We start from the raw sequence: 112,465 nt of genomic DNA, 5'->3' as shown, positions 1-112,465 counted from the left end.
ATTCATAGCGACGCTCGGCCGGCCAGAACCGGATCAGGTCGGGCAAGCCGGAACGATTGCCGCGAATGTCGCGCAGCAGCCGCTCGAACCATAGCTTCAGATGCGCGGCGGGCAGACAGTCGAGCGCGAGCGCGACGAGTTCGGGCGTCAACAGTCCCCAGAATACGAACGGCGACTGCATACCGGTCTTCTGATGCAGATGCCGCAAAATCGTCTCGCGATAGACGCCGCTATCGAGCTGCGCGAAGCACGCCGCGAACTGCGTGGCGCGGCGCGCGTGAAAATCGGGCGCGTGCAGATCGGCCGGTTCGCGCTGAAACGGATGAAAGAATGCGCCGGGCAGCGCCGCGAACACCGGCTCCCAGCACAGCAGGCCGAACAGCGAGTTGATCAGCGCGTTCTCGACGTAGTGCACCGGCGCAGCGTCGCTGCTCAGATGATCGCGCACCACGTATTCGACGGGCACCGGCGTGTCAGGCTTCAGCAGCACCAGCATGCCGCGCTCTACAGGCCGTGCCGCCGTCGCGCGCGGCACGGGCACGCCGCATTTGCGCCGCAAGCGCGGCAACATCCGGGCGACACGCTGCGCCTCCTCTTCGCTCTCGGGCGCGGCATCGGCCTGCAAGGCCAGTGCGAGTGCTTCGCCGTAACGCTCGCTGCGCTCGAACACGCGCATGCGTCGATGACGCGCACCCGGCCACGCGCATGCGCCGTACACCTCGAGTGCGGTGTCCCACTGCTCGCGCCGCTCGCAATCCTGGCCGATCCGGAACAGCAGTTTCGCGCGACGCGTTTCGAGCCACGGATTCGCGGTATCGATCGAGCGGACGGTCGTGATCAGTTCTTCAAGCGTGGCGGCGCCGGTGTCGACCGGCAGCCATTCGAGCGCTTCGCGGCACGCGTGCAGCGCGAGATAGACGTCGATGTCCGCGCGTTGCTGGAACGCGCGCGACGACGGTCCGAACGCGACCTTCTCGTACTGGAACACGCCAAGATCGGCGAGCACGAACTCCGACCAGTCCTGATATAGATTGCCGAAGAACATTAGCCGCAAGCGATCGCACAACGGCGCGATAGCGACGTGCAGCACCCGGTCCGTTGTAGCGCCGTGCCACGCGGCAAGCGGACGTGATGGGCATGCTTGCGCTTCGCCGTTTTCAGTTTCATAAAACACGCGCAGCGTTTCGAGCAGATCCGGTTTGCGCAATGCCTTTGCGCCGGGAATTCGCGCGATCGCGTCCGCGAACATCTCCAGCAATTGCGCACGTGTACTGAGGGCAAACAGATCGTCGAGTGACAGAGCCGGTTCGATGTCGATCCAGCGATGCTCCGTCATCGGCATCGCCGCCTGCAACGGGCAGCCGATTTCCTCATAAACGAGGCGGCTCGCGCGAAACAGCATGCCCTTGCGCATCAGCATGCGCACCAGCAACGCACGCGAGGCCTGCGGCAATGTCGCGAAAGTGCTCAGAAAAGCGTGCTCTTCGTCGTCGAGCAGGTCGTCGTAACGCGCGGCGAGCCACGCCAGCGCGCACTCGAAATTCACCAGGTAGTAAGGGGCGTCAGAGCGGATCTCTGAGCGAGCATCGGTTGCCACGGACTTTGTGCAGGACCTGTATGTTTATACAGTGATGATAGCAAAGTCCGGCGCGGCAACCGCCGTGCATCAGCCCGCGAGCCACACGACCGTCAGTGAACGCACGCCCTGCGCGCCGCGAATCAGTACGCCCTCGATATCGGCGGTGGCCGAGGGGCCGGTAACCAGCGCCGCGTAGCGAGCGCTGCCGAAATCGTCGCGACGATAGACGTCTTGCAGTCCATCGAGCAATTGCGCCGGATCGAGCAACACGATCAGATGCTGGACGATGTAGCCTAAGGCATTGACCACATATTCGCGCTCGCTGAACCACACCGAGCCGGTTTCGGCGACGCCAAAGCGCGCGCGCACCACACCGACGTCGACATCCTGCAGCGACGCGGGGTCCGTATCGGCGCGGATCACGCGCGTGCCAGGCACTTCGGCGCTCGCCGATGCGATCGATGCAGCCGCGCCAAAGCGCTCGCGAATCAGACCGCTGACGTCGCTCGCGCTCGCTGCTTCGACGCAAGTGCCACCCATCGTTTGCAACGCCGCTGCGAAACGCGCCCGCAGATCGCCGCCAACCGCATCGAACAGCGGCACGTCGGGACGCGGCCGCGCGGTCGGTTGCGCGGCGCGTACTTTGGCAAGAAAAGCCTCACGCGTTGTCATTGCCGCCTCCGCGATTCTTCTTGTACCAGGCATGAAAAGTCATCTTCGGCGCTTCCGGCAATTCGCGCTGCCGGCCCCAGATATTCAGAGGGTTGTACAGCACGAAATTCGGCAGCCGCCGCAACGCGCTGCCCATCGACGCCACCGTCGCGCGATACAAGGTCGGACTCGATAGTAGACGCCCCGCCATCTTCAGCACTTCCTGCTTCACGAACGGCACTTCGTGCTGCTCGGCGATCACCGCGCGCCATTTATAGATCTGCTCGTGAATGTTGATCTTCACCGGACACACGTTCGTGCAACTGCCGTTGAGTGTCGATGCGAACGGCAATGCGCTATAGCGTTTCAGATCGAAAGTCGGATTGATGATCGCGCCGATCGGCCCCGAATAGGTGCCGCCATACGACAGGCCGCCGCTGCGTCGATACACCGGACACGTATTCATGCACGCGCCGCAGCGTATGCATTTGAGCGAGTACCAGAAGTCCTCCATCGCGAGCCGTTCGGAACGGCCATGATCGACGAGAATGAAATGGATCTCGGTGGCCGGCCGCGGCGCACGAAAATGCGATGTGTACTGCGTGATCGGCGAACCCAACGCACTGCGCGACAGCATGCGCACGAACACGCCGAGGTCCGACACCTTCGGTATCAGCTTCTCGATTCCGATCGATGCGATATGCAACGGCGGCACGTTCGCCGAAAGATCGGCATTGCCTTCGTTCGTGCAGACGACGACCGTGCCCGTTTCCGCCACCGCGAAATTGCAGCCGGTCATGCCAGCCGTTTTCTCGCGCACGAAATAAGGCCGCGTATTCATTCGCTGGCTTTCGGCCAGATAATGGATGTCGCTATTCTTCGGATCGGTGCCGATGGTACGGCCGAACAACTCGGCCACGTCCGCGCGCAGCTTGTGGACGGCCGGCACGACCATATGACTCGGGTCCTGATGATCGAGTTGCTGGATGCGCTCGCCGAGGTCCGTCTCCATCACCGTAATGCCGCGCGGTTCGAGGTACTCGCGCATCCGGCATTCGTCGGTCAGCATCGACTTGCTCTTCACGAGCGTCGTCATGCCGCGCTCGGACATCAGCTGGTGGACGATCGCGTTGTGCTCTTCCGCGTTCGCCGCCCAATGCACGACCACGCCATTGGCCTCGGCGGCCGCCGCGAACTGCTCCAGATAGTCGGCCAGATGCGACAGCGTGTGTTCCTTGATGCCCGACGCCAGCGAGCGCAACGTTTCCCATTCGGCAATGCCGTGCGCCTGCGCGTCGCGCTTCTCGCGCAGGTCCCACAGACGCTTGTCGTGAAACGCGACATGCTCGGTTTTGCCGATAAAGGAACCCGCGGCTTTGGCGTGATCGACGCGGTGATGGTCGCCGCTCATGCGCGTGCTCCATTGAGAACCTGCGCGATATGAATGAAGCGCGCGTCGGCCTTCATGCGTTCGGCGCAACCCTGTTGGTGCATCAGGCAGGACATATCGCCCGAAACGATGTACTCGGCGCCCGCATTCAGATGGTCGCGCACCTTGTCCTGCCCCATGCGCACCGACACCGCTTCTTCGGTGACCGAGAACGTGCCGCCAAAACCGCAGCATTCGTCGGGCCTCGCCGGCTTCACGAACTCGATGCCTTTCACGCCTTCGAGCAGTGCACGCGGCTTTGAAAACGGCGTGCCGGCAATTTCCGACGCCGACGCCTGCTTCAGATGACGCAGCGCGCTGCAACTGGTGTGCAGACCGACGCGATGTGGAAACTCGGCCCACGGAAATTCGCGCGCGCCGATCACGTCGTGCAGAAACTCGACCAACTCGTAAGCGCTTGCGCGCACCTTCTTCACTTCATCGGTCTGCTCGAGCGCGGTCAGATGCTCTCGCACGTGATGAATGCAACTCGCGGACGGCCCGACGATGTAGTCGTAACCGGCGAAGTTGCGCGCGAAGAGTCGCTCGGTGGCGGCGGCGTCCGCATGCGCGCCGCTATTGGCCATCGGCTGGCCGCAGCAGGTCTGCTGTTGCGGATAGTCGACCTCGATGCCGAAACGTTCGAGCAGTTCGAGAGTCGCGATACCGACCTCGGGATAGAACGCGTCGATAAAGCAAGGGATAAACAGCGCGACTTTCATAGGGCCTTCAGGAAATGCGGCGGGGATGATGCCGGTTGACCGGTGCGGCCCGTTTGGCCGGTCTTGGTCATGTTGGTCTGACCAAGACTATAAGAAAGTCGGTTGACGGTGTCAATTCGAGCGGCCCGATCACTACCCGCGAGTAAGCGCGACCTCCGCCAGCGGAAGCGGGCCGCCGCGTTTGTTCTCCACCACAACCGCTCAAACCGACTCCCGCAGCACCAGCCGGTGCTGCAAGATACGCGGCGCGGGGCGTCGACCGTCCAGCAGCGCCAGCAGCATTTCGGCGGCCGCGGCGCCCAGTTCGACCATCGGCTGGGCCACGGTCGTCAGCCCCGGCTCGAAGATGTCGGCGATGGGCACATCGTCGAAGCCCATTACCGCGACGTCGTGCGGCACCCGCCGGCCGGCCTTGCTAAAGCACTTGATCGCGCCGATCGCCAACGTGTCCGACACGGCGAACACCGCGCTCGGCGGGTCCACCACCGCCAGCAGACTTGCCGCCGCCTGGTTGCCAGCGGCGTAGCTATTGTCGCCAGTCACACAGACAAGCTCGGGCGCAGGCGCGAGCCCCGCGCGCAGTAGCGCTGCGTCATAGCCCTCGCGGCGCTGACGCGCATACAGGAAGCGCTCATCACTGGTGATGAAGCCGATGCGCCGGTGGCCCTTGTTGATCAGGTACTGCACGGCGTCCGTAGCGGCCTGGCGGTGATCGATGCTGACATAAGGCACATCACTACCTGGCATGAACTCCGAGCAATTGACCCACGGCTTGCCATTCGCCGCCTCGCGCCGGGCTGCCTGGTCGGACATCGGCACGAGGTTGATGACGCCGTCGCTCAGACTGCCGAGCAGCGTCGGCAGCGACGCGTCCGCCGTGCCCGTCCAGGCTTCCAGGTCCGCCGGAAGCAGCGTGTAACCGGCCTGGCGACTGACCGCGGCGGCCCCGCGCACGATCTCGGCGTAATAAGGGTTGGCGAAATCCGGCATCAGCATCAGCAGAATGCGGCTCTGCCCGGTGCTCAGGCTGCGGCCGAACGGATTGACGCGGTAGTCCAGTGCGCTCACTGCCGCCTCGACCCGCTCACGCGTGGCCGCCGAGACGGGCTTCGTCCCGTTGAGCACACGCGAGACCGTGGCAATAGATACGCCAGCCTCGCGGGCAACGGCTTCGATAGAGGGTTTGCTTCGCATAGGCAATGATTGTAGCACCGCCGGGAAAATTTTTTCCCAACGCGCGTTATTCAGAAACGAAAACGCTCAGAGATTAAGACGCGGATTGGCGGAGATGTGGGTCTCCCAGCCTGCATAGGGTAAAGCCCATGTTCCGGAGAAACGGGAAAGCGCTTACCCTCTGACCTGCACCGCTTCACAGCAATCGCTGCTCCCATCCGCACCGCATCCCCTTGACTCCTTGGACTGACGACCATGAATCAAGCCTTGCCCATTTCCATCCAGATTTACAGCCTGCGTAATGCGGGCGATCTCGACCGGCAGTTCGACATTGCAGCCCAAGCCGGATTTCGCCACGTCGAGCTGATCGGGTCCTTGCTGGAAGATGCGGCCGACACCCGGAACAAGCTTCAGGCGCGCGGCCTGAGCGCCTCGTCCAGCCACCTCAGCATGGCCATGCTGCGTGAGCGTTTGCAAGAAGTTGTCGCGGCGTGCGAGACCATCGGTTTCACGCAGTTGGTCATGCCCGCAGTGCCGCCAGCCGAGCGCGACAGCGACGCCGCGTATTGGCGGGCGCTCGGCAGCGAGTTGGGCGAGTTCGCTCATCGGCTCGCCGATCAGGGCATCGGTCTCGCTTACCACAACCATGATTGGGAACTCAGAGCGAAAGAGAACGGCACAACGGCGCTGGAACTGTTATTCGAGTCCGCCGGGGCCAGCCCGCTCGGCTGGCAGGTGGATGTTGCCTGGCTCGTGCGCGGCGGCGCCGATCCGCTGCCATGGCTGCGTCGTTATACGGGCCGCGTGGTCTCGGCTCATGCGAAAGACCTCGCGCCGGCGGGTGAAAAACTCGACGAAGACGGCTGGGCCGACGTGGGTCACGGCGTGATGGACTGGCCCACGCTGTCCGCGGCCTGCCGCGAAGCGGGTGCGCGTTTCCTCGCCGCCGAGCACGACAATCCCAGCGACGGCGAACGCTTCGCCCGCAATGCCTTTGCCTATCTGCACCAGCTCGGAGCCTGATCCATGAAACCTGTCCTCATCGGCATCATCGGTTGCGGCAACATCAGCGATGCGTATTTCACCGGCGCGGCGAATTCGGAGTTCGCCCGCGTCAAGGCTTGCGCCGACCTGCGTCCGGAGGCCGCCCAGGCCAAGGCCGCGCAGCACGGTGTGGCCGCGATGTCGGTGGACGCGCTGCTGGCCGACCCCGACATCGAAATCGTCATCAACCTGACGGTGCCGCACGCGCATGTGCCGGTGAGCCTGCAGATTCTCGAGGCCGGCAAGCACGTCTACCTCGAAAAGCCTTTGGCTACCGATTTCGCGTCCGCACGCGCGATGCTGGCGCGAGCCGAGGCGTCAGGGTTACGCGTGGGCTGCGCACCGGACACTTTCTTCGGCGCGGCCCATCAGGCCTGCCGCGCGGCGCTCGATGCCGGCCGCATTGGGCGCGCCATAGGCGGGGCCGTGGCGGTGTTGTCCCGCGGCATGGAATCCTGGCACCCCAATCCAGAGTTTTTTTTCAAGCCGGGCGGCGGTCCCATTCACGACTTGGGCCCGTATTACGTGACCCAACTGGTCAACCTGCTGGGACCGGTAGCACGCGTGAGCGCGTGCGCGACCATCGGTTTTCCACAGCGCATCATCTCGAGTGAGCCGCTCCGCGGCCAGATCATCGAAGTCGAGGTGCCCACGACGGTCAACGGCATCCTGCATTTTGCAAGCGGAGCCAACGTGTCGATGAGCGCCTCGTGGGACGTGTGGGCCCATCAGCGTGCGCCCATCGAGATCTATGGCACCGAAGGCACCCTGCTGGGCGTCGACCCGAATTTCTTTGGCGGAAGTCCGCGCGTGGCTGAACGTGATAGTGGCTTCAAGCCGCTCGACACACAGCATCATGCGTTTGGCGTCGACAACTTCACGTTGAGGAGTGGCGCGCGCGTGGCCAACTACCGCGCCGTGGGCGTGCTGGACATGGCGCTGGCGTTGCGTCGGGATCGGCCGCATCGCGCGAGCGGCGAACTGGCTTTACACGTGCTGGAGGTGCTGGATGCCTTCGAACGCTCTTCGCGCGAGGGGCGGCACATCGATATCGAGACCGCCGTGCAACGGCCCGTCGTCGTGCCATTGGGGCGAGGCGAAGAGGTGTTTCTCGGCGACTGACTCGCCTAGCCCCGGTCGCCCGAAGTTTCACGTGGCCGGGCAACTCAGGAAATCACCGCAGCCGACGGCTTCGTCGCATCGTCGTTGTAAATCTCGCGCACGAAGGCCAGATGCCGCTCGGCTGCCTTGCGTGCTTTGGGCGCATCGCGCGCGACGACCGCGTCGTAAATCGCCTGGTGCTGGCTCATCAACTGCTTTTCCATCGCATCGTCGTAATCGATCAAGCGATGATACTGGCGCATGCCCTCGCGAATCAGCGTGTGAATGCCGTGCATCACATGCGCCAGCGCGACGTTGTGCGTGGAGTCGGCGATCGCGAGATGAAACGCGGCATCGAGTTCGGCGAGATTCGCGCGATCCCGCGACAACGACGCAGCCTTCAACGCCTCGAACGCCGCGCGGATTTTCTTCAGGTCGGCGGCGGTTGCGCGCTGCGCGGCATAGACCGTCGAAATCGCTTCGAGCCCCTGGCGCAACTCCAGAATGTCGGCACTGGTACGCGGATTCTGCAGCAGCAGTTCGGCAAGCGGCTTCGAGATGATCGGCGCGGTCACGTCGACCACCGTGAAACCGCCGCGCCCCGACGTTTCGATGTACCCGTCCGCCTCCAGCCTGATCAGCGCCTCGCGCAGCGACGGCCGCGACACGCCGAGCTGCGCCGCGAGATCGCGCTCGGGCGGCAGCCGGTCACCGGGCATCAGCGAGCCCTCCGAGATCAGTTGCTTGATCTGGTCGGACACCACGTCGGAAATGCGCTTGCGCGCGAAGGACGGAATCGGGGTGAATGGCATAAGCGGCAAACGGTGAAGCGCGGTTGACGAAGCGCGCGGCTACTGCACGGTGCGTGGAATTATACCGTTCGATATCGTGCGCCGATGCGCCGATCTCAACGCGGCTGTGCCGTATAAAAGCTCACGAGATCACGCTTCATCGCGTGCATCGCGGCATCGTCGAGGTACACCATGTGGCCGGTCGGATAGTAGGCGATGCGCACGTTCTCGCGCAGCGACCGGTCGAGGCCGAGATGCGCGAGCGCGTATTCGGTCGCGTAGAACGGCGTGGCGAGATCGAAGTAGCCGTTCAGCGATAGCACCCGCAACTGCGGATTCTGCCGCATCGCTTCGGCCAGATCGCCGCCCGCGTACGGCAGTTCCAGCCGTTCGCCCCACCATTCGCGATGTTTCCAGTCCCACTGCTTCAACGCGTCGTCGCTGAACACCAGATAACGGTCGGTCGGCGTGTAGTGCAGGTCTTCCGACAGATGCTGATGGAGCGCCGCATTGAACGCATTCGACACGCTGCTCACCGACGCATCGAAATCGGGATCTTCCGCTGCATCGTCGTAGTTCCGGCCTTCGACACGCGCATCGTAGCGCCCTACGCTGCGCGACTCGTTGCGCAGCAACTCGTTTCGAAAACGCGTCGGATAAAGACGCAGACGGTTGCGCTTCACGAAGCCCACGTCGAGACCGGTGAAGTACGCGACGCGCGCGGCGATCGCGTCGCGCTGATCGTCGGGCAGCGCATCACCCTGATCGAGCGCCTGCGCATACGGTCCGCGTGCGAACGCGCGCACTTCGTCGAGAAAGGCCGGTAAGCTCGCGGCCTTCGGCGTGACCTTGTCGTGATACCACGCGATCGCCGCGAAACTCGGCAGATAACTCACGCTCTTGAAATCGGTGCCGGGCGTGAACGCCGCGGAATTGAGCACCGACGACAGCAGGATCACGCCGTTCAGCGCGATATTGTTCTGCCCCAGCTGATAAGCGAGCATCGCGGCGCGCGCGGTGCCATAAGATTCGCCGAACAGGTACTTCGGCGAATTCCAGCGCTGATTCACCGTCAGATAACGGTCGATGAATTGCGCAAACGCACTGACGTCCTGATCGACGCCCCAGAAGTCCTTGCCCGTGCCATGCCCGACCGGTCTCGACAGGCCCGCGCCGACCGCGTCGATGAACACGAGGTCCGAGACATCGAGCAGGCTGTCGGGGTTGTCTTCGAGCGTGTACGGCGCGGGCGGCGTGCTCGCGGGGCTCGCGGTGCGCACGCGTTTCGGGCCGACCGAGCCCATCATCAGGAATACGCTGCCAGCGCCGGGACCGCCGTTGAACAGAAAGGTGATCGGACGCGTCGCCGGCGCTTTGGTCGGCACCGTGTACGCGACATAGAACACGCTCGCGGTGGGCGCGCCGGACTTATCGTGCAGCAACAGATTGCCGGCGCTCGCCGTGTAGTCGAGCTTGCGACCGTTCAAGCGAAGCGAATGCGTGGTCACGCTGGTGGTTTCGGGCGGCACCGGAACCGCGGGCGCCGACGTCCTGTCGTTGTGAGGCCTCGCCGTCGCGTCGCCCGAATCCGGTGCATTCGATGCGGCAGTCCGCTTGTGCGGCTCGTTCGATTCGCCGACCTGCTGCGCGGGCGGCGCCGATGCGGCGGCGTCCGTGCCCGCCCTCGCATCGGCCTGTCCGGCTGCCATGCACGGTTCGCCGAACGACACTGCAGCGGCGACCGAAAACGTCACCGTCAGCGCGGCGGCCGGCAATCCCGCTGTCAGCAAGCGGCGCAATGAGGAAGAGAAGCGAAGAATCATGAAGTCGTCCGCGACGAGTCGAAATGCGCTGGAATCCGTCTAGCCTGATTCCGGGGCAAACCCGGCGTTCGATTCTTGACGCAAGTTTGCGCGGCGTCAACCGCCGGTGTCACGGCACGCTCCAACATTTCATAGCGCTTTTTCCTCCACATGGCGCACACCTGCGCAGTCATGGCAGAATCGACAACGCCTTCGTCGCCTCGCCGAGAATACCCAATGGATCAACTGGTACTGGACACATTCGACGCTGCCGCGCTGATCCCCGGCTTTCGCGCGCCGCACCTGCCGCAGGAGCAGCCGGACCCCTCGACCCTCGACGCCGCCGAGCACGCGATGCGGCACTGGACGAGCGCCGTCAACGGCCCGCTGACGCCCGGCTCCGACGTGCACCGGCACGAAATGTGCCGCATGTTTCGCGAAACCTTCAATCCGTATCGCCCGTCCGTGCTCGCATGGCCGCCGCTCGAAGCCGCGACGCTCAAGCGCATCGTCGAGCTGCCGATCTGGGACATCGCCGTGCAAACCGAAGGCAGAGCGCGCCTGCGCATGGCCGCCTACGCGGCGACGCTCGACACCCCGGACCTGCGCGACGCGCTCGCGCTGAATGCGTGGGAAGAAAACCGCCATAAGGAAGTGCTGTCGCGCATGGTGCATGCATACGGCATTGAACTCGCGAGCGAGCCGCCGTACGTCTATCCGAAAGACACGGAACGGGCTTACCTCGTGACCGGCTATAGCGAATGTATCGACAGCTTCTTCGCGTTCGGCCTGTTCGAGGTGGCGCGGCGCTCGGGTCTGTTTCCGCCGGAACTGACCGAGACGTTCGAGCCGGTGATGCAGGAAGAGTGCCGCCATATTCTGCTGTTCGCGAACTGGGTCGCCTGGCATCGCGCGCAGCTTTCGTGGTGGCAGCGCATCCGCTTCGAGCTCAAGGTGGCGGGCGTGTGGGCGTTTCTGATCTGGGAGCGTATCGGACTCGCGCGTGCGATGGATGCCGATGGCAACGTCCACGAGCACGACAACAACTTCACGGTCAACGGCGCACAGTCGGTAACGGATGTCGATATCAGCGTGCCCGAGTTGATGCAACTGTGTCTTCAGGAAAACGAACGTCGCTTCGCGGGGTATGACCCACGGCTGTTGCGGCCCGAAACGATGCCGCGGCTGGTGCGCTTCGGCTTGAAGTTCGTGCGCAAGAAAAAGTAAACCGCGAGTAAGCCGCGCCGAGCGCGCCAGCGTTCAGCCGGCGCGCGCCCCACATTCGAGAACTGCGAATCGCCGCTTGACGGTCGAAGTCACGCGCCATCGAAGCGAATGGCGCGGCAGTCATGCCCGCGTCAGGCTGGCGCCATGCTGCTTGCGTAAGCTGGGAACCTAGGCAAACGACAAGGAGCGCGCAATGGAGTCCTTCCCGCTGTTCATCGTCGGCTCGCCCCGGTCCGGCACGACCTTTCTTTGTTCCGTGCTGAACGCGCATCCTCTGATCCAGCTGACCAACGAATGCCGGGTCTTTGCATTGCTGAAGGACTTCCTCGAAGTCGGCTGCCATCGCGCCGACCTCCTCGGCGAGACTTCACGCGACCGCCTGCTCGGATTCGGCCGTCGTACGCTGGGCGGGTGGGTCGAGCGCTTCTATCGCGAAGAGTTGAAGTTCGGCGCGCCGATCTGGGGCGATAAGCATCCGTCGTACGCCGACCCTACGGTCCTGTCGGGCCGAACGGGTTCGATCGAGCGCGTGCCGCGCTCCGGCTCCTGCTTGCGTCTGATACGCGAACTGCTGCCGCAGGCGCGCTTCATTCATATCCACCGCGATCCTCGCCACGTGGCCAATTCGCTCGTGCACAAGCATTGGACCGGATCGATCGAAGACGGCATCCGCGTGTGGGGGCAATACGTCGGCGAGATCAACGCATTCTTCGAAGAGATACCAGCGGCTCACGCGCTGACCGTGTCGTACCGGAAGGTTATCGAAGAACCGCGTGAGACGGCGGCCAGCATCGGGCAGTTTCTCGGCCTCGCGGATGCATCGCCGATCAGCGACTTCCTGATCTCGCAACGCCGTTCGCCGACGCCGTTCAGCGATCCGGTGACCGATATCGGCGATCTATATCTGATCCCCGATACGGCCGCGAGCGACGACACACTGCTCGCTCTCGCGGGTAGCCAGGCGCGACGGCTGGGTTATGCGGCGGCATGAGGTTGCCTGAGGTGCCCGCTCAGCCCCGCACCCCTTCCACGAACCGCGCGATCCTGTCGCACGCCTCGATCAATCGATCCTCGCCTACCACCAACCCCAACCTGACGAAGCCGTTCGCCGTTTCCCCGAACGCACTCGCGTCGAGCACGGCCACGCCTTGCGCGCGAAACAGCTGCCAGGTGAACTCGGTCGTATCGAGCCCGGTTCCGCTGACGTCGACCATCACGAACATGCCGGCTTCGGGCAACAGGCATCGCAAGCGCGGCACGCGATGCAAGCGCTCGAACACGACGTCGCGCCGCCGCCGGTAGATCTCGCGAATATCGGCGACGAACTCCGCCCTGTTCTCCAATGCCGTCAACGCGGCCTGCTGGATGAAGCCCGGCAGGCCGTACAGCATCGCGAGCGCGAGCCGCGCCATGTGCTCGATCAGCGTCGCGGGCCCGATTGCCCAGCCGACGCGCCATCCCGCCATCGCGTGCGACTTCGACAGGCTGCCGATCGTGACCGTGCGCTCCGCCATGCCGGGCAGCGACGCAATGCTCACATGGTCGCGTTCGAACGTCAGTTCCGCGTAGACCTCGTCGGACAGCACCCACAGGTCGTGCTCGCACGCGAGTTGCGCGATGCGCTCGAGATCCGCGCGCTGCATCACGACGCCGGTCGGATTGCACGGCGTCGCGAAGAAGATCGCCTTCGTGCGCGGCGTGATCGCCGCTGCGAGCGCGTCGCAGTCGACGTGAAACGCGCGCGCCGGATCGACCGGCACCGCGACCAGCGTCGCGCCCGCCGCGCGCACGCAGGCCTCGTAGGTCAGATACATCGGCTCGGGAACGATCACTTCGTCGCCGGCTTCGAGCAGGCACAGCGACACCGCGAACACGCCGTTTTGCGCGCCGGCGGTCAGCACTACGTTGGCCGCGCTCACGTCACGGCCCGTGGTACGCGCGTGCTCGGCTGCGATCGCGGCGCGCAGCGGCTCGCGACCGGCCATCGCCGTATAGTGCGTATCGCCGTCGCGCAGCGCATCGATCGCGCGCTCGACGATCGGCGCGGGCGTCGAGAACTCGGGGTCTCCTACGCTCAGCACGATCACGTCTTCGCCCCTCGCAGCCGCCTGCTGCGCGACCCGATGAATTTCCCACGCCGACGTGCGGCGCCCTTGCAGCCGCTCGACCAGATTCGAATACTTCATTGCGCTCACCCGCTCCATTCGACCCGCCAATGTAAAGGCACGCCGGCGAAACGTCCAGATACGAAAAAGGGTCATGCGAGCGGACAACCTCGCATGACCCTGTGCGCAATGTACTGCTGTTTGAACGACTGCCTTGCTTTGCTTCAAACCCCCGTTAAAACTTCGGTGCGTTAAAGCTGCCGGCGCAGTTCCGCCGGCGGCACCTTCATCAGATGCCGGTATTTCGCCACCGTGCGCCGCGCGACCAGCACGCCCTGATCCGCGAGCATCTTCGCGAGCGTCACGTCCGACAGCGGATCGCGCGTGTTCTCCGCGGCGATCATCTCCTTGAGCAGCGCGCGCACCGCGGCGGCCGAACAGGTGCCGCCGCTTTCGGTGCCGAGCTCGCGCGGGAAGAAATGCTTGAATTCGAAGATGCCGCGCGGCGTCGCCATATATTTGTTGCCCGTCGCCCGCGAGATCGTCGATTCGTGCAGGCCCAGCTCGTCAGCGACGTCGCGCAGCACCATCGGCTTCAGCGCGATCTCGCCGTACTGGAAGAAGGCCTTCTGATGCGCGACGATGCATTCGGCCACCCGCTGGATCGTATCGAAGCGCTGCTGCGCGTTGCGGATCAGCCAGCGCGCTTCCTGCAGCTGCTGTGCGAGCGGCGAGCGGCTCGCGCCGGCCGACTGCGCGAATAGCTGTGCATACATGCGATGGATTCGCGCGCGCGGCTGCACTGCCGGATTGATCGACACGACCCACTTGTTGCGCGCCTGACGCACGATCACGTCGGGGACCACATAGTTATCCTCGGCGCGGCCGTAGCAATTGCCCGGCTTCGGATCGAGCTTGCGCACCAGCGCGCAGGCCACGCGCAGTTCCTCGGCGCTGCAGCCGATCTGCTTTTGCAACTCTGCCTGTTCGCGGCGCGCGAGACGTTCCAGATGATGCTCGGCGATTTGCCGCGCGACGTCGCGCCCTGGTGTACTGGCGGGCAGCGCATTGATCTGCAGCGTCAGGCATTCCGATAGCGATCGCGCGCCGATCCCCGGACGATCGAGCGATTGCACGAGGCGCAACGCCACCAGCAGTTCTTCCTCGGTCAGCGTGGGCTCGAGATCGACGCTGTCGGCCAGGTCGGCGAGCGACTGCCGCATATACCCGTCTTCGTCGAGTGCCTCGATGATGAAACGCGCCACCGCGCGATCGCGGTCGTCGAGCCGGTAGAGGCGCAACGCGTCGTGCAACTGCTCGCGCAGCGTGGGTTGCGAGCGAGCCCATTCGGCCGGGTCGCTGCCGTCCGCGTCGCCGTTCTGGCGCGCCGAACTGCGCGAACCGTAGTCGCCGGAAAAATCGGCGGGCATGTCGTCCTGGCCCGCGCTTTCGAGCGTATCGCTAGCGGAGTTTTCCGCCGCCAGTCCGTCCGGTTCGGCGGCGGCTAGCGTATCGGCGGCGGGCACGTTGGCGTCTTCGCCATCAGCTGGCGTCGTGCCGGCGAGCGCGACGTCCTCCGCTTCGGATGAGTCGTATTCGAGGAACGGATTGGTGTCGAGCGCCGTGCGCAATTCCTGCTGGAACTCGAGAGCCGACAATTGCAGGAGACGCACCGACTGCTGAAGGCGAGGCGTCAGTGCAAGAGACTGCCTTGTGCGTAGTTCGATTGAAGGCATTGGAGTAGATCCCGTTCGTTGGTAGTCAAAGACTCAATGAGCCGAGTGCACTCTTCAATGCAACGTCCGTACCAGGTCGCGCAAGACGCTGTTTTGATTACGCTTTGTTTATTCAGGCGGGTGAATTGACCGGACCGCGAGAGCCGGTTTTTACAAACGGCACGCAATTTCCGGTCCCTTTCTTCACACCTCGGGCGGCCTCGCGCACGGTCGCGCCGCGGGCCTATTCGTCAGTCGAAAAACCCCGACGGATGCGGCTTTCGCGAGCGGCATCACCGGGATCGCAGCGGCCGGGCACGATGCATGCGGGGCAGCGTTGTGTGGACGGACGCCGCCTTTTGCAAACACGCCAGTCATGCGGAGGCGAAGACGGCGCCCGGTGTCGAGAAACGGGCCCCTGACGGTACCGTAGCGGCCACGACCCACGTGTGTCATCAGCGGCTTACGCCGCGATCGGCCACCGGCAACAAGACCGCCATTTTCATCACCACCTGAAGGAGAAAACCATGAAGACGATCCAGCTTCTGAAGACCGCAGGCAGTATCGCTGTCGTCGCGTTCGCGCTGAATGCGAACGCCCAGACCAGCGCTTCGGCTCCGCCCGCGGCGTCGGAAAGCGTCGGCCAGCATATCGACGATGGCACTATTACGACCAAGGTCAAGGCCGATCTGCTTGCCGCGAAGAACGTCAAATCGACGCATATCCACGTGAAGACCCGCAAGGGCGTCGTGTGGCTCACGGGTTCGGTGCCATCGGCCGAAGACAAGACCGCCGCCGAGGATGTCGTGCAGAACGTGAAGGGTGTCGAGAGCGTGAAGAACCATCTGAAGGTGGCCGCCGACTAATATCCGCATGATCGGTTCACGCCGATTCGACTGAGCGGAACGAAAAAGAGCCGGCTGCGGAGCCGGCTCTTTCTATTGCATCGATGCGTCGATCAACGCTTCATCGCCGCATACCGGTCGCGCAGATCGCGCACGCGATCATGATTCTGCAGTACGCCCTGGTATTGCCGCTCGACGATCGCACGCACATCGGCCGGCAAATCCTTTTCGAGCGCATCGTGATAGCGCTTCTTCGCGACGTCCTCGCCCTTTTCGCACTCGGCGAGAATCGCATGGTCGCTGCGATCCGAAACCGCCGATCTGACGTCGACCCAGCCGCGATGCAGGGCACCGGTCATGCTGCCGCCGGTTTCCGGCTTGCCGCCGAGGGTCTGAACGACATCCTGCAACTCACGCGCGCCGCGCGAGCACTCGTCTGCTGTCGAGCGAAACAGCATCTTCAGCTCTTCGTCGTGCGCATCCTCGGCTGCCTTCATAAAGCCCTTTTCGCCATCCTTCGACGTTTCGACCAGGTCATTCAATACGGAAACAACGTTGGTAGCCATTCAATACCTCCAAGGGTTTCGTTCATCGCGGAATCCGCCGCGCGGAGCTTTTTATGCGCGTCGCGATGAATCGGTTCGACGCGCGGCGGGCTGCATTGAATGGCACGCATCACGCGTGCCCGGCATGCACGCTTGGCGCCGCGTCTCGATCTACGCTGGAGCGGCACCGCGGTTGCTAATCCAATCGATTCGGCAATCTATAACGACAGGGGGAATCGCGATGAAAAAATCCGGCAGCATCAAATTCCTGGCGGCGGTCGCAATCGTCACTTCGGCTACCGTGATGCAGATCCGCGCGCACATTGCGTCGCCGGACGCGGCGGCGCCTGAGCCAAAGGCAACGATATCGACGTGCGGCCGCTCGCATGACGGCATCACGCCGGCCTCATGCTGGCCGACGAATAGCGAAAGGCAGCTCGAACGATTTCAGCCGCCGCACGACACGCGGCAACCATGGGTGTAGCGCGACGTCGAAATCGCGCGGTAAACCGAAAACGGCCCGATCATCGTCATCGGGCCGTTTTCCGTTGGCATACCGCATCGCTTACATCACTCGCGCTTCTCCGCGAATTCCTTGATCGGTTCGGGCGTCTTCAGCGGATCGAAATCGGCCCAGTGTCCCTGCTGCCAGCGGCCGGTCGCCTTCTCGATCGACACGCCGCCCGCTTCACGCAGCACGCGTGCGGCATCGAGCTGATTGTCGGGCGACACGTGCACGGCGACGAGCACGCCCGATTTGCGGGCCTCCTCGTGATACGGCACGCGATAGTCCGATTTGCCATGCTCCTTGGTGCGCAACATCGCGCCGATCAGCGAGCCGACATACGCACCGACGCCCGCCGCGATCGGCGACACCAGCAGCGGTGCAGAAAACGCCGCGAAAATCGCGACGCCGATCACCGCGCCGATGACCGCACCGATCGTCACGCCCATGCCTCCGCCTTTAGGCGCCTCTCGCGCCCCGGGGTCGGTATCCGTGTCGCCTCCGATCGGGAAACGTGCGTGCTGGCCGCGCGGATTGACGAAAAACAGCGTGACGTCCTCTTCGACGAAACCCGCCTCGAAAAGCTTTTGCGCCGCGCCTTCCGCTGCCGGAAACGTCGTGAAGCGTGCTGCGACGATGAGTGACATTACGCCTCCTTTATCGTTGATTAGCGTTCGCGGACCATACCGTCGCCGGGGGTGGCGCGCGTGACGAGCAGCGCGCCCAGTCGGTGCGACACGCGGCAGCCCTACGACGCCGCGCTGCCGCGATCCGGTTCCATGCCTTCCACTCTGAACAGTCCGCTATGCAACACCACGCTTTCTCCGTTGTTCTGGTCGAGCGCTTCCGCGCACACCGAGCGGATGCGCTGTCGGCCTTTGTCGAAAGCGGCCATGACCGCCGGTTCGAGCGCGGATTCAGCGCCGAAATGATCTTCCAGCGCCTCGGCGGTGATCGCGCAGACCACCGGCTCGCCATCTACACGCGCGAGAAAGCGCACTGTCAGATTGGCGCCGTCGAAGACCGGGTCGTCGTCGGGGAAAGTGATCTGCATCAGAGAGTCCTCATAAGCAGGCCGTGGCAGGATCGCGTTCATGACGCGCCCTTCAATTTGCCGGCCAGTTGCTGCGCCATCTCGAGGTGATGCTTGATGGTCGGCAGCGCTTGCGTGGCCGCGGCCTTCAGTTGCGCGTCGGTGCCGCTTTCGCTTTGCTGCTGGAACAGGTCCACCGCACGCTGATGCGCTTCCACGCCGACCTGCTCGACGTAGGCCGCATCGAACTCGGAGCCCTTCAACGTCTGCAGTTTGCCGACCAGCGCGGAATCCGCGGATGGGGTCGGCTTGAAGCCCTTCTTCGAGACCAGCGCGGCCATTGTGTGCGACAGCTTCGTGTGGTCGGTCATCATCTGTTGCGCGAACTTCCTGACCTGCGGATCGTTCGAGTTCTTCAGCGCGATCTTGCTGGCGGCGATTTCGGTGGCGTCCGACTTCGACGCTTCGAGCACGAACTGCTGATCCGCGGGCGACAGCGTCGTTTTACCGGCCGGCGCAGCACTCGCGGGCGCATCGCTCGCCTGCGCGCTGGCCGTGTCGATCGTTGCCGCGCTCGCGCCCAACGCGGCTAGCGCGGCACTCAGCACTTGTAGGGAATACCGGAATTTCATGCACTTTCTCCCTGTCGAATCGGCGATGCGCAGTGTCGAATCGGCAATGCGCTGGCGTCGAAGCCAGCGCGCCGCCTTCGATCAAGCCGCCTTGCGCTTCGTCAGTTGCCCGATCAGCGTCCTGTTGAATGCGGGCAAGTCGGCGGGTTTGCGGCTCGAAATCAGATTGCCGTCCTCGACCACTTCCTGATCGACCCACGTGCCGCCCGCGTTACGAATATCGTCCTGCAGGCTAGGCCAGCTCGTCACCGTGCGCCCCTTGATGATGCCCGCCGATACCGGCAGCCACGTGCCGTGGCAGATCACCGCGATCGGCTTCTTCGCGCTGTCGACCGCTTTGACGAAGGCCTGCGCCTGCGGCACCAGTCGCAACGCGTCGCCGTTCACGACGCCGCCCGGCAACACCAGCGCGTCGTAGTCCTCGGGGCGGGCTTTGTCGAACGTCGCATCGACATCGACGGTGTCGCCCTTGTCGACGTGCCTGAAGCCCTGGATCTTGCCCGGCTTCTCCGAAATCACGTGGACCGTCGCGCCCGCCTCGGTGAGCGCGCGTTTCGGCTCCACGAGTTCCGCCTGTTCGAAACCGTCTACGGCGAGTACCGCTACCTTGTAGCCATTCAGTGCATCAGTCATGCGTCTTCTCCTTGCTGTGGCGCCGCGGTCATGCGCTTGCTCGTTATGCATGTGCATAGCGCGGCGCCTTTACTAAAGCGTTGTCACGCAAAACACGTGCCCGGCTGCGCCGACTGGCGCAAGCCGTGTAGTGTGCGAAACGCAAGCTGGTCAGGCGTCGGTTCCCTCTTCACCTGATCCCTCCGCGCCCGGAGGCACCCGTGGATCGACGATGTGGTCGGTGTCGATATCGCGATCCGCTTCCAACGTCGAATCGCCGTCGGCCGACGCACGCTCGCCGGTACCTGCTCGATCGGTATCGCTGGCGAGTTCCGCGTCGCCGGTTTCGAGCGCGTGATTGTCGAGCTCCGTATCGACGTCGAAATCGTGACGCTTCGCACCCGCGACGTCGCTGCCGCTGTCGGACGAGTCGCTGGGACCCAGCGCGCCCGTCGTGTCGGAGGTTGGCTTGACAGTCCGCTGCGGTTCTTCATCGGGATTGAGTGTGCTGCTCATGAAAGCCCCCTTTCAGTTGATTACGCCAACCATTTCGCAAGGACCGTTCCGCTCGAGCGCCCCGGTGCTGTGTCAATGGCATCCCCCTTGCTTCAGCCGCTTGAAACTTCTACTTGCGACCATGGCTACCGCGACTCATTCAACGACAGCATCACGCAACCCGGCGACCTCGAACGGCAACACCGCACCGCAGCCGATGCCACCGGGCCTGCGCCACGCCGACGACACCAAGCCCGGCTACACCCGCAAGCGGGAGCGGAACGCCTTTATCTATTTCGACGTGAACGGCAAGCGCATCGTCGATGAGGACGAGATCCAACGCATCAACTCGCTCGCGATTCCCCCCGCCTACGAAAACGTGTGGATCTGCCCCGATCCGCGAGGTCATCTGCAGGCGACCGGCCGCGACGCGCGTGGCCGTAAGCAGTACCGCTACCATCCGCGCTGGCGCGAAACGCGCGACGCCGACAAGTACGAACGGATGGCCGAGTTCGGCCGGGCATTGCCGAAAATCCGTGCGCGTGTCGCGCGTGACCTGAAGCTGACCGGCATGCCGCTCGACAAGGTCGTCGCGGCCATCGTGCACCTGCTCGACACAACGCTGATTCGCGTCGGCAGCGCCGAATACGCGCGCGAAAATCATTCATTCGGATTGACGACGTTGCGCAAGAGGCACGTGAAGATAAAGGCTGGTCAATTGCGCTTCCAGTTTCGCGGTAAGAGCGGCATCGAGCACGACGTGACTGTGGACAATCCAACCGTCAAGCGCATCGTGCGGCGTTGCGCGGAGCTGCCCGGCCACGACCTGTTCCAGTATCTCGACGAAGACGGCACGCGCCACAGCGTCGGCTCGAGCGATATCAACGACTACCTGCGCCGCGTGAGCGGCGCGGACTTCACCGCGAAGGACTACCGCACCTGGGCCGGCAGCGTATACGCGCTGGCGGCATTGCGCCGATTGATGTGCAGCAGCGCAGCCGAAGCGCGCGGCCATATCGTCGCGACCGTCAAAGAGGTGGCGACGCTGCTGCGCAATACGCCCGCTGTCTGCCGGCGCTGTTATATCCACCCGGCGATCATCAGCGCGTTCGAGGCCGACGAGTTGCGCAGCCTCGCGTCAGGGCAAGCGCGCCGCGGACTCAAGGTGGATGAAGTGGCCTTCGCGGTGCTGCTCGCGCAGGCGGAAAAGCGCGCGGCGAAACTCGCGCGCGCAACCGGTGCCAAAGGACGCAAGGCCCGGGAGTCGTCGGCCGACGACAGCATCAACGGTTCGCTGACGAGTCTGCTGAAAAAATCGCGCGTGGCGCGCAAGAAAACCCCCGACGCGAAACGCGAAAGCGGCGCGGCCCCTTTGCACACCGGGCGGGAACTGCAATCTGAATCGAAACCGGCGGCCCAGTGACGGGCTCGGCGATGAATCGGCGAAGGCTCAAGCCTCTTCCTCGAATGCCGCCATCACGAGCCAGACATCGCGCTCGCCGTCGCGTATTTCGGCCGCCAGCGCATACTCATCGCCTGGCGAACAAACCCGCGCGAGCGTGTTATGCGCGACTTCACCGTTCTCGAACACACGCTCCGACAACGGCCGCACTTCCTGCTTGCCTTCGAACATCGGCTGTTGCCGACGATACACGAGCGTCTCGGATTTCCAGTTGCTGAAGCACTCGCGAACGTGCGCGAAGTCCCCGCCGCAGATGTTCGCCTGATAATGAATCTTCCTGATCACGATATTCTCCCCCCGATGCGAAGCGGCATCGTCCGGCGTCACAACGACCGCAACGGTTCATTGCCGCTTCCGCATCGATCCAGCGTTACTGTCCCTTTGTATCGCTGCTGGCATCGGCGCCGGGCATGTTCGTCGTGTCGTTCATCGGCTTCTTTGCGTTCGACTTCTTGTGATGGTGTTTCATCGACGAAGTCGAGCCCCCGGTGCTGCCCATTGCATTCGATGCGGGCTCGTTGCCCGCCGTCGGCGCAGCGGTCGCCGCGCCATGCGCATTGCCGCCGCCGGCGCCGCCATTGCCGTTGCCGCCGCCCGTCTGCGCGAACGCGGCGCCCGACGCCAGGGCGCCCGACGCGGCCACACATGCCGCTACCAGCCATGCCTTCGGATACTTGCTCATCTGGCTTCTCTCCATGAAGTAAAAAGGACGGTTGTGATCCTTCAGTTCCTGCCGCCATCACTGAAAGTCGAGCAAGGCCTATGCCGCGCGATGCATGCGTCGTATGCGCTCATCGCGCTTCGCTGGGCAGCGCTTGCGTCGGCATGGACGCAATAATTGCAAACGGGCTCGCATCCTTTACGCGCGCGGCGCCTCGTCGGGAGATGCGGCGCCGGGTGGTATCGAGCAAATTGCGGAGCAACGGCGGAGTAACTGCGCCGCACGGCTCGATGGAACGGCCGTTGCTAAATGCCTCGGTACATTCACCCCATCAAAGGAGCCCATCATGGTGATGCAGACCCAGACGCAAGGCGCGAACATCGTCGGTAAAGGCGCCGCGACCGCGGAAGGCCCAGGCCCGGACGTAATGGCCGCGGCCACGCTTGACGGCAACAAGGTCATCAGCAGCGACGGCGAGCACATCGGCAAGATCAAGGACATCATGCTCGACGTGCGTTCAGGCCGCATCGCGTATGCGGTGCTGTCGAGCGGCGGTTTTCTCGGCATCGGCGACAAGCTGCTGGCTATTCCGTGGAGCGCGCTGACGCTCGATACTCAGGAGAAATGCTTCGTGTTGAACATGGTGGCCGAGCGCGTGAAAAACGCACCGGGATTCGATAAGGATCACTGGCCATCGATGGCGGATCAGACGTGGGCCACCACCGTGCATCAGTACTACGGCAGCGAACCGTACTGGGGTGGCGACGTCTATACGAACCGCAACGACGTGGGTGTCGGCGACATTCCCCCGGGTTCGTCGGATGCACCCGAGTCCGGTGGCGTGAAGCTCTGATCGCCGAACCGACCACTTCCGATGCGTGGCCAGTGCGGCGTTCCGCTTCAGGAGAGAACACAATGGCGACCCGAAAGAGCAGCAGCAGATCGAAACGCCCTGTGTCGCGTGGCAAGTCGGGACGGCCGCCGCGCCAGCGCCATGCGCAGGCGCAGGCCGCGCATCGCGCCAAAACCGCGAAGTCGAGCGGCGCATCCGGCGCAAAGAAATGGTCGCATCACGTGATGGAAACGAGCGACGCGATGGACATCGAGAAGGATATTTTCAAAACCGGCAGCGCGGAGTCCATCGCGCGATCGTTGAAGCACTCGTCGACGGCGAGCCGTCGACGCAAGGGCACGCCGTTTCAATCGGCGATGTCGATGCTCAATTTCTACATTAATCGAGCGGGTCGAAACCTGCCGAAGGAGCGGCGCGATACGTTGCAACAAGCCAAGCGCAAGCTGCGCGAAGCGTTTGGACGCGAGCCGCGCTGAACTGCCGGGATCGCGGCGGCATTACGCGGCCAGACGCTTCAGTCGGTGCCCGGCTGAATGCCGAAGGCACTCTGCACGGCCTCGAATCGCGAATTGACGTTCAGTTTCTCGAACACATTCTTCATATGCCATTTGACCGTCTCGGGCGCCAGATTCAGCGATCGCCCGATTTCCTTGTTGGACAGCCCGCGAGCGACGTAGCCCAGTATTTCGAGTTCGCGCGCGCTCAGTGTGCCCGGCGTGACCTTGTTGCCGGCATAGCCCGGCGAAGATGATGGCGTGTCATCCGCTTCGTCGAAAGCCGACAGCACCGTGCCGATATACGTCGCGTGCCCGCTCGCGATTTCCGATGGCGTGCGGCGAAACCGGTCCAGCAATGCACGCATCGGCGCTCCCTCGTCCACGAAGCTATTGATCATGCCCATCGCGCCGCCGATCCGCAGCGCGTTTCCCAGCGCCGCGAACGCCTGGTCCGAAGCACCGTTCTGCTCGTGCGCGAGAGCAAGCAGCAACGAAACCACGGCCTCGGCATAGCGCCAGCCCAGTGCAACCAGATTGTCGAGTAAGCGCGAAAGAAAACCGACGGCGTCCGCGGCGGCGTTTTCGGCAAGCAGAACACGGGCTTGCAGCACACAGTAGCTTGACCACGTTTCCATCGCCGAGCCCCGTCGCCCTTCGCATATCATCGGTACGCTCGCGCTCAGTTCGTCGGCGACCTGTCGCGCCTCGATCACCCTACCGTCGGCAAGCAGCTGCCGAACGGATTCCGCATCGCACGCGAGCTTCAGACGCAACCATCGACGGGTAATCGCGAGCTGTCGACCGTCCTCGAGTACGGCCAGCGCCGGCCCCTTTTTGCCATCGCGCCACAGCAGGCGCGACGAGGTGAGCATATAGCGCATCAACGCGGCGAGCGGCGAGCTCTCCAGCGCGATGGTCATGCGACCGTCGATCAACTTCCGCGCCTTGGACAGCTCGTTGCACTCGTAGTAAATCGACGCAAGGCAACCGGAAACCGCGGCCGCGGCCGCCGACCACTCCCCCAGCTTGTCTTCGGAGTAGCGCATTGCGATCTCCATCACGCGCCTCGCATCGGGAAGATCGCCGTGTATCAGCGCGGCGACGCCGTACACCGCGTCGCGCAGCATATCCGCGCTGTTCGGCTTCCGGCTGAGCCCAACCTGATCGACCCGCGCTCTCCACACGCGCGAGATATAGGCGAACTGCCCTCTATACATCAAGCCGAAAATCTCCGCGCTTTGCCCGTATTGGCGAACCCAAGGTTCCGCAGGCGCCGTCGATGCCTCGACGGCACGCCCGAGTTCCAGCGCATGCTCGCTGTCATCGTTCACACAAGCGATCACCGCGCGGATCGCGTTGATCTCCGCCCACGCGATCTCGTCGGCTACCGTCCGATCATCACGGGCCATACGCTCGAACTCGTCGGCAATCTCGCTGATCTCCTTCGACGCGCGCGCGGTTTCGAGCGACATCGCGAGTGCCCACGCTTTCGCCAGACGCAAGCGCAGTCGACCCACGATCACGTCCGGCGGAAGTTTGCGAATCCAGCCCGGCAGCATGAACGGGTCGCCGCGTTGAAGCATCTCCATCGCACAGTTTTCGGCCCACTGCGCCGCCTGCCCGATGTCGCCCGCGGCCAGCGCATGTCGCACGGCTTCGGGCCACAGGCGCGCCCGTGCGAACCAGAGGCTGGCCCGGCGATGCAGTAACGGAACCTGTCGTGGCGTCTGACGCATCAGACGGCGGCGCAGCGCATCGCTCAGCAGCGCGTGATAGCGATACCAGCTTTGCGTTTCATCGAGCGGCCGGATGAACACGTTATGACGCTCGAGCCAGTCGAGCTTCTCTCCGCTGTCGCCTTCTCCCCCCATGACGTCGTCGCAGAGCGTCGCGGTAAGCCGTTCGAGAATCGACGTGTACAGCAGAAACGTCAGCATATGCGGCGGCAAATGCGCAAACACCGTATCGTTCAGATAGCGATCGATGCCGAACCGGGAACCGGCGAGATGACTGGCGAGCGCGGCCACGTCATCGACCCGGTTCAGTCCGAGCGAAGCCAGTTGTAAGCCGGCAACCCATCCCTCGGTCGCGCTGTTCAACAGTTCGACGCTGTTGCGGTTGAGCAGCGCATTACCGGTGTGCTGGAAAAACGCTTGAGCATCGTCGAGCGAAAAGCGCAGATCGTCGACGGTCACACGTGAAAGTTTGTCGGGCGAGCGCAGCGCGCTCAGCGACAACGCTGGTTCGCCGCGCGCGCCGAGCAGCACGTGCAGGTTGTCGGGCGCGTAGCGCAGCAGGCGCGACACGATCGCGAGAACGGGTTTCGCGCTGAGGCGGTCGACGTCGTCGAGCACGAGGAAAACCCCGCGGCCGTATGCAGCGATGCCATTGAGCAGCACTGAAATGAGCGTTCTGACCGGCGTGTGTGCATCGTTATCGAGGAGTTGCTGCGCCTGCCACGCGATCTCCTTCGACGCCCGACAAAGCGTCGCCACCAGATAGGCGCCGAGTTGCTGCGCATCGTCGTCTTCTGCATCGAGACTGAGCCACGCAACGGGACGCTTCTTTCTCGCTTGCGCTTCGCTCCACGCGGCAAGCAAAGTCGTTTTGCCGAAACCCGCGGGCGCGGTCACGACCGTAATGTGACGCGGACGTCGTTCATCGAGTCGCCGGAGCAAGGCCGGCCGTTGCACGCAACCCGCGGGAAGACGCGGCGGCATCATCTTGGTCTGGATCAGCGACACGATCCATTCACGCTCGAAACTATCAGCGGGTGTATTCATGAGTGGTCCTCTCACCGGCTATCCGTGAGAGGCATGGAGGGGTCGTTGTGAATTTGTCTTGAAGATACGCCGAACCGTGTGACGACTCAATGCAGAACCGCGCAACGAGCCGCGAGGACCGGTATCCGCTTCGGGTCGCACAGGGTCCGGTCGAATCGCTAGCGCAGATTGCTTTGCGCGCGCTGCGCGGGCGTGTCGATCTCCGCGACGGGATCGTCCGGTTCGCAGACCTCCGGGGCCTGCGCAACCGCACTGCCGGCATCGACCTGGTCGAGCCGGTAACCGTGCGTATAGACGGTCGTCAATCGCACGCCGTTGTCCGGCCGCAGCGCCAGCTTGCGTCGAAGCCGGTAGATGTGCGTGTCGATCGTGCGCGAGGTACTGTCCAGTTCGCGGCCCCACGCAAGCTTTGCCAGAAGCCGTTTGGAAACAACCCGTCCGACGTTCGCGAAGAAATAGGCGGCCACGTCGAATTCCTTTTCCGTCAACAGAATCGATTCGCCGTGCAGAAAAACGCTGCGCTGCGTGACGTCGAAGATATATGGCCCAACCGCGATGGCGCTTTCCACTTTTATGCTGCGCCGTGTGCGACGCAATAGTGCGCCGACCCTTGCCCCCAGCTCTTTGGCCCGGAACGGCTTGACGACGTAGTCATCCGCGCCGGCGTCCAGCGCCTGCACGATGTCGACTTCCAGAAGCCGGCTGGTCACGAACAGCACCGCGGGTTCGCGGCCCAGATGACGGCGTATCCAGTACAGCACCTCGAAGCCGCTCATGCCCGGTAATTCCCAGTCGAGCACAACCAGATCGACCTCGTTGGTCTGCAGAAAACTGATTGCGTCCTTGCCCCGTTCGACCTTGCTGATTCGATGTCCGGACTGTCCGATTTCCCTTTCGACCGAATCAGCTTGTACGGGATCGTCTTCCACCAACAGGATATTCATCTATCACCTATTTTCCTTCTCGCTGCCGACTGGAAGACCGGCCCCCCACAAACGCGGCGAAAGACATTTGTATCGGGAATTCCACTCACACGAGCAACCAGTTCAAACAGGACGAAAAAGCCAACCTACAAATCGCATACGGCACCGGGTAAGCTTGAGCGGCCAGTTGAGCCGGTCCCGTAGGCCTTGTGAATTTCGAGAAGAACGATAGAGCCAGTCGCTTTTCAAATCCCCCCCTTCGCGGAGGGGGGATGGCGTTTTCGAAGGGGGGGTCATCTAGCGTGGTCGGCCCCCCGACTATGTTCGAACGGTCCGTGTCACCACTGATATCCGACACCGGCGCCCACCACACTGCCCGAAGCGCTCGTACTGACGCCGCCCTTGACCTTCAGGTTGTCGGTCACGCGCGCAGGGAAGCCGATCGCAACCGGGCTGTGTAGCCCTTGTAGTTGCCCGAGCCGATTCCGACCGCGAGGGTCCTGCTGGGGTCGACGTCAGGGATCATCGTCAACGCGGTCGCGCCGGCGATGCCGGCGAGAATGTGGTGTAAGCGTCGCGATCGACGACTTCGGCGCGGGGTGCTGGTCTCTCAGCATTCTTCACCATCCCGGCATCGACACGTTGAAGCTGGACCGCAGGTTCATGCGCGATGTTCGGGACGATGCGAATTCGAGAGTCGTGGTCGAATCGCTGATCGAGCTTGGAAGACGACTTGGGAAGCGGGTCGTCGTAGAGGGTGTCGAAACGGCCGTCGATCGCAGCCGAACAGATAGACAAGCTGGTTGCGCGGCGTGGCCTCGTTCTTTGACCAGATGCGCATTCCAGCCCTCAGGTTTTGACGGCGAAACGATCGCGGCCGAGGCCCGCGGCGGCACGCCACAAATGCACCGCCGCCATCACCGGCCCGGCCGGGACCATCCTTACACTCCGCTCCCGCCCACGGTCCGCTGACTCTTCCACTGTCCCTGCTGCACCTCGAACAGCGTATAAGGCGGCTTGATCAGATCTCCATGCGGATCGAACGCGATTTTCCCCGTCACCCCCGTTATGTTCACTTTCGGGAAAGCCGCGACGATCTTCGCGCGATCGAGCGAGTCCGCGTTCTGAATCGCCTGAATCATCGCCAGCGCGGCGTCGTAGGCGAACGGCGCATACAGCTCGACGTCCTGATTGAAACGCGCCTTGTAGCGCTTGCCGAACTCCTGCGCGGACGGCAGCTTGTCGAGCGCAGGACCGGGCTCGAGATCGCGCGTGCCCTCGCCCGCGTTGCCCGCAATCTGCAGGAACGCGTTGCTCTTCAGCGCCCCCGCGCCAAACAGTTGCGCGGGCATGCCGAGCGAGCGCATCTGCTTGACCAGCATCGCGCCCTGCTCGTCGAGTCCGCCGAAAAAGATCAGGTCGACGTTTTTCTGCTTCAACGAAGTCAGGATCGCGCGCAGATCGACCGCCTTGTCGTTCGTGAATTCGCGATCGACGACATTGCCGTTCGCCTGCTTCGCGCCCTTCTCGAAGGCATCGGCGAGACCCTGGCCGAACGCGGTGCGATCGTCGATGATGCCGATGCGCTTCGCCTTCAACTGCTGCACCGCGAACTCGCCTGCAATCACACCGCCCACGCCGTCGTGACCCATCGTGCGGAATACGTTCGCGAAACCCTGTGCCGTGAGCGCCGGATTCGTCGAGCCCGGCGTGATCATCGCGACGTTCGCCGTGTGATAGACGGCCGAGGCCGGAATGCTGCAGCCCGAGTTGTAATGGCCGATCACGCCGACCGCGCCGTCGTCGACGAGCTTCTGCGCGACCTGGATCGCGATGCGCGGATCGGCCTGATCGTCCTGCACGTCGAGCACATATTTGACGGGTTTGCCGCCGATCATCGGATGCTTCGCGTTCGCTTCATCCACCGCGAGCTGCGCGCCGTTCTGCAGATCCTTGCCGACCCGCGCGACCGGTCCGGTCAGCGGTCCGACGAAGCCGATCTTGACGATTTGCGGCTCGGCGCCGTACGACGGCGCATGCGCGCACAACATCCCAAGGGCGAGTGCGACAACCAGGTTTCTGCGTTTCATGATGTCCGTCCTCTTCCGTGCAGCAGTTGCGGTGATTAAAAACGACGCGGGCTATAAGGCGCGAGATCGACCGGCGGCACGCGTCCCGCCACCAGATCGGCGACGACGCTGCCCGTCACGCCGCCCAGCGTGACGCCCAGATGCTGATGACCGAATGCGTAGACGACGCGCGGCGACGCGCTCGACGCTCCGACGACCGGCAGACCGTCGGGCAGGCTCGGCCGGAAACCGAGCCAGTCGCTATCAGGCTGCGTCAATTGCGGCAGCGCGAGCCGCGCGGAGCGCGTGATCAGATCGAGCAGCGCGGCATTGCGCTGCGGTCCATAGCCGCCCAGTTCGACGGTGCCCGCCGCGCGGATGCCGCCGTCCATCGGCACCATGTAGAAGCCGCGCTCGGCCCAGCCGCACGGCCGTGAAATCAGCGACGAAGTGCCGGGGAAGCGCACGTGATAGCCGCGCTCGGTATCGAGCGGTACGCGGTCGCCGCATTGGCGCGCAAAGCGGCCGGAAAATGCGCCGGCACAGACGACCGCTTGCGCGGCATCGTATGCGCGACCCGCTTCGTCGACGATGCGCACGCTGGCGGTGCCCGGCACCAGCGCGCGAACCGCGACGCGCTCATGCCTGAGACCGCGAGCGAGCAACGCCGCGTGCAGCGCCTGCAGAAAGCCGCGCGGGTCGCCGAGGAACCAGCTGCCGTTGAACAACGTGCCGTGCGCAAAGATCGGCGCGAGATTCGGTTCGAGTGCGGCGATGCCGGCGCGGTCGAAGTTTTCGAAGCGCACGCCGAGCGAGCGGCGCAACGCGAGCGACGGCTGGGCCGCGTCGAACGACGCCGCATTCGAATACAGGTACAGGCATTCGCGCGGCCGCACGAAGCGCGACAGGTCGTCGCTTTCGAGCATCTCGCGGTAACCGTCGAACGCGCGCGACAGCAGGCTTGCGAGCGCTTGAGCGCTGTGCTCGTAGCGCCGCGGCATCGACGCCCATAGAAAGCGCGCGAGCCAGGGCGCGAGTTGCGGCAGATAGCGCCAGCGAATCCGCAGCGGACTCGTCGGCGAAAACAGGAAACGCGGCAGATTGCGGAACACCGCCGGGTTGTTCACCGGAATGCAGCCATAGTTGGCGAACGTGCCCGCATTGCCATATGACGTGGCCTCGCCCGGACCCAGTGCGTCGAACAGCGTGACGTGGTGACCGTCGCGCATCAGCCAGTAGGCGCTCGACACGCCGATGAAGCCCGCGCCCAGCACGGCGACTTCGCTCATCGCGCTCGCCGGCCGGCCGCACTGGCCGCCCGACCCGAACTTGCGCCGGATGCACCGACCGGCAGGAGCGTGCTCTGCTGCTCTGTCACGACCGTCCCTCCTGTACTACAGTTGCGCGTTGTCTTTGGACACAGCGCCACACAAATCATGATTTAATACTCACACAAAGTTTTTTTGTGTGCAATTAATCTGGCTTTGTGTGGACTTAGGTACTTTCCCCGAGCGAAACGGGCTGGCATCGTGCAGTTCGAGGTACTTCCGGTTGCCGATCCGACTCCGAAGGGGTTTAGTATTGGCTTGTCCCGCACGCACGGACGAGTTTTTGTATGGAGATTCACGCTGGATGAAAAGCGCAATTGACCACACAAACGGTGAGGACGTTCTCCAGACAAAGGGCCGTCAGCCGACTTATCTCGAAGTGTCGCGCAGCCTCGAGGAAAAAGTCCGCAGCGGCCTCTACCCGCCGGGCAGCCGTCTGCCGCCGCAGCGCGAACTCGCGTTGGAGCTGGGCCTGAATGTCTCCACCGTGTCGCGCGCGTACAAGGAGTTGCAGGCGCGAGGGCTGATCGTCGCGAGCAAGCGGCGCGGCTCGATCGTCACCGGCGGCGCCATGCCTGCCGTGCATGCCCGCGGTGACAACACATCGGCAAGCGGCCACGCCGACGCGAACGCCGTGCTCGACCTGACCGTGAACCGGCCTGCCACCGGTGAATTCCTCACCCAGCTCGCGCGGACGATGGCGCAGATCGCGCACGATCCCCGCTATCCGCAGACTCAGGAATATCAGCCGCCGCAGGGCCCCGAATGGGCGCGGGCCGCGGGCGCGCAATGGCTCGCCGCGCCCGGCTTCACGCCCGGCGCCGACAGCGTGGTCGTGACGAGCGGCGCGCAGCATGGCCTGTATGCGGTGCTGAGCAGCCTGATGGGACATGAAGGCGTGATCCTGTCGGATCAGCTGACCTACTACGGCCTGAAAGCCCTGGCGCCGGTGTTTCAGTTCGAACTCGTCGGCATTCCGAGCGACGACGAAGGGCTGCTGCCCGACCGTCTCGAAGACGCGTGCCGGCATCGGCGCGTGAAGGCGATCTTCACGGTGCCGAATCTGCAGAACCCGACCGTCGTGACGATGAGCCTCGCGCGCCGCGCGGCGCTCGCCGACATCGCGCGCCGGCATCACATCGTGATCATTGAAGATGACGTGTACGGCCCGCTGCTGCAAGCGCGCCTGCCGACGATTGCGAGCCTGTGCCCCGAGTTGACCTTCCACATCACGTCGACGTCGAAGATCCTCGCACCGGGCCTGCGCATAGGCTATCTGCACACGCCGCCGCATGGCGCGGCGCTGGCCGCGGAAGCGGTGCGCACGACCGCGTGGATGCCCGCGCCGCTGTCGACGCTGATCGCCACGCGCTGGATCGAGGACGGCACCGCGCAGACGATCCTCGACGCGCAACGCGCCGAGTTGCGCGCGCGCCAGGAGATCGCGCGCGAATTGCTGCCCGCCGAGCATCTGAAGAGCGATCCCGCATGCATGTTCGTGTGGTTGCGCGTGCCGCCGCCGTGGCGCTCGGACGACTTCGCGGCCAATGCGCTCGCGCGCGGCGTCAACACGATGCCGGCCTCCGCGTTCGCGGTGGATCGCTCGACGGTCGAACACGGCGTGCGCATCAATCTCGCTTGCGCCGAGTCGCGCGAGCAATTGACGCGCGGCCTGCAAATTCTCGCGCACACGCTGCGCGACCGGCCGCGCGCGCTGTTCGGCACGATCTAGACTGCGGTGGAGGCGTCGGGCGGAGCCGCTAGAATACGGCACGACCCTGCCCCTGCCGAGCCGCCTTCATCCGATGACTCCGTCCGACGATTCAAGCCCCTCCTCGCGCACGCCGCCGCCGATGCGCTGTTCGCGTTCCTGAAGACGCTGCCGCTCGGCGACCGCTTGATCGAGGGTGGCTTCATGGCCGTGCAGGCGGTGGCGGGCGCGAGTCTGGCGTTCGGCATCGGCCGCGCGCTGCACACCGAGCAGGCGTTCTGGGCCGCGATCACCGCGATCGCGGTGAGCCAGCACAGCTATATCGACACTCGCAAGCTGTCGCGCGACCAGTTCATCGGCGCGATGGTCGGCGGCATCTGCGGGCTGATCGGCACGCTCTTGGGCGGCGGCCATTTTGCCGCGTACGCGGCGACCGTCGCGGCCGCGATCCTGATCTGCTGGGTCGTCAACGTCGGCAGCGCGGCGCGCCTCGGCGGCATCACGGCTACGATCATGCTGCTGGTGCCAGGCATCGGTCCCGCGTGGGACAAGGCCTTTCTGCGGCTTGCCGAAGTGACGCTCGGGACGGTCTGCGCGCTCGTGGTCGCGCGGCTGATGGCGTCGCTCGAAAGACGTGCGTTCAGAAAGGGCGAAACGCCCAAATAGAATCACACGCGCGCGTCGATTCTTTGGTCAGTCGTCCGGAGCATCGTCCGTTTGCGTGCGGCGCCGGTAGCGTCCCGGCGTCACGCCGACGCTTTGCGCGAACGCCTTGCCGAACGCCGCCTCCGACTGATAGCCGACCGCCTCGCCGATGTCCGCGGCGCTGCGTTGCGTGCGCAACAGCAGGTCGCTGGCGATCGCCATGCGGATCTGCGTCAGAAAATCCATCACGGTCACGCCCGCGCGCTCGTTGAAGCGGCGCGCGTAGGTCGCGCGCGACATCGCGGCGCGCTCGCCGAGTTCAGAGATGGTCCACGCGCGTTCGGGCGCGTCGAGCATCGCTTGCACCGATGCGCCGAGCCGTCCGTCCGTCAGCAACGCGAGCATGCCGGCGCTGTTCGCATTGCGCTCGCCGTGCACGCGCAGTGCCATCGCGAACAGCGCGTGGCTCAAGGCCGTCACGATGGTGAGCGCGCCAGGCTGACGCCGCGCCGCTTCACTGCGCATCAAGGTGATCACCGTTTGCAACGCATCGAGCGTTTGCGCGTCCCCGAGCGACACGTGCAGCGGATCGGGCAGCGCATTGAGCAGCAACGCCGACGTACCGGGCGCATAGACGAAGCGGCCGCACAGCAGATCGACGCCGTCATGAATCGCGGTGTGGTTGGGCGTCTGCGCGGATGTGGCGGCTTCCTCACCATCGTTGCGCCGCACCGGCAGCATGCCGTCGTGCCCGAGCGTCAGCGGCAGGCCGCCCGCCGAGCGCATCACGTCGCGCACGCGATGCGCGGCGCCACGCGGAAACATCATGAAATCGCCAGCCTTCAGTTCGAGTTGCGCGCCGGCCGCGGTCTCGATCACGCAACTGCCGTCGAGCACCAGATGAAACGGCGCGACACCCCCCTCCAGCGGTGCGTGATCGATATCGAATGCGCCCGATAGCAGGCAGCGAAGATCGAGGCTCGCTTGCGGGCGGGCAAGGTCGATCAGGCGACTGAGCGTGTCCATGAGACGAGCGCGCTAAAAGTTGAGTGGAATGAGTATTCAGGATATCGCGGCGCGGCGCAATACTGTTTCCACGACGACGGCAACCGCCGTCGCGCAACAGACCAAGGAGCACTGCCATGTTGAACTGGATCGATTACCGCAAGGAACTGTTCGGCCGTATCGGCGAAATGTCGAAACTCGCGCCGGAGAGCGTGAAGGCGTATCAGGCGATGTCGAGCGCCGGTCAGAAGACCGATCTGCTCGGTGCGAAGACGCGCGAGCTGATTGCGCTCGCGGTTGCGGTGAGCCTGCGCTGTGACGGCTGTATCACGGTCCATACGGCCGAGGCGCTGAAGCACGGCGCGACCCGCGAGGAAATCGCCGAAGCGCTCGGCGTCGCGATGGCGGTCAACGCGGGCGCGACGCTGGTGTACTCGGCTCGCACGCTGGACGCGGTCGCCGCGCATACGCAGGGGTAAGCGAGTCGATGATGAGCCGGGGCGCTCGCTAAATCATCGTTTGGCGTAACACGCCGCATCGGCCGATCATGTTCGGCGATGCGGCGCGCGGCCTTTGTTGAAGCAATTGATGAAGCGCGTATCAGCCTGCTCGCGACCTTTCGTCAGAACTGGATCGTCGTGCGCAAGCCGAGAACCGCTTCGTTCCTGATGCGCTGGGACGAATCGTCCGGGTCCGGAATCCCGCCGCCCGGCCGCCAGAAGTACTGGAAGTCCGCTTGCAGCATCCACCACGGCGCGACCTGGTATTGATAGGTGGCTTCGAGCACGGTCTCCGCGCTGCGCGACGGATAGCCCGGCGTGTACAACGCCTGCGCGCTCGCCAGATTCTGCGCGTGCGAGCCGATCTTTGCATAGCCGAGCGCGAGCCCGACCACATCGTTGTCGCGGCCCTTGAACGGCGCCTTTAGCGTGACGCCCGCGTTGACGCCGAGATCGACCAGATTGCGATCGCCCGGCGCACCCATGATGCGAGCGAACACGCCGACCGACTGCGGACTGTCGGGGCCCGCGCGCCACACCATCTGATCGGCGACTGCGTAGAAGCTGTAGTTGCCGCGATGACTCGTCGGCACGCCGTTGCTCGCCGGATTCGCCAGCGACAGGCCGCCGGTGTCGAAACCCTGATCCGCGAAGTGGTTGCTGTTGTACCAGAAGCCGAGCTTGTAGGTGCCCGGCAGGCCAGCCGGCCTCGGATCCGAAGAATTCGCCGACGGCTGGTTGATCGCGTACTGCAATTCGCCGATCACGAGCGCGCCGTTGCCGAGATTGAAGTTCGTGCCGCTCGCGTTGAGCTTTTGCGGATCGCCGACGCCTGGCGCCGGATTGCCGTCGAATACGCCGCCCAACACTGTGACGCCGTTCGCGAACGATGCGCGCGCCCTCACACCGAGCGACGACAGCGGATAGGCCGGCCCGCCCGCGGGCAGATCGACGGCCGGCAGCACCGGCCAGCCAAACGTTGCGTTCATGAAGGTGGCTGCGTACTGGCTGACCATGAACTCCTGGTCGAGACTCTGCTGGCCGATCTTCACATCGACGTTGCCGAGCGACTGCTGATACCACAGTTCCCACAGACGGGTGGCGGCGTCGGCTTCGATCCCGCTCGCGGTTTGCAGTGTTTGCAGATTTCTGGCGGTCAGGCTCGTGCCGTGAATCTGCAGACCGGAGACATTGAAGGTGCCGCCCGGCAATCCGAAGGCCTTTTCCGTATCGACGACGAGTCCGAACCCGGTCAAGCCTTGATAGGCACCGCCGCGATTCGTGCCGCCCGACAGGTGGCCCATGTACTCGCTGGTCTCCTGCAGATTGAACGTCACACCGTAGTTGCCGAGCCAGGGACGCAGGCCGCCCATTTCGCCGAACAGGTTCGAGCGCTCCCATAATCCGCTCGGCGCTGCGACGGTCTGATCGGCGGGCGCCGCGTTGTCCGCGGCGCCGGGAACCGGTGCGGCCGGTGCAGTCGATGGTGCTGTTTGCGCAGGCGTGGCTTCGCCGGGTGTCTGCGCGAACCCGCAAGGAACGAGGCCGAGAGAAAGGACCGCAGTCACCGCGATGGAACCGCCGGAGCCCAGTAGTCTGCGCTTGTCGATATTTTTCATCGGTTATTGGGGATTGGAGTTATGGGCGGATCGCTCCGTCGTGATTCGCACATGCGCACCGAGGTGTGCGAAAGATCCGGCAAACAGCAAGCGCAAATGCGAAAGCACAACCGCCTGAGCAGGCAGGCTCGCAGACGACGATCAAAAAAGAGCAGGCGTGCTACAGAAAACCGGCAGCAAGGCCGCTTGGAATTGAAGCGCGCTAACCCGACTTGGGGCGAGTTAGCGGCGAAGGAGTGAACCTGCGGCGACTATCTCGCGGTGGTGCTGCCGGCGCTGGCCGGCATCGGACTTCCGCTTTCTGGACAAGGGTCCATGGACGACTCCTTCGATACGTTGGGGCGGATTGTATTGACATGCTCCGCAAAAGCGCAAGTAAAAATCGCGCAAAGACGACATCGGGTTCTTGGGGGCTCGCGCAATGATTCTCAAACTCGTCGGGCAAGCCTTCGTTGAAAAATGTTGGCTCTGCTTACAGAACCAGGTTGACTCCGGGTTTTTACCGCGTCTAGAATTCGCCCGTCTTCCCGAATGAGGCTGATGCCTTGGACACCTGCAGTAGTCAATCTTCGAACAGTTTCACTGCCTGACCGGCAGAACGTCCGCGCCCTCTTCCTCGCGCCGCCGTTCCGCCAGCAGGCAGAACGGTGCGCGCCGTAGCAAAGCTCCTTCGTGCACCTCGATCATTAGCGCCATGTGGACGCGGCCTTCGCTCGTCCGCACTGGCACGCCCTCGCAAGCCTTCTGGTTTGCGGCCGACGCTCGCCCCTACCCGCGCCTGCTCACGGGTTCGGGCGAGTCCGGCAGAACCACGCTGCGCGCCTGCGCGCAGTTCAACCCGACGAGGAGCCGACATGCCCGACGGTGACAGTTGTTGTTTATGCCCCTTGCCTTCAGCCTTACAGAAGGAAAGCAGCTAGCATCCTGACGCCGCGCCAAGCGTGCGACGTTGGACCGTCTGCCCGCTTTCCGCTTGCCGCGTCGCACACGACGCGCGGAGAAACGTCATGAATTTCGCTCTGCTTTTGCCGCATCTGCCTTATCGCAACGAGTCGCGTGCTCACTACGAGTCGCTTCTATCGCTCGCTCCGGTCCGATCGAATCGGCTCGCCACGCTGTGGCGCCGCATCGGCTCGCTGTTCTCTTAAGTTCTGCCAAGCTGGTGTCACGAATCAACGCCATCATCGAAAGATTGTGGTGTTGCCTCGTCGTGACCGTTGTTTGCTGAACAGTCCTTTTATCAACTTGCAATTCGTCATGTTCCAACTCAACGATCCGTCGCGAATCGATGCGCAGGCGACCACCCTGTACGGCGTCACGACTTCGCTGCTCACAAATACTCACGGCCACGGAGGTGATTGATGGAGTTCGGTTTCAATCTGAACCGCACCGCCAATGCATCCGCCCGGCGGCTGCTTCCAAACGGCTGGGACTTCGTTGCCTTTCCGCTGATCATCTGCCTGATCGCGATGGCGTCGATCGGCTTTCACGAGACGCTCGCGCCGATGTCGACGCTAAAGACCCAGGCGATCTCGCTCGATCCGGCCAACCTGCCCGAGTACGCGATGCGCACCACGCTGCGCATGCTCGCGGCGATGGTCGCCTCGCTGATCTTCACGCTGGTCTACGGCACGCTGGCCGCCAGGAGCCGCCGCGCCGGCCTCGTGCTGGTGCCGATTCTCGACATCCTGCAGTCGGTGCCGGTGCTCGGCTACATCTCGTTTACGGTGACCTTCTTCCTCGCGATGTTCCCGGGCCGTGTGCTCGGCGCCGAGCTCGCCGCGATCTTCGCGATCTTCACGAGCCAGGCGTGGAACATGACGTTCAGCTTCTACCAGTCGCTGCGCACGGTGCCGCGCGACCTCGATGAAGTGTCGCGCGGCTTTCACCTGACCTCGTGGCAGCGCTTCTGGAAGCTCGAAGTGCCGTTCTCGATGCCGGGCCTGATCTGGAACATGATGATGTCGATGTCGGGCGGCTGGTTCTTCGTGGTGGCTTCCGAAGCGATTACGGTCGGCAACAACACGATTACGCTGCCGGGCATCGGCGCCTACCTGGCGCAGGCGATCAGCGACAAGAACCTGCACGCGATCGGCTGGGTCATCCTCGCGATGACGGTCGTGATCCTCGCCTATGACCAGCTGCTGTTCCGTCCGCTCGTCGCGTGGGCCGACAAGTTCCGCATGGAGACCACGAGTTCGGGCAACGCGCCGCAGTCCTGGCTGCTCGACATGATGCGGCGCACACGTCTGATTCACCAGTTGCTGACGCCGGCGGGCGTGATGCTCGCGAGCACCGCGCGCATCCCTTTGCGTGTGCCTTTCGCGAGCGTCCGGCGTGCCAGCCGAGCGCGCAGCGACACGTCGACACGCGTCGCAGACATCGTGTGGGCCGTGCTCGTATTCGTGCTGACGGTCTATGTGATCTATCGCGTCGTCGCCTATGTGCGTACCGGCGTGACGCTCGACGAGGTCGGTCACGTGTTCCTGCTCGGGCTCATCACGCTGCTGCGCGTCGCCGTGCTGATCGCGATCTCGTCGCTGATCTGGGTGCCGATCGGCGTGTTGATCGGCCTGCGTCCGGCGCTCGCCGAGAAGGTCCAGCCGCTCGCGCAATTTCTCGCCGCGTTTCCCGCGAATCTGCTGTTCCCGGTATTCGTGATCGTGATCGTGCGCTTTCATCTGAATCCGGATATCTGGCTGTCGCCGCTGATCGTGCTCGGCACGCAGTGGTACATCCTGTTCAACGTGATCGCGGGCGCGACCGCCTATCCGAACGACTACCGCGAGGCGGCCACCAATTTCCGCATCCGCGGCTGGCAATGGTGGCGCCAGGTGATGCTGCCGGGCGTGTTCCCTTACTACGTGACCGGCGCGATCACCGCATCGGGCGGCGCGTGGAACGCGAGCATCGTGTCCGAGTTCGTCCAGTGGGGCGATACCAATGTGGTCGCACACGGCCTCGGCGCCTATATCGCCGAGACGACCGCCGCCGGCGACTTTCCGAAAATCATCCTTGGCGTCGCCGTGATGGCGCTATTCGTCACGCTGTTCAACCGCGCGCTGTGGCGCCCCCTGTATGCCTTCGCCGAATCAAGGCTCCGACTCGACCAGGAGTGAACCCATGCAAAACGTCATTCAAGCCATTCCCGCCGACCTGCCACAGTCGTCGCCGCGCCTGGGCGCGCAAGTGCTGAACATCGAGCACGTGAGCCGCGGCTTCCATAAAAATCAGAGCGAGCTGCTGGTGCTCGACGACGTGAATCTGACGCTGCGCGAGGGCGAGATCGTCGGACTGCTCGGCCGCTCGGGCTCGGGCAAGTCGACGCTGCTGCGTATCATCGCCGGTTTGATCCGGCCGACGAGCGGCAATGTGACCTATCTGGGCAAGCCGCTCGACGGTCCAGCCGAGGGCGTCGCGATGGTGTTCCAGACCTTCGCGTTGTTTCCGTGGCTGACGGTGCTGCAGAACGTCGAAGCGGGGCTGGAGGCGCTCGGCGTCGGCGTCGAGGAGCGGCGCACGCGCGCGCTCGCGGCGATCGATCTGATCGGCCTCGACGGCTTTGAAAACGCGTATCCGCGCGAACTGTCGGGCGGCATGCGCCAGCGCGTCGGCTTCGCACGCGCGCTCGTCGTCGATCCGACCATCCTGCTGATGGACGAGCCGTTCTCCGCGCTCGACGTGCTGACCGCCGAAACGCTGCGTACCGACCTGCTCGACCTGTGGAACCAGGACCGCATGCCGATCAAGTCGGTGCTGATCGTCACGCACAACATCGAGGAAGCCGTGTTCATGTGCGATCGCATTCTCGTACTGTCGTCGAACCCCGGGCGCGTGGTGGGCGAGACCGTGGTGCCGTTCGCGCATCCGCGCAACCGGCTCGACCCGGATTTTCGCGCGCTCGTCGACGAAATCTACGCGAAGATGACCGCGCGCCCCACTGGAGCCGCGGCCAGGCGCGAACTCGAACCCGGCAGCTGGTTGCCGAACGTGTCGACGAACCTGATGGCTGGTCTGATCGAAACCCTTGCGGCAGCGCCCTATAACGGCCGCGCCGACATGCCCGAGATTGCGCGCACGCTGCAGCTGGAAGTCGACGACCTGTTCCCGATCGCGGAGATGCTGCAGTACCTCGGCTTTGCCGAAGTCAGCGAGGGCGACGTGTTTCTCACGCCGCCCGCGCATCGATTCGCCGAGGGCAGCACGCAGGAGCGCAAGATCATGTTCGCCGATCATCTGTTGCAATGCGTGCCGCTCGCCGCGCGAATCAGGAAGGTGCTCAACGAACGGCCCGGACATCGCGCGCCGCGCGTGCGCTTCGAGCAGGAACTCGAGGACCTGCTGTCCGACAGCGCGGCGCAGGAAACCCTCGATGCGGTGATCGACTGGGGCCGTTACGCGGAAATCTTCTCGTACAACGACAAGACGGAAACCTTCAGTCTCGCGGATGTCGAGACCTGAGCGGGGACCGAAACGACATGGCCGCGGATAACCTGACGGAGGTGCTCCGCGGCCATTTTTCAGTTCGCACCGACCTTCACGGATTGATCTCGCCCGCACCGTGCCGGCCACGCAGCCGCGCGGCGATGCGGCCGAACGCGTACCACTGCTGCGCGATCAGCCCATCCCCATACGAGCGCGCGGTGCCATGCGGCGCGGGCAACTGATCGCGGATGCCGGTCGGCTCGACGGCGCGCGCCCACGACGCGGTGCCGAACAGCATGTCCCACCACGGGAACAGCACGCCGAAGTTGCAGCCGTAGCGGGTGCCTTCGTGGCCATAGCCAATTGCATGATGCCGCCGATGAAACGCCGGGCTCACGATCAGCCGTTCGAGCAGCCATCCATACGCGAGGCGCGCATTCACGTGCTGCACGCTCTGCATGAAATTGCCGAGCGCGACGAGCACGACGAACTGGTTTGGCTGCACGCCGATGAATAGCGCAATGGCCGCAAAAAACACCGCTTGCAAGATGTCGTCTAAAAAGTGATTGCGGTCGTCGGCCCACAGCGACATCTGCCGCTGGCTGTGATGAACCGCATGCAGTTCCCACCACACGCCGAACCGATGTTGCCAGCGGTGACACCAGTAGCCGGCGAAATCGAGCGCGATCAGGTAGATCAGAAACGACACGAGCGGCTGATCGGTGACGCCCGGCCACAAATCATCGACCTCGATTTTGGGCACGTCGTGGATCGCCATCAGGCTCTGCCAATGGTTGAAGAACGGCTGTAGCAGAAAGAAGAATGCAAGATTGATGATGCCGAGCTTGGCGATCCACGTGTAGATCACGTCCGCGCGCAGCGCCCTGCGGTCCGACCATGTCTCCACCGGGCGCAGCGCTTCGAGCGGGCGCAACAGCAGATACGACACGACTATCTGCAACGCGCCGACGATCACCCAGTAGAGCGCGTCGTAAGTGTCTTCGTCGTAGCCCATCAGATTGAAGCGGTAGAAGATCGGCTGGACCACGTCGACGTACAGCAGCGTCTGCAGGGCTGAGATGCCGTTGTCGAGTTGAGCGGCGAGTTCGTGAAACATGTAAAGCCTTTCGGGTTGCCTCAGTCGGGATTGGGTGCGTAGACCGGCGCGCGGTTGGCGAAATACAGTCCGTGCGGCGAGCGCCCCACCGCGATCGTATCCACCAGCCGATGCGTGCTCAGATCGATGACGCCGACGTGCCTCGCGAAGCGGAACGTGACCCATAGATAGCGCCGGTCCGCCGATAGTTCCATGTCGTCAGGGGCCGGCATCAAACCGGTGATGTCGGCCACTTTGGTCAGCGTGTTGTAATCGAGAATGCTGATCGTGTTCTCCACGCGATTCGACACGGCGATGTGCTGGCCATCGTCGAGATTGCGGAAGTTGTGCGCGCCGCGGCCCGTGTGGATCTTCTTCACGAGTTGGCGGTTTTTCCAGTCGACCACCGCGACATTGTCTTCACCCGTCATGCCGACGAGCAGATACCGATCGCCCGGCGTCATCCAGAGTCCGGCTGGCGTCTTGCCTACATGCAGCTTCCACGACACTGACTGTGTCGGCAGATCGATCGCCGCGACCTCGCCGGTGTCCTGGAGCGTGACGAACACGGTGCGGTTATCGGCTGAAAAGGTCAGGTGGCTCGGTGTCTTCGCGAGCGCAATCCGCTTCGTGAGCGTCACGCTCTCGCCATCGTAGTGATAGATATCGATGCGATCGAGCCGCAGGCCCGCGGTGACGAACCACTTGTGGTCGGGCGAAAAGCCGAGCTGGTACGGATCTTCGATGCCCTCGACACGGCGTTGCACCTGGCCGCTGTGCGGGTCGACGAACATCAGGTCGTTCGAAATCGCATCCGCGACGATCAGCGAACGGCCATCGGGCGTGATCATCAGATGATGCGGTTCCTTACCGGTCGGCTCGGTGCCGATCACTTTGTGGGTGACGGGATCGATCAACGTGAGCTGCGCTTCGCCGGAGTCGAGCACGATCACGTTGTCGGCGGCGTGGGCGAGATGAGGCGTTGTCAGCGAACAGCAAGCCAACGCCGCGAAAGCGCCGGCTTTTGTAATCGAAGCGAATGCGAATGTCACGAACCGGATAGGAGTCTGAAATACGACACGTGGGCATCGGTGCGGCCGATGCGGAAGACGACCTGCCGTATGAAGTCTACGCGCAATCGCGTGGCAAATGTGATGACCGTCGCCGCCGCGCGAGCATCAAATTCGCGCGGCCCAACGAAGACGATTCAGGCTTTCCTCAGCGTTCGCGAGAACGCCGTCGCGCTATCGCTGCACGACGTGCCGAACCTCGGCCAGTTGTTGCCGGCGCTGCTCGCCCTGCCGCTCCAGCATCCAGCCCGGATACTCGGCTGGCAGCGCGCTGACCTCGGCGAGCTTCGCGAGCTCATCGGCGGATAACGCGACGTTGGTCGCCGCGATGTTGTCGTCGAGCTGCTCGATTTTCTTCGCGCCGACGATCACCGTGCTGACGACACGCTGATGCAGCAGCCACGCCAGCGCGATCTGTGCGACCGACACGGTCTTCGCCGCGGCCATCTCGCGCATCACGTCGATGCAGTCGTACGCGCGTTCGCGATTGACCGGCGGAAAATCGAAAGTCGTGCGACGGCTGCCCGCTTCGCCCTGCTGTTCACGTCCGTATTTGCCGCTCAGAAAACCGCCCGCGAGCGGACTCCATACCATCAGGCCGAGGCCTTCGCTTTGCAGCATCGGCACGAGTTCGCGTTCGACATCGCGGCCCGCGAGCGTGTAATACGCCTGCAGCGTTTCGAAGCGCGCGGCGCCGAGCCGCTCGGCGATGCCGAGCGCCTTCGCAATCTGCCATGCGGCCCAATTCGACACGCCGACATAGCGCACGTGGCCGTGCTGCACGAGCGTATCGAGGGCGCGCACGGTTTCTTCGATCGGCGTGGCCGGATCGAAACCGTGGATCTGATACAGGTCGACGTGATCGAGTTGTAGACGCTTCAGGCTCGCCTTGATGCCGTCGAGGATGTGATAGCGCGACGCGCCGCGCGCGTTCGCGAACTCGCCCGTCTGGCCGAACACCTTGGTCGCGATCACGACCTTGTCGCGCGGCACTTTCAGATTCTTCAGCGCGTTGCCCGTGATGAGCTCGGACAGGCCGCCCGAGTAGACGTCGGCCGTGTCGATGAAATTGATGCCCGCGTCGAGCGCCCGGCCGACCAGCCGCTCCGCGTCGCTTTGCTGCAGATCGCCGATCTGCCGCCAGATGCCTTCGCCACCGCCGAAGGTCATCGTGCCCAAACACAACTCCGATACAAACACACCGGTACGGCCCAACTGGTTATATCGCATCGTCGACGCTCCATCGTGGGGACAGGGAGAATTGTGAAGCGTACTGCAAATGCCGGAGGCTGGCAGGACGGGCGCACGCGGCGAGACTACGAATTCCAGCAGTTACGCAACGCCCAACGCGCCGCACACGAGCGCCGAAAACCTGCGAGACTGACCGCTATTGCGTCGTCAGCGTCGAATGGCCCGCAACCGCAAAAACGGGCGACATTAGCGGGTACTGATCCAGCCGCCCCCACTGGATATCCCCCGCGCCGCCCTCATCTACACGAGCATGACTTCGGCAAAAACTTCCGCCGCACTCGACGCGGCGCCCCGCTCCCGCAAGGCCCGCTCCACTGCGAGCGCGGCGCAGCCCGTCGCACCCGCCTTACCGCCAGCCCCGCAGGCGCTCGCCGGCTTTCACCCGGCCGTTGCCAACTGGTTCCAGAAAACCTTCACCGCCCCGACCGACGCACAAGCGGCCGCCTGGCCGCAAATCCGCAGCGGCCGCTCGACGCTGGTCGCCGCGCCGACCGGCTCCGGCAAGACGCTGACAGCGTTCCTGTCCGCGCTGAACGACCTCGTGTCGCAAGGCCTCGCGAACGACGGCGCGCTGCCCGACGAAACGCTGGTCGTCTACGTGTCGCCGCTGAAGGCGCTGTCGAACGATATCCGTCTGAACCTGCAACTGCCGCTGCAAGGCATCGCCGCCGAACTCGACGCGCTCGGCCTGCCGCCGCTCGACATCCGCACCGCCGTGCGCACCGGCGACACCACGCAGCAGGAACGCAACGCGCTGAAAAAACGCGCGCCGCACATTCTCGTGACGACGCCCGAGTCGCTGTACGTGCTGCTCGGCTCCGATTCGGGCCGCCGCATGCTGGCGACGGTGCGCACGGTGATCGTCGATGAGATTCACGCGCTCGCGGGCAGCAAGCGCGGCAGTCATCTCGCGCTGAGCCTCGAGCGGCTCGACGCGCTTTGCGAGCGACGCCTGCCGCGTATCGGGCTGTCGGCGACGCAAAAACCGGTCAGCGCGGTCGCGCGGTTTCTGGTCGGCGGCGCGAGTCTGGATAGCGCCGTGCCGGCCGAATGCGCGGTGATCGACGTCGGCCACGTTCGCGCGCGCGACCTCGCGCTCGAGATCCCGCCGGTGCCGCTCGAAGCGGTGATGGCCAACGAAGTGTGGGAGCGCGTCTACGACCGGCTCGCCGAGCTGGTCGCGCAGCATCGCACGACGCTCGTCTTCGTCAACACGCGCCGCATGGCCGAGCGCGCCGCCCGCCATCTGACCGAGCGGCTCGGCAAGGACGCGGTCGCCGCGCATCACGGCAGCCTCGCGAAAGAACATCGTTTCGACGCCGAACAGCGCCTGAAACGCGGCGAGCTGCGCGTGCTGATCGCGACCGCGTCGCTCGAACTCGGCATCGATATCGGCGACGTCGATCTCGTCTGCCAGATGGGTTCGCCGCGCGCGATCGCGCCGTTCCTGCAACGCGTCGGCCGCTCGGGGCACCACGTCGGCGGCATGCCGAAGGGGCGGCTGTTTCCGGTCTCGCGCGACGATCTGCTCGAATGCGCGGCACTGCTCGATTGCGTGCGGCGTGGCGAGCTCGATGCGTTGCGCATCCCGCGCGCGCCGCTCGACGTGCTCGCGCAACAGATCGTCGCGGAGGTGTCGAGCGCCGAGTGGAGCGAGGATGCGCTGTTCGAGATGCTGCGGCGTGCCGCGCCGTACGCGGATCTGCCGCGCGAGCAATACGACGCGGTGCTGCGCATGCTCGCCGAGGGCTACACGAGCCGCCACGGTCCGCGTGCCGCGTATGTGCATCGCGATGCGGTCAGCGGCACCTTGCGCGGCCGGCGCGGCGGCAAGCTGGTCGCGGTGACCTCCGGCGGCACGATTCCCGAAAACGCCGATTACGCGGTCGTGCTCGAACCGCAGGCGCTCAATATCGGCACCGTCAACGAGGACTTCGCGGTCGAAAGCCTCGCCGGCGATGTATTCCAGCTCGGCAACGCGTCGTACCGGATTCTGCGCATCGAAAGCGGCCGCGTGCGGGTCGAGGATGCGCAAGGCCAGCCGCCGAACATTCCGTTCTGGCTCGGCGAGGCGCCGGGACGCAGCGACGAGCTGTCGTTCGCGGTCGCGAGATTGCGCGAGCAGGTCGAAGCGTTGCTGACGGAGGGCGAGACGCAAGCAACAACGGCAACCGCCGTAGCCGCACGCGAACCCGAGCCCGCCGCGCCGCGTCTCGACCACGCTATCGCCTGGCTCGCCGACAACCTCGCGCTCAGCGAGCCGGCCGCGCGCCAGATCGTCGAATACCTGACGCGCGCCCGCGCCGCGCTCGGCGTGCTGCCGACGCAGAGCACGCTCGTGATGGAGCGCTTCTTCGACGAATCGGGCGGCACCCAGCTCGTGATCCACTCACCGTTCGGCAGCCGCGTGAATCGCGCGTGGGGGCTCGCGCTGCGCAAGCGCTTCTGCCGCAGCTTCAACTTCGAGCTGCAGGCCGCGGCCACCGAAGACGCGATCGTGCTGTCGCTGACCGGCAGCCACTCGTTCGTGCTCGACGATGTGTGGCGCTATCTGCATTCGAACAGCGCCGAGCATCTGCTGATCCAGGCGCTGCTCGATGCGCCGTTGTTCGGCGTGCGCTGGCGCTGGAACGCGACGACCTCGCTCGGCCTGCCGCGCTACACGGGCGGACGCAAGACCGCGCCGCAACTGCAGCGCATGCGCAGCGAGGATCTGCTCGCAAGCGTGTTTCCCGAGCAGGCCGCGTGTCTGGAGAACATCGTCGGCGAACGCGAGGTGCCGCGCCACCCATTAGTCGACCAAACCATCGACGACTGCCTGCACGACGCGATGGACAGCGAACGCTGGCTCGCGCTGCTACGCCAGATCGAGCGCGGCGAGCTGCGGCTCGTCGCGCGTGATCTGCCGGCGCCGTCGCCGCTCGCCGCCGAAATCCTGACCGCGAAGCCCTATGCGTATCTGGACGACGCGCCGATCGAGGAGCGCCGCACCCAGGCAGTGCTGAACCGCCGCTGGACCGACCCGGAAAGCGCCGACGATCTCGGCGCGCTCGACGCCGCCGCGATCGACAGCGTGCGCGACGAGGCCTGGCCACAAGCTCGCAACGCCGACGAAATGCACGAAGCGTTGACGGGCCTCGCGTGCATCACAGAAACCGAGGCGCGCACACAGGAGGATTGGCCCACCCTGCTTGCGGCATTGGCGAAAGCCGGCCGGGCGACGCGCTTGCCGCTGGCCGCGCAAGCAGACGCAAGCACGGGCAACCACAACGTCAGCGAAGGCGCACTGTGGCTGCCCGCCGAACGCGTGACCTGCTTCGAAGCGCTCTACCCCGGCATCGCGCGTAGTCGCTATGAGCCGCCGCTGAGCGCGCCGAAGGGCTACACCGAAAGCTGGAGCGCCGACGACGCGCTCGTGGACGTGCTGCGCGCGCGGCTGACCGGTTTCGGCCCGCAGACGGTCGACGCGATCGCGCGCCCGCTCGGTTTGCCGGCCGACCGGATCGAACCGGCGCTGATCCGTCTCGAAGCCGAAGGTTATCTGTTGCGCGGGCGCTTCACGCCGCACACGAGCCACGAAGAATGGTGCGAGCGACACCTGCTCGCACGCATCCACCGCTACACGGTCAAGCGGCTGCGGCGTGAGATCGAGCCGGTCGAGCGGCACGACTTCATGCGCTTCCTGTTCGAATGGCAGCATCTGACGCCGACCACGCGCGCCGAAGGCCGCGACGCGCTCGCCGCCGCGCTGGACCAGCTCGAAGGCTTCCAGGCCGCGGCCGGCGCATGGGAGGAGGACATCCTGCCCGCGCGGGTGCGCGCCTACACCAGCAGTTCGCTCGATGAGCTATGCCGCGCCGGCAAGATCGTCTGGACCCGCCTGACCGAGCGGGCGCGCGGCGCAGCCGGTCCGGTCCGCGGCACGCCGATCGTGCTGCTGCCGCGCGCGCAGTTGCGCGCGTGGCGCGCGCTGCTCGATCCGGCGCGTCAGGTCGAGTTGTCGGCACTCGCGCAAAGCGTGCACGACACGCTCGCGCAACACGGCGCGATGTTCTTCGACGAACTGCTCGCCGAGGTGCGCGTGCTGCGCATGGAGCTGGAAAACGCGCTCGGCGAGCTGGTCGCGGCCGGCCTCGCGAACTCGGACAGCTTCGCGGGTCTGCGCGCGTTGCTCAAGCCGGTCGCCAAACGCAATGCGTTTTCCAGCAGCCGACGCGCGCGAACGAGTGCGCTGATCGGCGGCATGGACGACGCCGGGCGTTGGGCGCTCGTCAGCCGCCCGTCCGCCGTCGCGCCGGAACATCCGTCCGAGCGACGGAGTCAGTTGCCGCCCGAGGTGCTCGAACACGTCGCGATGACGTTGTTGCGCCGCTACGGCGTGGTGTTCTGGCGCGTGCTCGAACGCGAGGCCGAATGGCTGCCGCCGTGGCGCGATCTGTTGCGCGTGCTGCAGCGGCTCGAGGCGCGCGGCGTGATCCGCGGCGGGCGTTTCGTCAACGGGCTCGCGGGCGAACAGTTCGCGCTGCCCGAGGCGATTCCGCTGCTGCGCGAGGTGCGGCGGCAAGCGAACGACGGTGCGCTGATCTGCGTCGCGGGAACCGATCCGCTGAATCTCGTCGGCACGCTGCTGGTCGGCGACAAGGTGCCGGCCGTGGCGGGCAACCGCGTGCTGTATCGCGACGGCGTGGCGGCGGCCACGCTGGTGGCCGGCAAGTTCTGGTTCGACGCGGCGCTCGACGCCAATCCGATCGAGCGCGAACGCGCCCGCGCGCTGCTCACACATCGCTTCTAACGACGTCACCGTGGCGTCGTTTCGCCACGCCATCATGCCGCCGCGCGCGGCCGCGCCGGCCCGTGCCCAGGGTTAGCAAAACGTTAATGTTTCTTCGCTCGAATTGTCACGCTTAGATACAATGGGGCAGTTTCACTTTAGTATGAGGAAGACCGTCTGCCGCCGCCCGCCTTGATACGGACCGCCGGCACTCTCCGGGGATTTCATGAGCGACGAGCTACACGACCAGGTGCTTCACGCGCGGTTCGGCACGAGCAGCCCTCGCTGGCGCCTTGCGGCGGCGAGCGACACGCTGGAGATCGTGCCGGCCCACGGCCACGCGGCTGTCGGCGTCGCCATTCCCCTCACCTCTTCCCAAGCCTCCCAGGTCCGCGCGCTGAGCGGCGTCACCTCGCACGTAGTCGTCGACGTGCAGCTGGACGCCGCGCCGCTGCGGCTGCATCTGGTCGGCAAGAAACTCGATTGCCATCGCTGGGGCGGCACCGCCTCGACCCATGCCGACACCGAATCCGTCGCGCGCGCACTACTGCACGGTCTGTCGTTCGCCGAACAGGTCGTCTCCGAGGTCAATTCGGTCGTCGTCATCGTCGACCGGCACGGCCGGATACAGCGCTTTAACCGGCTCGCCGAGGAGCTGACCGGGCTCAAGGAAGAGGACATCATCGGCCGCAGCGTCTGGACGCTGTTCATGTCGTCCGACGACGGCGCGGTCTCGAACCAGGTCAGCGCGCACTTCTTCAACCGTGGCCAACCGTACGAGATCGAACGGCGCATCAAAACGGTGCATGGCGAGCGGCTATTCCTGTTTCGCAACAAGTTCGTGCGCAGCGGCAGCGGCATCGAAGACCAGTTCCTGATCTGCTCGGGCACCGACATCACCGAGCAACGGCTCGCACAAGACCGTCTGATCGAGCAGGCCACCACCGACCCGCTCACCGGCCTCGCCAATCGCAATGCGATCCAGGAGCGCATCCAGATCGCGATCGAGCAGGCCGCGCCCGGCGAAACCATCGGCGTGCTGTTTCTCGATCTCGACAACTTCAAGAAGGTCAACGATCACTACGGCCACGTGTTCGGCGACCGGCTGATCTGCGATGTGTCGGACGCGATCCGCAACTGTCTGAATCCGGGCGACTCGCTCGCGCGTCTCGGGGGCGACGAGTTCATCGTGCTCGCCGCGAAGGGCTCCGCGCATGGCCTGGAAAACACCGCGCAGCGCATTCTCGATCGCATGCGCATGCCGTTCGCGGTCGGGCTCGTCGAGGTCTACACCGGCTGCTCGATCGGCATCGCGCGTTGGCCCGAGCACGGCGAAACCCTCGAATCGCTGATCCGTTCGGCCGACACCGCAATGTACGTCGCGAAGGACGAAGGCAAGCGCACGCATCGCGTGTTTTCGCCGGACATGAACCGTCGCGTCGCTGAGTTCATGTGGCTCGACACGAATCTGCGCCGCGGGCTCGAGGAAGGCCAGTTCGCGCTGCACTATCAGCCGAAGCTGAACCTCGCCACGGGCGCCGTGCAAGGCGCGGAAGCGCTGGTACGCTGGAACTCGCCGGAGCGCGGGCAGATCATGCCTGCGGAATTCATCCGTTATGCCGAGGAATCGGGTTTGATCGGCGTGCTCGGCCGCTGGGTGATGGAGACCGCCGCGAAACAGGCGGCCCGCTGGAAGGCGGCCGGCTATGACCTGCGCGTCGCGATTAACGTGTCGGCGCGACAGCTCACGGATACGGCCGTGGTCCGCCATTTCACCGAGGCGTTGCAGCATGCGAGTCTCGATCCATGCCTGATCGATCTCGAGTTGACCGAAAGCTGTCTGATCGAAAACGAAGCGGCCGCGATCGAACTGATCAAGCAGTTCCGCCAGCTCGGCGCGCAGGTGCATCTGGACGACTTCGGCACCGGCTACTCGTCGCTGTCGCAACTCGGCCGTATTCCGCTCGACGTGATCAAGCTCGACCGCAGCTTCACGCGCTCGATCCACGCTGACATGAAGGCACAGGCGCTGGTGCGCTCGATGGTCGCGGTCGCGCAGGAACTCGATTTCCAGGTCGTCGCCGAGGGGATCGAAACCGAAGCGGAAGAAGCCTTCATGAAGGGCCTGGGCGTCGATTACGTGCAGGGCTTCCTGTACGCGCGGCCGATGCCCGCCACCGAGTTCGAGCGCTGGCTGCTCGATCGGCGCAAGCTCAGGCTGATCGCCTGAGCCTTGCCGTCGCGCGCTTCAGCCGAGGCGCGCGGACCAACCTGCCACTTCGTCCGCACTCATCCCGACGGCGCGCGCCGCGGAGTGGATTTGCGCCCACGTAGCGGCGTCGATCGGAATGCCGGCGGCCTCGCGTTGCGCGCGCGTGACGCGCTCGGGCTCGCCGGGTTCGTAGATGCGCTCGGTGCCCGCCGCGAGCGGCGACGCCTTCACCCACGCGAGGAACGCATCGGCTTCGGCTTGCGCATCGGGCGCATCGAATGCGGCTGGATCGATGATCACCGACAGCATGCAGTTGATGATCGCGTGCGTGGTACAGAGCGTGTCGGCGTGCGTCGTGAAGCCGCCCGACAGCGCGCCGCCGAAAATCTCGCACATCGCCGCGAGCCCGAAACCCTTGTGGCCACCGAACGGTGTCAGCGCGCCGAACGGCGCTTCGTGCATGACTTTCGGTTCGAGCGTGGGCATGCCTTCGTGATCGATCAGCGCCCCGGGTGGCGTGTGCTTGCCCTGGTTATACGCGACGCGCGTCTTGCCGAACGCGATCGTGCTGGTCGCGAAGTCGAGCACGAGTGGCGGTTTGCCGGGGCGCGGATAAGCGGCGCAGAAGGGATTCGTGCCGATGCGGCGGTCCGCGCCGCCGAACGGCGCGACGAGCGGATCGCCCGCCACGTTGACGAAGTGAAACGACACCAGACCGGCGCGCGCGCACTGCTCGGCCCAATGCCCGATGCGGCCGATATGATGCGCGCCGCGCAAGCCCACCGCGCAGATGCCGAGCCGCCGCGCGCGCTCGATGCCCCGCTCCATCGCCTCGAACGCGATCACCTGACCAAAGCCCTTGCCGCCTTCGACGGTCAGCACCGCGCCCGCGTCCTTGACGACGTCGGCATGGCCATTGAGTTGCAGTTGCTGGTCGGCGAGCGATTCGACATAGCGCGGGATCATGCCGACGCCATGCGAGTCGTGCCCGGTCAGATTCGCGGCCACCAGATGATCGGCGATCAGCTCCGCTTCGCGCGGCGCACTGCCCGCTCGCTCCCAGATCGCTCTGACGTAGGCATGCAGTTGATCGGCCGGAATCCGGGGCGTGTTGGTTTGGGCAGTCTGGGAGTCGCTCATTCAGCGTGTCGGTGTGGTTCGAACGGAAGGGAGCATCAATAAACAACGGGCCCGGGTCGCACCCGAGCCCCACTCAAACGAGGCGACAACTCACGGCGCCGCGGCGATCACTTCGGCAACCGCGGCCGTCAGCTTCTTGCCGTACGGTACGTGCAGGAATTCGTTCGGTCCATGCGCGTTCGACTTCGGCCCGAGCACGCCGCACACCATGAACTGCGACTTCGGGAAGCCCGCCTTCAGCACGTTCATCAGCGGGATCGTGCCGCCGAGTCCCATGTACGCGGCATCGGCGCCGAAGTGCTGACGCGATGCGTCGCTGAGCGCGCTGGCCAGCCACGGTGCGACCTCCGGTGCGTTCCAGCCGCTCGCCGCGCCCGCATCCGGCTTGAACGTGACCTTTGCGTTGTACGGCGGATCGAATTCGAGCAGCGCCTTCAGTTCGGCGACGGCCTTTTCCGCTTCGATGGTCGGCGGCAGACGCAGCGACAGCTTGAACGCGGTGCGCGGACGCAGCACGTTGCCGGCGTCGGCGAGCGCGGGCAAGCCGGCCGCGCCCGTCACCGACAGCGACGGACGCCACGTCGAATTGAGCAGCGCCTCCTGCGGATCGGTCGTGGTGGGCAGCACTTGACGGCCGTCCTGCCCGCACGCCCACGGCATCTTCTTCCACACGTCATCGCCGAGAATCCTCGCGGCAGCCTCCGCTTCGCGCAGACGATCGGCCGGCACCGGGCAATGAAAACCCTTCGGCAGCAGCGTGCCGTTCGCGGAGTCTTCGAGACGGTCGAACAGTTGCCGCATGATGCGGAAGCTCGATGGCACGATGCCGCCGTAGACCCCCGAGTGAATCCCCTCGTCGAGCACCTGCACTTCGAGATCGCCGGCGACGAGTCCGCGCAGCGACGTGGTCAGCCATAGCTGATCGTAATTGCCCGCGCCCGAATCGAGACACACGACCAGCCCGACGTTACCGAGCCGCTCGCGCAGCGCGTCGACGTAGGGCAGCAGATCGTAGCTGCCCGACTCCTCGCAGGTTTCGATCAGCCCGACACAACGCGGACGCTCGACACCTTGCGCATCGAGCGCGGCGAGCGCCGTCAGGCTCGCATAGATCGCGTAGCCGTCGTCCGCGCCGCCGCGGCCGTACAGCTTGCCGTCCTCGAGCTTCGGCGTCCACGGACCGAGGTCGTTGCGCCAGCCATCGAACTCGGGCTGCTTGTCGAGGTGGCCGTAGAGCACGATGGTTTCGGTGCTGCCCGAGCGCGTCGCGGCGGTCTCGAAGAAGATCACCGGCGTGCGGCCCGGCAGGCGGATCACTTCGAGCTTCAGGCCGCGCACCGGTTGCTGCTCGGCCCATTTCGCGGCGTCGGTGATCACGCGCTCAAGGTAACCATGCTTCGCCCAGTCGGGATCGAACGCCGGGCTCTTCGCCGGCACCGCGATGTAGTCCGTCAGCGCGGGCACGATCTCGTCGTTCCACTTGCGCTCGACGAATTCTCGTAGCGTGTCCGGGTTGAGTTGGGCCTGCTGGGTCGTGTCGTCGTTGATCATAATCGGGTCCGTGAAGTACTGTTCGGTCGAAACGATCATCATAGTCCCGATGCGTGTCGGGCTGAACCCCTTGCGGTAATTGGGTGGCGACTGCAACGCGCAGGGTGCGCGGCGGGCGGCGGCCATTCGCGCGACAATCACTACATGCCTCGCGCATCAGGAGCTTTTATGGGTGGCAACGTGGCCGTTCAGGCCATCGGCGCGGCGTTCGCGCTAGCGCTGTATTTTCTGCCGGCGATCATCGCGGACCGGCGCAAGCGTCGTGACGTGCTGACGCTCGCGCTATTTAACGCCTGCCTCGGCTGGACCGTGCTTGGTTGGGTGCTCGCGCTGTATTGGGCGCTACAGCCGAATCCGGCGCAGACCCTTGCGAGCGACATCGTCGAGACTCGCAAGATATCGACCTTGCGCGCGTTTTCATCGGCACTGACGCTGCGCGTGCGGCGACGCGAGGCCGCGCGCGACCGGCCCGAGCGCTGAAACGATTCGGGCGGCTCCAGCAATACGAGCAATACACGAACAACAGGAAACGGATTGATTGAAGCGCACGTGCGTCATTCAGGCCGCGCGCCCGATGCGACTCCACTGTACCGAGCCCGCCGGAATGGAGCGCGGTTCCGCGCGCACCGCTTGCGCGGCAAAGGTTTCATGACGCAGTTCGCCGTGTTCGTCGAACCACTCGCAGATCAGCCAGTCGCCCGGATTGCGCGCGACCGGACCTGCGTACGTGACGGTCATGCGCGGGCCACCTTCTTTTAACTTGACGACGTCGCCCACATTGAAGGCGGCGGATGTTGTCTGGAATGCGTCAATGGTAGCGGTCAGCATCTTGGGTCCCCCTATCTTGAGCGTTTTTAACTTGAGCCCGGCTTTATCGACTTCGACCTGTTGAATGGGTACTCTAAAGTTTAGACAGATTAACAATCGAATTTAAACGCGGCAAGCGCTTTTTATTGATACCGTTTTCACGGAACCGGGGTTGATGCCCAATGGTTTAAGTTCCCGGCATTCTGAAACATTCTCCGGCGAAAACATTGCGGCTAACCCTATGTGCGCTACCGCACAAATGCAACAGTTACTGCAGGCCGGTTGCAGGCCGGTAGGAAATACGAGAAGGGTTTCGTCTGATTAGAAAACCTGACGCGATAGCGTTGAGCCGTTAATCAGAAAGACCCGTTTGATCTAATCAGAATTACCTGTGAACGAGTAGATCGCCGGTAAATGCCATGTAGTTCGTTATACCGCTTCGTTCAAATTGAACGATTTTCCGGGCGAGCCAGCAAATGAAAACGATTACCAGCGGCTTAATTTCAAACTCCCGGAGCGACTGAGCGCCGTACGCTTTGCTGATGCCGTACCAGCAGCACGCTCAGGCCGATACACACGAACATCAGCGCGGCATTGATGGCGAGGCTCAGCTGAAACGCGTGTGCATAAGACGCGGGGGCCGCGCTGCCACCGAGCGCGCCGAAGAACGCGCCGCTGACCGCCGCGGTGCCGAACGCGGAGCCGATCTGCAGCGTCGACGACACCACACCCGATGCAAGCCCCGCCTTCTCGGGCACCACCTCCTGCAGCACGATGCGCATGATCGACGGCAACAGCAGACCATGTCCGACACCCGCGCACACCAGCCCGCAGTAGAACAGCAGATCGGGCGTCGCGGATCGGGTCGCGGACCAGCCGGTCACGGTGAAGCCGAGCGTCATCATCGAGAAACCGAGCGTCAGCACATGCGCGCCGATGCGCTTGACCACGGCCGGCGAGGTCAGCGGCCCGATCACGAAGCCGAGCGCGAAAGGCATGATCGCGATGCCCGACGCGAGCGGCGTCCAGTGCAGGCCGGTCTGCAGGAAGATGCCGTAGGTCAGGAAGAACGCGCTATTGCAATAGAACAGGAACGCGAGCACCAGACCGAGCGCGAACGCGCGATTGCGGAACAGTTGCAGATCGACGAGCGGATGGCCACCGCCGCGCTCGACGCGCCGCTCGGTCGCGACGAACAGCGCGAACACCGGCACCGCGAGCGCGAACATCGCGAAGGTCCACGCGGGCCAGCCGGCTTCGCGGCCATGCGTCATCGGATAGATCAGCAGCAACAGCACTGCCGACAGCAGCGCTACGCCCTTCAGATCGACGCCTGTATGCGTGGCCGGCTGGTTCTCCGGCACGAACTTCCATGTGCCGATGAACGCCGCGATGCCGATCGGAATGTTGATCAGAAAGATCACGCGCCAGTCGAGCCCGAACGGGTGATACGTAATCAGCGCGCCGCCGCCGAGCTGCCCGACGATCGACGACAAGCCGAACACGAAACCATACAGACTCATCACGCGCGTCTGCTGATGCAGCGGTACGACCGCGCGAATCGTCGCGAGCACTTGCGGCGCCATCACCGCGGCCGCGATGCCTTGCACGATGCGCGCGATCACCAGCATATGGCCGCTCGTCGCGAAGCCGCACAAGGCCGACGCGACGACGAATGCCGCCATGCCCGTCATGAACATGCGACGGCGGCCGAACAGATCGCCGAGGCGGCCGCCCGTGATCAGCAGCACCGCGTAGGCGGACGCATAAGCCGAGACGACGAGTTGCAGTTGCGCGTCGCTCGCGTTGAGGCCCGTGCGAATCGACGGCAGCGCGAGGTTGACGATGAAGTAATCGAGCGGCGCGAGAAAGGCGCCGACAAACAGCGCCGCGAGCGCAAGCGCTTGGCGCGGGAAGCCGGGCGCCGCCGCTTTGACGGCCACAGCCATGCCTGCCATCGCTGGTCCAGGACCGGTCACGGCCCCGGCCGCGCTCGCCGCGCCGCTAGCGGATCCACCGAATGCCGCCGGAGCGGACTTGATCGCTTCGCTTTTCATGACCGAACGTTCAAGAAATAGTTAAAAAAATTTTGCGCCTGCGTTCGCGAACGAACCGCTACACCAGCGCGCGCATCGCCACATCGACGATATCGATCAGCGCGTCTTGCTCATGCGCGACCCGTCCCATGACCCGCAAGCCCTGCATCACGCATAACAGGAAATCGCCGACGGCTTTTTCGTCGAGTGTCGAATCGAACGCGCCGCTCGCCTGCCCGCGAATCACCGCCGCCGCGAGCAAGGTCGCCATGCGGCGCTGAATCGCGGCGACGCGCGCGCGCAGCGCTTCGTCATCGGGCTGCATTTCGAGCGTCGTATTCGTGATGAAACAGCTGCGCCGGCCGCTCAACCCGCACGATACCCGCGCGTAGTGCAGCAGCGCGTCGCGCAACGCCTGCGCCGGATCAGCCGTCGCGCTCAGTCGCTGTGCAAGCCGTGCGACCGCGCCTTCCGAGTAATGCTCGAGCGCGGCGAGCATGATGCCGTGCTTGTCGCCGAACACGCCGTACAGGCTGCCGCGCAGCAGACCGGTGGCCTTGCACAGATCGTCGATCGACGTCGCGTGGTAGCCGTGATCCCAGAACACCTGGCTTGCGTTCGCCAGCACGGTGTCCGTGTCGAACTCACGCGGACGGCCCCGCTGAGATGTTTCGCCGGCTTTTTTGGCGGCTTGCCTGGAATGACTCAATTGCGATGACCTCGTTGCTGCGTTGGCGTCGGTCTGTGGATATTATGACTGAATGTTCAATAAATCAAGGAAGGCCTTCCGTAGGCCTATTCGCGTCGGTATCCCTGCACAATAGAAGGGGAAAAAGCTGCAATAGACTCAAAAACCGTGCGGTCGTGCGGACAAAAGACTCGCGAAATTGAAAGCGGAGTGAAGACATCGACGCGAGGTACTTTTTCCGCATCCCGCTTCACTCCGAACGCGTCCAGGTCTAATCTGGCGTCGGACCCGATCCCTGTTTGGGGGCAGTCAAACTCCGTTTGCGTGGCCCCACTAAAAACGCATACCGCGAAGGCTCGCCGCGGTTCAATCAAATATAGGTCTCAGTGGCCGTTAGTCGGAGGCAATCCTTCAGACTGTCCGTCGCGGCGTGGCAAATGACGCGGAGAATCAGATGGCAGACCCCAGCGGCGATCGCGCAGGGTTCATCATCAAGTCGTCAGTCAAGGCAGGAGTGTGATAACGCCGCTTATCACGGCCCGCCCCCGCCCTCGCCGGCCTGCCCGCATCGCAACCGGGGCTTTCCCCGTCCCCGGTGCGTAGGACCGCCCTGCCCGGTCGTGACACGCGGGCCGGGTCCCGTGCCGCGGTCTTTCACCCAGGGCATGCAGAGGATTGCGTCAGGGTTCAGACCGGATCCGTTTCCTCCATGTCTCCACATGGCTTCGGGGCCCGCCGCGCGCGGGCTTTTTTTGTTGGCCCGGCATCTGCACGCGTGGCCAGCGCGGGAGTTGGCCACACCGTCGGCCCCCTCCGCCGGCAGTCGCCCCCTTGCCCACGATCGGGTCGCCGCGGTTCCAGCGGCAGGTATCAGAGTGCAACGGCCATACCGGGCCTTCGTCAATGGACTCGTCCTCGGCCAAAGATGCTTTGTGGGACTACCGGAGAAAGGTCCGTTTAGCTAAAACGGAATTTCCAACTCTGTGCGAAGGAGACGGAAATGCCCACGAACCAAGCAGTCCCACAAGCCGAGAATACGGCGATCGAGGTCGAACTGTACATAAGCTTCGAGCTCGGCGACAAATCCTGGAAGCTGACCGCCAGCGATGGGCGGCACGGCCCGAGCCGCTATAGTGTGCACGCGGGTGACACCGCTGCCGTACTCGACTGTGCACGTCGAGCCAGGGAGCGTTGCGGCCTCGAGCCGAAGGCCAAGGTTCACTCCTGCTATGAGGCCGGGCGCGACGGGTGGTGGCTGCACCGCTGGTTGAGCGGGCAAGGCATCAACAACGTCGTGGTTGATGCTGCCAGATTCGAAGTGAACCGACGCGCAAGGCGGCCCAAGAACGACCGCCTCGATGGTGACAAGCTGCTTGCCATGCTCAGGCGCCATCACGCCGGCGAGCGCGTGTGGGCGGTGCTGCGCGAGTCCACGCCCGAGCAGGAAGACGCTCGCCGCACGCACCGCGAACTCGCCCGGCTGACCCAGGAGCGCATCGCCCACATGAATCGCATCCGCTCACTGCTCGTGCTGCACAACGTGCGTCCGCAGGTCATCATTGGCGGGCGCGACTGGGCACGCTGGTGGGCCAACCACCGGAGCAGGTGCCGCCCATCCTATGCGGCGAGATCGAGCGTGAGAGCGCGCGACTGGCGCTGGTCAGGCAACAGATCAGGATGCTTGAATCCGCGCGGCGCGACGAGCTGACCGAAGGCAAGCACCCGCTGGTGGCACAACTGGCGCGGCTGCGTGCGATCGGCTCCAAAAGCGCCTGGGTGCTGGTCAAGGAAGTGTTCGGCTGGCGACGATTCGCCAACCGGCGCGAGGTCGCCGGGTGTCTCGGGCTGACACCTACTCCCTACGACAGCGGAGATAGTCAGGTCGAACAGGGCATCAGCAAGGCAGGCAATCACCGGGCGCGCACGATGCTCGTCGAACTGGCGTGGCGCTGGCTGCGCCTGCAGCCCGGCAGCCCGGCAGCCCCCTGACTGAGTGGTTCAACCGGTGCTTTGCGGGCAACGGCAAGCGCATGCGATGGGTGGGCATCGTCGCGCTGGCACGGCGTCTTGCCATTGCGCTATGGCGCTACCTGGAACACGGCGAGATCCCGGCCGGGGCCTCGCTCAAACCTGTTGTCCCCTGACGTGCCAGGTCAACATCGTTCGCGTGGTCTCGCAAAGAACACATCATGATCAGAGGTCGACACGCCCGTACCATCGGCGGGTCACCGCACGGTGACCGAAGCCAAAGATGGGGCGCGCCGATAACTGGGGTTTGCCAGTGCGCCTTGCGCGCATGCTGCATGAGGTGCAGGCTGTCTATGCACTGCACGGATAGAAGTTCGTTCCGGCACTGGCTGGAACGCTCGCCACACCCCGACCTTGGATCAGGATCGAACCACCGTGCGACACGACCGCTTCACATCACCAGCGATCCAAAGGTCCCAGGATGAAATCTGGTCCGTTTACCTGACGAGCGAACACGGCTTGACAAACAGGTCCGCATAGAAGCTGACGGTCGTGTGTCGGCGCTGACATGCCTGCTTGCGGTCGCTCACCGGTCGTTCGCGGAGACGGGGCGACGAACGGCCGCAACCGAGTTCAGCGAATGCGTACTCTCGACCCTCAAGAGACGGTCAGGCGTACCGAAAGCGGTCTTCCAGCCAACGATGCTCAGCTTCACGGCGAGGTATCAGTGGAGGAGTTTGAGCAGAGCGCCAAGAATTATGATCGTCAAAGAGACCGCCGGTATGCTCGAACGCAGGTGAACACGCGTCGGTCACGTGCGCTTCAAGTACGCGGCTTGACGCTCATACCAGGCTTGCGGATAGCGGAGCAGATCGTCGTCGTATTGGGGAGTGTATTTTCCATAGCCGATGAAGTCGTAGTAAATGCTCATCGCCTCTGCTTGTGACGACGCCCAAAACGTCCAGACCCATTCACTACCCGGCTCATTGAGAGCCCGAGCGCCATCTCCGTCCGGCCCATACGCGATGCACGCGGGAAGAGCGTTACCGTGCCCGTCCGGGCAAAGCCAAACTTCGTGAAGGTAACCCAGTGTCTTCCTCATCCCATACCGTCTGCTAGTGTTTTCCTGTGTGAAGTGTCGACGATCTACCGGGTGATGTCGAGCGATCGAAACTGGCCGAGCTCGGTCCGACATGGCCATTCGCGCGGTCTCCCCGCTGGCCAGCGGTACAACTCCATACACATCCGGATCCCTAAGTGTCGCTACCATGTTGTTCAATTTAGGTAACGACCCGCCCGTGCATCGCCTTGCAATGCCGCACGAGGGTCGGCCGCGACAGCACGTAGCGCTTCAACGGCGTATCGATGTCGTAGTTGTAGATGTTCGCGACGCAGCCGTAGATCGCGGCATCGACCGTGGCCGGCTCGGGCCCGAAGATAAAGCCGCTGTCGCCGAGCAGATCGGCCACGACGCGCAAATCGCCGATGCCGCGCTCATACACCTGATCCGGCTCGTAGCGGCCGATGCCCTGATAGTGATACCGAAGCCGGTTGTACTCGCTCGCGGCTTCGAGCGCACTAGCGGTGACTTCGGGGTGCGCCGCCATGAAGGCGTTGCAAAACGCCGGGCGAAAGCGCTCGTCGCGCCAGCGCGAAAAGCTCATCGGCCAGTACAGGTCGTCGAGCGTGCGCCGGACCAGGAAGTCGAGATTCGCTTGCCCCGTGGAAAGCGCGCTGTCGATGCGTAGGTCGTACTTGCGCTTCAGGTACCTGATGATCGCATCGCTATCACCGATTGATTCCTCGCCGTCGACCAGATAGGGCAACTGTCCTCGCGGCGCCTCTTTCGTATCGAGAATGTGCTTGTGCTCGAAGTCGAGACCGCACAAGCGCATGAATGCATAGACCTTCAGGCCAAACGGATTGTTGTCGGCGACGCCGAACAGGTCCGGGTAGGAATAGAGCGTCAGCATGGGCCCTCGCGTGTTGGAGGCATGATGCGGCCGGCGTCGAGGGTGTCCGGGGCCGGGCGCAATGCGTGATGGTGACACATGGTTGGCCGATTCGACTGTGACCCAGCGAACGCAGCCAATCTGAATGAATGCGATGAGCGCCGACAGCGGCCGACCTCTTCGCGATGCGATCGACTCAGAACGACGCGTAAGTACGCGTTCGCGGATGTGAGAGTCGACGCTCCGGCTCCGGCTGGGGCGAACGGGCGGTTAGCACCGTGTAGCCGTCCGATGAGTGTCGGTATCTGAGCGTCTGCAATGGCCGAATTCTGTGCGTGGCTCCTCCGTCAGGTCTCTGAGTACAGCAGCCATATGCCGAGCAAGCTGACCGGCAAGTGCTCGACCATACCTGACCTTCAGGTATCGCATCCGTCAGGCGGCAACGAGTCGGCGAAACCCTGTCATCGTTCGACAACGCACACTACCCTCGCACAGACATTCCGCCGGACTTATACGCTTGGTCTGTCGAACGCGTATTACCGGCTGCTCGATAAACTCGGCGCCGTCAGGGGTGTGCCCACGCCGGCGTCTGTCTGGATTGTCTTGAATGGGCCAGCCCTGATTGAACCCAAACTGCAGGGTTGCGCGGCGAAACAAGTGGCCATCCGAGATTAAGCTTCAGGGCCGTTTAAAAACCAGAAGGCGCATTTCCACTCGCTGACAAAGCTCACCTTGCTGGTTCATCGTGTCGCTGCGGACTGTCGCGATGCCGCGGTCGGGTTTGGAACGCGACGGCGCGATCTCCAGGACGGTGCTGACGACGTGCAGGACATCGTTCGGGCGAGTGGGTCTTGGCCACGCGATTTCGCCGCTCGCACCAATAATGCCACCCGCAATCGGCAGGCTCTGAACGAGAAGTTTCATGGTGATCGCTGCCGTGTGCCAGCCGCTCGCTGCAAGCCCCGCAAAGAAGGAGCGTTGAGCCGCTTCCTCGTCCAGATGGAAAGGTTGAGGATCGAACTGTCGCGCGAAGGCGTGTATCTGGTCGACATCGAGTTTATGCTCCGCGCTTTTGTACACCGCACCCACGGCGAGATCTTCCAGATACAGAGTCTCTGATTTCATGCCTTACTCCTGAAACGTTTTATTCGCTGATATTGGCTCTTCGAACGCCCCTTCTGTGGTGACGTTCGACCTTGATGGTGTTGTCCCTATCCGAAGGATAGTCTTGCGCGGAGAATCCGAGAGTGGCCCGGGGGCCTCGCCGCTAGCGACTTCGAAGCCGGTCGCACTGCCTGCCCATTAGCTGCGCAGCGGCCGCAGACCCGCCCGAACTTCCTGCGCGAGTAGCAGGGGCTCCTCCCAGGCGGCGAAATGGCCGCCCCGTTCAGGCCGGTTGTAATAGATGAGGTCGTGGTAAGCCTGTTCTGTCCAACTGAGCGGCGCCTGATAGTTCTCCCCGGGAAACGCGCTGACGGCAGCCGGCACGGAAACATTCGCTGCAACGAGGTAGTTGAAGTGGGCCGTTTCCCAATAGAATCGGGCCGCCGACACGCCCGTGTTGGTCAGCCAGTAAAGCGTGATGTGTCGAGGACGTCGTCGCGTGTGATGGCACCGGCTGAATGCCCGTTGACCGTGCGGCCTAGCACGGCCGAGGTGATCGGTGCCGCCGGCTGGCGATATGCATCGCCGTGATCGAGCAGCCAGCCTGCCAGCGCAATCGGAGAATCGGCCAGTCCATAGAGGCTTTGCGGACGAGTCGCCATCTCGAACGCGTAGGCGCGGCGCTTCTTGAAATTGACGCTCAATTGCTCATACGCGAGCCTTTCGTCGGACGATCGCCCTGCCGGTGACGGGTTCCCGCCCTGGATCGCCGTGAGGATATCCGGCGGAACTGCCGCCGGAAAATTGACATGGATGCCCAGCAATCCAGGCGGCGCCTGTTTGGCCATCACATTCGACACGCTCCGGACCCCAGCCGGTCGTCGTAGGCTTGCCTGAGAAGCCATAGCCCGGCAACGACGGAACGACCAGATGGAAGGCGTCGGATGCGCTCGCGCCATAGGCGGTGGGATTGACGAGCGGATCGATGATCTTGATCTGCTCGATGATCGAACCGGGCCACCCGTGCGATACGATCAGCGGCAATGCATTCTCATGCTTCGAGCGCACGTGCATGAAATGAATGTCGAGCCCGTCGATCTCAGTGACGAACTGCGGCAGAGCGTTCAGGGTCGCTTCGCACTTGCGCCAGTCGTAGTCGGTCGCCCAATGGTGCGCGAGGCCCTGAAGCGTCGCGAGTTGCACGCCTTGCGAGTCGTCATCGACGGTTTCGCGCTCCGGCCATCGGGTGGCCCTGATGCGTCTTCTCAGATCTACGAGCAGCGACACGGGAACCTGCACGCGAAGGCGGCGAATTGCGTCCGTGCCGCTGCCCGTCTGCGGTTGGACATCGGTAATACCGCGGTCCGTGTGCGCAGATACAAGTGGGCTCAGAGATTGCGCGGCTACGGCTGCCGCGGCGAGGCTCACGAATTGCCGGCGGGATGTCGATTGAGGGATAAGCTTGTCTGTCATGCGAACTCCAGTTGACGATGAGCCTGGCGGCTGGCGCGAAAGGCACAAAAGGGAGAACCGGCGTTGACCCCTGTGGGAGTTTCGACACGCCTGGTCCATCCGGCGCATCTCCAAGGCGCGACGAACAGCCAGCCTCACGTGCCGAACCGCGCAGCCACACGTAACAGCATGGCCGCAACCATGGCCATGCCCGGGGCGAGATAGCTGGCATGGAGATGGACACGGGTAAAGAAAGAGCCCGCAAAAATGATGGCGAGTATCCACACGCCCAGCAGATGCAGCTTTTTCCAGTTTTCCGGGCCGATAAGGCGCGCCGGCGTCGCGAACGACGTAGCCGTGAGCAGCAGAATCATCAGATAGCCGATGAAGCCCGGTATGTTGGTCACTGTCGTACGGCCTGCCCAGAATGCTTCGGGTGCCGTACCGACGTAGGCGACGAGTGCTAACGCATGCAGAAACTGCGACACAGCAAACGACAACCCGATGTAGCGACGCTCTCTTGCCAGCGCTCTGGTTGGCACCGACGGCGCCAGTTTTACAAGCGGCGCGGCCATGAAAACGGCGAGAAACAGAACAAAGGACGTGCGAGCCGTCGCACGCACAACATACTGCAACGATCTCACCCAGTCCGGCGCCAGTGCGAAGGCCGCCACTGCCAAGCAAGAAAGACATATGGTAAGTACACAAAAAAGCTTCCAGCGGGTCATATGGATAATCCGATCGATATTTGTGGATTGCTGGGCAACGAGCCGGCGATTGCGAGAGACGCCGGCTTTCGGGCCTGTATCGGTACGGTGGCGCGGCCGGCCAGACGCGCGCGCAGCGTCTGGTTCAGTGACTACGCGGCCCAAATCCTGAGTAGGAGCGCAACTGGCTGATCTGAGGCCGTGCGAGAAAACCGGATTTGACCAATGGAAGCTCTGACAGGAGTTCCGCGAGGCGGATTTCGTCATCGGCCTCCGAAATCATGCAGGCGCCACCTTCTGCTCTCAGCCATATCTGGCGCACGACTCCCGAGGCGTAGAGCCGGCGAACATACTCGGCCTCCGCCTCGACGTCCTCCTTGGTAGGGGACATCGAGGACGCGTTTTCCGAACGGGAAATGATCACGAGGTATTGCATTTTGCTCTCCTGGGAAGGCGTTGCGCTCCGGCTATGAATTCCGTGTGAACAAATCCGGAACTCAGTGCTGGGAGGAATGGGTCATCTCAGCCTGAAGAACGGCACACCCGCTCCTCTTGCATCCTCCGAGGCATCGGTGGATGTGGTCACTGGGCAGCTAATCCGGCGTCTGACCGAACCATACATCACCTATGTTTTTCATAGCAACAGATTTCTTCTATCGTGCAAACCTCACCTGAAGCGCGGCTAGTTTCTGGAGACTATGCACGTAGCATTCAGGAATTCAAGCTTCAGCTTGACACTATGATTTTCATATATACAATGCAGTCACAGGCAAACTTCATCGCCAGCTGAACCGGATTCGCGATCGGCACAGCTATCCGTGTAAAACGCAGGCCGTGTCGGGACGCAGGTTCGATGCCCCCCCTTCCAAAGGAACGCAAATGACGCCCGTCGCCTACGACACCAATTCGACTGCACTGCTGTTTGTCGATCCCTATAACGACTTCCTCTCGGAGGGCGGCAAAGTCTGGCCCTTCGTCAAGGACGTCGCGGCACAAGTCGGACTGCTCGACAATGTTCGGGCCATCAACAGCGCCGTCCGCCGTGCCGGGATACAGGTCGTGTATGTCCCGCACCGCCGGTGGCAGCCGGGGGATTACCAGTGCTGGTGTCACCCGAGCCCCAGCCAGCGCAAGATCATGGACGGTCATCATTTCGCCAGGGGCGACTGGGGCGGCGAATGGCATCCCGACTTCGCGCCGCAACCGGGCGACGTCGTGGCGCTCGAACATTGGGGCGCGAGTGGCTTCGCCAATACGGACCTGGATTTCCAGCTCAAGCAGCATCGCATTACGCACGTGGTTCTCGTCGGCCTGCTGGCCAACACCTGCATCGAGGCGACTGGCCGTTACGCAACGGAACTCGGTTACCACGTGACCCTCGTGAAGGATGCAACGGCCGCGTTCCATCAGGAAATGATGCACGCGGCGCACGATCTGAACGGGCCGACCTTTGCGCACAGTATCGTCAACACGCGCGAGCTCATCGATGCGTTGCCAACGGCCTGAGCTGGCTCCATGACGCATTCGTCCGGATGGCGTGTTGCCGCCTGACTTGCTGGACGAGGCCATCAGGCTTGCGACGATTTGGTCACCGCCGCGCGATGCCGGATCCCCCTTACCCTCTGGACGACACCCATGGTCTCCCCGCGCCAGGTCTTTCTGATGGCTTTGTGCTGCGCGCTCGCCGTCTCACCCATCTACTACCACCAGCCGCTCCTGCCACAGATCGCGTCGACGTTCGGCGTGCCGTCCGCTCGCGGGAGCCTGATCGCCACGCTGACCCAGCTTGGCTACGCAATGGGACTGCTGCTCTTCGTGCCGCTCGCAGACGGCGTCCAGCCGCGCACGCTGGCGCCGCGGGCCATCGTGGCGAATGCGATGGCGCTGATCGCCTGTGCAGCCGCACCGTCCTTCGCCACCTTGAGCGTTTGCAGCTTCCTCGTCGGAATGACTTCAATCTCGGCGCAAATCATCATTCCGGCGGTCTCCGGTAAGGCCACGCTTGCCGCACGCGGGCGAGTGGTCGGTTCGCTGCTGGGCGGGCTATCTTCGGGCGTCCTGCTGGCACGCACGCTAAGCGGCATCGTTGGCGCACTGTGGGGCTGGCGCTCGATATTCGTGATCGCCGCTGTCATCGATATAGCACTCCTGTTCGTCATCAGGAAGTTGCCCATGTCGAACACACTCGTGGCTATCCGGTACCGCGAGTTGATGCAGTCGCTCGCTGGTCTCGTGCGAGAGGAGCGGCTGCTACGCGTCTCGGCGGCGATGGGCTTTCTCGTGTTCGCCGCCTTCAGCGCGCTGTGGGCAACACTCGCGGTGCTGCTCGCCCGACCGCCCTATCACTACGGTCCTGCCACCATCGGCGCATTCGGACTGATCGGGCTGGTCGGCCTTTCGGTATCACCACAACTCGGTGCCGTCGTCGACCGGATGGGCTCCCGCCACATCGCGACCGCCGGCGCACTAACGGTTCTGATTGCATTCGCGTTTGTCGCAGCGGGCGGCCGCAGCCTCGTATGGCTGATCGTCGGCATGGTGTTGCTGGATCTGGGCAACCGCACGAGCTTTATCGCCAACCAGGCCCGCATCTATGCGCTGCGTCCCGAGGCCCGCAGCCGCCTTAATACGGTTTTCATGGTTTCGTACTTTCTGGGTGGCGCGGTCGGTGCGGCGCTTGGCGGGGCCGGCGCCTTGCGCGCCGCCTGGGTTGGCCTCGCCGCGGTCGGCGTGTTGCTCTCGCTCGCGGCCGTTGCCGTCAATTCGCTCGCGTTCGGGCGGCCCAGTTCGGCCATTGTCGACGGGCAGGTTTGACCCGAACAACCGGACGATTCGCACGCAGGTTTGGTGGCTTCGACGTAGCACAAGCCGCCGAAAGACAATTTACTCAGGAGAGTCTGATGTCATTCAAGGCACTGCTCGCGACAAAGCCGCGCGATGCGGTTTCGACGCGCATCGTCAATTTCCACGACCGGGATCTCATGCCCGGTGACGTCACGATCGCCGTGGAGTATTCAACGGTGCTGGCGCGAACGGCGGCGTCGGATCGATCGCGATTGCGCTCCTGTCTGGCCTCGGCTATCGGGTCGTCGCATCAACCGGACGCCGCGAAGAGGCCGAATATCTGCGCAACCTTGGCGCGGCGGAGATCATCGACCGGCGCACGCTCTCTGAACCGGGTGCACCGATCGCCCAGCAACGTTGGGCCGGTGCCGTGGACTCCGTCGGCCATCACACGCTCGCCAACGTGCTAGCCCAGACGCAGTACCGCGGCGTGGTTGCCGCCTGCGGCCTCGCGCAAGGCGCGGGCCTCCCCGGTTCGGTCCTGCCCTTCATCCGACGTAACGTGACCCTCGCGGGCATCGATTCCGTCAACGCCCCGCAGGCAGTGCGCGTCAAGGCCTGGTCGCGGCTCGCGCATGACCTCGACCTGGACAAGCTCGGCCGCGCGACGACGTTAGTGGGACTCGCCAAGGTTCCTGCGATTGCGCACCAGATCCTGGAAGGCAAGGTTCGGGGACGTACCATCGTCGACGTCAATGCATAAATGCCCTGTCGTCATTCGTCTCCAGAGACTGTGCGCACAGCAGCAATCTTGATTCAGGAGTTCAGCGTGTCCGCCGTTCCTTCTTCATGCCACCGGTGCGAAGCTTCGCCGCTCGATGCCCGTGCCCTGTTCGCCACGTTTGCCGGGCTCTGTGGAAGTCTGGTCGCCATTGGTCTGGCGCGCTTCGCCTACACACCGCTCATCCCCTCGCTGATCGAGGCGCACTGGTTCACATCCCCACAGACCGTCACGCTCGGAGCGGCGAACTTCGCCGGCCACCTGATCGGCGCAATGGTGGGACGCCCGTTCGCTGCGTGGCTGTCCAACCGGTCCGCAGTGCGGCTCCTGATGGCGGTCGTCACGATCGCATTCTTCACGTGCGCGTGGCCGGTGTCGGTGTCGTGGTTCTTCTTCTGGCGTCTGCTGTCGGGTATCTCGGGCGGCGCGATCATGGTGCTCGTCGCGACGTCGATCCTGCCGCACATTCCTGCGCCGCGCCGTGGCTTCGCGAGCGGAATGATCTGCCTTGGTCTGGGTCTCGGGGTTGCGGCATCAGGCACGCTGATTCCGCAACTTCTGCACATGGGGTTGCGCGACACGTGGCTTGGCCTCGGCGCGCTCTCACTCTCCCTCACGGCCTTGAGCTGGTTCGGCTGGCCGGCGACGAACCCTCTCGCGCCACAGGTCGCCCCGTTGCACGGAGCAGATCGCAGCAGGCTCGCGCTGCGCGTCCTCTACGCACAATACGCTGCTAACGCGCTCGGTCTCGTGCCCGTGATCGTGCTGCTCGTCGACTATGTGGCCTGGGGCCTCGGCCGGGGCGCCGCCGTTGGTGCGAACTACTGGGTGTTATACGGTCTCGCCGCCATCGCCGGCCCGATGATCTGCGGAAACCTTGGCGATCGCATCGGTTTCGGTCCAGCCTGGCGCGCCGCCCTCGCATTGCAGGCCATCGCGGTCGTGGTGCTCGCGAAGACGGGCAATCCTTTCGTGTTCGGGGTCGCCACGGTGGTCATTGGCGTATTCACGCCCGGAATCGTGCCACTCGTGCTCGGGCGCATTCATGAGCTGGTGCGCGACAATCACCTCGAAGAGCGCGCAGCCTGGAGCCGAGCAACTACGGCGTTCGCACTCTTTCAGGCGCTTGGCGGCTATGGCTACTCGTATCTGTTTTCCCGCTTTCACGATGACTACGCGCTCGTCTTCCTGTGCGGTGCGGCCGCGCTCACCCTAGCCTTCCTCGCCGACGTCATCGTGCAGGCTCGGCGCACAGAGCGGCATGAGCGCTAGCGCGGGGGAAATCACTCAGACCTGGCCTTCGCGGCCCGATACGCCTCGCGTCTTTTCTCGCGCTCCTTTGCAAACGTCGGGCTCAAGGCCGCGTCGAGATCGCTCCGCTCTACGTATTCGCCGCAAGACGGGCAGATATAGTCAAGCCCGACCTCGTGCCCGCACACCCGATGCATAAACCGTACGGCGACTTCCTCGCCTTTGCTCTTGCACCAGGTTTCACCCCATGTACGCAGCGCCTGGATCACTGGATAGAACGCCCGCCCTTTCTGTGTGAGATGGTATTCGTACCGTACCGGCCTCTTCTGATACGGTTGGCGCTCGATCATTCCGTCTGCTTCCAGCGACTTCAGGCGCGTGGCCAGCATCTGTGGCGTCGCCTCCGTCTGAATCTGGATTTCCTCGAACCGGGTCGCCCCCATGTACATCTCGCGCAGGACAAGCGTTGTCCACTTGTCACCGACAACTTCCGTCGATCGCGCAACCGGGCATACCGTGGCCACTACCTTCTCTCTACGCTTCATTCCGCCTCCGCAAAACTCTTTTTTTCATAGTAACACGGATTCGCATCCCTCGCATACACGGCTGACCGAGTCACCCCTGATCCGTCAAAACCTGACACTGGTTATGGATATGACGCTTAGACTTGTTTCTATGATTTTCATATGTAAAATCGATTCGTGTGACGTCCGCGCGCGCAAGTCCGCGCAGACGAATTGCGCAGCCGGGCTCCGGTTGCGACACGCCCCGGCCGAACCCCCTTTCCGGAGAACACGATGTCTGCCCCTGTCTATCGCGCCGAACACACTGGTCTTTTGCTGGTCGACCCTTACAACGATTTCCTGTCGCATGGCGGCAAGATCTTTCCGATGATCGAGGCAGTCGCCAACGACGTTCGGCTTCTCGACAATTTGCGCGCAGCGGTGAGCGCCGCACGCAAAGCTGGCATCCAGGTGTTCTACGTCCCGCATCGCCGCTGGCAACCTGGCGATTACGAAGACTGGGACCATCCGAATCCGACGCAACTGATCGTGCAGAAGCGCCAGTCCTTCGCAAAAGGGACGTGGGGCGGCGAATGGCACCCCGATTTTGTTCCCCTGGAAAACGACATCATCATCCACGAGCATTGGGCGCAAAGCGGCTTCGCCAACACGGACCTCGATTTCCAGCTCAAGCAGCACAAAATTTCGCACGTCATCGCCGTCGGCCTGCTCGCGAACACCTGCATCGAATCCACCGCGCGATTCGCAATGGAACTCGGCTATCACGTGACGCTCGTGCGCGACGCGACCGCCGCCTTCTCGCCGGAAATGATGCGAGCCGCCCACGAACTGAACGGGCCCACGTTTGCCCATTCGATCGTCACGACGGCCGAATTGCTGACAGCACTGCCGGCATAGGTGTTATGCCGACGATGAGTCAAGCGATCAATCCACTAACAACAACCCCTGAAGGACTCACCCATGATTACCATCAGGGAATGGTGATTGACTATCTATGGATCGTCACTGACAGACCTGCGAGTTCAACTCAAGCTGGGTCTGATGGGGCGCGGCCGGAGAACAGCGCGAAGGATTCCTTCACGAATGCGCGAACGGCGGGAGAAAGCTCCCGTCGCCTGCTGGCCATTGCAAGATGACACGGATACTCGAAATCCGCGATGGCCCGATAGCAAATTCCCGGCTGTGTGAAGTTGCGCATCGATTCCGGGACGACGACCACACCATAACCGGCCGATGCAAGACTGATCGCGGCGATGAAGTCATGCACGCGATGTTCGAGAAATGGAACAAAGCCTCCCGCTACGCCCAGCGCAGTAAGCACCTCGCTGAATCCCGTGTCGTCGTCGAAGTGGGGGGCGATAAAACGCTGATCTTTCAGGTCTCTGACCGAAACGTGCCCGCTTGCTGCCAATGCATGGTCCTCGGCCATCGCGACCAACAGGCATTCAGTCTGCACGATCGTGGCCACGATACCCGCCGGATGCTGGCGCCACGGTCTGACGATACCCACGTCGATCTCGCCGCTGACGAGCGCCTCGAACTGACGCGGGGTCTCCATGGCCACGACCTCGATTCGCACGTCGCCATGCGAGATCCGAAACTGATGCAGCATCCTCGAGAGCACGCCGCTGCTCACGCCGGATGCCACCGATCCGATCCGCACCACACCGGCGAGGCCTCTGGCCGCCAGCCGGCCAACCTGATCCGCACGCTCGATATGGCGTAGCGCTGCAACCGCTTCGGCATGAAACAAACGCCCCGCATCGGTCAGCGTAACGGGCTGTCGCTTGTTGCGGTTCAGGAGACGAACGCCGATCTCCTGCTCGAGGCGTTGAATCTGGGCGCTGAGCGCCGATTGCGCAACATCCAGTCGATCCGCTGCCTTGGCAAAGTGCAGATCCTCCACCACCGCAACGAAGTATCGCAGTTGACGGGCGTCGATCATTTAATCTCCGGAAGCGAATAAACATTCGCGTATTGCTTCTGGATGATATCAAAGAAAGGGCATCAAATAGAGCCCTGAAACAACTGGAGGACAACATGGACGCACTGATCACCCACCCTGGTTCCATCACGCACCGGCAACCGCTTTTCCGCTTGTCGGCGCATCCCACCCATCACCGCATCATGAACGTGACGGTCGACTCGAACGCACTGACCGGATTCCTGGCGAACGTGCGCGATATCGACGTCCAGAATCTCGAGTATGTCCCGTTCATGCGCCATCACCTTGCCGATCTGCTGGTCGAGCGTCTCGGTGACGACTTTGCCGACATGCTCGTCGAGCTGGTCAAGGACCGTCGGCACGGCGGTTTCACCATCGGCCTCCAGGACCTTTCGCAAGACCCCTCTGACTTCGTGAAGTTCGGTACGGCCATCGGTCATATCCTCGGCCCGAGCAATCACGATGCGATGTCGGGAACGTACTACGCCCGCTTCGTGGTGAAGCACACCGATAACAGCGACTCATATCTTCGTCAGGCATACCGGCTGTTCACGATGCACACCGACGGCACGTACGTGAGCGACGCAACGGACTGGCTGCTGATGATGAAATTCGCGGAGCGAAGCGCGGTCGGCGGCGAATCGCGGTTTATGCACCTGGACGACTGGGAAGAGCGCGATCGCTTCGTCAATCACAAGCTCGGAACCAAGCCGTTCTTCTACAAGGGATCCGATTCCAAGAACGTCAGCGAGCAGATCGAGCGGCCGCTGTTCTTTCAAAGCGAATTTGGTCTGTCGATCTCGTTCATCGACCAGTTTGTTCAGCCGTCCAACCGTGAAGAAGCGGCATTTCTCCGCTCACTGTCCCAGTCGATGGAAACGTCGGCAGGCACGAAGGAAGTGTCTTTGCCGGTCGGCGGTCTGGTGGTGCTGAACAACTATTTTTACCTTCACGGCCGCGCGCCATTCCAACCGAACGAATCGCTGTTCCGCGAGCTGATGCGCCAGCGCGGCTCGTTTGCGTATTGATGTCATCCGCTCTCTGGCATGATCGGGCACACCGACCGCCGAGGGCCAACGCAGCGATTTCGATGTAACACAGTGAGACGGTGAAATGAACGACTACGCAGAGCACGCGAGCGTGCACGAAACGACGTCCGTCGGGCGAGTTGAACAAGCGGCTTACGGGGTCAAGCAACATCTCCCCCGGCGGCTGCGCCAGATCCTCTCGCTCGCGGACTTCGAGCGGGCGGCACGGCGCGTTCTGCCGCGTCCGCTCTACGGCTATATCTCCGGCGCAGCGGAGGACGGCATGTCGATCGCGGCGAATCGGGCTGCGTTCGAACGCTTGAAGTTCCGCACAAGAGTGCTTGTCGACGTGTCTCGTCGATCGCAGGAGACAACGATCTTCAACCACACCTACTCGTCTCCGTTCGGAATCGCTCCGGTCGGAATCAGTGCCATCTCGGCATATCGAGGCGACATTGCGTTGGCCACGGCCGCGATGGATGAAAATATCCCTGCGATCATGAGCGGCTCCTCGCTCATTCCCATGGAGGTGGTGCAGGGGGCAGCGCCTGGCACCTGGTTCCAGGCTTATCTCCCCGGCGACGCTGCGCGCCGCGACGCCTTGATCGAGCGTGTCAAGGCCGCTGGCTTCGCGACGCTCGTCCTCACAGTCGACATTCCCGTTTGGGCGAATCGCGAAAACAACGTGCGTACGGGTTTCTCGCTGCCGTTGCGCCCATCGCTGCGTCTCGCGATGGACGGCATTTCCCACCCACGCTGGCTGCTTGGCACTTTCGCCCGGACGTTGATCAATCACGGCATGCCCCACTTCGAGAACTCGTTCGCGACACGAGGGGCACCGATGCTGTCCGCTTCGGCGGTACGCGACACCACCGGACGCGACCATCTGTCATGGTCGGACATCGCAAGCATTCGTCAACGTTGGAGCGGCAATCTGGTCATCAAAGGCATCCTTCAGGCGGACGACGCGCGGCGCGCACTCGCGATTGGCGCGGACGGGATCATCGTGTCGAACCACGGTGGGCGCCAACTGGACGGGGCGGTCGAGCCGCTGTCCGTGTTGCCGCAGATTTGTGATGCCGTTGCAGACAAGACCGTCGTCATGCTGGACAGCGGGATCCGGCGAGGGGGAGATGTTCTGAAGGCGCTCGCGCTCGGTGCGCAGTTCGTATTCGCAGGGCGCCCGTTCATGTACGCCGCCGCGGTGGGCGGCGCGTCGGGTGTTCGACATGCGATCGGCCTTCTCAGGGACGAAGTCGACCGAAACATGGCGATGCTCGGCACGGTAGCGATTCGCGAGATCGATCGCACAATACTGGCGTGAACGGCGCGATCCGACCGGATAACGTGCGACCCTGCCAGTGGACGAAAGCACCGACCGCTCATAAATTCGGATTCTGTATCTAGTGGACTTCAAGAAACTACCCCCTTGCCCGTCCCGGGCGTTACATGGGAGGGGCTAGCGTACGCCGTCAGGACTGCAAGCGCATCGCTGATCGCGCTGTACATCGCGTTTTGCATGAACCTGGACGATCCGAAATGGGCTGCAATCACCGTGTGGATCGTCGCCCAGAATAGTCGCGGCATGAGCGTGTCGAAGAGCCAGTATCGGATGCTCGGAACTGCGCTGGGTGCGCTCGCAGCCCTCGTGCTCGTCGCCCTGTTTGCACAGACGCCAGAATTGTTCCTGCTGGGACTCGCCGGCTGGATTGGACCGACTTTTCCGCGTCAACGGGAAACGAACAAAATAAGCTTAGGTTATCTGTGCAATTCGATTGGCGGACGCTCAAACGGCATTCCTGCTTTGAACGCGTCAAAACGAAAAAGCAAAGAATAAAAAACTGTTTGTCGCGGCCATGCTAATCGTCCTCTAATAGAAAGCTGATCTGTTCGCTCGATTGCGAAGCAGTTTTTTTCATTGTTCATTCGGGACCGGCATGGCTGACGTCACGTATTCTCGCAACAGCCATCTCTCTTCGAACCGGCTGCATCAGCGAATTTCTAAGGGCACGCTCTACAAGTGGCTTTCGTGGATCGTGCCGCTCCTAGTGCTCGCACTATGGCAGCTCGCGTCGAGCGTCGGGCTGATTGCACCCCAGGTCCTTCCCGCCCCGAGCAAAGTCGCCACCACCGCGCTGGATCTGGCGAAAAGCGGCGATCTCTTCGTTCACCTTGGCGTTTCACTGCTGCGCGCCGCGGCGGGATTCGCGATCGGCGGCACAGTTGGACTGGTGCTCGGCGTCCTGGTCGGCTTTTCGCCGTTGGCGCAGGCCCTGCTCGATCGTTCGATCCAGATGGTTCGCGCGATTCCCTTTCTCGCGATGCTGCCGCTCGTGATCGTGTGGTTCGGTGTCGGCGAGGTGGCGAAAATTTTTCTGGTCGCACTCGCGGTGCTGTTTCCGATTTACATCAACACGATGCTGGGCATCCGGCAGATCGACCCGAAGCTGATGGAACTCGCGAAGGTGGTCGGGCTGAACTGGCGCGCGATCGTGCGACGGATCATTCTGCCCGGCGCGATGCCATCCATCCTGACCGGCGTGCGTTATGCGCTCGCTCATGCGTGGCTCGCGCTCGTCATTGCCGAAACGCTCGCCACGACCAAAGGCATCGGCTTCCTCGCGATGGATGCGCGCGAATTTCTTCAGACCAACGTGATTGTATTGACCATGATCATCTACGCGATCATCGGTGTCGTGGCCGATGCCTCCGTGCGCCTGCTCGAAGCGCACTTTCTATCGTGGCACCCGAATTACGCCAAAGGAGCGCGCAAGTGAGCGTCGATCTCGCCCTGTCCCTCGATGCTCATGATTCCGCCGTTGCCGGCGAACAAGGCAAGCTTTCGCCGCTCGCCGTATCGGTACGCGGATTGCAACGCCAGTACGGCACCCGCATCGTCATCGATGCGCTGGACCTCGACATCCGCAAAGGCGAATTCGTCGCGCTGCTCGGCGAGAGCGGCTGCGGCAAGACCACGCTGTTACGAGCGCTCGCCGGTCTCGATCTGCCGGACGCCGGCGAAATTCGTGCGCCGGAACGTCCCTCTGTAGTGTTTCAGGAGCATCGGCTGCTGCCGTGGGCGACGTTGTGGGAGAACGTCGCGCTCGGTCACGAAACAACGGTCGGCCGCGCGGGCGCCTCGCATGCGCTGGCCGAAGTCGGTCTGTCGGGCCGCGAAGACGACTGGCCGCGCAATCTCTCAGGCGGTCAGGCGCAACGTGTGGCGCTGGCGCGCAGCCTCGTGCGCGATCCCGCCTTGCTTCTGCTCGATGAGCCCTTCGCGGCCCTCGACGCACTCACGCGCATCAAGATGCACGGGCTCGTCAAGGAGCTCGTCGCGCGCCATCACCCCGGCGTGCTGCTTGTGACGCACGACGTCGACGAGGCGCTCACGCTCGCCGACCGAATTCTCGTGATGCGCTCGGGACGGATCGCCGCATCTTTTCACCCCAACCACTACGCGCCGCAAACATTGCGGCCGATCCTGCTCGACGAGCTTGGCGTTCAGACCGACTGAGCGCTTTTTCACAATCACAGCATCACTGCATTTGCGCATCACTTCAAGGACGTAAATAACGATGAACGATTCTTTGCTGAGCCGCCGCCAACTATTGCGCGCGGCGGGTGGCCTGCTGGCCGGCGCGGCAACCGCCAATCTGTTTCCGGCACGCGCAGCCGAGCCGCGCAAGCTGACCCGCAACACCGATACGGTGCGCCTCGGCTGGGGCTACGGCAGCCTGCCGGATATCGCCCGGCAGCGCGGTGTGTTCGAAAAGACGCTCGCGGCAAAAAACATCAAGGTCGAATGGGTCGGGCCGTTCCCGAATCACGCGCCGTCGATTCAGGCGGTCGTCGGCGGGAGTGCGGACTTCGGCTTCTGGGGCTCGACGACCCCCGCGCTCGCCGCGATGCTGGCCGGCTCGCCGCTCGTCTTCGTCGCGTTCGATATCTATTCGCCGCGCTCGACGGCGATCATCGTGAAGAAGTCGAGCGGCATCAATTCGGTGGCCGATCTGGCGGGACGCAAGGTCGCGGTGAACCGCTCGGGCTTGGGCGAGTTTCTGCTGATCGCCGCGCTGGAGAAACATCACGTCGACCGCAGCAAGGTCGAGTTCGTCTACCTCAATCCGCCCGACGCGGCACCGGCGTTCGCGCAAGGTGTGGTCGATGCATGGTCGATGTGGTCGCCGGCGGTGGACATCGCGCGTTACAGCAACGACGCCAAGGACATCTTCAACGAAGGGCGCGACCTCGATTTTCTGATCGACTACAGCTCGCTCGTGACGCGCCGTAAATTCGCCGAAGAGAACTCCGAGCTGGTGCGCGCGGTGATCGATGCGTACTACGTCGAAGGCGCATGGCAATCGGCGCATCCCGCCGAATCCGAACAGCTCGTGCAGAAGCAGGCCCGTTATCCGGATCAGGTGCGCGATTATCTGACGAGCCTCAAACGCGTAAATCAATTCCACGACCCCGACGACGCCGCGTTCATCGCGCAGTTCCAGCGCGCGGCCGACTGGCTCGCGGAACGCAAGATCATCAATTCGCGAATCAAGGTCGCGGACTACAGCGTCAAGGTGTGAGAGACACGCGATGGCAACCACGCTAGTTTCACCGCTGTCCGCGAGCCTTGGCTTCGGCGAGGTCATCGACGACATTGCGCTAAGTGCGGCGGAGCGCGAACACCATCATCGTTTGCCGCATGAAGAGATCGCGAGGCTCAAGGAACTGGGCTTCGGCGCGCTTCGTCTGCCCGCCCACCTCGGCGGTCATGACGCGTCGCTGAGCGGCCTTTTCGTCGTCGCGCGCGACCTTGCCGCGGCGGACTCGAATATCGCGCACGCGTTTCGCAATCATCTGTGGCTGGTCGAGGCGGCGCTGCGGCGGCGGGATCAGCCGTTGCATGCCCACGTTCTCGATCTGACGCGGCAGAAGAAAACCGTCGGCCTCAGTTTCACGAAGACCGATGCGGTGGCGGCCGGCGCGCGCCCCGGCAAGGTGCTGAGCCGGCTCGAATGGGACGAACGGCGACAAGCTTATACGGGCGAAGGCGAGAAGGTCTACGCGACCGGCAATCTCTACAACGACGCGTTTGTCGGCGTCGCCGTCGAGAGTCGCGCGGGTAGGACCGTGCAGTACGTGCTCGATCGTGGACCGGGCGTCAGCAGCGACGACGACTGGCAAGGCTTCGGCCAGCGCCTCACCGGCTCGGGCACGGCGAAGTTTCATGCCGTGAGCGTGCCCGCGCATCACCTCTATCCGACCGACCCGCCGCGCGACGACCATGCCGCGCCGTGGGGATACACCTTCCACCAGGTGTATCTGACCAACTGCATCGCCGGTATCGTGCGGCGGGTCGCGCTGGACGCCGTCGAGGTTCTGCGCGCACGGGGGCGCAACTTCTATCATGGCGACGCCGCGCATCCCGCCGACGAACCCGTGCTGCAAACCCTGCTCGGCCGGATTCGCGCGTATGCGGCGAGTGTCGAGGCGACCGCCGATCGTGCCTTGGCCTCGCTCCAGCGTGCCTGGGATGCTTCCGGCACAGCCGACGAATACGAACTGACGCTGGCTGCCACGTTCTCGGCCGCGGAAGCTAAAGTGGTGATCGACGATCTCGCGCCGCAAATCGCCAGCTGGTTGATCGATCTCGGTTCGGGCTCCGTCGTGTCACGCACGGGCGCGCTGGACCGGCACTGGCGCAACATCAAGGTGATTGCTTCGCACAATCCGCGCCTGTACAAGGAACGGCTGCTCGGTGAAAACCTGCTGACGGGAAAACTGCCGCCCACCGGCGCGTTCTTCTGATTGCATGACAGATGGTGCGCTTTTCGCGCCATCATCATTCAGCTCAGTTGGAGAGCAGCCGCCGCACGCGCGGTATTACCTCTTCGGCAAAGGCTCGCATATCGGCTTCGAACGGCTGGAATTGAAGCATGAAAAGTTCGATGCCCGCGCGATGAAACGCGGCAACGCGCTGCGCCACCGTGTCGTAATCGCCGACCAGACCGGCCGCCGTGCCTCCATTCGAGCCGACGCGCGGAGATTGCGCGAAGGTTTGATGCATCACCGCTTTCGCGTCGGTATTGGCCTTCTGCCGCTCGCGCAGAGGCTTGTCCAGATCCGCCAGCGCGAACAGATGCGCGAGGTGCGCGTCGGCCTGCGCCGCCGTTTCCCGCGCGATCACGAACGCCGACAGACCGAAGCGCAACGCGGCTTGTCCCGCCGGACGCGTACGAGCCGATACGTCCGCGATCAGGCGCGCAACGTCGTCGGGCGGCTGACCGTTGATGAACCACACGTCGCCGTGCGCCGTCACCAGGTCGCGCGCGGGCTCGGACTCGCCGCCGACATAAATCCGCGGACGCGCACGAAACGGATCGGAGGGAAGCAGCTGGTAATTCTCGAGACGGAAGTTCTCGCCCCGATGATTCACGGCTTCGCCCCGCAGCAGCGCGGAGACGACTTCAAGCCATTCGCGGCCGTATTTATAGCGCTCGTCGTGCTCGGGAAAGCCGATGCCGGCCCGTTCCAGTTCAGGACGATTCCACGCGTTGACCACGTTGATCGCGAAGCGGCCGCCGCTGATGTGCTCGATCTGCTGGGCCATTTTCGCGAGCACGACGGGGTGATAGAGATACGGCTTGATCGCCGCGATGATTTCGATGCGCGAGGTCAACGCCGCCAATGCCGCCGACGACGTCCAGGCTTCGAGCTGATCGAGAGAAGGATCGTGCGGATTGATCGTGTGCTGCGCGACGAGCACCGAGTCGTAGCCGAGGCGCTCGGCTTCGAGAACGAGGGCCTTGTTGCGGGCCCACGACGCATCATAGGGTTCGGCGGGGTCCTGCAACGCGGCGCGGCTGCCGTGCACGAGCGCCCAGATACCGAAGCGCGGAAGGTTGACTGACATCGGTTCGATCCGCGCAAACGCGGTGAAGGAAATCGGACATGGTAGCCGTGCCCGTGAGCACGGCCTTCCAATTTATATCGATATGAAACCCACGCTCCGGCATTAAGGCGCGCTCAGGCGCTCGATGCCTCGCGCTGCCACACACTCGATGCATACGCGGACTCGTCGAAATCGGCGGGCACAGGCGCGGTAAGGCGTGCCTCATGCGCAGCCAGATCGCCGAGAAACAGGTCGCGGCTGATGCGCCTGACCACGCTGGGAATATCGCGCTTCATGCTCGGCACGTCGCCCACCGGCACGCCCGCGCTCACGAAACCCGCCGGGTTGTAGACGTGGATATCGCGCAGATACGGCGCCCGCCCCGGCGTTTTCTCCAGATACTCCAGCCCGGAGCCGAGATACGGATGCGCGCCAAGCCCGTCGTCGGCATCGTCCGCGGGCGGCGTGTACTGATCGCGCCACAGGCGGATGTGCGACGCGAATTCGGCCAGTTCCGGCCGTGCCGACGGATCGATGAAGTAGCCGGTGCCCGCAATCGCGAAGTCGAACTGGAACGTCTCACCTTCCGTCGTGCGCGCGGCGATCTGCCCCGCCTCTTCGCGCGCGGACTCCCACTGCGTAGCGGGATGCAGATGAAAATTCGCGAAACGCGTGACCCGTTCGATGGAGTCGAGCGGCGCCGTCGAACCGGAACGTTTGAAGCGCAATGCCTGCGACCAGCGCACCGCATCGGGCAGGTCGAAGTAGTTGTCGTAGGCACCGGGATAGGCACGCGCGCGCGATACCGGCACGGCCGCCAGCGTCGCGCGGCGCACGAACAGATGGACGTTGGCCGCGCCCGCTTCGAGCGCCGTCGCGGCTGCATCGAAGGCGGATGCCGCGCCGCCGAGCACCGCAACCGACTTGCCGCGCAACGCGGCGAAATCGATCGCCTGCGAGGTGTGCGCGACCCGCGCCGCGGGCAGCGACGCCAGCACCTGCGGCACGAACGCACCACCGTTGCCCGCGACGCCATTGCACAACACCACCTTGCGCGCAGTCTCGACGCGCGCCTCGCCGTTCACTTCAAGATGCAGGCGGAAAGAGGTATCGAGCGACGAATCGAGCGGTTCGATCCTGACGAGGCGCGTTGCGTAGCGAATCGGAATCTCGAGAAACTCGCGATACCACGCCAGATAATCCGCCCACTGTTCGCGCGGGATACGGTCGATCTCGCGATATGACTGCGCACCGAATCGGGCTTCATACCAGGCCTGAAAACCGAGCCCCGGCAGACCGGTCTCGGGTCCCACCAGCGCCTTCGGCGTGCGCAGCTTGTTCATCCGCGCGCGAGTGCGCCAGACGCCGGCGCCCGATGCATCGGCGGCCGCGTCGATCACGCTGACGCGGCCAATGCCTGCACGCCGCAGCGCAAACGCAAAGGCGCTGCCGCTTTGCCCACCGCCGACGATCAACACGTTATGGTCGATACCCGGGCGATCCGGCACCCAGTTTTCCGGCGCCGGCCCCAACAGTTCAAGTGTGCGGCGCGCGTCGCGGTCGGGCGTTGGTGTCATCGGCGAATGTCCTGAAGACGTGAACTGTCCGGTTGCGGGGAGCCGAGCCAGAAGAGCCGCGTGACCGCAAGCACGCGCTCAATAGCGGGTTGCCTGAATCGATAGACGGGGGAAGCCAACATGATGGAATTGCCGTGAAAAGATGAAGTCCGACCATGCTAGTGACGATCGAACCCGCGCAGAAGCAATTAATTATGATTTGAATATCGCGCGATCTTCGCAGAGCAATCCCGCGGCTCACGGCGTTCGCGGATTCATATGAATAGCGGGAATTTTTATATAGCTCCGCGCTTCTGCTCTGGACTAATTTAGGTAAGGTATGCGCAGCACTGGACCCCAGCAAACCTTCGCATCCCGAATGACGAGGCACCGATAGATGTCTACTGATGAGGCGCTCACGCGCAATCAACACGAAAGCCAGTCCGCGCACAAAGCCACAGCGGCCTTTCAAACGCGCTACGGCACCGAGCAAACCGACACGCCGTTATCCGACTGGAACGACACGCTTCAGACCCTGCTCTCGCATCGCTCGGTGCGTGCTTACGATGGTCGTCCGCTGCCTGCCGGTACGCTCGAAACGCTGATCGCCGCAGCGCAATCCGCGCCCAGTTCCTCGAACCTGCAGACGTGGAGCGTCGTTGCTGTCGAAGACCCGCAACGCAAAGCGCGGCTTGCCGCGCTGGCGGCCAATCAGGAGCACATTCGCCACGCGCCGCTCTTTCTCGTCTGGCTCGCCGATCTGGCGAGGCTCGAGAGCGTGGCCGAGCGCGCCAGCGTGAAGCCCGAGGGACTGCAATATCTGGAGACGCTGCTCGTCGGCGTGATCGATGCGGCACTCGCCGCGCAGAACGCGCTGGTCGCGCTGGAGTCGCTGGGTCTCGGCTCCGTCTACATCGGCGCGATCCGCAACGCACCGGAACAGGTGGCCAAAGAATTGGCGCTGCCGCCGCACGTGCTGCCGGTATTCGGCCTGTGCGTGGGTTACTCGGACCCGGTGCGGCCTGCCGAGGTCAAGCCGCGCCTGCCGCAATCGGTGGTGCTGCATCGCGAGCAATACGATGCGCCCGCGCAGACGCAGGGCATCGCGCTCTATAACGACATCCTCGCCGGCTTCCAGGTTCGGCAGGGTCAATCCGATGCGCTCTGGACCGACCGTTCGATCGAACGCTGGCGCACGCGGGAATCACTGCATGGCCGCGATCGTTTGCGTGACGCGTTGAATGCCTTGGGGTTCGAACTGCGATGAACATTTGCAATGCCGGAGCCCGAGGACGCCCGGCATCGCAACCTCAGCGCTCAATGCTTCGCCAGCAGCTTCACCACCGCGACCATCCGGTCGACCTCGTCCGGCGTGTTGTAGAACGCGAGCGATGGCCGCACCGTCGCCTCCAGCCCGAAAGCGCCGCACGATAGGCTGCGCGCAATGCTGGCCGGCCCGTACCTCAATGCCCGCTTCGCTGCAGATTACCTTGATTTCGCGAAGAAATTTGACGGCGAGCTTGATTCAACATCGGAACACTTCGAACAGGTTCCTCACCAGGCTATGGTGCAATAGCCGACAGATCAGGTGGACAACTGCGCTAACCCAGACGAAGCGAGATACGCGATCTCATAGCCGACTCCACACTCCACCGCTCGCAGCGGCCCGGAACTAAGCGTGAAGCGCGCGACTCGCCAGTTCAGCACGTCCAGGCCGACCGCTGCTGCTACGGTATCCTCGCGGTCGGCCACCTGTGCATTGAGCTTCGTCTCTAGGTTCGCGCAACTCGCCTAAATCGGCTCCATCGGGAACATTCACATCCTCGCGGTATATCGATAGCGCCTCGACCGAGTGTTCAGCACGGACGTCGACGGGCAGCCATTTCTGTATCGGCGGGCGCCCGAACGTCTGGAGCACCGACTCAAAACGAGGCCCGGTCAAGAACTTCGTGGCAGCGCCCTCTCGCAGCCAAAGATAGATCGACGTGTAGGTATTGTGGTGCGCCCCATGCTTCCCGCGCTCACGCAACGCAAATGCTTTGAACGCGAGCTCGTCTGCGTCGTTCCAGAGCAGCCCGCGCGTGCGGCCCCGTTGGGAATCTGGTCCATGTCGTAGTCGGGGTTAGCGTACTTTTCGTGCCAAAAAATGGCGGTTAGATCCAAAAAGACTCAAAGCTCGAACGGCACGCCGACGGCGCAGCAGCTCCAGAGCCAGAACGCGACACTGCAGCAGCAGGTCACATCGTTGTCCCAGTTCATCCAGAGCCTGATCACGGCCGGCACGATTCCGGGCGCGAACATTCCGGTGGGTGGCGGTACGGCGACGACACCGACTGTGACGGCGACCTTTGACCCGGCTGCGCTGCCTTCAGGGATGGATCTCAAGAACAGCAACGCAACGGTCGTTGCGACGGTGAACGCATGGCAGACTGCCCGGACGACCTACGGCCAGTCGCCGGTCTTCTCTATGCAGAAGCGACCTACGCACGCCTCACAGTTGCAGTTGGCTTCGGTCTGCCGAACCCTCATGCACCCGTGTTCGTCCTGACGTATGCAGCACGCGAGGGATTCCAGCCCGTGCAGATCCTGGATCTCATCTCCCGCAAGCGCATCCTCGGCTTCAATCCAGCCCTCCCAGGCTTTCAGGTAAACGCGGATGGTCTGACCGTTTCGACCTTCGCCGTTATCGGCGAAGAGTTCCTCAAAGCGGAGGCGCGGTAGCATGTCCTCGGTTACCCCAAGTACACCAAAGCGGGCGCACCAGTCCGATTTCGGTAGTGCGGCATGTGCTGCCGCGAGCAGCAGGACTCTCGCGGACGGGGACTCGTACCCCACAGTCGGGGTCATCCGTTCATCGCACTACCGCGATGAAAAAGCCGGCGGCGGGCATGGCCCTTCGCCGGCTTCGTGGCGCTGATAGTGACAGCAAAGGCTTAGGTCTCCAGCTTCGCATCCATCGTAATCGTCGCGTTCAGTACCTTCGACACCGGGCAACCGGCCTTCGCGTCCGCGGTGGCCTTGTCGAACGCGGCCTTGTCTCCGCCCGGAATCTTCACGGTGACGTCGAGATGCACCGCGGTGATCGTGAAGCCGCCGCCGTCCTTGTCGAGCGTGACGGTGGCCGTGGTGCCGATCCGCTCCGGCGTGATATTGGCCTTGCCCAGCTCCGCCGACAACGCCATCGAGAAACACCCCGCATGCGCGGCCGCGATCAGCTCTTCCGGATTCGTGCCGATGCCGTCCGCGAAGCGCGTCGCGAACGAGTATTGGGTGTCCTTCAGGACGCCGCTGTCGGTGGAAATCGAGCCCTTACCGTTCTGCAGGCCGCCTTGCCAGACTGCCGATGCCTTGCGCTTCATCGCTCTCTCCTGTTTATGCCTTGCCGCGCACGCTGCTCGACCGAAAATGATGCCCGCCGCGGCGGTCCGCCCGGATGTGTCCGCGCCTGGGCATCGGTCGCAGGTGCCGCGCGGCTTGCAGGCGCGGGCGTGGACCGGCTTTCATCATAGGCGTTTCCGTGTTTCGGCGCGGACAAGCGCCCTTTTCACTATTTCAGAACTTGAAACAATATTTCACCAGAAAGCCGCTTTTTTGCCGACCTCGTAAGAAATAGACTGCGTTCAACGGATCGGGAAACGCAATTAAAGCCGGTCCACCACACAATCAATTGGAGGTCGTTATGAAATCGCTTCTTTCCGCAGTTGTCGTCGCATCCGCTCTTATCGTTCCGGCAGTGTCGTTCGCCCAGCAGGCTAACGGTCCGATCACGCGCGCTCAGGTGCGCGCCGAACTCGTAGCCGCTCAAAAAGCGGGCCTTCTGAACCAGAACGACACCACGTATCCGAAGGCCGTGCCGCAGGACTCGACGATCGTCACCGCATCGGCGCAGGGTACGCAGGACGTCGGCGGCGCGAAGGCCAGTTCGTCGGACGCAGGCGCGCCGGCAACAGTGCAGCAACGTCTGTTTTCGACGTATCGCGGTAACTAAAGGGTGGTAACTAACTGTGCTGACTGAGCGTGCTAACTGAGCGTGCTGGCAGTTAAGGCAGCACGCAGTAAAAAAGCCCCGGTTGCGAAGTTCGGCAACCGGGGCTTTTTTTCGTTGGCGCGCGCGGCGCTACTGCGCGGCCGCTCGTCAGTAAAAGCGCTATTCGGGAAACGGCAGGCTTTCCTGTCCCACTGCGCGCATGTCGAACACGTTCAGCGTCATCGCGACCAGCGCGTAGTAGCCGAGCAGGCCGACCAGGTTGATCACGACCTGATGCCCGAACCGCCCGACCGCCTGCGCATACGTCGCGTCCGATACGCGCTTGGTCTCATACAGTTCGCTTGCGAAGTCGTAGATCAGCGCGTCGTCGGTATCGGCGAATTCGGGGCGGCGCCCCTGGCGGATCGTCTCGGCGTCCGCAACGCCCACGCCCGCCTGCAGCGCGATCGGATAGTGGATGTACCACTCCGCCTGAGCCTGCCAGCGCGAAGCGGTCACCAGAATCGCGAGTTCCGACAGCCGCAGCGGCAGCCCGGTCTGGTAGCGGCAAAACGCGCCGAGGCGTTGCGCGTGCTGCGCGAGTTCCGGGCTGTGAATCCAGCCGAGGAACGGCCCGTTCAGGTTGCCGCGCGGGCCGGACAGGATTTCGTCGAGCACCGCCTTCTGCTCGGGCGTGGCGGCGGACGTGTCGAAGTGAGGCAAGCGCTCGGTCATCATCGTTCTCGCTAAGGGCAATGGGTTGGACTGCTTAGACGGCGGCGAGCGACGCGCCGATCGCATCGTCGAGGCGGCTGACGATTTCGTCGATGTCGCGCGCCGTGCAGATGAACGGCGGCGCGATCAGCACATGGTCGCCGCTCTTGCCGTCGACGGTGCCGCCCATCGGATACACCATCAGGCCGCGCGCGAACGCTTCGCGTTTGATCGTTGCGTGCAGTTTCAGTTTGGCGTCGAACGGCTCTTTGGTAACGCGATCCTTCACGAGTTCGACACCGACGAACAAGCCGCGCCCGCGCACGTCGCCGATATGCGCATGCTGCGCATACAGTTCGCGCAGCCGGCCGCGCAACTGCTCGCCACGCGCCTGCACGTTCGCCAGCAGATTGTCTTCCGCGATCACGCGCTGCACTTCGAGCGCGGCCGCGCACGCGGTCGCATGGCCGATATAGGTGTGACCGTGCTGAAAGAAGCCGGAGCCGCCGACGATCGTCTGATAGATGCGGTCGCTGACCAGTGTCGCGCCGATCGGCTGATAACCCGCGCCAAGGCCCTTGGCGATCGTCAGCATATCCGGCGCCGCGCCGTCTTCGTCGCAGGCGAACAGATAGCCGGTGCGGCCCATGCCCGACATGATTTCGTCGAGAATCAGCAGCACGCCGTAGCGGTCGCACACCGCGCGGATCTTGCGGAAGTATTCGCGCACCGGCGGCACCGCGCCCGCCGTGGCGCCGACCACCGTTTCCGCGACGAATGCGGCGACCGTGTCCGCGCCGAGTTCGAGAATCTTCCGCTCGAGTTCATCGGCCAGACGCTGCGCGAACGCTTCTTCGCTTTCGTCCGCGCGCTGTTCGCGATACGCGTAGCACGGGCTCACGTGATGCGCTTCGATCAGGATCGGCAGGAACGGTTCGCGGCGCCATGCATTGCCGCCGATCGCGAGCGCGCCGAGCGTGTTGCCGTGATAGCTCTGCCGACGCGCGATGAAATGACGCCGCTGCGTCTCGCCCTTCTCGACGAAATACTGACGCGCGAGCTTCAGCGCCGCCTCGATCGCCTCCGAGCCGCCCGACCCGAAATACACGTGCTCCAGTCCGGCCGGCGCGCTCGCAACGAGCCGGTCGGCCAATTCCTCGGCCGGCTCCGTCGTGAAGAACGACGTGTGCGCGTACGGCAGCTGTTGCGCCTGCCGCTTGATCGCGTCGATTACGCGCTGGTTGCTGTGGCCGAGGCACGACACGGCGGCGCCGCCCGACGCGTCGATATAGCGCTTGCCCGTGGAGTCGATGATTTCGATGCCGTCGCCCGCGACGGCCACCGGCAAGGACTGCTTCGGAGAACGATGAAAAACGTTGGTCATGATGTTCAGCTCCTGCTGATGGAGGTGCGGACTGAAACGCAGGCCGGCTCGGGCGTCGCGCACGCGATGAAAGTGTCGAACACGCATTGCCGCTGGCGATACGCGTTCATCCACACGCCCGCGCTGCCGATTTCGAACAGCGCGGGCGCCTAAGGTGTTTTCGTCGTCGGAACGGTGCGGGTTGTCGCTGCCTCGACGCCACGGGCCGCACCGATAATCAACAATCGGTACGTAGTTATACGCCTACACAACATTTGTTGTCAAACGTTGTTGGATGGCACCAGGTGGAGCGCGGCGTGCGTCACGCAATCGTTCAAGGCACGTATGCGCCCTTCGCGTGCAGCGATTGTTCGGCGAGCGCGAGTTGTTCGAGCGCATCAGCGCCTTCGAGCGCGAGCAGATGCGCGACCAGCGCTTCGGTGATCGCGGTGGCGGCCACCAGCGACGGAAAGAACGACGGGCTTTCGTGCGAGAAGATCAACACCTTGTCGGCGTTCAGCGCGATCGGCGACACCGCGCTGTCGGTGATGGCGATCAGCTTGCTGCCTTTTTCGAGCGCAGCCTCGGCGACGCGCGCGGCTTCGACCGAATACGGCGCGAAGCTGATGACGATGGTCGCGCTGTCGCGCTCGATCGTGCGCAGCTGCATTTCTAGCGTGCCGGCCTCGCCGTTGAGCAGCGACACCGACGGCCGAAACAGCCGGTAACCATAGACGAGGCCGAACGCCACCGGGTAACACGAGCGGAAGCCCGCCACGTGCACGTGCGGCGCGCGCCGCAACACCCGCGCGGCCTCGACGATCACGCGACCGTTATGCGCGGCGGTCGTTTCGAGATTGTGCTGTTGCGCGGCGAGCAGGTCGTTCGCGAGCGCATCTTTCGATTTGACCATCGAGCGCGCCCGGCTCGTCAACGGCTCGGGCCGCGTGCGCACGCGCGCGACGAACAGATCGCGCAATTCGTTCCAGCCGGGAAAACCCAGTTGCTGCGACAGCCGCACCAGCGACGCCGGCTGCACCTGCGCGCGCTCGGCGACCTTACGCATCGACGACACCGCGACCTCGTCGGGATGATCGAGCAGGAATCCCGCGCCCATCTGGAACTGCGGGCTCAGTTCGGGGAAGCGTGCCCGGATCAGGGCGACGAGCTGATCGAAGCTGTCTGGCATGTTGAGGTGGCGCGACGCCGGGGTAAGAGATGACAACAAATGTTACCACCGGGTACGCACATTTCAACGCAGTGAAGGCAGCCGCCGACGGGGCTCGACGCCTCGATTGCACCGGCATCGGCTAGCCTTCCCGAGGCGGCGGAAGACGAAACGCAGCCCAGGTTTATCCGGCCCGACGCGGGGCAATTTGTCCTTCATTATCTGGGATCTTTCCTACTATGAGAAATTGAAACGATCCGCGTATGACGGAGGGGCGCCGCGCTGCCCGCCCATACGGACAAGCCGATGAAGACCAACGGAGTAGTCAGGTTCGCGGAATTCGAACTCGACATCGAGCGCTACGAGTTAAAGCGCGCCGGCGACGAAGTCCGCCTCGAACATCTGCCGATGGAACTGCTGATTCTGCTCGCGTCGCGTAAGGGCGAGGCGGTCTCGCGCGCGGACATCATCGATGCGTTGTGGAGCCCTGGAAGCTTTCACGATACCGACAATGGCATTAACACCGCGATCTACAAGATCCGTCTCGCACTGGGCGACGATCCGATTGCGCCTCGCCACGTGAAAACGATTAAAGGCAAAGGGTACAGGCTGGACGGCATCAGCAGGCCCGACGAGCCGGTAGCTGCGGCAGCACAGCCGGTGCGCGTGATGGTGCTGCCGTTCGACAACATGACGGGCGATAAGAATCAGGACGTCCTCTGCGAAGCGCTCGCTGCCGAAATATCCGCCACGCTCGGAAATGCAGGCGCGGAGCGGCTTGCCGTGATCGCGCGAACGACCGCCGCGTACTACCGTCGCGCGGGCAAGAGCATCGCCGAAATCGCGAGGGAATTGAGGCTTGACTACGTGCTCGAAGGATCATTGATGCGCGAGGGCCGTCGCTTTCGAATCCTTGCCCAACTTATCCGCTGCGCGGACCAGACGCAGATCTGGAGCCACGCCTATGAGCCGGCCTCGGCGGGCGCGCTAAGCAACTTGCAGCAACTCGGCGCGGCGCTCGCCGCCGAGGTCACGCCTACCTTGACGCGGCATCAGCTGACCGCGCTCGCGCGACGCTTGCCCGTCGTGCCCGAGGCTCACGACGCATATCTGCGCGGTCGCTACTACTGGTATCGACGCGTCCATTTCGATCCATGTTTTTCGGCCACGCATGCGCTCAGCGGCGAGGACTTTTTTCGCAGCCATAGCTACTTCGAGAGTGCCGTCGAGCACGATCCGGCGTATGCGCTTGGCTACGCGGGCCTCGCGCTTTTCCATGGTGCAACCGTCGTGCATGGCTTCGATCCACCGGCGCAAGGCTGGCCGCTCGCGCGTACCGCGGCCGAGCGTGCGCTCGAACTCGACCCCGAGTTGCCCGAAGCCCATCATGCGATGGCGGCGGTCCACTATTTCTACGACTGGGACTGGCCGAAGGCAGAAGCGGAGTTTTTGCGTGCGCTGCATCTCAATCCGAGTCATCCGGAAGCCAATCGCCTCTATGCACGCATGTTGATGGCTCTCGGCCGCGACGCTGAAGGCCAGGTGCTGAAAAAGCGCGCTGAACAGGTCGATCCATTCGCGTTTCAGGGCTCGCGAGCTTTCGATCTGATTCTGTCAGGTAATCACCAGCAGGCGATGCGCGAATGCTTCAGCCGCGCGACGGACGAGCGCGCTCCGCTGATGTACCAGCTAATCGCGACCGCGTTCGAGGTGAAGGGATTGCTCAAGGAGTCGGTGGACGCGACGGTCGAAGCGCTGATCCGCTGTAACGAACTACCGCGCTCCCAGACGATTCGCGAGTGTTGGGACAGCGGCGGCCATGACGCGGTACTGCAATGGCTGCGTACGGATCTGCTGTCGCGCTATCGCGAAAGCTACACGTCTCCGTTGTTGCTCGCTGAGATCCACGCGCGTCTGGGGCAACCTGAGGACATGTTCCACTGGCTTGACGTCGCGCTCGATGATCGCTCATCGCGGCTCTGCGAGTTGCGCACGAATCCGTGGTTCGAGCGCTGGCGGTCGAGCGGCCGGTTCGACAGCCTCGAAAAGCAGATCGGCGTCTGAACCCATACAGCGCGGCTGATATCGACGGCGTCCAGGCGCCCAACTCCGACCTGCTGGTGAAGAGTTCGTGGGAACAAGAATTAAGGTTCTCTCTAGCCTCGGTCTATTTGCCCGCCCGGGCTATCGGCGCAAGATCGGGTTCACGGCGTGCGCCGATCGACCATTCGTGTCAAACGCCCGTCCGCCCCGGCCGGCGGAACTTGCGGTACACCGCAGCCGCCATCCTGTTCCACTGTCAGGAGATAGCAAAATGAAACTGCTGAGAATGGCCGCGGCCGGCGCCGCTGCGGCCCTTGCATTGGTTGGGACCGCCGCTCATGCGCAAACGCAGGCCCAGACCACGGCCGAGATGTCGCAGCCCGTCGCCGACCAGAACACCCTTACCGCCGTCGGCGGCTCGCCGGCGGGCCAAACCGCCATGGGCGCTCCCATGGGCAAGACCCGCGATCAGGTTTATCGCGAGATGGTCGAGTCGCAGCGCAACGGCGACGCACAGCGCATCCAGGATCTGTACAAACAGCCATAAGAGCATTGCGCAACCTGCACGCGAGGCTGGCTCGCCCGGTGATTCCATCCGCCCGGCTCGATCGATACGCGCCGGGCGGGTTGCGCGGTCACTGGCCACCATTGAACAGTTCCTTCTCGCGTCGCTGAGCTTCGGGATCGTGTTGCCACTCGATGGTCTCGCGACGAACCTGATCGCGGGTCTTGCCGATTGGTGCACCCATAGCGCTTTGCGGCCCAGGTGAGCCGCCGACGGCGGTAAGCGTGTTCTGGTCGGCGACGGGCGGCGAGGTGTCGGCGGTGGCCTGCGCCTGCGCGTAAGCGGAGGTACCGACAAACGCAAAAGCCGCGGCCGCGGCGGCCACGGAGATTCCAGACAGTTTCATTTCGCTTCTCCGGAATAGTGAAGAAGGATGGCGGCTGCGGTGGGTCCGCAAGCATGGCCGGTCGGGGCGGGCGGAGATTCGGCGCCAATGGCCGGTCGGCGCACGCCTTGACGGCGATATTGCGCCGATAGCACGTGCGGTCAAATAGACGGTGGCTAGAGAGGCCCTTAATTTTCGATCGGCAGTGGGGGCTGATGTCGCCGCCCGCTCTGCGTTGCGTCAGCGCTTCACCAGCGCTTGCCGATGCGCGTCGACGAAGTCAGCCATGCTGTTGAAGCGGAAGTCTATGTTCGGCTGCGAGCCCGGGTCCATCGTCGCGCCGAAGCCCGGCTGCGAATGACGCCGGTAAATCCAGCACGACGCCAGCCCGAACCCGTTTGCGGGCTTGTGGTCATGGAAAAGGCTTTCTGCGGTGTGCAGGATTTTTTCCTTCCTGATGCCCCGCTGATCGAGCTTCTGCAGCATGTACTCGAAATTGCGCGGCGACGGCTTGTAGGAGCCGACGTCCTCCGCCGTGATGATCGCATCGAACTCAACCTGTAGCCTCGCGTTGCTGTAGGTGAAACTTTGGTTGTCGATGTTCGACAGGATGATCAGCTTGTAGTGCCGCTTCAGATATTGCAGCGCGGCTGCCGAATCGGGGAATGCCGGCCAGTTTCTGATCGACTGGCCGTACGCCACGCATTCTTCGTGGGTGTGGGGCAGGCTCCACTCTTCTGCCATGCGCTTATACACGATGGACAGCAGTTCCTGATAACGCTTCGCGGGCGTGAAGATCTGCTGCGACGACTCGTGGCGAGCGTGGGCTTCGAGAACCTGGTCACGCGTGAGCGGCGTCCTCGCTCGCTCCAGCAGAGGCTTCAGGGCTTCAAAGATGCCACTCTCCCAGTCGATCAAGGTGCCGTAGCAGTCAAAAGTCAGTGCATCGAAATCGGTCAGTTTCACGACTCCTCCTGTCAGATGTCCATGATGAAGACCACAGTGGATTGAGCAAGCGCCGGAACCAGAACTTTAATGCAGCGGCGAAGCGACAGCTTCATTTCTCTTCGCAAACCCTGGCGTTTTCCCGAATGCGATCCCACGCCGAAGCGGAGCTAATCTGATCAACCCGGTCCAACACCTGGAGACTCCATGCGATCCCTCGTCATAACAATGGCTGTCCTAACTGCCGCCGGCATCTGTGCGACCGCCAACGCTCAATCGGTGGTCACGCTCGGTCACTCGGCTCCGCTCACGGGTCCCCAGGCGCCGAACGGAAAGGACAACGAGAACGGCGCCCGCCTCGCTATCGACGAACTCAACAAGAGCGGTGTCACGGTAGCTGGCCAGAAAGTCACGTTCAAACTGGACTCCGAAGACGACCAGGCAGACCCGAAGATCGGCGTTCAAGTCGCGCAGAAACTCGTCGACAGCGGCGTGATCGCCGTGCTGGGCCCGTACAACTCGGGCGTGGCGATTCCGGCATCGCGCGTCTATAACACGGGCGGCGTGCCGATGCTGCCGGTTGCGTCCAACCCGGCGTTGACGAAGCAAGGCTTCAAGAACATCTTCCGTATCGGCGCGAGCGACGAGCAGCTAGGCGGGACGATGGGCCAGTTTGCGGCCAAGACATTGAAGGCCAAGACCGCCGCGGTGATCGACGACCGCACGGCCTATGGGCAAGGCGTGGCGGAGCAGTTCATCAAAGAGGCCAGGGCAAACGGAATCCAGATCGTGGACCAGCAGTTCACGAACTCGTCGGCGACCGACTTCCTCGGCATTCTGACCAGCATCAAGGCCAAAAATCCGGATGTCGTCTTCTTCGGCGGATACGCTGCTCAGGGCGCGCCGATGGCCAAGCAGATGCGCGCCCGCGGACTGCGTGCCAAGCTGCTTGGCGGCGATGGCATTTGCTCGGCCGATATGGGTAAGGTCGCCGGTGATGCCGCGTCCATCGTGTATTGCGCCCAGGGCGGCATTGCGCTCGACAAGACCCCAGCCGGCCGTGAGTTTCTGCAGAAATACAAGGCCGCTTTCAACACTGATACGCAGGTCTATGCGGTCAGCTACTACGACGGCGTAAAACTGCTGGCCGATGCGATGGTCAAAGCGGGCACCACGACCGACAAGGCAAAGCTCATCGCCCAGTTGGCAAAGACCAACTACAAGGGCGTGGCAGGCACCTACTCGTTCGATGAAAACGGCGATCTGAAGGGCGCACCCACGACCGTCTATGTGATCAGAAACGGCCTTCCGGTGCCGTACGGGCAGTGACGTTCAACCGAGGAACTCCAACGCACCCATGAAAATCAGTCGCACCATTTCAACAGTCGAGGTTCATACCGGCGGCGAAGCGTTCCGTATCGTGACGAGCGGGCTGCCTCGCCTTCCCGGCGACACCATCGTCAAACGTCGCGCGTGGCTGAAAGAGAACGCCGACGAAATTCGTACCGCGCTGATGTTCGAACCGCGTGGTCATGCGGACATGTACGGCGGATATCTGACCGAACCCGTTAGTCCTACGGCAGACTTCGGGATCATCTTCGTCCACAACGAGGGCTATAGCGACCACTGCGGGCACGGCGTGATCGCGCTGTCCACCGCGGCGGTCGAGTTGGGCTGGGTTCAGCGCCAGATTCCCGAGACGCGCATTGGCATCGACGCTCCGTGCGGTTTCATCGAGGCCTTCGTGCAATGGGATGGTGAACACGCCGGCAACGTACGTTTCGTGAACGTTCCATCGTTCATCTGGAAAACGGATGTCACGGTTCAGACGCCGTCGTTTGGCACGGTAAAGGGTGACATCGCATTCGGTGGTGCGTTCTACTTCTATACGGACGGTGCGCCGCACGGTCTCTCAGTCCGCGAATCTTCTGTCGAGGAACTCATCCGGTTTGGCGCCGAGGTCAAACAAGCTGCAAATCAAGCGTACCCGGTTGAGCACCCCGACATCCCGGAAATCAACCACATCTACGGCACCATCATTGCCAATGCGCCGCGGCACGAAGGCTCGACGCAAGCCAACTGTTGCGTGTTCGCCGACCGTGAGGTTGACCGTTCGCCCACCGGCTCAGGGACGGGCGGACGCGTCGCGCAACTCTATCTGCGCGGGAAACTGGCCATGAACGAGACACTCGTGAACGAGTCCATCATCGGCACGGTCTTCAAGGGGCGCGTACTCAGCGAGGCGACCGTCGGCGACTTCAAGGCGGTCATCCCCGAGGTCGAGGGCAGCGCCTATGTTTGCGGCTTCGCAACCTGGATCGTGGACGAGCGTGACCCGCTAACTTACGGTTTCCTCGTCCGATAATCGCCTCAAGCTCTCTCCCGGTTCCGAAGCGCGAAGTACACACCGGCCCCGAGCGCAACGAGCAGGACCACGATCAGGCCGGCACCCATGCTGGGCAGACCGGTCATGCTGCTGGCCGCACGGGGCGCCGCCGAGGCAGCCACCGGCGCTGAAGCCGCCGGCGCGACCGGTTGCGGAAGCGCCACACCGGCGGCGCTACCTTGACGTACCAGAGAAGCCTCCGATGTCGGCGAGGCCTGCGACGCCTGCGGCACGTCAGGCGCGGACGCGACAGCAGGCGCTTCCGGATTGGGTCCGACAGGCGCCATCGTGGTTTGAGAAGGCACCACGACGGACGCGGCCGCTTGCGGACCAGCTTCGAGCGCCCGCGCCATCGTCTTCCACTTATCGAATACGCCATCCACGCAGTGCACATCGATACAGGCGTTGCGCGCGTGCCGCCACTGCGCCAGTTGCGCGGACGACAGTTTGCCGCTGCCGAGCAGTGCCTGTTGCTGCGCGAAGATGTCGTCGTACTCGTTGTTCAGGATCGCGTGATCGCAAATGACGCGCTCAGCGGGTTGCTGTGTGGTTGCACACTGAATGTCGTTCGCCGACGCCGCGGTCGAACCCAACGCCGCCAGGGATAGCAGCAATACTCCGATACGTCGTGCCAAGTGCACCCGTCCTCCGAGAATGTGAGCGTCAAAGTCCAGGCACCACGATGAATCCGCCCGACTCGTCACCGTATATATCGACTCTGCCTTCGAGCAGATAACGTGCCGCCAACGCGCATAGCGCCGCGTCGACATCGTCGATCGATGTCAGCGGCGCAGTCGCGATGCCTTCCCGTTCGAGAATAGCCCGGCGCTGCGGGCCTTTTTGCTTCGCGGATGCAACGTCCGTCCCGAGAAAAGCGCATGTGATCGCGTGAGGAAACGTTTCGAAGCACACGCGACCCGTGATTTTTTCGCCGCCGTCGAAAAGCGCAAACTGGGCGGCGAATGCGTCGTAGATGCGCTCGCCGTTGAACATCCATCCATAGAAGCCGCTTTTAGTGGCCATCGCGTGTTCGCGAGCCGGTGTCGCGAACGAAAAGATCCGCTGCCGCGCGAGTTCCTTCTCGGCCAGCCTTCCCGCCGCGCCCGTTCGCCAGCGACACGGCGCATCGATGCCGACCGCCGCCACCTCGTGCGCGCGACACCGCTCGAGCATCTGTTCGGGGGTCGCGTTGGCGAGATTGCACAGCATCCGGGTGCCGCGCAGGATAACCAGATGGTTGCCCTTGCGGTCCCCGCCGACATCGATGCCCGCTACCGTCGGCGGCGTCAAAGCAGCGCCACCACCCTCACATCGCCCTGCTCCGCCGACGCCACCACTTTCTCGCCGATCCGGCGGAACGTGATCGACACCGACGCATCGCCGACCCGCAGATCGCTGACCTCGAGCCAGTCGATGCCTTCGGGCAGCATCGGCTGTTCGATCAGCACTTCGCGGCGCTCGGCGTCGATCGTGATGCCCAGACACGCCTCGAGCATCATGAACGGCGAGCCGGCCGCCCATGCCTGCGGCAAACACGCGACCGGATAGGCCGTGGGCGGCTCGCCGCGGCGTCGCGGGAAGCCGCAGAACAGTTCCGGCAAGCGCATGTCGAAATTCACCGCCGCCTCGAACAGCGCCTGCAGCAGTTTCACGGCCGACCCCTTCGCGCCATAGCGCGACAGCCCGCGCGCGCATAGCGCGTTGTCATGCGGCCAAACCGAGCCGTTGTGATACGCCATCGGATTGAAGCGCGCCTGGCTCGCCGCTAGCGTGCGCACGCCCCAGCCGGTGTGGAACAGCGTCGAGTCGAGCGCCCGCACCAACGCTTCGCCGCGCTCGCGCGTGGGCAGGCCGAACGCCAGCAGATGCCCCGCGTTCGACGCCATCACGCGACACAGCTCGCCATGACCGTCGAGCGCGATGCCGTAAAAGCCGACCTCGTCCATCCAGTACTTTTCTTCGACGCAGCGACGGATCTTCTTCGCGCGCTCCGCATACTGCGCGGCCGCGTCGCGCAGACCGCGCAGCTTCGCGAAGCGCGCCATCGTGTCGAACGCGGCGCTCGCATAGGCCTGCACTTCGACCAGCGCGATCGGGCCGTCGGGGAAGCGCCCGTCCGCATGAAACACCGAGTCGTGACTATCTTTCCAGCCCTGATTCGCGAGGCCGCCATCCGATTCGCGCTGGTAATCGAGCAGTCCGTACCGGTTCTTGTCGCACACGCCCGCGACCCACTGCGCCGCGCGTTCGAGCGCGGGCCACAATTCGTCGATCAACCCAATGTCGCCGGTGCGGGCCGCGTACGCGCCGGCCAGCACGATGAACAGCGGCGTGGTGTCGACACCGCCGTAGTACAGCGCGAACGGCACTTCGCCGGCCGCGGCCATTTCGCCCTTGCGCATCTCGTGCATGATCTTGCCCGGCGCGGCGTCGCGAAACGGCGAGTTCTCGCGCGCCTGGTGCTCGGCGAGAAAGCGCAGCACACCGGCCGCGAGATGCGGCTGCAGCCACAGTGTTTGCAGCGACGTGATCACCGCGTCGCGGCCGAACGGGGTCGAGAACCATGGGATGCCCGCGTACGGGTACGGGCCAGTCGCGAGATCCGTCGTCAACAGTTCCAGGTCGGCGAACGAGCGGTCGATCCATGCGTTGAACAGCGGGTTGCTCGTACGCACGCGCGCGCTCGCGCGGCGTCGCTCGCGCATCACCAGATGGGCATCCACCAGCGCCGCGCGCACCGCCGCACGGCCGACGCGCGGGCGTTCCGCGTCGATCTGCGACAAATGCGCTTCGCTCAGCGCGTGCACGGGCTGCGACACGTCGGCGCCGGGCTTGCTGGTCATCGGCACGACGTGCACGGCCACCGACAGATAGATCGACACGCATGCCTGCGCGGGCAGCTTGACGGTGTAGTCGGCGCGGTCGGCGAACAGCTTGTCCGGCTGCGGCGAGAACGCGATCTGCACGTTGCGCGCGACGTCGTCGAGACCGACATAGCCGAGCAGCACCTGCTGATTCTCGACCCGCGCGGGCTGCACGCGACCCTGTTTGTCGCGCTTCAGGCCGCGCACTTCGAACATGTCGCGGAAATCGCTGGAAAACGAAATGGACAGCGGCACGGTCGCATCGCTCGTGCCGTAGTTCGTGAGCTCGATCGCCTCGTTGAGCACGGTACCCGACAGCACGCGCACACGCTCGACGTGGATTACGCCTTCGGGGGTGCTGTCACCGCCGAGCGGCGGCAGCGGTCGGTTGGTCAGATGCGCGGTGAACGTGGTGTTGTCGCTGCTGACGCTGCCCGACAGCAGCGACGGCGCGCGCCCGCCGAAGGTCAGCCGCAGTTGCGACATCACGCGGGTGTCGTTGACGAACAGGCCGTCGTCGTGACCTGTGATATCGCCGAGCGGATCGTTGACGATGAAGGTGTCGCCCGACTTGAGCACGTGCTGCGTGGCGCTCGCGACGTTGAGGTTTTCCGTCGGGATGAAGACGCCGTCCTGCTCGGGATCGCGATGATCGACGCCGCCCGAGTGGGTCAGCCCGCCGAGGGCTTCTGGCTGCTGTTTCAAGGTCGCTCCTATGAATTCGCTGCTGCTTTCAGTTGCACTTCGGGTCTCGCCTCGGATTCGCCGCCGGGGTGGCCGGCCTGGCCGCCCCCACGGTTGGCCGGCCCCGGTCGGCCAGCCAGCCCATCCGATTGTAGAGGCTCTGAGGGCGTGAGACGAAGTTATCGCGTAGGAGTTTCGGCTTTTTGCGCCATTTTTTGACGCCGTTTTCGGTGGCACAGGACGTGCAGGCGGAGGAACGCGCGGAACGCAAAAAACCCACGGCCTCGTGAGCCGTGGGTTCGGGACCGTCGTCAAACGCGTTGGTGGGCGTCGATCCGGCCTGTTACCGCTTTGCGACCGGTTTTGCCTCGCGCAGCGTCTCGCCGACGAACAGCTGACGCGGACGGCCAATCTTCTGCTCAGGATCGGCGATCATTTCGTTCCACTGCGCGATCCAGCCGACCGTGCGTGCCATCGCGAAGATGCACGTGAACATCGACGTCGGAATGCCCAGCGCGCGCTGCACGATACCCGAGTAGAAGTCGACGTTCGGGTACAGCTTGCGCGACACGAAGTATTCGTCTTCGAGCGCGATCTTTTCGAGTTCCATCGCGAGCTTGAACAGCGGGTCGTCGTGCAGGCCCAGCTCTTCGAGCACTTCGTGGCAGGTTTCGCGCATCAGCTTCGCGCGCGGATCATAGTTCTTGTACACACGGTGGCCGAAGCCCATCAGCTTCACGCCCGAGTTCTTGTCCTTCACCTGCTCGATGAACTCGGGAATGTTGTCGACCGAGCCGATTTCTTCCAGCATGTTCAGCGCGGCTTCGTTCGCGCCGCCGTGCGCCGGGCCCCACAGACACGCGATACCCGCCGCGATACACGCGAACGGATTCGCACCCGACGAACCGGCGAGACGCACGGTCGACGTCGACGCGTTCTGCTCGTGGTCCGCGTGCAGGATCAGGATGCGGTCGAGCGCGCGCACCAGCACGTCGTTGACCTCGTACTCCTCGGCCGGATTCGCGAACATCATGCGCATGAAGTTCGCGCTGTACGACAGGTCGTTCTTCGGATACACGAACGGCTGATCGATGCTGTACTTGTACGCCATTGCAACCAGCGTGGGCAGCTTCGCGATCATGCGGATCGCCGATAGGTCGCGATGCTGCTGGCTCGTGATGTCGAGCGAGTCGTGATAGAACGCGGACAGCGCGCCGACCGCGGCAACCAGAATCGCCATCGGGTGCGCGTCGCGACGGAAGCCGCGGAAGAAGAAGTGCATCTGCTCGTGCACCATCGTGTGCTGCTTGACGGTGTTCTCGAACTCGGCTTTCTGCTGCGCGTTCGGCAGTTCGCCTTTCAGCAGCAGGTAGCAGGTTTCGAGGAAGTCGGCGTTCTGCGCGAGGTTGTCGATAGGATAGCCGCGGTACAGCAGCTCGCCCTTGTCGCCGTCGATATACGTGATTTCGGAGTTGCACGCCGCCGTCGACATGAAGCCCGGGTCGTACGTGAATTTGCCGGTCTGGCCGTACAGCTTGCGGATGTCGATCACGTCCGGGCCCAACGAGCCCTGATAGATCGGCAGATCGATGGTCTGGTCGCTGTCGGAAAAACTCAGCGTTGCGTGTGACTTCGAGTTCATCTACGTGTTCCTTTTGCTTGATACCGCAGTCGTTCCGGCATGCATCGCGGTCGTACGGCGAGGCGCGACGTCGCCGCTCTCGAACCGGTACGGGCATGCTCAGGTTCCGCTGCGCATTCTACGGGCCGGCGTGTCGTTGATTGCGTCGATTGCTCGCAACAGTCCATCTCCGCGTGCGCAACATTCGTTGTCGGCACGGGGCGCTGGCATCGCGCTGCCGATGAAAGTTGTTCGAAAGTCGGAACACCAGCTGCAACAATGTTTTGCTGCCAGCAGACTGCGTCGGGCTCGATCCGTCTGCGATACTGGGTGCGTGCATTGATGCTTGCGGCCCGCGATTCGAAGCGGGCTTTTTTGGTCACACAGAAAAGCAGGACGAATACAGATGAATGCCTCTCTCGAAACGCTGTTTCCGGATCACGTCCATACCGAAGACCACACGGTCACCGCGCTGAATCATCAGGATATCGTCGTCGCGTTGTCGGCGGCGCTGAAGACGCAGGACGTCGCGGTGCTGCACATGCTCTATCCGCGCACCGACGCGCGCACCCATCGCAGCCTCGACACGCTCGTCGACGTGCTGCACGGACACGGCCTGCATGAAGTCGCGGCTCTGATCGCGCGGGAAGCACACTATCTGCTTTTCACGGACCCGGTGAAGGCGTGGAAGGTGTTCCACGAAATCCGCAACGATTCGCTCGCGATCGGCGTGCATCTGTACTATCACGGGCTCGTCGGCGAAGCGGCCGAACGCGCGCTCGACAAAGACGCGCATCGCAAGGCCTGATGCTGTCAACGGACGATCGGCGGCGACACGCGCCGGCCGATCGCCCGTTGATGTTCGCGTCACTTCCTCAGCGCGCGCTCACGGCCTGAATGAATTCATCCACGTAACGATTGAACGCGGACGGATGCGCGAGGTTCATGCCGTGCGACGCACCGCGCACCGTTTCGCGGCGCGCATCGGGCAACCATCCCTGCAACGCCGTCACCGTGCGGTGGAACATGTCGGGACTTTTCTCGCCGTCGATCAGCAGCACCGGGCAGCGCAGGTCCGCCGCGTCCTCGGGCACGTAGGCGGGTAGCGGATCGCGGAATTGCCGCGCGAGCGTGTGCGCGTTGTCGGTCGCCATGCGGCGAAAACCCGGCGTGCTCATCGCCCAGAAGCCGGGACGGCTCACCGAATCGACGAACAGTTGCAAGCCTGCTTCGACCGCGCCGCTTTCTATCAGTTGAGCCGCTTTCGCGCGCAATGCGTTGACCGGCTCCGGCACGCTCGCTGGCGGACGTCCGGCGATCTGCAGCGGGCCGCCCGGATCGGCGAGCGTCAGTGTACGCACGTGTTCGGGATGGCGTCGCGCGCAATGATAGGCGACGCAACCGCCGCGCGAATGCCCGACCACATGCGCGGGCCCCGCGCCGAAACCAGCGATGAACTCCGCCACTTCATCGGCGTGGCTGCTCCAGCTGAACGGCAGGTCCGCCTCGCTATCGGTGACTGGCCAGTAATGCGTGAGACTGACCGCGACGCAGCGATAGCGCTTCGACAGACCCGCCAGTTGCGGCTGCCAGTAGCGGTAGTCGCACAACGAGCCGTGCACGAACAGCAGCGGTTCGCCGTTGCCGGCCTCGATGTAACGCATGCGCAAGCCGCTACGTAGGTCGATGAAGGATGGTGAGGACAGCGACGAAGCGGAGACGGATTGATTCACGGTTGGTTTACGGACAGCGCGGCGTCGGGGCGCGGATGTGCGCGGGGCGGGCAACGGGCATTGAGAAGCGGGCGTATCGGCGGCTCGGGAAACGGGACGCGACGCGTATTGTCACATAGGCTCCGGCGACGCGTCGGGTAGATGTCCGCAAGGTGCCCCGACCACGCTGGAGATGGTCGGGGCGGCTGCTCTGTGTGTGCTGCCGGAACCGACAATGGCGAGCAAGGCTGGATGTGTTGTGTTCGGCGTCCATGGCTCAGATACCGCTTCGGCGGGTTTGCGTCAAATCTGGACGGGCCAGGATACTGCCACACTGATCCAGCAGGGCACGAGCAAGCTGGCCGCGACGATGAAAGCACCACCTGACATGGCGCACAATATCGGCCTGTCGATCGATATGGTCGTGCCATTTGGCTTCGCCGGCTCGGTCAAGGCTGCACGCGCGGCCAGCGTAACGATGGGCCGGATCAGACTGAAGGAGCATGAAGCAAAAACGCTGAACGGGATCGGCGGCCATACGCTTTTGAAGCATGTCGGAAAAGATGAGGCGTGGTTGCGACAACGGCTGATAGACGAACCCTGGATACCAGCAGCGACGTCATTTAAAGACCAGAGAACGGCTGAGAGAGCAATTTCGAAAGTGATGATGGCCGACGCCGACCGGATTCGTCTGTGGGCGCAGTCAACCGGAATGCGTGCCCCGCTGCGTATAACAAAACACGTATCCGGAGATCTCGGTTATGGGGTCGTCAGAAGAACGGGCCGGCTCGTGAAGGGAAACAAGATTCTGGTTGTGCTCAAGCGTGAAACCTACAATGGCATGCCGTATTACGTCCTAACGGCTTTCGTCGGTCTGTGAGAAAAGCGCTTATGAAAGAGAATCCACTGTATCCCGAACTTAATCAGCTTTTTGGTGTGTACCTCAACGAGGATTGCTCGTACTGGGGAAGCACCATTGAAGCTATCGTAGGTTGCTATAAACGGGATAGCTCCACAGAAAGCATCAAGGGCATCCTTGTTGAAATCGAGAGTTTCAGGAAGGCACATTCCGACCATCTGGACGCTGCGTTCGAAGAAGCATATGGCTCGCAGTTTGACCCTAAGTTGTGGAGTCATACGACTGCATCGTTTCTCGACGAATTGGAGCGCCTTCTGAGCGCGTAATCCACTGGTCGTCGCCGCGCGCGGAAGATTCGATGTCAGCCGGTGCATGCGCAATTTGGCAGGCAACCAACCCCCGCCCACCGCTCACGCGTCCCCGGCTTCGTCCACCCACCCCGCCGCTGCCGCCGCCCCAGCGCCGCGCACCGCGCAGGTCAGCGGTTCGTCGGCGACGTGCACGTCGAGGCCGGTTTCCTCACTCAAACGCCGCCCCAGATTGCGGAGCAGCGCGCCGCCACCAGTCAGCACGATGCCCTTGTACGCGATGTCCGTGATGAGTTCGGCTGGGGCCGATTCGAGCCCGCGCTTCACCGCGCCGATCACCTGACTCAGTGGCGCTTCGATCGCCTCCGAAATATCGCGGTTGCTAAGCTGCACCGTGCGCGGTAGCCCGTCGTCGACGCTGCGGCCGGTTGCGTTGATCTGCTCGAGCGGCACGTCGTGTACGGCCGAGGCGATGGCTCTCTTCACGTGCTCGGCGGTCTGCTCGCCGAGCAGCACACCGTACAGATTGCGCACGTAGCTGATGATCGCCGCATCGAAATTGTCGCCGCCGACGCGCACAGAGCCGCTATACGCGGTGCCGCCCAGCGCGATCACGCCGACCTCGGTGGTGCCGCCGCCGATGTCGACCACCATCGAGCCGGTCGCATCGCGCACCGGCAACCCCGCGCCGAGCGCGGCCGCGAGCGATTCGCCGATCAGGCTGACCTTCCACGCGCCGGCCGCCTCGGCCGCTTCGCGGATCGCGCGGCGCTCGACATGGGTCGCCGCGGCCGGCACGCACAGCGTGAATGCCGCGCGCCGGCTGAACAGCGAGCGCGGCCGCGCCATGTCGACGAATTGCTTGATCATGTGTTCGGCGGCGGCGAAGTTGGCAATGACGCCGTGGCGCATCGGCCGCACCGTTTCGAGATTGCGCGGCGCGCGGCCAAGCAGCTGGCGCGCCTCGGCGCCGATCGCGGCGATCCGTTTCGCCCCGCTCGCGGGCTGCGTCTCGAAGCACACGACGGACGGCTGGTTCAGCACGACGCCGCCGTCGTCGGTATAGATAAGGGTGTTGGCCGTGCCGAGATCCACCGCCACGGAGTGGCGGAACAATCGCTCAAAGAGCGGGTAATGCGGCGTCGGTCTGGCCATATGCAGGCTCTGATGTGTCGTTATCCGCCTTCTTGGGCGGTCTGGAAATGCGCCCCCGGGTCCCCGAAGCCGCGCGACACGCCCGCTGGGCGTTGCGCTTCCCGCGCGGCGGGGGTGATTTTCAAGCTATTGCCCGTATGACGGCAAGCTCATCAGAATCTTTAGGCCCGCTTTCTATCGGAGTTGTGTCAATCGCGCGACAGCTTGCCCAGTGCGCGTTCCAGCGCGTCACGGCCGAGCGCGACGCCGTCGGCCGTGATCGTATGGCCGACGCCGGGCAGCATGTAGGCGTCGACCGGGTAGCCGGCGGCGCTGAAAGCGTCGGCCGCGAATTCGAGTTCGCGCACCGGGATCACCTCGTCGTCCTCGCCGTGGACCAGCGTGAGCGGCGTCGCGCGGTTCGACGAGACGATCGGCGAGGCGAGCCGCCCCGAATACGCGACGACGCCCGCCGCGCCCTCCGCGCTAGACGCGACGTGATGCAGCGCCATGATCGAACCTTGCGAGAAGCCGACCAGCGCAAGCCGATCGAAAGACAACTGCCAATGCGCAAGCTCTGCATCGAGCACGCGGCGCAGCGCCGGATAGGCGGCGGCGACGCGCGCCTCGCGGTTCGCTCCGTCGACGTCGCGCAGGCTGAACCACTGGCGGCCACCGAAGCCGCCGTCGAACGGATCGGTGCCGTCGAGCGACACGAATGCGGTGCCGGGCAGCTCGTCGCTCCAGATATCGGCGAGCGGCATCAGATCGCGCGCGTTGCTGCCGACGCCGTGCATCAGCACGACGAGGCTCGTCGCGGGCGCGTTCTGCGGTGCCGTATTCGGCGCGCGCCGCCAGCCGTGTTCGAATTGCTGCCAACTCATGGTGGTGTCCTTTTTTCCGTGGTTTAGTGGCTCTGGCCGTGGTGGCTCAGCCCTAGCCGCGAGCATACGCCGCGTGCCGCATTCGCGTCGCCGGGAGCCGCATCGGCCGCGGCTGCGGCCGACGCCGGCGGGCGAATGCGGGTATGCTTTTGCGCATCGACGGACCCGCCGCCGCGCCGCACGGTCCGAGGCAAACCATCCGGAGAACGCCGTTTGAGCCAGCCCAACGCCGCGCCTGATTCCGCGTCGCCGCCGCCTCAGCCCCCCGCGCCACCGCCGCCGCCCGCGCCTCTCGAAGGCGGCCGGCTGGTTCTCGCGACGATCGCGGTCGCGCTCGCCACCTTCATGAACGTGCTGGATACGTCGATCGCGAACGTCGCGATTCCGACCATTTCGGGCAACCTCGGCGTCTCGGTCGACGAAGGCACGTGGGTGATCACCGTGTTCGCGGCCTCCAACGCAGTGGCGATTCCGCTGACCGGCTGGCTCACGCAGCGCATCGGCCAGGTGAAGCTGTTCGTCGGCGCGATCCTGTCGTTCACGCTCGCGTCCTGGCTGTGCGGCGTCGCGCCGACGCTGCCGATCCTGCTGCTCGCGCGGGTATTCCAGGGCGCCGTGGCCGGCCCGCTGATTCCGTTGTCGCAGGCGATCCTGCTCGGCTCGTATCCGAAAGAGAAATCGTCGACCGCGCTCGCGTTGTGGGCGATGACCGCCACCGTCGGCCCGATCGCGGGTCCGGCGCTCGGCGGCTGGATCACCGATAGTTATAGCTGGTCGTGGATCTTCTACATCAACATCCCGGTCGGCCTGTTCGCGGCCGGCGTCACGTGGATGATCTACCGCACCCGCGAATCGCCGACGCGCAAACCGCCGATCGACGTGGTCGGCCTCGGCCTGCTGATCACGTGGGTCGCGTCGCTGCAGATCATGCTCGACAAGGGCAAGGATCTCGACTGGTTCTCGTCGCCGGTGATCTCGATTCTCGGCCTCGTCGCGCTGATCAGCTTTGCGTTTTTCCTCGTCTGGGAGCTGACCGAGGAGCACCCGATCGTCGATCTGCGGCTTTTTCAGCAGCGCAATTTTCTCGGCGGCACGATCGCGATTTCGGTTGCATACGGGGTGTTCTTCGGCAATCTGGTGCTGCTGCCGCAATGGATGCAGGAGTATCTGAACTACCGCTCGATCGACGCCGGTCTGGTCACCGCGCCGCTCGGCATCTTCGCGATCATTCTTGCGCCGATACTCGGCCGCGTGCTGCCGCACTCGGACGCGCGCGTGATCTCGACGGTCGCGTTCGTCGGCTTCGCGATCGTGTTCTACATGCGCTCGAAGTACGTGATCGAGATCGACACATGGCACCTCGTGCTGCCGACGCTGCTGCAAGGCATTCCGATGGCGCTGTTCTTCGTGCCGCTGACGGCGATCATCCTGTCCGGCCAGCCGCAGAGCCGGATTCCGGCGGCGGCGGGTCTATCGAATTTCGTGCGCGTGTTCTGCGGCGCGGTGGGCACGTCGATCGCGGGTACCGCATGGAACAACCGCACGATCCTGCATCACGTGCGGCTCACCGAACAGGCGTCGGTCGACAACCCGTTGTTCGCGCAGCAGATCGACAACACGCAGTCGGTGCTGCATCTGAGTCCGCAATCGGCGGATGCGCTGTTCGATTTCACCGTGAACACCCAGGCCGCGATGATGGGCCTGAACGACATCTTCTTTGTGTCGGCGATCATCTTCGTGCTGATCATTCCGCTAATCTGGATCACGCGGCCAGCCAAAGGCGGCGGTGGCCCGGATGCGGCCGGCGCGCATTGACGCAGCTTCGGTCGCGCGCGACGGCGACGCTCGCGCGGTGGCTGGGGAGTGGCCGCGAGCTTGCGTCAGCGGAAATAGCGCGCCGGCGTGTCGCCGAACGCATCGCGAAACACCGCGATAAACGACGACACGTCGTTATAGCCGACTTCGAGCGCCGCCTGCGTGACGCTCTCACCGGCGCTGAGATGTTCGAGCGCGGCTAGCAGGCGCAACTGCTGGCGCCATTGCCCGAAGGTCTGCCCCGTTTCCTTCGCGAACAGACGCGCGGCCGTGCGCGCGGTCACGCCGGCGGCCGCGGCGAGTTCCTCGAGCACCAGCGATTGCGCGGGATTCGCGCTGAGCGCCTCGGCGATGCGCTGCGCGCGCGGATCGCCCGGCCAGTTCAGGCCGAGCGGCGCGGCGGGCAAGCCGGCGACGCGATCCAGCAGCACCTGCAGCAGACGGCGGGCGGGTTCGTCGGGAGGGTGATCGTGCGGCAGATCGGCCGCGGTGGCGAGCAGCGCCTGCACCAGCGTGTCGGGGATCAGCGCGCCGGTCTGCGTGGGCAGCGGCGCGGGGTCGAAGGCGGGGTCTAAGGCGGGATCGGCGGTGGCGTCCATCGCGGAACCGATCGCGACGTAGAGCGAATACAACTGCACGGGCCGCCTCGCGTGCAGGCAGTGCGGCGTATTCGCGGCAATCCACAGCGCGCGGGCGGGCGGGACGACCCAGCGGCCGGACTTCGTGCGCACCGTCAGCACGCCTTCGCTGACGTGAATCAGATGCGCGCGCCGATACGCGCGCCACGGCCCGTCCAGCGTCGCATGGCGCTCGCCGACCACGAAGACCGCTTGCTCGATGCCGTCCGGATCGAAGGCTTCCGTCATGGTGTCTGCTCTGACGCGGGACGTCCGCGAAGGGAGCAAGATTAGCACGCGCGCGGGGCCCGGTTGCGGGGCGGCTTCACACGGTCCGGCAACCTCGAGCGCGGCCCCGCCCGAGACCCGGCCTATCCTGCCCGCCTCACCAACTGCTCCAGCACCGTCCGATACGAGGTCGTCCCGACCACCCGCTCGTTCACGCCATCCTCGAAATCGATCCATCCCGAGTTGAAGCCGTCGAGCATCTCGATCCGCGGCGCGGGCCATTCGGTGCCTTGGGCCTGAAACTGCGCTTGCCACTGCTCGCGCGGCACCGTGCGCGCTTCGACCGGGCGTCCGAGCAGGTCGCCGAGCATCTCGGCGATCTCGCGCTGCGTATAACGCCGCGGCCCCTCGATCTCGATCACGCGTCGCCCCTGCCACGACTGCGTGAGCGTCTGTGCAACGACGTGGCCGATATCCGCTGTCGCGACCATCGGAAACGCACGGTCGAGCGGCTGCAAAAAGCTCGGCATCACGCCGGATGTGCGGGCCGGCGCAATATCCCACCGCGAGTTCTCCATGAACCAGGCCGGCCGCAGGATCGCGGTTGGGATCGACAGACCGGCGAGCGTCTGCTCGAGAATATGCACCTGCGTGATCAGGCCGAGCCCCGTTTCGCGCTGCCCGCCCACCGACGACAACGCCGCCACCCTCCCCGGCCGTGCCTTCGACAGCGCCTCCTTCAGCACCGCGGCCGCCGCATGCGCGTTCGGATAGCCGGGCAGCGGCGCGAAGTTCGGCGCGATCATCACGAACACGCCGGCCGTGCCGCGAAACGCGGCGGTGAGCGCGTCGGCGTCGTCGAACGACGCGATCGCGACTTCGGCGCCGCGCTCGCGCCACGGCGCCGCCTTGCTTTCGTCGCGCAGCACGGCGCGCACCGCGTGCCCCGCGTCGAGTAACGCGCGTGCCGCCGCGCCGCCCACCTGTCCTGTCACACCGGTAATTGCAAACATGCTTCTCTCCTCGATGACGGCGGATGCCGTGATGGGAGGAATTCTCGGTGTGGCGCGGCGATTTCGCGAGAGCGTGGATGTCATTTGTTTAGTGACTTGATGTCATCCGCTCGGCGCGTCGCTTGTCAGAGAACAGGGCCGGCCACAACACGTAAAACGTATTTGCGCCGGCCCCTGGTCCGCTAGCTAAATCTCGTCGTGCGCCTCGCCTGCATCATTTGCCGCGTCATCGAGAAGGTCTGCCGCATCACGACGCGTGAGTCGCTGATTCGGAAGGCCTTCGCGTCGAGCGCCAGAGAGGTGAATAGCTCGTGATCACAGTCATTGATGCGCCGGTAGTCTTCGCCGGTATGGAGCAGGACTTCCAGCAGCCTGCGCTGTTGGTGTCTCTCCTGTGCGGTTATGGCCATTGCACCAGCCACCCCTGATGCTCTCGTTTATCGTTGTGCTAGTCGAGCAACGCATGCCGCATTGGGCCTGCCTCGCCTGGCCAAGATCTACAGCCTCCGTCATTCCCTATCCGCTGGCTTGACCATCCCCTCCAGCCGATAAAACTCGATCTTGCGATAGAGCGTGCTGCGCGAAACGCCAAGGGCGCGTGCGGCCTGCGCAAGGTTGCCATGTGCATTGTGCACGGCGCGTGCAATGGCTGAACGTTCCGTAGCCTCCAGACTTGCGTTCTCGTCCCGCAGTGAAGGCATGGCCCCGGACATCGAGATGTCATCGAGCAACTCGGCAGGCAAATCGTCGAGCGACACGGCAGTTTGGCTCGACGTCAAAAGCATATAAAGGAGAAGAAAGTAACGAAGCCGTCCTCAGTTGGCGTTCAGGGATGAAAGCGAGGGGTCATCCGCAGCAGCGATGTGTCGCAAAATCGGACGCTGACAGAGGATCGACGTTGGCGGGATGTCTGAAAATGGGACGCATCGAGTGTGAAGGGCTCGATTGCATGCATGTGGGATGGAGTCGTCGCACAGAGAGTGAAGTGCGCGATGTCGGCCAGAAAGACCGACGCCTGGATAGATCCAGGGCTTGAAAGAGAGTGATGGCAGGGGAAGAAGGATTCGAACCTTCGAATGCCGGAATCAAAATCCGGTGCCTTAGGCCAGCTTGGCGACTCCCCTACGTAGGGGCGAGATCCTACCAGAGGATTCGCAAAGAGCAAAGGGTTCTCGCAGATCCGGTGAGATGGGTTCGCTCAATGGTGATCCACCGGTCGCGGCCTGAGCGGCTCACCTCCCCGGCATTCGAGTGCCGCCCGGTCCCAGCCGCCGAGATCCGCGGCCGCTTGATACGTGCTCTCGAGAAAAGCCAGCAGCGCTTGCTCGGGGTCGTTCGACGTGCGGACGCTTTCGTACGGAAGGATGAATTCGCCAAGCTTGTCGTCGAAATAGGCGCCGCCCGGCTGGGGTGTTGCGTTGGAAAAGCCGTCAGGCGACGGGTAAGCGTAAGAGTAAAACGCCGGGAAAGGTGTCGCCGGTCCCCCCGGCCAGAACCCGGCCGACGATACTTCGTGGCTGTAGGCTTCGCGCGTCACTTCATCGGGTAGCGCTGGAACGCCGCCGGGATGGAGAGGCGCGCGGCGTCCAGAAAAACGCGTCACGGCGAGATCGAAGCTACCCCAGAAAAAATGAACCGGGCTGACCTTGCCGATATAACCGGTACGAAACCGCTCAAGCACACAACAGACCGTGACGAGCGCTCGAAAGAAGCGGCTCACGGCATCCGCGTCGTACGGGCGCGCTGCATGGTCGTCCTCGAACGGCACGGGGTTCGGGATCTCGTTGGGTCGGCCGTGAAACACGGGCTTGCCTCCGAGTTGCGCAACCAGATCCAAAAAGTTCGCGTGGAATTGTGCAACCGACATCGGGGCGAGCGCAAAGTGCGCCTTGCGTCCATCGGCAGCGCTGCCGAGCACGCGATGTTCGAGCAAGTCGAACTCGATCTCCACGCCGCTGGCATCGGGGATAAGCGACGTCGTCAGGCCACGCGCGCTGACGTACAACGTAGCGTGCCACGAATGATTCAGCCATGGGGTTCGGGCGAGCTTGTACTTGCCGGCGATTTGCGTGTAGAGGTGCAACGCGGCGCACGTGTCGCGCCAGGCGTCGTACGGAATATCAGTCCAGTTCGCGCTCATAGCGGCTCCATCACAAATTCGTCTGTGTCATCGCCAAATGACGCGCGCCCTAGTCCTTCAAGGTGCGCTGGTCGCTGAATGACCTTACGCCAGACGCAAAGTCTTGTCACCTGTCGCGCAATCCGGTGGCTACCGGTTGCGCAGGCCTGCTCGCCCACAAGGTTCAGCCGAGCGCGGTCTTATCTGTGCACGCTAAAGTCTGCGGAAAAGACCGCTCTAACGTCCGTCGTTACGTCGCGGTCACCTCCGGAAACCACGGATAAAGTCTGCGGGGACCCAATCGCAGACGCTTAACTACGGAGAATCCAGGAACATAAAGTGTGCGGGAAGCCCTCGGACGGCCGATACGTGAATATAAAAAATCGGACCACATCAAATTCATTTTGCAGCGCAACAACCCGTAGCGACAACCCGGAAGTGGCTGCGCCAACTGCGCCCTGCCACGCTCAAGCTAACGCATCAGGAAACGCACGAAGACAGTTTTGACGCGAGCGTCGGTTACGAGGTCATGTGCGGCATCATCGGCCAGCGCATCGCCCAGCTCGCCGCAGCAATTAACGACGAATTGCACCGACCGGCACCGGACGCGCAGCGCGTCGAACTGCTCGAATTCCAGCAGACGGAACTGTGCCGTCTCCGCGACGAAGTGAGGCCCGATGACGCCCGCACCATCGCGCGGCACATCGCCCATTTCGGCCGGATTGTGCGCGAGCACGACGACGGACGAACCGGCGCGACGAACCCGATGCCGCTTCCACGCTGAACACCGTGTGGTGCATTTTGCACCACGTGGCAAAGCCTTGTCCCGTATGGGCTTCAAGCAGCTCGCCGGTTTTTTGACCGGCCGGGGTCACTTCTTTGTGGTGCACGGCAAAAACCCATGACCGGCGCGGGTTGGCGGCCGGTTTGCACGCGTTTTGTTGCGTGCGTCATGTCTGTGTACTTCTACAAGGGGATCTCGATGACGAACCGCGACGTGCAATTGAACAATGCGACGCCCGCACCGGCCGACCAGCCACACGACGAACATCGCGCGATCGCCGACGCGTGGCTCCAGCGCGCGCTCGCCGGAATCCGGCAAATGCACCTCGATGAGGACGCACGCCGCGAGGTGGCGAGGGGGATTTTCTAGCGGCACGGCGTCGGCTCACGGCCAGCAATGAATGAAGCAAATTGAACGGCGACGACGCAACGCTCGCCGACGCCATAAAGCACAAACCCGGCGCGCGGCCGGGTCTGTTGTTTCGACACCAATGTTCAGTCGCGATCGTCAACCACGAACACGATGTACACCGATCGCCCTGCTAGACCGTCTACAAAGTCCCGGGCTACAGCAACGCTCTCGTCGGCACTCTTGCCTTCGTAGGACCAGTTTTCGTAAGTTGACTCGAATCGGCCGAGGCCGTGTAAAAACGTCTGGGCCGGCAGGCCGGAAGAGCACCTGTGAGACCGCGTCTGCGCAGTTCCGGTTTGCCAGCGACTGACCGGATCGCGTTATGCGAGCAATCATGGTCAGGCGTGAGATCACACGCCTGCCAGCTTCATCGCTCGCAATGTCTTTGCAAATCCGAGAATCCTGATGACGCGCTTGAGGTTGTATGCCAGCACATGCAAGCTCATTTCAGTCGATACGTACCCAAGCCTGCGCGTCTGGAAGTGGGTTGAGCCCATCCAGTGCTTCAGTGTGCCGAACACGTGTTCGACCGTTCGACGTCGTATTGTCATGGCGTCAAGCTGGCGATCAAGTCTGAGTTGCATTCTCTCGAGTACCGCTTCGTGTTCCCACCGGCGAATGCGCCGGTAAGGAGCCGGCGTGCACTGGTTTCTGAGCGGACAGCGCGGACAGGCGCTGCTCCAGTAGGTCCGCAGTTTCAGCAGATTGGCACTCTCAAAGGACGTGTACCTGTATATCGCACGTTGACCCGCCGGACACAGGTACTGGTCATCTTTGGCGATGTAAATGAAGTCGGCCCGGTCGAACCGACCGTCAGCCTTTGCACCGGAGGTTTGGCTCTTTGGCACCAGCGCCGCAATACCCGCGTCGTCGCACGCCTTGA

102 protein-coding genes, 1 tRNA gene and 7 pseudogenes (1 of these 110 cut by a window edge) are annotated in these 112,465 nt (G+C 63.6%); 48 read left to right on the top strand and 62 right to left on the bottom strand.

All coding sequences use genetic code 11. The features are described from left to right. From AB3X89_RS13755 to AB3X89_RS13735, 5 genes are all read right to left on the bottom strand, one after another. Positions 1 to 1,597, bottom strand: partial view of a VRR-NUC domain-containing protein gene (locus AB3X89_RS13755; RefSeq protein WP_368583767.1) — the 5' portion only. It extends 173 nt beyond the left edge of the window; 1,597 of the gene's 1,770 nt are visible here — the first part of the coding sequence; it begins with the start codon at positions 1,595 to 1,597; the stop codon falls past the left edge of the window. Positions 1,598 to 1,666: 69 nt separating this feature from the next. Continuing rightward, positions 1,667 to 2,251, bottom strand: coding sequence for a lactate utilization protein C (locus tag AB3X89_RS13750; protein ID WP_368583766.1), 585 nt, complete (start codon positions 2,249 to 2,251; stop codon positions 1,667 to 1,669). After that, on the bottom strand, positions 2,238 to 3,641 hold the full coding sequence (locus tag AB3X89_RS13745; protein WP_368583765.1) for a lactate utilization protein B: 1,404 nt from the start codon (positions 3,639 to 3,641) through the stop codon (positions 2,238 to 2,240). Before AB3X89_RS13745 ends, AB3X89_RS13750 begins: the two co-directional genes overlap by 14 nt. Further along, a complete protein-coding gene (locus AB3X89_RS13740; RefSeq protein ID WP_368583764.1) occupies positions 3,638 to 4,381 on the bottom strand; it encodes a (Fe-S)-binding protein in 744 nt (247 codons plus the stop codon). Before AB3X89_RS13740 ends, AB3X89_RS13745 begins: the two co-directional genes overlap by 4 nt. A gap of 201 nt (positions 4,382 to 4,582) precedes the next feature. Next, the gene (locus AB3X89_RS13735; RefSeq protein WP_368583763.1) at positions 4,583 to 5,575 is read right to left on the bottom strand and encodes a LacI family DNA-binding transcriptional regulator; all 993 of its coding nucleotides are present in this window, start codon (positions 5,573 to 5,575) and stop codon (positions 4,583 to 4,585) included. A gap of 234 nt (positions 5,576 to 5,809) precedes the next feature. Between AB3X89_RS13735 and AB3X89_RS13730 the strand changes: the two genes are divergently transcribed. Both AB3X89_RS13730 and AB3X89_RS13725 read left to right on the top strand, forming a co-directional pair. After that, positions 5,810 to 6,577, top strand: coding sequence for a sugar phosphate isomerase/epimerase family protein (locus AB3X89_RS13730; RefSeq protein WP_368583762.1), 768 nt, complete (start codon positions 5,810 to 5,812; stop codon positions 6,575 to 6,577). Between the two features lie 3 nt (positions 6,578 to 6,580). Continuing rightward, entirely contained in the window at positions 6,581 to 7,720 is a 1,140-nt protein-coding gene (locus tag AB3X89_RS13725) for a Gfo/Idh/MocA family protein (protein WP_368583761.1), read from the top strand. Between the two features lie 44 nt (positions 7,721 to 7,764). On the opposite strand, the gene AB3X89_RS13720 is transcribed toward AB3X89_RS13725, so the two are convergent. Together AB3X89_RS13720 and AB3X89_RS13715 are read right to left on the bottom strand one after the other, a co-directional pair. Next, positions 7,765 to 8,511, bottom strand: a complete 747-nt coding sequence (locus AB3X89_RS13720; RefSeq protein ID WP_368583760.1) for a FadR/GntR family transcriptional regulator — start codon at positions 8,509 to 8,511, stop codon at positions 7,765 to 7,767. A gap of 95 nt (positions 8,512 to 8,606) precedes the next feature. After that, positions 8,607 to 10,313, bottom strand: coding sequence for a S10 family peptidase (locus tag AB3X89_RS13715; protein ID WP_368583759.1), 1,707 nt, complete (start codon positions 10,311 to 10,313; stop codon positions 8,607 to 8,609). Between the two features lie 216 nt (positions 10,314 to 10,529). Between AB3X89_RS13715 and AB3X89_RS13710 the strand changes: the two genes are divergently transcribed. Both AB3X89_RS13710 and AB3X89_RS13705 read left to right on the top strand, forming a co-directional pair. Beyond that, the gene (locus tag AB3X89_RS13710; RefSeq protein WP_368583758.1) at positions 10,530 to 11,519 is read left to right on the top strand and encodes a ferritin-like domain-containing protein; all 990 of its coding nucleotides are present in this window, start codon (positions 10,530 to 10,532) and stop codon (positions 11,517 to 11,519) included. A gap of 193 nt (positions 11,520 to 11,712) precedes the next feature. Continuing rightward, positions 11,713 to 12,510: a sulfotransferase gene (locus AB3X89_RS13705; RefSeq protein ID WP_368583757.1), complete on the top strand. Its 798-nt coding sequence runs from the start codon at positions 11,713 to 11,715 to the stop codon at positions 12,508 to 12,510. A gap of 19 nt (positions 12,511 to 12,529) precedes the next feature. On the opposite strand, the gene AB3X89_RS13700 is transcribed toward AB3X89_RS13705, so the two are convergent. Beyond that, the gene (locus tag AB3X89_RS13700; protein ID WP_368583756.1) at positions 12,530 to 13,705 is read right to left on the bottom strand and encodes a pyridoxal phosphate-dependent aminotransferase; all 1,176 of its coding nucleotides are present in this window, start codon (positions 13,703 to 13,705) and stop codon (positions 12,530 to 12,532) included. A 170-nt stretch (positions 13,706 to 13,875) separates the two neighbouring features. Then, positions 13,876 to 15,360 (bottom strand): RNA polymerase factor sigma-54, encoded by a 1,485-nt coding sequence (locus AB3X89_RS13695; RefSeq protein WP_368583755.1) that lies wholly within the window; start codon positions 15,358 to 15,360, stop codon positions 13,876 to 13,878. A gap of 506 nt (positions 15,361 to 15,866) precedes the next feature. On the opposite strand from AB3X89_RS13695, the gene AB3X89_RS13690 reads away from it, so the two are divergent. Further along, the gene (locus AB3X89_RS13690) at positions 15,867 to 16,205 is read left to right on the top strand and encodes a BON domain-containing protein (RefSeq protein ID WP_176106060.1); all 339 of its coding nucleotides are present in this window, start codon (positions 15,867 to 15,869) and stop codon (positions 16,203 to 16,205) included. A gap of 92 nt (positions 16,206 to 16,297) precedes the next feature. Here AB3X89_RS13690 and AB3X89_RS13685 read toward each other — a convergent pair whose 3' ends face one another. Next, positions 16,298 to 16,750, bottom strand: a complete 453-nt coding sequence (locus AB3X89_RS13685) for a PA2169 family four-helix-bundle protein (RefSeq protein ID WP_176106061.1) — start codon at positions 16,748 to 16,750, stop codon at positions 16,298 to 16,300. 99 nt (positions 16,751 to 16,849) lie between these two features. Here AB3X89_RS13685 and AB3X89_RS13680 point away from each other — a divergent pair, with 99 nt between their 5' ends. Beyond that, positions 16,850 to 17,080, top strand: coding sequence for a hypothetical protein (locus AB3X89_RS13680; RefSeq protein ID WP_368583754.1), 231 nt, complete (start codon positions 16,850 to 16,852; stop codon positions 17,078 to 17,080). Positions 17,081 to 17,299: 219 nt separating this feature from the next. On the opposite strand, the gene AB3X89_RS13675 is transcribed toward AB3X89_RS13680, so the two are convergent. The 5 genes from AB3X89_RS13675 to AB3X89_RS13655 all read right to left on the bottom strand — a co-directional run bounded on the left by AB3X89_RS13675 (position 17,300) and on the right by AB3X89_RS13655 (position 20,027). Further along, positions 17,300 to 17,881, bottom strand: a complete 582-nt coding sequence (locus AB3X89_RS13675) for a hypothetical protein (protein ID WP_176367096.1) — start codon at positions 17,879 to 17,881, stop codon at positions 17,300 to 17,302. A 101-nt stretch (positions 17,882 to 17,982) separates the two neighbouring features. Continuing rightward, the gene (locus AB3X89_RS13670; protein ID WP_368583753.1) at positions 17,983 to 18,330 is read right to left on the bottom strand and encodes a DUF1488 domain-containing protein; all 348 of its coding nucleotides are present in this window, start codon (positions 18,328 to 18,330) and stop codon (positions 17,983 to 17,985) included. Next, a complete protein-coding gene (locus AB3X89_RS13665) occupies positions 18,327 to 18,899 on the bottom strand; it encodes a DUF4142 domain-containing protein (protein ID WP_368583752.1) in 573 nt (190 codons plus the stop codon). The genes AB3X89_RS13670 and AB3X89_RS13665 overlap by 4 nt, the downstream gene beginning before the upstream one ends. A gap of 81 nt (positions 18,900 to 18,980) precedes the next feature. Next, the gene (locus tag AB3X89_RS13660; RefSeq protein ID WP_368583751.1) at positions 18,981 to 19,532 is read right to left on the bottom strand and encodes a type 1 glutamine amidotransferase domain-containing protein; all 552 of its coding nucleotides are present in this window, start codon (positions 19,530 to 19,532) and stop codon (positions 18,981 to 18,983) included. A gap of 150 nt (positions 19,533 to 19,682) precedes the next feature. Then, entirely contained in the window at positions 19,683 to 20,027 is a 345-nt protein-coding gene (locus AB3X89_RS13655) for a chemotaxis protein (RefSeq protein WP_368583750.1), read from the bottom strand. Positions 20,028 to 20,148: 121 nt separating this feature from the next. Between AB3X89_RS13655 and AB3X89_RS13650 the strand changes: the two genes are divergently transcribed. Next, positions 20,149 to 21,429, top strand: coding sequence for a DNA topoisomerase IB (locus AB3X89_RS13650; protein WP_368583749.1), 1,281 nt, complete (start codon positions 20,149 to 20,151; stop codon positions 21,427 to 21,429). Between the two features lie 27 nt (positions 21,430 to 21,456). Here the strand turns inward: AB3X89_RS13650 and AB3X89_RS13645 are convergent, their stop codons facing one another. Further along, complete coding sequence (locus tag AB3X89_RS13645; RefSeq protein WP_368583748.1) at positions 21,457 to 21,753, bottom strand: hypothetical protein; 297 nt, start codon at positions 21,751 to 21,753, stop codon at positions 21,457 to 21,459. Positions 21,754 to 21,838: 85 nt separating this feature from the next. Continuing rightward, complete coding sequence (locus AB3X89_RS13640; protein ID WP_368583747.1) at positions 21,839 to 22,150, bottom strand: hypothetical protein; 312 nt, start codon at positions 22,148 to 22,150, stop codon at positions 21,839 to 21,841. 325 nt (positions 22,151 to 22,475) lie between these two features. Here AB3X89_RS13640 and AB3X89_RS13635 point away from each other — a divergent pair, with 325 nt between their 5' ends. Further along, entirely contained in the window at positions 22,476 to 22,982 is a 507-nt protein-coding gene (locus AB3X89_RS13635; RefSeq protein WP_018438199.1) for a PRC-barrel domain-containing protein, read from the top strand. A 62-nt stretch (positions 22,983 to 23,044) separates the two neighbouring features. Beyond that, positions 23,045 to 23,458 (top strand): DUF3175 domain-containing protein, encoded by a 414-nt coding sequence (locus AB3X89_RS13630; RefSeq protein WP_368583746.1) that lies wholly within the window; start codon positions 23,045 to 23,047, stop codon positions 23,456 to 23,458. 38 nt (positions 23,459 to 23,496) lie between these two features. On the opposite strand, the gene AB3X89_RS13625 is transcribed toward AB3X89_RS13630, so the two are convergent. The 3 genes and pseudogenes from AB3X89_RS13625 to AB3X89_RS13615 all read right to left on the bottom strand — a co-directional run. Further along, positions 23,497 to 26,262 (bottom strand): LuxR C-terminal-related transcriptional regulator, encoded by a 2,766-nt coding sequence (locus tag AB3X89_RS13625; protein WP_368583745.1) that lies wholly within the window; start codon positions 26,260 to 26,262, stop codon positions 23,497 to 23,499. A 158-nt stretch (positions 26,263 to 26,420) separates the two neighbouring features. Beyond that, the gene (locus AB3X89_RS13620; RefSeq protein WP_368583744.1) at positions 26,421 to 27,206 is read right to left on the bottom strand and encodes a response regulator transcription factor; all 786 of its coding nucleotides are present in this window, start codon (positions 27,204 to 27,206) and stop codon (positions 26,421 to 26,423) included. 317 nt (positions 27,207 to 27,523) lie between these two features. After that, positions 27,524 to 27,782 (bottom strand): annotated as a pseudogene (locus AB3X89_RS13615) (YadA C-terminal domain-containing protein); the annotation flags it as partial. Here AB3X89_RS13615 and AB3X89_RS13610 point away from each other — a divergent pair. After that, complete coding sequence (locus AB3X89_RS13610) at positions 27,765 to 28,157, top strand: EAL domain-containing protein (RefSeq protein ID WP_368583818.1); 393 nt, start codon at positions 27,765 to 27,767, stop codon at positions 28,155 to 28,157. The pseudogene AB3X89_RS13615 and the gene AB3X89_RS13610 sit on opposite strands and share 18 nt — an antisense overlap. On the opposite strand, the gene AB3X89_RS13605 is transcribed toward AB3X89_RS13610, so the two are convergent. Next, a complete protein-coding gene (locus AB3X89_RS13605; RefSeq protein ID WP_368583743.1) occupies positions 28,127 to 29,275 on the bottom strand; it encodes a branched-chain amino acid ABC transporter substrate-binding protein in 1,149 nt (382 codons plus the stop codon). The two genes, AB3X89_RS13610 and AB3X89_RS13605, sit on opposite strands and share 31 nt — an antisense overlap. Positions 29,276 to 29,310: 35 nt before the next feature. Next, the gene (locus AB3X89_RS13600) at positions 29,311 to 30,543 is read right to left on the bottom strand and encodes an NAD(P)/FAD-dependent oxidoreductase (RefSeq protein WP_368583742.1); all 1,233 of its coding nucleotides are present in this window, start codon (positions 30,541 to 30,543) and stop codon (positions 29,311 to 29,313) included. Between the two features lie 343 nt (positions 30,544 to 30,886). Here AB3X89_RS13600 and AB3X89_RS13595 point away from each other — a divergent pair, with 343 nt between their 5' ends. Both AB3X89_RS13595 and AB3X89_RS13590 read left to right on the top strand, forming a co-directional pair. After that, positions 30,887 to 32,314: a PLP-dependent aminotransferase family protein gene (locus AB3X89_RS13595; protein ID WP_368583741.1), complete on the top strand. Its 1,428-nt coding sequence runs from the start codon at positions 30,887 to 30,889 to the stop codon at positions 32,312 to 32,314. 73 nt (positions 32,315 to 32,387) lie between these two features. Continuing rightward, positions 32,388 to 32,959, top strand: a pseudogene (locus AB3X89_RS13590) (aromatic acid exporter family protein). A 27-nt stretch (positions 32,960 to 32,986) separates the two neighbouring features. Here the strand turns inward: AB3X89_RS13590 and AB3X89_RS13585 are convergent. Continuing rightward, positions 32,987 to 33,964: a cupin domain-containing protein gene (locus AB3X89_RS13585; protein ID WP_368583740.1), complete on the bottom strand. Its 978-nt coding sequence runs from the start codon at positions 33,962 to 33,964 to the stop codon at positions 32,987 to 32,989. 116 nt (positions 33,965 to 34,080) lie between these two features. Between AB3X89_RS13585 and AB3X89_RS13580 the strand changes: the two genes are divergently transcribed. Next, positions 34,081 to 34,422, top strand: a complete 342-nt coding sequence (locus tag AB3X89_RS13580; RefSeq protein WP_368583739.1) for a carboxymuconolactone decarboxylase family protein — start codon at positions 34,081 to 34,083, stop codon at positions 34,420 to 34,422. A gap of 143 nt (positions 34,423 to 34,565) precedes the next feature. On the opposite strand, the gene AB3X89_RS13575 is transcribed toward AB3X89_RS13580, so the two are convergent. Further along, a complete protein-coding gene (locus AB3X89_RS13575) occupies positions 34,566 to 36,062 on the bottom strand; it encodes a carbohydrate porin (RefSeq protein ID WP_368583738.1) in 1,497 nt (498 codons plus the stop codon). A gap of 1,007 nt (positions 36,063 to 37,069) precedes the next feature. Here AB3X89_RS13575 and AB3X89_RS13570 point away from each other — a divergent pair. The 3 genes from AB3X89_RS13570 (at position 37,070) to AB3X89_RS13560 (ending at position 40,523) form a co-directional block, all read left to right on the top strand. Continuing rightward, positions 37,070 to 37,210: a hypothetical protein gene (locus AB3X89_RS13570; protein ID WP_368583737.1), complete on the top strand. Its 141-nt coding sequence runs from the start codon at positions 37,070 to 37,072 to the stop codon at positions 37,208 to 37,210. Positions 37,211 to 37,423: 213 nt separating this feature from the next. Next, entirely contained in the window at positions 37,424 to 39,181 is a 1,758-nt protein-coding gene (locus tag AB3X89_RS13565) for an ABC transporter permease (protein WP_368583736.1), read from the top strand. A 4-nt stretch (positions 39,182 to 39,185) separates the two neighbouring features. After that, entirely contained in the window at positions 39,186 to 40,523 is a 1,338-nt protein-coding gene (locus AB3X89_RS13560; RefSeq protein ID WP_368583735.1) for an AAA-associated domain-containing protein, read from the top strand. Between the two features lie 76 nt (positions 40,524 to 40,599). Here AB3X89_RS13560 and AB3X89_RS13555 read toward each other — a convergent pair whose 3' ends face one another. The 3 genes from AB3X89_RS13555 to AB3X89_RS13545 all read right to left on the bottom strand — a co-directional run bounded on the left by AB3X89_RS13555 (position 40,600) and on the right by AB3X89_RS13545 (position 43,883). Then, on the bottom strand, positions 40,600 to 41,604 hold the full coding sequence (locus AB3X89_RS13555; RefSeq protein WP_368583734.1) for a sterol desaturase family protein: 1,005 nt from the start codon (positions 41,602 to 41,604) through the stop codon (positions 40,600 to 40,602). A 20-nt stretch (positions 41,605 to 41,624) separates the two neighbouring features. Further along, entirely contained in the window at positions 41,625 to 42,614 is a 990-nt protein-coding gene (locus AB3X89_RS13550; protein WP_368583817.1) for a YncE family protein, read from the bottom strand. A gap of 213 nt (positions 42,615 to 42,827) precedes the next feature. Then, complete coding sequence (locus AB3X89_RS13545) at positions 42,828 to 43,883, bottom strand: aldo/keto reductase (protein ID WP_368583733.1); 1,056 nt, start codon at positions 43,881 to 43,883, stop codon at positions 42,828 to 42,830. Positions 43,884 to 44,154: 271 nt separating this feature from the next. Between AB3X89_RS13545 and AB3X89_RS13540 the strand changes: the two genes are divergently transcribed. Further along, positions 44,155 to 48,696, top strand: coding sequence for a DEAD/DEAH box helicase (locus AB3X89_RS13540; RefSeq protein WP_368583732.1), 4,542 nt, complete (start codon positions 44,155 to 44,157; stop codon positions 48,694 to 48,696). Between the two features lie 205 nt (positions 48,697 to 48,901). Continuing rightward, the gene (gene pdeR, locus AB3X89_RS13535; protein ID WP_368583731.1) at positions 48,902 to 50,905 is read left to right on the top strand and encodes a cyclic di-GMP phosphodiesterase; all 2,004 of its coding nucleotides are present in this window, start codon (positions 48,902 to 48,904) and stop codon (positions 50,903 to 50,905) included. Between the two features lie 18 nt (positions 50,906 to 50,923). Here pdeR and AB3X89_RS13530 read toward each other — a convergent pair whose 3' ends face one another. Both AB3X89_RS13530 and AB3X89_RS13525 read right to left on the bottom strand, forming a co-directional pair. Further along, the gene (locus tag AB3X89_RS13530) at positions 50,924 to 52,027 is read right to left on the bottom strand and encodes a malate/lactate/ureidoglycolate dehydrogenase (protein WP_368583730.1); all 1,104 of its coding nucleotides are present in this window, start codon (positions 52,025 to 52,027) and stop codon (positions 50,924 to 50,926) included. 90 nt (positions 52,028 to 52,117) lie between these two features. Further along, the gene (locus AB3X89_RS13525) at positions 52,118 to 53,578 is read right to left on the bottom strand and encodes a M20 family metallopeptidase (protein WP_368583816.1); all 1,461 of its coding nucleotides are present in this window, start codon (positions 53,576 to 53,578) and stop codon (positions 52,118 to 52,120) included. Positions 53,579 to 53,746: 168 nt separating this feature from the next. Here AB3X89_RS13525 and AB3X89_RS13520 point away from each other — a divergent pair, with 168 nt between their 5' ends. Beyond that, positions 53,747 to 54,058, top strand: coding sequence for a superinfection immunity protein (locus AB3X89_RS13520; RefSeq protein WP_368583729.1), 312 nt, complete (start codon positions 53,747 to 53,749; stop codon positions 54,056 to 54,058). 78 nt (positions 54,059 to 54,136) lie between these two features. Here AB3X89_RS13520 and AB3X89_RS13515 read toward each other — a convergent pair whose 3' ends face one another. The 3 genes from AB3X89_RS13515 to AB3X89_RS13505 form a co-directional block, all read right to left on the bottom strand. Then, the gene (locus AB3X89_RS13515) at positions 54,137 to 54,406 is read right to left on the bottom strand and encodes a YodC family protein (protein ID WP_176123714.1); all 270 of its coding nucleotides are present in this window, start codon (positions 54,404 to 54,406) and stop codon (positions 54,137 to 54,139) included. A 482-nt stretch (positions 54,407 to 54,888) separates the two neighbouring features. Continuing rightward, entirely contained in the window at positions 54,889 to 56,442 is a 1,554-nt protein-coding gene (locus AB3X89_RS13510) for an MFS transporter (RefSeq protein WP_368583728.1), read from the bottom strand. A gap of 58 nt (positions 56,443 to 56,500) precedes the next feature. Then, positions 56,501 to 57,130 carry a TetR/AcrR family transcriptional regulator gene (locus tag AB3X89_RS13505; RefSeq protein ID WP_368583727.1) on the bottom strand — a complete coding sequence of 210 codons (630 nt, stop codon included), beginning with the start codon at positions 57,128 to 57,130 and terminating at the stop codon, positions 56,501 to 56,503. Between the two features lie 979 nt (positions 57,131 to 58,109). Here AB3X89_RS13505 and AB3X89_RS13500 point away from each other — a divergent pair. Beyond that, positions 58,110 to 58,817, top strand: coding sequence for a hypothetical protein (locus AB3X89_RS13500; protein ID WP_368583726.1), 708 nt, complete (start codon positions 58,110 to 58,112; stop codon positions 58,815 to 58,817). Beyond that, positions 58,787 to 59,098 carry a transposase gene (locus tag AB3X89_RS13495; protein WP_368583725.1) on the top strand — a complete coding sequence of 104 codons (312 nt, stop codon included), beginning with the start codon at positions 58,787 to 58,789 and terminating at the stop codon, positions 59,096 to 59,098. The genes AB3X89_RS13500 and AB3X89_RS13495 overlap by 31 nt, the downstream gene beginning before the upstream one ends. Positions 59,099 to 60,357: 1,259 nt before the next feature. Here AB3X89_RS13495 and AB3X89_RS13490 read toward each other — a convergent pair. From AB3X89_RS13490 to AB3X89_RS13470, 5 genes and pseudogenes are all read right to left on the bottom strand, one after another. Beyond that, positions 60,358 to 61,050 (bottom strand): glutathione S-transferase C-terminal domain-containing protein, encoded by a 693-nt coding sequence (locus tag AB3X89_RS13490; protein WP_368583724.1) that lies wholly within the window; start codon positions 61,048 to 61,050, stop codon positions 60,358 to 60,360. Between the two features lie 657 nt (positions 61,051 to 61,707). After that, a complete protein-coding gene (locus AB3X89_RS13485; RefSeq protein WP_176106355.1) occupies positions 61,708 to 62,154 on the bottom strand; it encodes a MaoC family dehydratase in 447 nt (148 codons plus the stop codon). Positions 62,155 to 62,331: 177 nt separating this feature from the next. After that, positions 62,332 to 63,606 (bottom strand): annotated as a pseudogene (locus AB3X89_RS13480) (epoxide hydrolase family protein). A 134-nt stretch (positions 63,607 to 63,740) separates the two neighbouring features. Next, positions 63,741 to 64,313, bottom strand: a complete 573-nt coding sequence (locus tag AB3X89_RS13475; protein WP_368583723.1) for a ferric reductase-like transmembrane domain-containing protein — start codon at positions 64,311 to 64,313, stop codon at positions 63,741 to 63,743. Between the two features lie 124 nt (positions 64,314 to 64,437). Beyond that, positions 64,438 to 64,728: a muconolactone Delta-isomerase family protein gene (locus AB3X89_RS13470; RefSeq protein ID WP_368583722.1), complete on the bottom strand. Its 291-nt coding sequence runs from the start codon at positions 64,726 to 64,728 to the stop codon at positions 64,438 to 64,440. A 443-nt stretch (positions 64,729 to 65,171) separates the two neighbouring features. Here AB3X89_RS13470 and AB3X89_RS13465 point away from each other — a divergent pair, with 443 nt between their 5' ends. The 4 genes and pseudogenes from AB3X89_RS13465 to AB3X89_RS13450 all read left to right on the top strand — a co-directional run bounded on the left by AB3X89_RS13465 (position 65,172) and on the right by AB3X89_RS13450 (position 69,129). Beyond that, the gene (locus AB3X89_RS13465; RefSeq protein WP_368583721.1) at positions 65,172 to 65,798 is read left to right on the top strand and encodes an isochorismatase family cysteine hydrolase; all 627 of its coding nucleotides are present in this window, start codon (positions 65,172 to 65,174) and stop codon (positions 65,796 to 65,798) included. Positions 65,799 to 65,927: 129 nt separating this feature from the next. Beyond that, entirely contained in the window at positions 65,928 to 67,106 is a 1,179-nt protein-coding gene (locus AB3X89_RS13460; RefSeq protein WP_368583720.1) for an MFS transporter, read from the top strand. Between the two features lie 217 nt (positions 67,107 to 67,323). Beyond that, positions 67,324 to 67,839, top strand: a pseudogene (locus tag AB3X89_RS13455) (zinc-binding dehydrogenase); the annotation flags it as partial. A 66-nt stretch (positions 67,840 to 67,905) separates the two neighbouring features. Further along, positions 67,906 to 69,129, top strand: a complete 1,224-nt coding sequence (locus AB3X89_RS13450) for a YbfB/YjiJ family MFS transporter (RefSeq protein ID WP_368583719.1) — start codon at positions 67,906 to 67,908, stop codon at positions 69,127 to 69,129. Positions 69,130 to 69,140: 11 nt separating this feature from the next. Here the strand turns inward: AB3X89_RS13450 and AB3X89_RS13445 are convergent, their stop codons facing one another. Further along, complete coding sequence (locus AB3X89_RS13445) at positions 69,141 to 69,653, bottom strand: winged helix-turn-helix transcriptional regulator (protein ID WP_368583718.1); 513 nt, start codon at positions 69,651 to 69,653, stop codon at positions 69,141 to 69,143. Positions 69,654 to 69,905: 252 nt separating this feature from the next. On the opposite strand from AB3X89_RS13445, the gene AB3X89_RS13440 reads away from it, so the two are divergent. Continuing rightward, positions 69,906 to 70,529: an isochorismatase family cysteine hydrolase gene (locus AB3X89_RS13440; protein ID WP_368583717.1), complete on the top strand. Its 624-nt coding sequence runs from the start codon at positions 69,906 to 69,908 to the stop codon at positions 70,527 to 70,529. 130 nt (positions 70,530 to 70,659) lie between these two features. On the opposite strand, the gene AB3X89_RS13435 is transcribed toward AB3X89_RS13440, so the two are convergent. Then, positions 70,660 to 71,577 carry a LysR family transcriptional regulator gene (locus tag AB3X89_RS13435; RefSeq protein ID WP_368583716.1) on the bottom strand — a complete coding sequence of 306 codons (918 nt, stop codon included), beginning with the start codon at positions 71,575 to 71,577 and terminating at the stop codon, positions 70,660 to 70,662. A gap of 95 nt (positions 71,578 to 71,672) precedes the next feature. On the opposite strand from AB3X89_RS13435, the gene glaH reads away from it, so the two are divergent. From glaH to AB3X89_RS13400, 7 genes and pseudogenes are all read left to right on the top strand, one after another. Further along, complete coding sequence (glaH, locus tag AB3X89_RS13430) at positions 71,673 to 72,605, top strand: glutarate dioxygenase GlaH (protein WP_368583715.1); 933 nt, start codon at positions 71,673 to 71,675, stop codon at positions 72,603 to 72,605. A gap of 85 nt (positions 72,606 to 72,690) precedes the next feature. Then, a complete protein-coding gene (locus AB3X89_RS13425; protein ID WP_368583714.1) occupies positions 72,691 to 73,929 on the top strand; it encodes an alpha-hydroxy acid oxidase in 1,239 nt (412 codons plus the stop codon). A 135-nt stretch (positions 73,930 to 74,064) separates the two neighbouring features. Next, positions 74,065 to 74,319: pseudogene (locus AB3X89_RS13420) on the top strand (FUSC family protein); the annotation flags it as partial. A gap of 223 nt (positions 74,320 to 74,542) precedes the next feature. Next, the gene (locus AB3X89_RS13415; RefSeq protein WP_368583713.1) at positions 74,543 to 75,382 is read left to right on the top strand and encodes an ABC transporter permease subunit; all 840 of its coding nucleotides are present in this window, start codon (positions 74,543 to 74,545) and stop codon (positions 75,380 to 75,382) included. 14 nt (positions 75,383 to 75,396) lie between these two features. After that, positions 75,397 to 76,122 carry an ABC transporter ATP-binding protein gene (locus tag AB3X89_RS13410; protein WP_368583815.1) on the top strand — a complete coding sequence of 242 codons (726 nt, stop codon included), beginning with the start codon at positions 75,397 to 75,399 and terminating at the stop codon, positions 76,120 to 76,122. 61 nt (positions 76,123 to 76,183) lie between these two features. Continuing rightward, a complete protein-coding gene (locus AB3X89_RS13405; RefSeq protein WP_368583712.1) occupies positions 76,184 to 77,188 on the top strand; it encodes an NrtA/SsuA/CpmA family ABC transporter substrate-binding protein in 1,005 nt (334 codons plus the stop codon). Positions 77,189 to 77,198: 10 nt separating this feature from the next. Beyond that, on the top strand, positions 77,199 to 78,413 hold the full coding sequence (locus AB3X89_RS13400; protein ID WP_368583711.1) for an acyl-CoA dehydrogenase family protein: 1,215 nt from the start codon (positions 77,199 to 77,201) through the stop codon (positions 78,411 to 78,413). A 43-nt stretch (positions 78,414 to 78,456) separates the two neighbouring features. Here AB3X89_RS13400 and AB3X89_RS13395 read toward each other — a convergent pair whose 3' ends face one another. Then, entirely contained in the window at positions 78,457 to 79,518 is a 1,062-nt protein-coding gene (locus AB3X89_RS13395; protein ID WP_368583710.1) for an LLM class flavin-dependent oxidoreductase, read from the bottom strand. A gap of 113 nt (positions 79,519 to 79,631) precedes the next feature. Next, positions 79,632 to 81,074 (bottom strand): SidA/IucD/PvdA family monooxygenase, encoded by a 1,443-nt coding sequence (locus AB3X89_RS13390; protein WP_368583709.1) that lies wholly within the window; start codon positions 81,072 to 81,074, stop codon positions 79,632 to 79,634. 376 nt (positions 81,075 to 81,450) lie between these two features. Between AB3X89_RS13390 and AB3X89_RS13385 the strand changes: the two genes are divergently transcribed. Next, entirely contained in the window at positions 81,451 to 82,320 is an 870-nt protein-coding gene (locus tag AB3X89_RS13385; RefSeq protein ID WP_368583708.1) for an NADPH-dependent oxidoreductase, read from the top strand. A 50-nt stretch (positions 82,321 to 82,370) separates the two neighbouring features. Here the strand turns inward: AB3X89_RS13385 and AB3X89_RS13380 are convergent. Continuing rightward, positions 82,371 to 82,533: pseudogene (locus AB3X89_RS13380) on the bottom strand (aminotransferase class V-fold PLP-dependent enzyme); the annotation flags it as partial. Positions 82,534 to 82,725: 192 nt separating this feature from the next. Continuing rightward, positions 82,726 to 83,136 (bottom strand): annotated as a pseudogene (locus AB3X89_RS13375) (DUF4865 family protein); the annotation flags it as partial. A 63-nt stretch (positions 83,137 to 83,199) separates the two neighbouring features. Between AB3X89_RS13375 and AB3X89_RS13370 the strand changes: the two are divergent. Together AB3X89_RS13370 and AB3X89_RS13365 are read left to right on the top strand one after the other, a co-directional pair. Then, complete coding sequence (locus tag AB3X89_RS13370; protein WP_368583707.1) at positions 83,200 to 83,601, top strand: hypothetical protein; 402 nt, start codon at positions 83,200 to 83,202, stop codon at positions 83,599 to 83,601. A 29-nt stretch (positions 83,602 to 83,630) separates the two neighbouring features. Next, the gene (locus AB3X89_RS13365; RefSeq protein WP_368583706.1) at positions 83,631 to 83,774 is read left to right on the top strand and encodes a hypothetical protein; all 144 of its coding nucleotides are present in this window, start codon (positions 83,631 to 83,633) and stop codon (positions 83,772 to 83,774) included. 212 nt (positions 83,775 to 83,986) lie between these two features. On the opposite strand, the gene AB3X89_RS13360 is transcribed toward AB3X89_RS13365, so the two are convergent. Then, the gene (locus tag AB3X89_RS13360; protein WP_013091854.1) at positions 83,987 to 84,412 is read right to left on the bottom strand and encodes an OsmC family protein; all 426 of its coding nucleotides are present in this window, start codon (positions 84,410 to 84,412) and stop codon (positions 83,987 to 83,989) included. 320 nt (positions 84,413 to 84,732) lie between these two features. Between AB3X89_RS13360 and AB3X89_RS13355 the strand changes: the two genes are divergently transcribed. After that, the gene (locus tag AB3X89_RS13355) at positions 84,733 to 85,041 is read left to right on the top strand and encodes a DUF4148 domain-containing protein (RefSeq protein WP_368583705.1); all 309 of its coding nucleotides are present in this window, start codon (positions 84,733 to 84,735) and stop codon (positions 85,039 to 85,041) included. Positions 85,042 to 85,200: 159 nt separating this feature from the next. On the opposite strand, the gene AB3X89_RS13350 is transcribed toward AB3X89_RS13355, so the two are convergent. Both AB3X89_RS13350 and AB3X89_RS13345 read right to left on the bottom strand, forming a co-directional pair. Next, complete coding sequence (locus AB3X89_RS13350; RefSeq protein WP_368583814.1) at positions 85,201 to 85,755, bottom strand: carboxymuconolactone decarboxylase family protein; 555 nt, start codon at positions 85,753 to 85,755, stop codon at positions 85,201 to 85,203. A gap of 34 nt (positions 85,756 to 85,789) precedes the next feature. Further along, positions 85,790 to 87,118 (bottom strand): aspartate aminotransferase family protein, encoded by a 1,329-nt coding sequence (locus AB3X89_RS13345; RefSeq protein ID WP_368583704.1) that lies wholly within the window; start codon positions 87,116 to 87,118, stop codon positions 85,790 to 85,792. On the opposite strand from AB3X89_RS13345, the gene AB3X89_RS13340 reads away from it, so the two are divergent. Beyond that, positions 87,101 to 87,271, top strand: a complete 171-nt coding sequence (locus tag AB3X89_RS13340) for a hypothetical protein (RefSeq protein ID WP_368583703.1) — start codon at positions 87,101 to 87,103, stop codon at positions 87,269 to 87,271. The two genes, AB3X89_RS13345 and AB3X89_RS13340, sit on opposite strands and share 18 nt — an antisense overlap. 160 nt (positions 87,272 to 87,431) lie before the next feature. On the opposite strand, the gene AB3X89_RS13335 is transcribed toward AB3X89_RS13340, so the two are convergent. Continuing rightward, positions 87,432 to 88,286 (bottom strand): MurR/RpiR family transcriptional regulator, encoded by an 855-nt coding sequence (locus AB3X89_RS13335; protein WP_368583702.1) that lies wholly within the window; start codon positions 88,284 to 88,286, stop codon positions 87,432 to 87,434. A gap of 285 nt (positions 88,287 to 88,571) precedes the next feature. Between AB3X89_RS13335 and AB3X89_RS13330 the strand changes: the two genes are divergently transcribed. Further along, positions 88,572 to 90,329 (top strand): winged helix-turn-helix domain-containing protein, encoded by a 1,758-nt coding sequence (locus tag AB3X89_RS13330; protein WP_368583701.1) that lies wholly within the window; start codon positions 88,572 to 88,574, stop codon positions 90,327 to 90,329. Between the two features lie 250 nt (positions 90,330 to 90,579). Next, positions 90,580 to 90,855 (top strand): hypothetical protein, encoded by a 276-nt coding sequence (locus AB3X89_RS13325; RefSeq protein WP_368583700.1) that lies wholly within the window; start codon positions 90,580 to 90,582, stop codon positions 90,853 to 90,855. Between the two features lie 88 nt (positions 90,856 to 90,943). Here AB3X89_RS13325 and AB3X89_RS13320 read toward each other — a convergent pair whose 3' ends face one another. After that, positions 90,944 to 91,219, bottom strand: a complete 276-nt coding sequence (locus AB3X89_RS13320) for a hypothetical protein (protein WP_368583699.1) — start codon at positions 91,217 to 91,219, stop codon at positions 90,944 to 90,946. Between the two features lie 219 nt (positions 91,220 to 91,438). Beyond that, positions 91,439 to 92,164 carry a haloacid dehalogenase type II gene (locus AB3X89_RS13315; protein ID WP_368583698.1) on the bottom strand — a complete coding sequence of 242 codons (726 nt, stop codon included), beginning with the start codon at positions 92,162 to 92,164 and terminating at the stop codon, positions 91,439 to 91,441. Between the two features lie 186 nt (positions 92,165 to 92,350). Here AB3X89_RS13315 and AB3X89_RS13310 point away from each other — a divergent pair, with 186 nt between their 5' ends. Together AB3X89_RS13310 and lhpH are read left to right on the top strand one after the other, a co-directional pair. Then, positions 92,351 to 93,472, top strand: coding sequence for a branched-chain amino acid ABC transporter substrate-binding protein (locus AB3X89_RS13310; protein ID WP_368583697.1), 1,122 nt, complete (start codon positions 92,351 to 92,353; stop codon positions 93,470 to 93,472). 28 nt (positions 93,473 to 93,500) lie between these two features. Further along, a complete protein-coding gene (gene lhpH / locus AB3X89_RS13305; RefSeq protein ID WP_368583696.1) occupies positions 93,501 to 94,508 on the top strand; it encodes a trans-3-hydroxy-L-proline dehydratase in 1,008 nt (335 codons plus the stop codon). A 5-nt stretch (positions 94,509 to 94,513) separates the two neighbouring features. On the opposite strand, the gene AB3X89_RS13300 is transcribed toward lhpH, so the two are convergent. The 4 genes from AB3X89_RS13300 to gltA form a co-directional block, all read right to left on the bottom strand. After that, positions 94,514 to 95,170, bottom strand: a complete 657-nt coding sequence (locus AB3X89_RS13300) for a hypothetical protein (RefSeq protein ID WP_368583695.1) — start codon at positions 95,168 to 95,170, stop codon at positions 94,514 to 94,516. 22 nt (positions 95,171 to 95,192) lie between these two features. Next, the gene (locus AB3X89_RS13295) at positions 95,193 to 95,819 is read right to left on the bottom strand and encodes a DUF429 domain-containing protein (RefSeq protein WP_368583694.1); all 627 of its coding nucleotides are present in this window, start codon (positions 95,817 to 95,819) and stop codon (positions 95,193 to 95,195) included. Then, positions 95,816 to 98,098: a glycogen debranching N-terminal domain-containing protein gene (locus AB3X89_RS13290; RefSeq protein WP_368583693.1), complete on the bottom strand. Its 2,283-nt coding sequence runs from the start codon at positions 98,096 to 98,098 to the stop codon at positions 95,816 to 95,818. Before AB3X89_RS13290 ends, AB3X89_RS13295 begins: the two co-directional genes overlap by 4 nt. A gap of 322 nt (positions 98,099 to 98,420) precedes the next feature. Further along, entirely contained in the window at positions 98,421 to 99,719 is a 1,299-nt protein-coding gene (gene gltA / locus AB3X89_RS13285) for a citrate synthase (RefSeq protein ID WP_368583692.1), read from the bottom strand. Positions 99,720 to 100,104: 385 nt separating this feature from the next. On the opposite strand from gltA, the gene AB3X89_RS13280 reads away from it, so the two are divergent. After that, a complete protein-coding gene (locus AB3X89_RS13280; RefSeq protein WP_368583691.1) occupies positions 100,105 to 100,506 on the top strand; it encodes a hypothetical protein in 402 nt (133 codons plus the stop codon). A gap of 67 nt (positions 100,507 to 100,573) precedes the next feature. On the opposite strand, the gene AB3X89_RS13275 is transcribed toward AB3X89_RS13280, so the two are convergent. After that, positions 100,574 to 101,362: an alpha/beta fold hydrolase gene (locus tag AB3X89_RS13275; RefSeq protein WP_368583813.1), complete on the bottom strand. Its 789-nt coding sequence runs from the start codon at positions 101,360 to 101,362 to the stop codon at positions 100,574 to 100,576. Positions 101,363 to 101,645: 283 nt separating this feature from the next. On the opposite strand from AB3X89_RS13275, the gene AB3X89_RS13270 reads away from it, so the two are divergent. Both AB3X89_RS13270 and AB3X89_RS13265 read left to right on the top strand, forming a co-directional pair. Next, positions 101,646 to 102,290 (top strand): RNase A-like domain-containing protein, encoded by a 645-nt coding sequence (locus AB3X89_RS13270; protein ID WP_368583690.1) that lies wholly within the window; start codon positions 101,646 to 101,648, stop codon positions 102,288 to 102,290. Positions 102,291 to 102,301: 11 nt separating this feature from the next. Beyond that, positions 102,302 to 102,595 (top strand): contact-dependent growth inhibition system immunity protein, encoded by a 294-nt coding sequence (locus AB3X89_RS13265; protein ID WP_368583689.1) that lies wholly within the window; start codon positions 102,302 to 102,304, stop codon positions 102,593 to 102,595. 84 nt (positions 102,596 to 102,679) lie between these two features. On the opposite strand, the gene AB3X89_RS13260 is transcribed toward AB3X89_RS13265, so the two are convergent. Together AB3X89_RS13260 and AB3X89_RS13255 are read right to left on the bottom strand one after the other, a co-directional pair. Continuing rightward, entirely contained in the window at positions 102,680 to 103,732 is a 1,053-nt protein-coding gene (locus AB3X89_RS13260) for a rod shape-determining protein (RefSeq protein ID WP_368583688.1), read from the bottom strand. A 188-nt stretch (positions 103,733 to 103,920) separates the two neighbouring features. After that, positions 103,921 to 104,595, bottom strand: a complete 675-nt coding sequence (locus AB3X89_RS13255; protein ID WP_368583687.1) for an alpha/beta hydrolase — start codon at positions 104,593 to 104,595, stop codon at positions 103,921 to 103,923. 213 nt (positions 104,596 to 104,808) lie between these two features. Here AB3X89_RS13255 and AB3X89_RS13250 point away from each other — a divergent pair, with 213 nt between their 5' ends. Beyond that, on the top strand, positions 104,809 to 106,410 hold the full coding sequence (locus AB3X89_RS13250; RefSeq protein WP_368583686.1) for a DHA2 family efflux MFS transporter permease subunit: 1,602 nt from the start codon (positions 104,809 to 104,811) through the stop codon (positions 106,408 to 106,410). 65 nt (positions 106,411 to 106,475) lie between these two features. Here AB3X89_RS13250 and AB3X89_RS13245 read toward each other — a convergent pair whose 3' ends face one another. From AB3X89_RS13245 to AB3X89_RS13225, 5 genes are all read right to left on the bottom strand, one after another. Beyond that, the gene (locus AB3X89_RS13245; RefSeq protein WP_368583685.1) at positions 106,476 to 107,276 is read right to left on the bottom strand and encodes an AraC family transcriptional regulator; all 801 of its coding nucleotides are present in this window, start codon (positions 107,274 to 107,276) and stop codon (positions 106,476 to 106,478) included. Positions 107,277 to 107,398: 122 nt separating this feature from the next. Continuing rightward, positions 107,399 to 108,268: an NmrA family NAD(P)-binding protein gene (locus tag AB3X89_RS13240; RefSeq protein WP_368583684.1), complete on the bottom strand. Its 870-nt coding sequence runs from the start codon at positions 108,266 to 108,268 to the stop codon at positions 107,399 to 107,401. Between the two features lie 509 nt (positions 108,269 to 108,777). Then, positions 108,778 to 109,026, bottom strand: coding sequence for a helix-turn-helix domain-containing protein (locus tag AB3X89_RS13235; protein WP_368583683.1), 249 nt, complete (start codon positions 109,024 to 109,026; stop codon positions 108,778 to 108,780). A gap of 288 nt (positions 109,027 to 109,314) precedes the next feature. Next, positions 109,315 to 109,392: transfer RNA gene (locus AB3X89_RS13230), tRNA-Gln, on the bottom strand. A 74-nt stretch (positions 109,393 to 109,466) separates the two neighbouring features. Then, on the bottom strand, positions 109,467 to 110,408 hold the full coding sequence (locus AB3X89_RS13225; RefSeq protein WP_368583682.1) for a DUF5996 family protein: 942 nt from the start codon (positions 110,406 to 110,408) through the stop codon (positions 109,467 to 109,469). 508 nt (positions 110,409 to 110,916) lie between these two features. Here AB3X89_RS13225 and AB3X89_RS13220 point away from each other — a divergent pair. Together AB3X89_RS13220 and AB3X89_RS13215 are read left to right on the top strand one after the other, a co-directional pair. Continuing rightward, a complete protein-coding gene (locus AB3X89_RS13220) occupies positions 110,917 to 111,171 on the top strand; it encodes a hypothetical protein (RefSeq protein WP_368583681.1) in 255 nt (84 codons plus the stop codon). Positions 111,172 to 111,339: 168 nt separating this feature from the next. Beyond that, positions 111,340 to 111,540 (top strand): hypothetical protein, encoded by a 201-nt coding sequence (locus AB3X89_RS13215; RefSeq protein ID WP_368583680.1) that lies wholly within the window; start codon positions 111,340 to 111,342, stop codon positions 111,538 to 111,540. A 392-nt stretch (positions 111,541 to 111,932) separates the two neighbouring features. On the opposite strand, the gene AB3X89_RS13210 is transcribed toward AB3X89_RS13215, so the two are convergent. Then, positions 111,933 to 112,465, bottom strand: a 533-nt coding sequence (locus AB3X89_RS13210; protein ID WP_368583679.1) for a transposase, incomplete at its 5' end; no start/stop codon positions are given.

Origin of the sequence: Paraburkholderia sp. BR14320, from assembly GCF_040948665.1 — a bacterium.
Lineage (GTDB): Bacteria > Pseudomonadota > Gammaproteobacteria > Burkholderiales > Burkholderiaceae > Paraburkholderia > Paraburkholderia youngii.
Note: the sequence above shows the minus strand (reverse complement) of the source record. Positions and strands in the feature narration are given on the sequence as shown.

What these genes read in the sequence shown, in the direction of transcription:
- AB3X89_RS13750 (WP_368583766.1), bottom strand. Translation starts at nt 2,251, where the DNA reads ATGACAACGCGTGAGGCTTTTCTTGCCAAAGTACGCGCCGCGCAACCG.
- AB3X89_RS13745 (WP_368583765.1), bottom strand. Translation starts at nt 3,641, where the DNA reads ATGAGCGGCGACCATCACCGCGTCGATCACGCCAAAGCCGCGGGTTCC.
- AB3X89_RS13740 (WP_368583764.1), bottom strand. Translation starts at nt 4,381, where the DNA reads ATGAAAGTCGCGCTGTTTATCCCTTGCTTTATCGACGCGTTCTATCCC.
- AB3X89_RS13735 (WP_368583763.1), bottom strand. Translation starts at nt 5,575, where the DNA reads ATGCGAAGCAAACCCTCTATCGAAGCCGTTGCCCGCGAGGCTGGCGTA.
- AB3X89_RS13730 (WP_368583762.1), top strand. Translation starts at nt 5,810, where the DNA reads ATGAATCAAGCCTTGCCCATTTCCATCCAGATTTACAGCCTGCGTAAT.
- AB3X89_RS13725 (WP_368583761.1), top strand. Translation starts at nt 6,581, where the DNA reads ATGAAACCTGTCCTCATCGGCATCATCGGTTGCGGCAACATCAGCGAT.
- AB3X89_RS13720 (WP_368583760.1), bottom strand. Translation starts at nt 8,511, where the DNA reads ATGCCATTCACCCCGATTCCGTCCTTCGCGCGCAAGCGCATTTCCGAC.
- AB3X89_RS13715 (WP_368583759.1), bottom strand. Translation starts at nt 10,313, where the DNA reads ATGATTCTTCGCTTCTCTTCCTCATTGCGCCGCTTGCTGACAGCGGGA.
- AB3X89_RS13710 (WP_368583758.1), top strand. Translation starts at nt 10,530, where the DNA reads ATGGATCAACTGGTACTGGACACATTCGACGCTGCCGCGCTGATCCCC.
- AB3X89_RS13705 (WP_368583757.1), top strand. Translation starts at nt 11,713, where the DNA reads ATGGAGTCCTTCCCGCTGTTCATCGTCGGCTCGCCCCGGTCCGGCACG.
- AB3X89_RS13700 (WP_368583756.1), bottom strand. Translation starts at nt 13,705, where the DNA reads ATGAAGTATTCGAATCTGGTCGAGCGGCTGCAAGGGCGCCGCACGTCG.
- AB3X89_RS13695 (WP_368583755.1), bottom strand. Translation starts at nt 15,360, where the DNA reads ATGCCTTCAATCGAACTACGCACAAGGCAGTCTCTTGCACTGACGCCT.
- AB3X89_RS13690 (WP_176106060.1), top strand. Translation starts at nt 15,867, where the DNA reads ATGAAGACGATCCAGCTTCTGAAGACCGCAGGCAGTATCGCTGTCGTC.
- AB3X89_RS13685 (WP_176106061.1), bottom strand. Translation starts at nt 16,750, where the DNA reads ATGGCTACCAACGTTGTTTCCGTATTGAATGACCTGGTCGAAACGTCG.
- AB3X89_RS13680 (WP_368583754.1), top strand. Translation starts at nt 16,850, where the DNA reads ATGGCACGCATCACGCGTGCCCGGCATGCACGCTTGGCGCCGCGTCTC.
- AB3X89_RS13675 (WP_176367096.1), bottom strand. Translation starts at nt 17,881, where the DNA reads ATGTCACTCATCGTCGCAGCACGCTTCACGACGTTTCCGGCAGCGGAA.
- AB3X89_RS13670 (WP_368583753.1), bottom strand. Translation starts at nt 18,330, where the DNA reads ATGAACGCGATCCTGCCACGGCCTGCTTATGAGGACTCTCTGATGCAG.
- AB3X89_RS13665 (WP_368583752.1), bottom strand. Translation starts at nt 18,899, where the DNA reads ATGAAATTCCGGTATTCCCTACAAGTGCTGAGTGCCGCGCTAGCCGCG.
- AB3X89_RS13660 (WP_368583751.1), bottom strand. Translation starts at nt 19,532, where the DNA reads ATGACTGATGCACTGAATGGCTACAAGGTAGCGGTACTCGCCGTAGAC.
- AB3X89_RS13655 (WP_368583750.1), bottom strand. Translation starts at nt 20,027, where the DNA reads ATGAGCAGCACACTCAATCCCGATGAAGAACCGCAGCGGACTGTCAAG.
- AB3X89_RS13650 (WP_368583749.1), top strand. Translation starts at nt 20,149, where the DNA reads ATGGCTACCGCGACTCATTCAACGACAGCATCACGCAACCCGGCGACC.
- AB3X89_RS13640 (WP_368583747.1), bottom strand. Translation starts at nt 22,150, where the DNA reads ATGAGCAAGTATCCGAAGGCATGGCTGGTAGCGGCATGTGTGGCCGCG.
- AB3X89_RS13635 (WP_018438199.1), top strand. Translation starts at nt 22,476, where the DNA reads ATGGTGATGCAGACCCAGACGCAAGGCGCGAACATCGTCGGTAAAGGC.
- AB3X89_RS13630 (WP_368583746.1), top strand. Translation starts at nt 23,045, where the DNA reads ATGGCGACCCGAAAGAGCAGCAGCAGATCGAAACGCCCTGTGTCGCGT.
- AB3X89_RS13625 (WP_368583745.1), bottom strand. Translation starts at nt 26,262, where the DNA reads ATGAATACACCCGCTGATAGTTTCGAGCGTGAATGGATCGTGTCGCTG.
- AB3X89_RS13620 (WP_368583744.1), bottom strand. Translation starts at nt 27,206, where the DNA reads ATGAATATCCTGTTGGTGGAAGACGATCCCGTACAAGCTGATTCGGTC.
- AB3X89_RS13605 (WP_368583743.1), bottom strand. Translation starts at nt 29,275, where the DNA reads ATGAAACGCAGAAACCTGGTTGTCGCACTCGCCCTTGGGATGTTGTGC.
- AB3X89_RS13600 (WP_368583742.1), bottom strand. Translation starts at nt 30,543, where the DNA reads ATGAGCGAAGTCGCCGTGCTGGGCGCGGGCTTCATCGGCGTGTCGAGC.
- AB3X89_RS13595 (WP_368583741.1), top strand. Translation starts at nt 30,887, where the DNA reads ATGAAAAGCGCAATTGACCACACAAACGGTGAGGACGTTCTCCAGACA.
- AB3X89_RS13585 (WP_368583740.1), bottom strand. Translation starts at nt 33,964, where the DNA reads ATGGACACGCTCAGTCGCCTGATCGACCTTGCCCGCCCGCAAGCGAGC.
- AB3X89_RS13580 (WP_368583739.1), top strand. Translation starts at nt 34,081, where the DNA reads ATGTTGAACTGGATCGATTACCGCAAGGAACTGTTCGGCCGTATCGGC.
- AB3X89_RS13575 (WP_368583738.1), bottom strand. Translation starts at nt 36,062, where the DNA reads ATGAAAAATATCGACAAGCGCAGACTACTGGGCTCCGGCGGTTCCATC.
- AB3X89_RS13570 (WP_368583737.1), top strand. Translation starts at nt 37,070, where the DNA reads ATGAATTTCGCTCTGCTTTTGCCGCATCTGCCTTATCGCAACGAGTCG.
- AB3X89_RS13565 (WP_368583736.1), top strand. Translation starts at nt 37,424, where the DNA reads ATGGAGTTCGGTTTCAATCTGAACCGCACCGCCAATGCATCCGCCCGG.
- AB3X89_RS13560 (WP_368583735.1), top strand. Translation starts at nt 39,186, where the DNA reads ATGCAAAACGTCATTCAAGCCATTCCCGCCGACCTGCCACAGTCGTCG.
- AB3X89_RS13555 (WP_368583734.1), bottom strand. Translation starts at nt 41,604, where the DNA reads ATGTTTCACGAACTCGCCGCTCAACTCGACAACGGCATCTCAGCCCTG.
- AB3X89_RS13545 (WP_368583733.1), bottom strand. Translation starts at nt 43,883, where the DNA reads ATGCGATATAACCAGTTGGGCCGTACCGGTGTGTTTGTATCGGAGTTG.
- AB3X89_RS13540 (WP_368583732.1), top strand. Translation starts at nt 44,155, where the DNA reads ATGACTTCGGCAAAAACTTCCGCCGCACTCGACGCGGCGCCCCGCTCC.
- pdeR (WP_368583731.1), top strand. Translation starts at nt 48,902, where the DNA reads ATGAGCGACGAGCTACACGACCAGGTGCTTCACGCGCGGTTCGGCACG.
- AB3X89_RS13530 (WP_368583730.1), bottom strand. Translation starts at nt 52,027, where the DNA reads ATGAGCGACTCCCAGACTGCCCAAACCAACACGCCCCGGATTCCGGCC.
- AB3X89_RS13525 (WP_368583816.1), bottom strand. Translation starts at nt 53,578, where the DNA reads ATGATCAACGACGACACGACCCAGCAGGCCCAACTCAACCCGGACACG.
- AB3X89_RS13520 (WP_368583729.1), top strand. Translation starts at nt 53,747, where the DNA reads ATGGGTGGCAACGTGGCCGTTCAGGCCATCGGCGCGGCGTTCGCGCTA.
- AB3X89_RS13515 (WP_176123714.1), bottom strand. Translation starts at nt 54,406, where the DNA reads ATGCTGACCGCTACCATTGACGCATTCCAGACAACATCCGCCGCCTTC.
- AB3X89_RS13510 (WP_368583728.1), bottom strand. Translation starts at nt 56,442, where the DNA reads ATGAAAAGCGAAGCGATCAAGTCCGCTCCGGCGGCATTCGGTGGATCC.
- AB3X89_RS13500 (WP_368583726.1), top strand. Translation starts at nt 58,110, where the DNA reads ATGCCCACGAACCAAGCAGTCCCACAAGCCGAGAATACGGCGATCGAG.
- AB3X89_RS13495 (WP_368583725.1), top strand. Translation starts at nt 58,787, where the DNA reads ATGCTTGAATCCGCGCGGCGCGACGAGCTGACCGAAGGCAAGCACCCG.
- AB3X89_RS13490 (WP_368583724.1), bottom strand. Translation starts at nt 61,050, where the DNA reads ATGCTGACGCTCTATTCCTACCCGGACCTGTTCGGCGTCGCCGACAAC.
- AB3X89_RS13485 (WP_176106355.1), bottom strand. Translation starts at nt 62,154, where the DNA reads ATGAAATCAGAGACTCTGTATCTGGAAGATCTCGCCGTGGGTGCGGTG.
- AB3X89_RS13475 (WP_368583723.1), bottom strand. Translation starts at nt 64,313, where the DNA reads ATGACCCGCTGGAAGCTTTTTTGTGTACTTACCATATGTCTTTCTTGC.
- AB3X89_RS13470 (WP_368583722.1), bottom strand. Translation starts at nt 64,728, where the DNA reads ATGCAATACCTCGTGATCATTTCCCGTTCGGAAAACGCGTCCTCGATG.
- AB3X89_RS13465 (WP_368583721.1), top strand. Translation starts at nt 65,172, where the DNA reads ATGACGCCCGTCGCCTACGACACCAATTCGACTGCACTGCTGTTTGTC.
- AB3X89_RS13460 (WP_368583720.1), top strand. Translation starts at nt 65,928, where the DNA reads ATGGTCTCCCCGCGCCAGGTCTTTCTGATGGCTTTGTGCTGCGCGCTC.
- AB3X89_RS13445 (WP_368583718.1), bottom strand. Translation starts at nt 69,653, where the DNA reads ATGAAGCGTAGAGAGAAGGTAGTGGCCACGGTATGCCCGGTTGCGCGA.
- AB3X89_RS13440 (WP_368583717.1), top strand. Translation starts at nt 69,906, where the DNA reads ATGTCTGCCCCTGTCTATCGCGCCGAACACACTGGTCTTTTGCTGGTC.
- AB3X89_RS13435 (WP_368583716.1), bottom strand. Translation starts at nt 71,577, where the DNA reads ATGATCGACGCCCGTCAACTGCGATACTTCGTTGCGGTGGTGGAGGAT.
- glaH (WP_368583715.1), top strand. Translation starts at nt 71,673, where the DNA reads ATGGACGCACTGATCACCCACCCTGGTTCCATCACGCACCGGCAACCG.
- AB3X89_RS13425 (WP_368583714.1), top strand. Translation starts at nt 72,691, where the DNA reads ATGAACGACTACGCAGAGCACGCGAGCGTGCACGAAACGACGTCCGTC.
- AB3X89_RS13415 (WP_368583713.1), top strand. Translation starts at nt 74,543, where the DNA reads ATGGCTGACGTCACGTATTCTCGCAACAGCCATCTCTCTTCGAACCGG.
- AB3X89_RS13405 (WP_368583712.1), top strand. Translation starts at nt 76,184, where the DNA reads ATGAACGATTCTTTGCTGAGCCGCCGCCAACTATTGCGCGCGGCGGGT.
- AB3X89_RS13400 (WP_368583711.1), top strand. Translation starts at nt 77,199, where the DNA reads ATGGCAACCACGCTAGTTTCACCGCTGTCCGCGAGCCTTGGCTTCGGC.
- AB3X89_RS13395 (WP_368583710.1), bottom strand. Translation starts at nt 79,518, where the DNA reads ATGTCAGTCAACCTTCCGCGCTTCGGTATCTGGGCGCTCGTGCACGGC.
- AB3X89_RS13390 (WP_368583709.1), bottom strand. Translation starts at nt 81,074, where the DNA reads ATGACACCAACGCCCGACCGCGACGCGCGCCGCACACTTGAACTGTTG.
- AB3X89_RS13385 (WP_368583708.1), top strand. Translation starts at nt 81,451, where the DNA reads ATGTCTACTGATGAGGCGCTCACGCGCAATCAACACGAAAGCCAGTCC.
- AB3X89_RS13370 (WP_368583707.1), top strand. Translation starts at nt 83,200, where the DNA reads ATGGCGGTTAGATCCAAAAAGACTCAAAGCTCGAACGGCACGCCGACG.
- AB3X89_RS13360 (WP_013091854.1), bottom strand. Translation starts at nt 84,412, where the DNA reads ATGAAGCGCAAGGCATCGGCAGTCTGGCAAGGCGGCCTGCAGAACGGT.
- AB3X89_RS13355 (WP_368583705.1), top strand. Translation starts at nt 84,733, where the DNA reads ATGAAATCGCTTCTTTCCGCAGTTGTCGTCGCATCCGCTCTTATCGTT.
- AB3X89_RS13350 (WP_368583814.1), bottom strand. Translation starts at nt 85,755, where the DNA reads ATGACCGAGCGCTTGCCTCACTTCGACACGTCCGCCGCCACGCCCGAG.
- AB3X89_RS13340 (WP_368583703.1), top strand. Translation starts at nt 87,101, where the DNA reads ATGAAAAACGTTGGTCATGATGTTCAGCTCCTGCTGATGGAGGTGCGG.
- AB3X89_RS13345 (WP_368583704.1), bottom strand. Translation starts at nt 87,118, where the DNA reads ATGACCAACGTTTTTCATCGTTCTCCGAAGCAGTCCTTGCCGGTGGCC.
- AB3X89_RS13335 (WP_368583702.1), bottom strand. Translation starts at nt 88,286, where the DNA reads ATGCCAGACAGCTTCGATCAGCTCGTCGCCCTGATCCGGGCACGCTTC.
- AB3X89_RS13330 (WP_368583701.1), top strand. Translation starts at nt 88,572, where the DNA reads ATGAAGACCAACGGAGTAGTCAGGTTCGCGGAATTCGAACTCGACATC.
- AB3X89_RS13325 (WP_368583700.1), top strand. Translation starts at nt 90,580, where the DNA reads ATGAAACTGCTGAGAATGGCCGCGGCCGGCGCCGCTGCGGCCCTTGCA.
- AB3X89_RS13320 (WP_368583699.1), bottom strand. Translation starts at nt 91,219, where the DNA reads ATGAAACTGTCTGGAATCTCCGTGGCCGCCGCGGCCGCGGCTTTTGCG.
- AB3X89_RS13310 (WP_368583697.1), top strand. Translation starts at nt 92,351, where the DNA reads ATGCGATCCCTCGTCATAACAATGGCTGTCCTAACTGCCGCCGGCATC.
- lhpH (WP_368583696.1), top strand. Translation starts at nt 93,501, where the DNA reads ATGAAAATCAGTCGCACCATTTCAACAGTCGAGGTTCATACCGGCGGC.
- gltA (WP_368583692.1), bottom strand. Translation starts at nt 99,719, where the DNA reads ATGAACTCGAAGTCACACGCAACGCTGAGTTTTTCCGACAGCGACCAG.
- AB3X89_RS13280 (WP_368583691.1), top strand. Translation starts at nt 100,105, where the DNA reads ATGAATGCCTCTCTCGAAACGCTGTTTCCGGATCACGTCCATACCGAA.
- AB3X89_RS13275 (WP_368583813.1), bottom strand. Translation starts at nt 101,362, where the DNA reads ATGCGTTACATCGAGGCCGGCAACGGCGAACCGCTGCTGTTCGTGCAC.
- AB3X89_RS13270 (WP_368583690.1), top strand. Translation starts at nt 101,646, where the DNA reads ATGGCGAGCAAGGCTGGATGTGTTGTGTTCGGCGTCCATGGCTCAGAT.
- AB3X89_RS13265 (WP_368583689.1), top strand. Translation starts at nt 102,302, where the DNA reads ATGAAAGAGAATCCACTGTATCCCGAACTTAATCAGCTTTTTGGTGTG.
- AB3X89_RS13260 (WP_368583688.1), bottom strand. Translation starts at nt 103,732, where the DNA reads ATGGCCAGACCGACGCCGCATTACCCGCTCTTTGAGCGATTGTTCCGC.
- AB3X89_RS13255 (WP_368583687.1), bottom strand. Translation starts at nt 104,595, where the DNA reads ATGAGTTGGCAGCAATTCGAACACGGCTGGCGGCGCGCGCCGAATACG.
- AB3X89_RS13245 (WP_368583685.1), bottom strand. Translation starts at nt 107,276, where the DNA reads ATGACGGAAGCCTTCGATCCGGACGGCATCGAGCAAGCGGTCTTCGTG.
- AB3X89_RS13240 (WP_368583684.1), bottom strand. Translation starts at nt 108,268, where the DNA reads ATGTTTGCAATTACCGGTGTGACAGGACAGGTGGGCGGCGCGGCGGCA.
- AB3X89_RS13225 (WP_368583682.1), bottom strand. Translation starts at nt 110,408, where the DNA reads ATGAGCGCGAACTGGACTGATATTCCGTACGACGCCTGGCGCGACACG.
- AB3X89_RS13220 (WP_368583681.1), top strand. Translation starts at nt 110,917, where the DNA reads ATGTGCGGCATCATCGGCCAGCGCATCGCCCAGCTCGCCGCAGCAATT.
- AB3X89_RS13215 (WP_368583680.1), top strand. Translation starts at nt 111,340, where the DNA reads ATGTCTGTGTACTTCTACAAGGGGATCTCGATGACGAACCGCGACGTG.